This window comes from Enterococcus sp. AZ035 (assembly GCF_050548325.1).
Taxonomy (GTDB): Bacteria; Bacillota; Bacilli; order Lactobacillales; family Enterococcaceae; genus Enterococcus; species Enterococcus faecalis.
Genome location: NZ_CP172958.1, coordinates 1,627,401 through 1,742,743 on the forward strand (window position 1 = coordinate 1,627,401; position 115,343 = coordinate 1,742,743).

The window sequence follows — 115,343 nt, forward strand, 5'->3', positions numbered from 1 at the left end:
AATCATGAGGAGACTGGCTAAAAGTAATCCTAGCGTTTGCATCTTTTTATTTTTATTAAAGAAGTGCCCTGCTAACCAACCTTGTCCGCCATGAATCAATAACGAAAAAACGAACCATTGTGGATAGCCTGACAATAAATCAATTAAGCCACCGCTTAAAGCTCCGACTGTCAAGCCACCAATCGGACCAAAAAGTAAACTAGCAATGTAAATCCCTGCATCCGCCAATGTAACAAAGCCATTTGTTGCTGGGACGGGGATAATAAAGACCATTGACACAGCCACTGTTAAAGCGGTAATTACTGCATATAGACTAATTTTTCTTGTCATTATCCGCCACACCTCCTGCTAGTAATCCTTCATGCCACACACTTCCAAAAGCTGCATTTAGCTGGACCCCAGAAACAATGGCTTCATGAACGTATGTTTTTGCTAAATCAACTGCTTCAATTAACGGATATCCTTTAACTAAATTCGCACCAATTGCAGAGGCAAAGGAACAACCAGCGCCATCAATGGTGTGGGCCATTACTTTTTCTTTGACCAATTGAATATGTTGTTGTCCATCATAAAAAAAGTCACATGCTTCTTGGCCAAGCCAACGATTACCGCCTTTAATCACCACCGTTGCCGCTCCTAAAGAGTTTAACTCTTCCGCCGCTTGTTGGACTTCTTCGACGGTTGTTAATTTTCTGCCAATGAGTAATTCTGCTTCTTTTAAATTAGGCGTTATAATCGTTGCGAATGGAAAAAGTTTTTCAATCAATAACTGCATGTATCTTTTTTCATAAACTGAAGTCGTTTCTTTAAAAGCCAAGACAGGATCCAACACCACCGGCAGACCTGCGTGCTTTTTCAAAAAGGTTGCAATTTGTAACATACTTTCTTCACTGTGAATCAAGCCAATCTTGATGCCGTCTAAACTCCCGGCAGGTATGGAAGCGAGTTGCTCTTTCACCAAAGAAGTCTCCAGGTCATGAATCTGAAAATGATTCTTGGGGGCTGTAGCAAGGCAAGTTAAAGTTGATAAGCCAAAGACTTGATGATTTTCAAACGTTTTTAAATCTGTTTGAATCCCGCCACCTGAAAAAGGATCGGAACCGCCAATTGTTAAAATTATTTTTGTCATTTGTTTCGCTCCTTTATACACTCAGTTATCATACAAAGTTTTCTAAAAAGAAAAAACAGCCAATTGGCAGATTTTTAGCTCAGCCACTTTTTAAGTCTTTCGTTATCTTTTTCCTTCCCAAAGAAAGAGTGACCTCATCCGTCAATGAAGTCACTCTTTCTTTGGATTTAACACTTATTCGTCAATGGCTGTTACATCAATGTTTAATTCAAACAATTGTAATGGAGAAACTAAACTTGGTGCGTTGTTCATTGGGTCAATTGCTTTCCCGTTTTTAGGGAAGGCAATCACTTCACGAATATTTTCTTCCCCAGCCAATAGCATTGCTAAGCGGTCTAGCCCTAAAGCAATCCCTCCATGTGGCGGGAAGCCATAATCTAATGCGTCTAGCAAGAAACCAAATTGGTCTTGTGCTTCTTCTTTTGTAAAACCTAACGTTTCAAACATTTTTTCTTGTAATTCTCGTGTATGGATCCGTAATGAGCCACCGCCTAATTCGTAGCCGTTTAAGACAACATCGTAAGCTTCCGCATACACAGAGGCTGGGTCTGTTGCTAAGCGGTCCACATCCTCTGCTTTTGGTTGTGTAAATGGATGATGAGCAGAAACATAGCGACCAGCTTCTTCATCATATTCAAACAACGGCCAATCCACAATCCACAAGAAATTGAATTTCGATTCATCAATTAAACCTAATTCTTTACCTAAACGTGTACGTACCGCACCTAAAGCAGCGGCTACGATTTCAGGTTTATCGGCACCAAACATTAAAATATCACCGACTTCTGCATTGGTAGCAGCAATTAATTCATCACTAACTTCTGTTAAGAATTTAGCAATCGGTCCTTTTAAGCCATCTTCTTCAACTTTTAACCAAGCTAAGCCTTTTGCGCCAAATTGACTCACATACTTACCTAAGTTATCCATATCTTTACGAGAATACTTATCTGCGGCGCCTTTTGCATTCAAAGCCTTCACATGTCCGCCATTTTCCAACGCTGCTTGGAAAACTTTGAAGTCTACGTCTTTCACTACATCTGCAACATCAATTAATTCCATAGCAAAACGAGTGTCGGGTTTATCGCTACCATAGCGTGCCATTGCTTCGTCATAGCTCATTCGTGGAAACGGAACAGAAATCTCAATTCCTTTTGTCTCTTTCATCACTTCAGCCAACATATTTTCTGTATATGTTTGAATTTCTTCTGGTGTTAAAAAGGTCGTTTCGATATCGATTTGTGTAAATTCTGGCTGACGGTCGCCTCGTAAATCTTCATCACGGAAACAGCGAACGATTTGGTAATAGCGATCGAAGCCTGCCCCCATTAATAATTGTTTAAAGAGTTGTGGTGATTGTGGTAAAGCATAAAAATGACCGGCATGGACACGAGAAGGAACCAAATAATCGCGAGCGCCTTCTGGTGTTGATTTGCCTAAATAAGGAGTTTCAATGTCTAAAAAGTCATGATTATCTAAATAGTGACGGATTGTTTTCGTTACTTGGTGACGTAATTTAATGTTGTTTGTCATTGATGGACGACGTAAATCTAAATAACGATATTTCATGCGCAATTCGTCATTAACGTTATTGTCATCTTCAATGGTAAATGGCGTTGTTTTCGCAGTATTTAAAATCGTAATGTCAGTCGCCATCACTTCAAACTCGCCAGTTTTCATTTTGGGATTAATCGCTTCTTTATCACGATAAACGACTTGACCTTTAACTTCGATGACGTATTCACTACGACATTTATCAGCAATTTCCCATGCTTCTTTTGACTTTTCTGGGTTAAAGACCACTTGAACGATTCCTTCACGGTCACGTAAATCAATAAAGATAACGCCTCCTAAGTCACGACGTTTTTGAACCCATCCTTTTAATACAACTTCTTTTTCAATAAATTCGGCAGATACATTGCCGCAATAGGTTGTGCGTTTTGCCATTTCTCAATCTCTCCTTTTTATTCTTCAATCATTTTTGTCATCATTTCGTCATACACTTCATCAAATGAATCATGAATAGCACTTAACGGGAAGGCTTTTTCTTCGCGTGTTGCCATTGATTTTACGTTGACAATGCCTTCATTCAATTCATTTTCACCGATTGTTAAAACTAATTTTGCTTGTAATTTATCGGCCGTTTTAAATTGCGCTTTTGGTTTGCGATTCATGTAATCACGATCAGCTGAGAAACCAAAGTTACGAATGCTTTGAACAAGTTGCAAAGCTGCGACGTTGGTTTCTGAACCAATCCCAACCACATATGCGTCTAATTCAGATAACGCTGGAATCACAACTTCTTCAGCTTCCATTGTTAACAACACTCGCTCAATGCCCATACCAAAACCAAAACCTGGTGTGTCTGGGCCGCCTAATTCTTCAACTAAACCATTGTATCGGCCCCCTGCACAAATTGTTGATTGCGCACCCATTTTAGGCGCTTCACTCATAATTTCAAAAATTGTGTGTGTGTAATAATCCAGGCCGCGAACCATATTACTATCAATTTCATAAGGAATTTCTAGTAAATCTAACATATCAGTTACTGCTTCAAAATGTGCTTTAGATGGTTCATTTAAATAATCTAAAATGGAGGGCGCTTCTGCGACAATCACCTTGTCTTTTTTATCTTTGCTGTCTAACACCCGCAATGGATTTTCGTGTAAGCGACGTTGTGAATCCTCGCTTAATTCTGCCATATGGGGCTCTAAATAATCGATTAATGCTTGACGGTACGTAGCACGTGTTTCTTTATCCCCCAAGGAATTAATAACTAATTTGATTTGTTGGATGCCTAATTGTTTGAAGAAGTCCAAAGCCATAGCCATGATTTCAACATCCAATGCTGGGTTTTCACTACCAAATGCTTCCACACCAATTTGATGGAATTGACGCAAACGACCAGCTTGTGGGCGTTCATAGCGGAACATCGGCCCCATGTAATAGGTTTTATATGGTTTCGTATATTCCGGACCATATAATTTATTTTCAACGAAGGCCCGAACAATTGGCGCTGTCCCCTCAGGACGTAGCGTCACGTGACGGTCTCCTTTATCATAAAAATCATACATTTCTTTTGAAACAATATCTGTAGTATCGCCAACACTGCGAGATATTACTTCATAATGTTCAAAAATCGGGGTTCTGATTTCTTGGTATTGATAATCTTTAAAAATCAAACGAGCTGTTTCTTCCACAAATTGCCATTTTTCAGAAGTTCCTGGCAAAATATCGTTTGTTCCTTTTGGTTTTTGATAACTCATTGTCTTTCTCTCCTTCTATCATTCCACAAAAATGTGTGCGCCATTTTCTTTTTTCTAAAAATGAAAAAAGCCCTTGTATGTTGAACATACAAGGGCGTAAAAGTCTCTTTTACACGGTACCACCTAGTTTTGAAAGATTTTACTCTTTCCTCAACGATTAACGCTCGTAACGGGACGGCTTTTCTTCCGTCCATCTCCAGAATGTCTTTCACTTTCACTGTTGAAGTTGCTCTCAGCCACGGCAACTCTCTCTTCGCAGACAGATGAAACTTACTCGTTCCTTCGTAGATTTTTAATATTATCTATAAACTACTAAAGTTCTCTTAGAAAGTCAAGAGGTTCCGATAGGAAAATCAATTATTTTTCTCGTGTATCGATCACAATGGTCACTGGACCATCATTGGTCAACGACACTTGCATATCCGCGCCAAATTCTCCTGTGGCTACCGCTATTCCTTCTGCTTCTAATTGTTGATTAAATAATTCATACAAAGGAATCGCCACATCTGGACGAGCCGCTTCAATAAAACTGGGACGATTGCCTTTTTTAGTTTTTGCATAGAGGGTAAATTGAGAGATACTTAGAATTGATCCTTCAATCTCTTGAATGCTGCGATTCATTTTTCCTTCGTCATCTTCAAAAACACGCAATTTACTGATTTTGCCAACAACATAAGCCACATCTTCTGGCGTGTCTTCTTGATGAATGCCCACCAGCACCATGAAGCCTTGTTTGATTTGTCCCACTATCTGCTCTTCTATCGCAACTTGTGCTTGACTGACTCTTTGAATAACTACTTTCATCTTTTTTGCCTCACTTTTAACACTTACCCATTGGTTCGACGAACACTATAAACATCTGGTACACTTTTAATTTTGTCAACGATGGTTTTTAAATGAGAAAGGTTTTGAATTTTCACAGTAACATGAATCTGGGCCATCTTATCTTTGGATGGACGAGCTTCAACGCCGACTAAATTTTTTGTCATCGAACTAATGACTTGTAAAACATCACTTAGTAAGCCACTACGATCATAGCCGTAAATCTCCAAATCGGCAGCGTATTCTTTGCGACTGTGCTCGGTATCTTCCCACTCAACTTCAATTAGACGTTGTGCTAGTTCTTCTTGATGTTGTACGTTAGGACAGTCCGCACGATGAATTGAAACGCCACGTCCTTTGGTAATGTAACCAACGATTTCATCACCAGGCACTGGATTACAACAGCGGCTTAAACGAATCAATAGGTTGTCCACCCCTTGAATCACGATGCCGCCTTCATGACGAACTTTCATTTTTTCTGATTCTTTTTTAGCTGGCTGATTTAACAACTCTTCTGCTTCTTGACGTTGGCGTTCCAACTCTTGTTCGCGGCGTTCTTTTTCTGTTAAACGATTGCACACTACTTGCGCACTTAATTCGCCATAACCTACTGCCGCAAATAAATCATCTTCCGTTTGAAATTTGAATTTATCTAGCACTTCCGCCATTTTATTCTTCGTTAAAAATTCTTTTGGTGTAAAGCCGATTTCTGTCATGTATTTAATGACAGCATCATGCCCTTTAATAATGTTATCTTCACGGTCTTGTTCTTTAAAGAAACGTTTGATTTTATTTTTGGCTTTACTTGTTTTAACCATTTTCAGCCAGTCGCGACTAGGTCCGAAAGAATTCGGTGATGTTAAGACTTCAATAATATCCCCATTTTTTAGGACATAGTCTAACTGTACCATTTTGCCGTTGACCTTCGCACCGGTTGTTTTATTCCCAATTTCAGTATGGATACTGTAAGCAAAATCTAGTGGTCCGGAGCCTTTTGGCAGTTCGGTTACATCTCCACTTGGCGTAAAGACATAGACTTTGTCACTAAAAATGTCTTCTTTAACACCTTGCATAAATTCAGAAGCATCATAGCTTTCATCTTGTAATTCAATAATTTCATGGAACCAATCGACTTGCTTCGTCAGTTCATCTGTTTCAATTTTTTCCGCTTTGCCTTCTTTATAGGCCCAGTGAGCCGCCACCCCAAATTCGGCGATTTGGTGCATCTCATGGGTCCGAATTTGGACCTCTACTGGATTCCCTTTTGGTCCAATAACTGTCGTATGGATAGATTGATACATATTCGCTTTTGGCATAGCAATATAATCTTTAAAGCGACCTGGCATTGGTGTCCAACGTGTATGAATCGCCCCTAACACGGCATAGCAATCTTTAATGGAATCGACAATAACACGAATGGCTAATAAGTCATAGATTTCATTAAATTGTTTCTTTTGGTCCTTCATTTTACGATAGATTGAATAAATATGTTTTGGTCGACCATATATTTCTGCGTAAATTTCTAAATCTTCCGTAGCTAAACGAATATCTTCGACTGCTTCTGCCACATAAGCTTCACGCTCATCGCGTTTGCTTTGCATCAAATTAACAATTCGATAGTATTGGTTGGGGTTAATATAACGTAAGGCCGTATCTTCTAATTCCCATTTAATTCGACTAATCCCTAAGCGATGTGCTAAAGGCGCATAAATTTCTAAAGTTTCTTGCGCAATCCGTCGTTGCTTATCTTCACGTAAATGTTTTAATGTGCGCATATTATGCAAACGATCGGCTAGTTTCACCATAATGACCCGTAAATCTTGCGCCATTGCCAATAACATTTTCCGATGGTTTTCGGCTAATTGTTCTTCATGAGATTTATATTTAATTTTTCCTAGTTTCGTTACGCCATCGACTAACATTGCGATGTCTTCGCCAAATTCTTCTTTTAAATCGTCCAGTGTTACGTCCGTATCTTCGACAACATCATGTAAAAATCCTGTTGCTACAGTATGGGGATCCATATGTAATTCAGCCAGAATGCCTGCCACTTGAATCGGATGGATGATGTAAGGTTCACCTGATTGTCGGACTTGACCTTCGTGTGCTTTTTCAGCATAAGTTAATGCTTTTTGAACCAACTCAACATGTTCTGGTCCCATATAGGTACTTACAATTTTGATGACCGCTGGGCCTGTCAGTATTTCTTCTTTTGGCATGGTATTCACTCCTCTATGAAGGTGACCTTTGGATAAAGAACACTTCGTTCACGTTTTATCTATTTTAATAAAAAAGAAAAGTACCACTTGAAACAGTAGCACTTTCAACAACTCTATTATACTAAATTTCCCTTAAATTTCAATCACTGTCGCTTTTTTACTCTCTGTTTATTTAAAGAGAATGCCTACAAGAATTTTACAGGCGGGCTTTCGTTTAATTTAAAAGTTCCATTTGGTAGCTAACCGCACTTAAAAGATACAACGGTGCTGTTTCTGCTCGTAAAATTCTCGGACCCAACCCGCAAAGTTTCGCCCCAGCCTGCAGAAATTGTTCAATTTCTTGCGGTGCAAAGCCACCTTCAGGTCCAAAGAGCACACACAAACGTGCGCCTGGCTGGCAAGTGGATAATACTTGTGCTAATTGACTTTTTTCTCCTTGTTTTGCTGATTCTTCATACGCAACCAAGACTGTGTCATATGAGTCAAATTGCGCAATGATTTCTTGTGTTTTTTCCACCAAAGAAACACTTGGTGTCTGCTGCCGATGCGATTGCTCCGCCGCTTCTGTGGCAATTTTTTGTAATCTTTTTTCTTTGGCTGCTCTTTTTTTGTGGTCCCATTTGACAACGGAAGTTTTCGCAGGAAAGCCGATAAACTGATTGCCACCTAGCTCCGTGCCTTTTTGAACAATCCATTCTAACTTGTCCCCTTTTGGTAACCCACACGCAATCGTCACTTCAATTGGCAATTCTTTGTCCATTTCTTCTTTACTAATTTCTTTAAAGTAAACAGATGTTGAATCAATTTCCACAATCTCAGCTAAAATGGCAGTTTTATTTTGAAATACTAAATAACAACGATCATTCGGCGTCATTCGCATAACTCGCACAATATGATGATAGTTTTCATCTGCGACTTTATACAAATCTTTTTCTTGATAATCTTCTTTCATGAAATACCGTTGCATTTTACTCTTCCTCTGGTTTCTTCAAGATAATCGCATACCAATCGCCTTGATTAAAGAGTTGGTCCACCACAAACCCGACTTTCGTTAGTGCTTCTAAAACCATTGCTTTTTTATCTTCAATAATTCCAGAAATAATGAAGGTACCGTCTTGTTTTAGCAAACGCCAAGCATCTTCAATCATTAACACAATAATATCTGCCAAAATATTTGCGACGATTACATCAGCAGAATGGTCAATCCCTTTTAGTAAATCATTGGCTGACACATGAACATCGGCCGCAATGGGATTTAAATCCATATTTTCTTTTGCCGCTGCAACTGCTACTTCATCTAAATCATATGCGTAGACGTCTTTAGCCCCTAAATAGCGACTTGCAATACTCAAAACACCAGAGCCCGTTCCTACATCTAGAACTGTTTCGCCACCACGTAAAACAGTTTCTAAAGCTTGCAAGGTTAAACGAGTCGTTGGATGCGTACCTGTACCGAAAGCCATGCCCGGATCCAATGTGATAATTTTTTCTGCTTCATCTTGTGCGTGATAGGCTTCCCAACTTGGCACAATCGTTAAGAATCGTGTGACACGGACAGGATGATAATATTTTTTCCAAGCAGTTGCCCAGTCGCTTTCTGCTACTTCACTAATTGTCATTTCGTTTTTACCAATGGATAAGCCGTACTCAGGCAAGCGTAAAATATTTTCTTTCATAAATGGTAAAATTTCTGGTAAGAAGGTTGTTTCAGGAAAATAAGCCATCACAATCGCTCCTTCTTTAATGTGGGTGAATTGCTCTTTATCTAAAATTTCCCCATACAGATCACTTTCAAAATTTTCAATGTCCAACGCATCTTCAATGGCCACGCCACTTGCGCCAGCTTCCATCATAATGTTTGAAATTGCTTCAACTGCTTCGCTAGCCGTTTCTACTTTTACTTCTGTCCACTTCATGTTCTCACCTCTAAATTAATAACTTGGATACGCAATCCATTGTTCTTTTTCTGTTTCTGCCACTTTTTTAATCATCGCTTCAAAATCTGCTGGCTCCCAATGCAATTCAAAAACTTCCGCTGTTTCATCTGATAAAAAGTCTAACAAATCACTTTGCCCTTCATCTAAAACCACTTTTAAATAGTGAATGAATCCGTCTAAAACTGCTTTGCGTAGTCCTTTCTTTCCTTCATAAGGAATTGTGACTAAATAATCTCCATCATCAACGACTGACTTTTGCGGATTGTAAAATAACAAGCCATCTTCAAATTCAATAAATTCTTCTTCTGAAAGCGTACCATCAACATCATCAATCGCCACTTGCTGATTGTTTTCTGCATATAAACGAACAATGACTTCGATGGTATGGTTTTTACGATCCCAATCAAGGCCTACTTCGTAATCTCCTAAGTGTTTTTCAAGTTGTTCCTCTAAGTATGTGAGCATTGTTGCTTTTTTCATTTTCTTCATCCTTCCAGCCAAAATCTATTTGGTCTACTGCTGTTTTTTTTGTTTAGAAATATATGGATTGCCAGCCACGACGTATCTTAAAGGCAACTCGGTCCAACGACCTTTATTGGGAATTCCAATTCGTGGTAGTGCCTCAATTTTTTTCGGAAATTTTCGTTTTTCTGGCACGAGCCGTAACGAACTAGAAAAAATCGACTGCCCATATAATTGCTTATCAATTCCTAAGGCTGCAACTAATTTACCTGGTCCATTGGTCAATTCCACGCCTTGACGTCCTTGGCGATTTTCAATCATTTTGTCGACACCTTCAACAGGTTCAATCGCGCGGATCATCACCCCTTGTGGTTTGCCTTGCTCTTGTGTCACCATATTTAAAATTAAATGCGTGTGCATAGTATATAAATAAATCGTGCCTGGTTTGTCATACATGGCTTGTAAGCGTGGCGTTTTTCTCAAGCCAAAGCTATGGGCCGCCTCATCATCAGGACCTAAATAAGCTTCTGCATCCACAATGTACCCACCTAAAACACCTGTTGCTGTTTCGTGCTCTAAATACATCCCTAACAAGTATTGCGCCACTTCTTCAGTTGTTTTTGTGTTAAAGATATTTATCGTTTCTTTCATTTCTTTCACCACTCCCTATCATACACGAAACCTTCCGCTATATCCATCTAAAACCCAAAAAACCACCAAAAAGCGAATGTACGTTCTTTATGTTATAATAAGATGATTATGAAAAAGGAGGTCCTTTTATGCAACAACCTTTAGCCTATCGAATGCGACCTCGTCACTTAGACGAAGTAGTTGGTCAACAACATTTAGTCGGCCCTGGTAAAATTATTCGTCGGATGGTCGAAGCCAAAATGCTTTCATCGATGATTCTTTACGGGCCGCCTGGCACTGGAAAAACCAGTATTGCCAGCGCAATCGCTGGTTCAACAAATTATGCCTTTCGCATGTTGAACGCGGCCACAGATACTAAAAAAGATTTACAAATCGTTGCTGAAGAAGCCAAAATGAGTGGCACAGTGATTTTACTGCTTGATGAAATTCACCGATTAGATAAAACAAAACAAGATTTTTTGCTCCCTCATTTAGAAAACGGACGAATTATTATGATTGGAGCCACTACCGAAAATCCATATATCACAATTAATCCTGCGATTCGTAGTCGTACGCAAATCTTTGAAGTAAAGCCCTTAACGGAAACAGACATTCAGCAAGCGATTCAAGAAGCCTTAACCGATAGCACACGTGGCTTAGGCAATTATCCTGTCCACTTAGAAGAAAAAGCATTACAACATTTGACACGCGCAACGAACGGTGACTTACGTAGTGCGCTAAATGGACTAGAATTAGCTGTTAAATCAACACCCAAAAATGAACAAGGCGAAATTAAGATCACCTTACCGATTATTGAAGAGTGCGTGCAACGAAAAGCCTTAACCCATGATAAAGATGGCGATGCCCATTATGATGTAATTTCCGCTTTCCAAAAGTCGATCCGAGGAAGCGATGTAGATGCTGCACTTCATTATTTGGGTCGCTTAGTTGAAGCAGGTGATTTACCGATTATTTGTCGTCGTTTAATGGTCATTGCTTACGAGGATATCGGTCTTGGGAATCCTGCGGCGGCCGCTCGGACGGTCACCGCTGTTCAAGCCGCCGAAAAGCTAGGGTTTCCAGAAGCTAGAATTCCTCTAGCCAGTGTCGTCATTGATTTATGTTTATCGCCAAAATCAAATTCTGCAGTCACAGCGATTGATGCTGCTTTGGCAGATATTCGACAAGGCTCTGTGGGAGATGTTCCTGATCATTTACGTGATGCCCACTATGCTGGAGCCAAAGAATTAAACCGTGGCATTGGTTATCAATACCCACATAATTTTGAAAACGGTTGGGTCAATCAGCAATACTTACCTGACAAATTAAAAGAGGCACGTTATTACGAACCGATTGATATTGGTAAATATGAACAAGCCTTACATCAGCAACTCAAGCGTATCCAAGAATGGAAACAGAAAAAATAACAAAATAATACGCTTTCAAAAAAAGAAACAATCTCGTTGCCGATTTTGAGAGAGTATGCTATTATAAAGATGGTAAATCTGTGATGTACGCGTTGTCCTTTCACTGTGTTGACCGAACATTTTTATTGATATCTAGGGATCCTGCTTGTATCAAAGTTGGTAACATGCCTTTTCTTTTGGTAGTTCAATACTGCGATCGAGGAACCCACCTGCTTATCTTGCGGGTTCAATACTCTAGGACGATTACCGGCATCGACGGATTTTACCATTTTTATGTAGATTTCTAAACAATTTGCTCTGGCAAGTTGTTTTTTTTTGGAGGACAAGATGATTCGTATACTCGTACTATTACTCGCCGTTGTCACAGGCGTAGCCAGTTATTATTTGATGAAGAAAAGTGCAGCTTTTTTACCACTCTTAAAAAAAGAAACTGCAACAGAAAGTCAACAGTTTATCGAACGTTTTGGGCGTTATTACTTGATTATCGCCATTCTAGGTGTTCTAGCGGCTATTTTTAATCGCCCGTTATTGTCAATTGGTTTTATCATTTTTGTTTTATTACTTTCAACGTTGTTTAGTTTAACTTTTGCAAAAAAAATGTCATAAAAGACGATGAATTTAAAACTTCGTTCAAAAAGATTTTTTTGAACGAAGTTTTTTTTACAAAAAAATGCCAATATTCAGAAAAAAAGAAGCGGTTTCAGTTTCTTTTTTTCTTTGTTTGTTTTACAATTATTATAGAAACAATTAATGATTTTTTTACGCTGAAAGGAGCGGTTATTATGTTACAACAATATCAAAAAATTATGATAGCAATCGATGGTTCTGACGAAGCAGACTTAGCCTTTAAAAAAGCGGTCAACGTCGCTAAACGAAACGATGCTGAATTACTATTAGCACATGTTGTTGATACGCGCTCTTTCCAATCAGTGTCCTCTTTTGATGGTGCGCTAGCAGAAGAAGCAATGTCAATGGCAAAAGAAACCTTAGACACCTACCAACAACAAGCGGTGGATATGGGACAAACAAAAGTCTCTAGCGTTCTAGCCTATGGTTCTCCTAAGAATATCATTGCCAAAGAATTACCAAAAGAATACAACATTGATTTAATTATGTTAGGAGCAACTGGATTAAATGCCGTTGAGCGTTTATTTATTGGCTCTGTCTCTGAATCAGTTATCCGTAACGCTAGCTGCGATGTTCTCGTTGTACGGACGGATTTAGACAACAAATTACCAAAAAATGAAGAAAAATAAAAAATAAGAAAAAACTGAGCCAACTATCACTTTTGATAGTTGGCTCAGTTTTTTCTTATTTACCTATTAAGCACACCTTGTGAGAGTGTCTCACAAGGTGTGTTCGTTTAATTATTTTAGACGTTCTACGTCACGGGCAATCATTAACTCTTCATCAGTTGGTACTAATAGAAGCTTGATTTTTGAATCATCAGTTGAGATAACTGCTTCTTCACCGTGTACATTATTTTTGTCATTATCGATTTCACAACCAAACCAAGTCATGCCATCAATAATATCTTTACGAACGCCAACTGCATTTTCACCGATTCCAGCAGTAAAGACAATCGCATCAACGCCATTCATAACAGTGACATAGCTACCAATGTATTTACGAATACGATCGATAAAAATGTTGTATGCTGTTTGAACTTCAGGTTTATCTAAGTTTGATTGAATATCGCGCATGTCGCTTGATAAACCATTTGTTAAACCTAATAAACCAGATTTTTTGTTTAAAATATCAACCATGTCTTGTACATCAGTCAAGCCAAGTTTTGTCATTAAATAAGGCAATAGTGACGCATCAACATCCCCTGAACGAGTCCCCATTGTAACGCCAGCAAGAGGAGTGAAGCCCATTGATGTATCGACTGATTTACCACCATCAACTGCAGTGATTGAAGCACCATTACCTAAGTGACAAGTGATAATTTTTAAGTCTTCAATTGGACGACCTAACATTTCTGCAGCACGTTGAGAGACATAACGATGACTAGTTCCATGTGCCCCATATTTACGTGCAGCAAATTTTTCATAGTATTCACGCGGTACACTATATAAATAGTTGTGTTCTGGCATTGTTGTGTGGAACGACGTATCAAAGACTGCCACGCTAATGATTTCTGGTAAGATATGTTTAAATGCTTTAATCCCCATCGCATTCGCTGGGTTGTGTAAAGGTGCTAATTCAGATAAAGCTTCAATTTTTTCTAATACTTCGTCTGTAATAACAACAGAATCTTTAAATTCTTCTCCACCAGCAACTACACGGTGACCAACACCAGTAATTTCATCATAAGAACCTAAAATGTTTAAGTCGATTAATTGGTCTAATAACATTTTTACTGCCACTTCATGGTTATCAATATCAACAATTACTTCATATTTTTGTCCTTCACCATATTTAATTGTGAAGATAGAATCTTTTAAGCCAATACGTTCAACGATTCCTTTAGCGATCACTTCTTCATTTGGCATTTGGTATAATTGCCATTTTAAACTTGAACTACCTGCATTAATTGCAATTGTTTTAGACATAATTTTCTCCTCTTCGTTACTATTTTATTTTAAATTTGAAGCTTTCCAAGCTTCAAATTGTTTAAAGAACTCCGTTACTTTATTGATATCTTTCAAAGAGGCAAGTTTTGCTAACAAAACTTCCTTCACTTGCTCAGCATCTGCACCCTTGTTTTGAACAAGCAAGATACTTTTACGTGATTGTTCTGACTTAAACAATTCATCAGGTAACTGTATCATTCCTTGTAAATAGACATTTTTTGTCAACCAATTTTTAAAGAATTCACTTTGCTCAGTCTCTAAAATATTGGTCGGGATTAAGAATAAGCCAAACCCTGCTGGCTTCACGTATTTCATGGCTTGTTCCATTAATAAATGATGCGCATAACTATGGCCTTCCTCCGCAGCAGCAGCAAATCCCTTTGCTCGCTCATCATTTGGATAATAGCCAATCGGCAAGTCACTTAATGCTAAATCAACTGGATCCAATAACAAATCTTGCAATCCGTCTTGATGGAACAACTGAATATTGGCTTGTGACCAAGCATTGTTCACAGAAGATACTGCCAAAAGTGTTTCATCGATATCCACACCATAACCAGAAACTTTGTAACCAGCTGTTTCAAGGTTCAGCAGAACCGTTAACAGTAAATTTCCCATTCCTGAAGCAGGATCTAAAATTTTTAATGGCTCTGATTTATTTGTTAATTGTTCTACTAAATAAACAAACAAAAAGCCAATACCGTCTGGCGTCAATTGATGATTTGCTTGAAGCTGCTCTTTTCTCGTTCCTTTTAGCAAAAGTAATTGGGACAAGCGTCGCACATCTTCAGGAGCTAAATCAATTTTTTTAATCGTATGATACAGCGTTTCTAATTGTTTCACTGTCTCTGGATTAGGTACTCCGTCAAGTACTCGTACTTGAAAATCATCTAAAATATTTTCACCATTTTCAATATACGCATCTAAAAAAGAAGTATCCAATGACTGTTGCAATAACTGGATTGCTTGTTCCATTGGCTCGAAAGCCTCTTCAATTTTTTCTGGGAACAAATTAGCACCTCTATTCTATTCAAAATGTAACAACTTCCATACCTGTTTTATTTTAACGAAAAAAGAAAGAATAATCAATGCCTTTACTGTCTTTCTTCTAAAATCTAATAATTTGTAGAAAAACAACGCTATTCCAGTATTGTTTCCGCTTTTTTTTGATGAGAAACTCTCTCTTGATATTGGTATTTTCGACCAGATTTGTTTAATAAAACAGTTATTCTTAATTGTTCATTTTTGTATGTATAATCGAGGGTCACTTGCGCGTATACGAGCCTTTCTTCTGTTTTTAACTTTCGTCTATTTTGTTTAACATCTGCAAGAAATAAATGAAAGATACTTTTCCCTGCATAGTATTCCTGGGTAGCTTGCGTAAATTTTTGTGTTAACTGACGTTCTTCTAGTAACTGAAGGGCGAGAAAACTCATCAAATAAACAATGGCCATGGCCGTGAACAATAAGTTTCCTGAATATTTTTGCCTCATTAAAATTCTCCCTTTATCGGAAAAAAACTATCAAATGTTTTTCCAGAAGTAAAAGTAACTTCCAAAGTAAACGATTGTCCTTCATTTTTAAACTGTCCATTTTTGATACCAATTAACAGCGGTTGATAGCCTTTACCATTGACTCGCTTAATAATTTTATCTTCTTTGATTTGAATTGAAATAGTCTTGTTTGTTTCTGAGTCGAGGAAAGAAATCTCTTGAGCAGAGCCTGTTTGGAAAACGAGCTTTTGACATTCTTTTTCTAATTGAATTAAAAAAATATGCCAGGATTTCGAATCATTGTTTTTCAAATATTGATTTCCGATAAAACTTTGTTGAATCATCAACTGAAACAATTGACACATACAACTTAAAACGACTAGTGCTACTAAACACTCTAACATCGTAAAACCCGCATATTTTTTATTGACCAATCAAAATCGCTCCTCTTGAATCTGTGACTTTTAGTATCCTTCTTCCATCGTTCTCCATCAAAGAAAATCGGTAAGTTTCTCCTTGATATATCCGCTCTTTGAAACGTAAATCACCCGTCTGCTCTAAAAATAAAATTGCTTCGTATCCTAGACGAGTGCGCGTTAATTCTTGCTCCCGTTGATAATTTTGCTGAATTAATTGTGTAATAGTCAGGGAGAATATCCCTGCTATCACACATACAATACTAAAACTAACGAGACTCTCTAATAAAATAAAACCGCTATAAATAGTTAATTTTCTTCGTATATTTGCCACTCCCCATCTGAAATTCCGTAACAATTTAAGGAACAAAAACATCATACAATACGCATTAAATAGCTGTTTTGTCATTTTTGATAATCTAAGATATGTAAATAATACCGCAAATCTGTGGTAAATTTTGTGGTAAAAATACACGTATGAGTATTTGACATTTTATTGAGTTTAGAATACGGCTAACTGAAATAGTTTGCCTACAAGGCGACTACGAAAAAAAGACCTTATTCTTAAAAGAATGGAGGTCTTTTTTGTATTATAATAATAAGCACACCAACTGACTTTTAGGCTTTTGTTTCAATTTTGTAAGTCAATCGTTAGATATATCAATGGATAAGTAGAATATTTCATTCTATTCTCTTTTTGAGGTGAATATAATGAAAAAAATAATTAAACATTTTATGAAACCTGTTGAAATTTTTGAAACATTAGATGATGACATTGGGATGTTTTTAATCATTTCTATTTGCACAGCTCTGATCTTTACTTTCTTTAGTAAATAAAAAATGTGTTAAATAAATTCTCAGATACTTTCCGCAGTATATCAAATTAGGAAGTCAAAAATATCTCAAAAGAATTGACTTTTCATACAACGTATTTTTATGGATCATACAGGACTCGAACTGCAGTGCAAAAAAATCAAGCTTTTTTAAGCGGCTTATTTCCTATGCTGAACTGGAGATAAGCCGTTTAATTTTTGCTTAATTCTACTATATGCTATACCAGTAAATATATTCGTGCAAAACCTGAATAAATTGTTTAATAAATTCAAACTAAAATAAAAAACTGAAACAAATTACTACAAAGAAATAATGTCCTTTACTAATTTTGCAAATTCAATATCCCCATTAAATGGATGAACATATTTGTAGAATTCCCCACCATTTTCTAAAAAATAGTTTCTGTTTTCGTGTTCCAATTCTTCTATTGTTTCTAGACAGTCTACAACAAACCCTGGTGCAACAATTAATATATTTTTAATACCTTTTGATGGTAATTTTTTCAAGGTATCATCAGTTGCTGGTTTTAACCATTCAGATGGCCCAAATTTCGATTGATAGGTTTGGTAATAAGGAATATCTCCTAATTTATCCATTATTAATTTTGTTGTTTTAGTACATTCCTCCGGGTAGTTATCGCCATCTTTTACATAAGACATAGGAATTCCGTGGTATGAAAAAACGATAGCATCTATTGGACTTTCATTCAAAGCTTCATTTATTTTTTTTGAAAAGTAACCTATATACTGTGGATTATTGTAAAATGATCGAATAAATTTAATATCCACTATCCTATCACTTTTTATAAAATAATTCATAACGGAATCAAACACTGATCCTACCGTTGTCCCAGAGTATTGCGGATACATTGGTATGACATTGAGTTCTTCAATCTCTTTTGATAATAATGTATCTAGAGCAGTTTCTATACTCGGTTCACTGTATGACATTCCAATTGTAACTTCCACTTCTGGACATATATTTTTCAAATTTTCCATTTGTTTCTCAGTATATTCCAAAAGAGGAAATCCATTTTCAGTACAAATTTTTTGATAGAGTTTTGCTGATTTTTTTGGACGTATATTCAAGATAATACCGTTCAAAATCGGTTTCCAAATTATAGGATGTATTTTTATTACTCTTCTATCTGATAAAAAAGTTTTTAAATACTTCCTTACTTCCGTCTTGGAAGAATCTTTTGGTGTTCCTAAATTCACTAAGAGAATTCCTGTTCTTTTCAAAATAATTCACTACCTGTCTAATTCTATTATCGACCATGATGAATTCGAACCATCGACCGAATAGTCATGAGCCATTTGCTCTAACCAGCTGAGCTAATGGTCCAAGTAATAACTAGCTTATTGGGGATAAAATAGTTCTTACTAGTTATAGCTTAATATATAACAATTTTACTTTACTGATTTTCAATTTTCAACAAAAAAACGACCACCTTATTGAGAAAAGGCGGTCTGCGTGAAAAAATAAGAGTTTAAATATGTATAGATATTTTACAATATCTATTTTTTGAGTTCAATATTTTTATGTAAAAAAAGCCGCCTCATTGGGGTAAGGCGACAAGAGGTAGTAATAAAATGAAAAATAAAATTGTTTGGTAAAGATATTTTACCTCTTTCTTTTTTTAATTTCAAGTTTTCATTTTACAAAACAATTGTATTTTATTTATAATTCAAATATACAACTGTATTAAAAACACCTACTAAACATACACAACTTGGGGAAGTATTGTGCGTCTTAAGTAGGTGTTTTCTATATACACAAGATAATTTCGTTTTAACTACTATGATAAATTCGAACCATCAACCTAATGGTCATGAGCCGTATGCTCTAACTAGCTAAGCTAACAATTTTTAAATAAAAAATAACAGATCCTTTAACATGTAAAGAATCTGTTTAGAAAAAAGAGTATGCCATAAATCCTTGTCTTAAGTTTAACACAAAGACCCTAATCTAAACTAGGGTCTTTTTATTGGTACATCGATAATAGTTTCTCATAACTAATTACTGTTTTTTCTTTTTTGTTTTTTGGCTTAGAACTGTCTATAATATTAATTACTGCTGAATTAATTAATAAAACAGCTATTATACCACTTCTAATTTCTTTTCTGTAAATAAATGATACTTTCTGTCCTTCTTCAAACTGTTTACTTTTATCTGATGGTATAACTTCTTTCCATGTTCCAAATCCCATATGATGATCTCCTTTCGTTTTCAACATTCAGAGCCTATCAATTTAATCTTATAAAAAAAACGTTCCAATTAAATTGGAACGTTTTACCAAAACCTTTATTATGCTTTAAAAATATTAACAGCTTGCATACCGCGCTGTCCTTCTTCAATATCAAAAGTTACTGCTTGTCCTTCTTCTAATGACTTAAAACCATCCGCTTGAATTGCTGAAAAATGAGCAAATACATCATTGCCATCTTCACCTGTAATAAATCCAAAACCTTTGTCTGAGTTAAACCACTTTACTGTACCGTTGTTCATATATGTTTCCTCCTTGTGCATACCCTGTATGCGATTTGTTGCAAAAAATGTTTGATAAGCAAAAGGAGAATTATAGTCTTATGTATAGCGCTCTCGTTACATGTCAAAATTGATTACTTATTTATAATACCATACTATTTCCTATAAAGCAAATGAGTGTATTAAAACATGATGGACCAATACTATAAAAAGGTTATAATCCATCTACTCTAGACATGAAATATAAATATACGATACAAAAACCCCCTTGCACAATTATGATACAAGGGGCCTGTAGTCTTTTACTACAAGTAATTGCTTTATTATTCTAGCAAATTAGTTTTGTTAATTCAACCAATAAAATCATTCACGACTTATTAACAAAATTGTGTTTGGCTTTAAATTAGAACTGGGATATTAAGGAATATCGCTAAAGTAGCTATACTACACTTTTCCACTTATTTAAAAGGAAACTGTTCTCAAGTAATAGTAGCTTAGAAATAGTCTAATTCTATTTTTATTAGGATAAATTCCGTACACATTATCCTTTTCATAAATTCAAGCTTAACCTTGTTATAAAAAAAGAAAATCGGTTATGATTAACAAGTAAAATCTAAAAAAAACACCTACCGCACAGTCAACTGCTTGGGGAAGTACGTGCATCTGTGGTAGGTGTTTTCTTATGTAATACAATAGCTTTAAACTAAGCTACTTATTAGTAAAATTAAAATGCTCCTACCTAAGAACTTGTCATAAGATAGGAGCACCTCTTTTCTAAATCGAAAAGAGTCATAATATGAAAAGGTAACTCTATTGTAAATGAGCTACCTCTAAATTTCAACTGATTTTGCAAAAAATCAATGGCTCAATGTTTGACCAGGATAAATCAAGTTAGGATTTGCTAATCCGTTTAATGCAGCTAAGGTTTGATAAGTCGTACCAAGCTTAGCTGCAATACTTGATAAATTATCACCGTATTGAACTGTGTAAATGTTGCTTACTACTGATCCATTTACTTTCAAAATTTGGCCAGGGTAAATAAGATTTGGATTTGTCAATCCATTTAATGCAGCCAATGTTTGATAGTTTGTTCCGTATTGGTACGCAATGCTCGATAATGTTTCGCCATATTGAACCACGTGTGTTGCTTCTGGTTGCTTATTGGGAACAGTTGTAGCATCTGGCAACAATTCAATATCGCCTTTGCTAATCCATGACAAGATACCTTCTAGCAATACTCTGCTTCCAGTTACTTCTTGCACTTTGTAGCTGTTTCCTTTTACCCAATCTGGAATAGCTTCACCAGTTGCCCAAGCATCGACATTAAATTTTACTTTGACGGTATCACCAACTTTAACATCAGAATTCGGTGTTTTTTCGATTTCTTCACCTGCATCTGTTGCTGGCGTGTCCGTTTCTGGTTTATTGGTATCTGTATAACCACTATCCGTAATTCCTGTTAAATCTACGTTACCATCTAAACCACCTGCAATATAAGCGGATGTGAATTGCCAAATGCCAATACCATCCATGCTTGGGAAATAAGCATACAATGGATTTGGTGACACACCATCAATAGGATACGCAGCAATCCATAAAGAGTTAGGAAACTCTTTGATGATTTGTTGATAGTTTACATGATTTAGTGTAAATGGCTTATAGCTGTAATACATTGGAGTATAGCCAGCCTGTTTGATTCTGCGCATACCGTACAAAATTGTCTCTGTATTTGCTGCTTTTTCGGCATCTGAACTTACATATCCTCCATATCCATCTGGAACACTAGCCAACGCTCCATGTTCAAAGTCTAATGCAACGATGGAATTTTTAGGCGTTTGAATACGCGGCAAGAAGTAATCCATTGTTGTTTTCGCAATATCCATGTTTCCCCAAGTGTCATACCAAATGTAGGTATGCGCACGTTTGCCTTGGGCAATAGCACTTGCTACTTGCGTTTTATAGGTATACTGCTCGTAAATACCACTAGCATTGTAGCCACCAATCTGGGCAATAGCGAATTTATCATGCGCATAGCCAAAACGACCTTGTTCGCCTTGATAAATCGCCCAGTCAACGCCTTGGTCACCTTTTGCAGCAAATACATTTAAAGGAGTAACTGCTACCAACGCTACAATAATCAACGTTACAATTTTTTTCATAAAGACACCTTCCTATTTTTTATTTTTTAAATTTTTTATGAAATCTTCAAATAGCTCCGTAACTACTCCCATCTTCTGATAGTTCTCAAATATCGATTTAATTTCCATCATCAGATAGCCAACATACAGAACATATAATAGCCCCACACCAGCGCCACCAGGTACTAACGGTGCTAAGGGAATGAAAAAAAGCAGCAAGACAATACTTGCTACTTTCCTTAATATTCCGTTGATCCCTATTTTACTTTTAAACTCAATTTCTGGATTTATCTTGGCTGCGATAGTGCCGCTAATAAAATCAATAGTCATTGCAATACAAATCAACATTAAAACATATACTGCTTTATAATCTGGGTCTGCTACAAAACGCTCCAAAAAATCAAATAACGCCAAACCTACTTACCTACTTTCCGACAATTTCTTTCGCTTCTTTTTCTGTAATGCAAAGTGGGACAAACTCCATTACTTGTTCATCTGTAAAACAGCCCCAGTCATACATCATTTTAATGTCATCAAATGTAAACATTTTATTCCACTCCTTCTGCTAATTTTTCGTTAATTTCTTTTACCTGATTGGTTAATTGATTAATCGCAAGCATTGATTTTGCACTAATTTGCGCAAAATTATCTGCTTTTTTCGTTACTTCTGAAAGCTCTTTTTTTAAATTCACGTCATTAACCATGAGTTTTGAATTCAATTGTTTTAATTCCGCATTTTCGGCTTGTAATACCTCAATGTCGGTTGGTGGTGTTGGCTCTGGTTGTGGTGCATTTTCTGGATCATGAATCAATTGTGCGCCATCATAACGCCAATTCATAAAATCAAACGGTTCTTTTTTCACTTCAAGCTCAACATTATCTGGTTGTTCCATTGTAGAATAACCTTCTAAATAGCCAATTCTATTTTCAATCCAAATTTTCATAGCTAACTTTCTCCTTTCTTAAATTGCATACACCCGTGTCAATACAAAAGTTTTTGAAGCAGTATTATTATTTTTATGGCCTAAAATTTGCGTATTGCTTATATAAATATATTTGTTGTATTTTGCTCCATTCAATGTTTCTAAATGATGAACAACCGCACGACCTCCAAATTCCACTATATGCGTTTTTGGAACAAATACATAGTTCAAATCCCAATTGTCTCCTAGGCTTGTACTTGTGTTATATGGTTGATATAAAAATAACCAGCCAGAAAGACATTGATCCAATGGTAAACTCGGATTAATTGATTGATTTTCCCCCATATACCATGCTCCTGACCAAACTTTTTTACCTACATTTAAAATATTTGTTTCAGATAACTTATTTAGTAACTTTTCAAGACTATCAAAATTTTCTTCAATAGCTTCTGCTCCGTTCTCCATCCCTCGATAAATTCTGGTTAATTCCATATTCTCAACATCCTTTCTATATAATTAAATCAAACACTATGGATCGACTATTTTTTTCATCTATAAGTAAATATTTATATTCATTAATTTTTACTGGTAAAAATTCCGTTGTATAATCCAAAGGAATAGATACAATGCACTCTGAAGAATTAACATGTCTTACAGTGCTTTGAATTGATTGAGAAGCACTACCGCCAAATAACCCTGTTGGTTCTGTACCTAAAGGCAGTACACCTATACCATGTGTCCAAGTACGAACATTAACGACTGGTTGAGCTCCTAAATTGTGAACAATAGTTACATCAAAACCAACTGGAATTACAGAAGCAATAATATTTTCAAAATATTCTAGCCGTTCATCCAACGTTTTAAAATTCCCCAAACGTTCACTACTTCGAGCATCGATAACTTCGCTATCTGTTGTAGCATTTGCGATTACATCTTTAAAACGTTCCTCTAAATTGGTTTGACGTTGTTCTACTTTAGATTGGCGTTTTTCTGTATTTTCAGAAATAGCCTTTATTTTATTAAATAAAACACTGGTATACTCCATCATACGAGCTAAAGATTCTCGAACATGTCGTCGATACATCTTTGTTCGAATCCACAAAGCGAACGTTTGAGAAATAGGATCAATCACACCGTTTTTTATTTCATCTTGCACCTCATCGACATCGGTCGGGTCTTGATAATCAACTGTTGTATTTGGTTCATTTGTTGGTCGAGTATCCTTAAATTCTTGTGCCAACCGTCTCACCTCTCTTATTTTTCTAATTTCTCTACGCGCTTAATTAAATCGTCTAACGCCTTTTTCATCTCAGTTTGAGCAGTACCTACAGATTCGACTGTATTTGTTAAATCACTTGCTAATTGTTTAAAGGCTTCCGTCGATTCTGTCACGGTTGTTGATAATTCACTGGTTAAGTCTTCCAAAGAACTAACTTTACTACTTTGAACAGATAAATCATTGTCAAATTCTTCCTGTCTTTTTATCAACTCTGATATGTTTTGAACTCCTGCCGTCGCAAATTTTTTTACGTTTACTAAATTGGATTGAATAGCTTTTATTTCGTTTTGATAATCGGTCAGTTTTTTCTTTTTCGAACCAATAGTCAAAGTAACCTTTTGCGGTTCTAAAATACTAAATTTTTTCTCAATCACTTGTAATCGTTCTACAGCATAAATAAATTGATTATCTACTTTATAACTGTTTCCTAAAGTGATTAATTCATACCGTTTATCCAATAGCCCTAACTCAATGGCTTCAACTGTCCAAGTTACCAGCATCAAGCTTTGGTCTTTTAGCCATTGCAACCCTCGACGTTTTAAAATTGATGGGTCTTTGACATTTGAAAATTCTACAATACCCGTGTTTAATCCAAATTTTTTGATTAACGCTTCATCATCAAGGTAATTCTTACCGCCATTTACTTTTTCGATGGTGTATTTAGGTCGTGAAAAATCTGTTCCCACTTCAATATCAGTATTTGACGTATCTTCAATATCTTGACCGACGGGCACAATCCTTGTAAACAATTCAGAAATATCAATATCTCGAGTAGCACTTTTTAGATTTTTGGTTAACTGTAAAGGAGTTTCACTGTTCACACCATAATTAGATAGATAATCTAAATAATTTATATTTCCAACGCGTCGAAGTGTTAACGTACCGCCCAGCCTATCCAACAATTTTTCTTTAATGGTATCCGCTGTACTTTGATAGCCTAATCCTCTTAGCAAGTCCCCATTATCTACAACATTCACTTCACCAAGCCGAAACTGCTTATGCGCTTCAACTTGTTTATTGTGTGCATCGAGTATTTTTTGTAAATAAGCAGATACAGTCATCCGTGTTGGTTTCATATAGGTTTGAACAGAATCATATAAAAAAGCTTTCTCATCCTCCGCTAAAAGAGTTTGAGAAAAGCTTCCTGATGCTTCCATTTTATTCGTGATTTTAGCAACTCTACCATAAAAAATTTCTTTATTTCTTGTAACATCCAGAATCTGGATAAAGTGAATAATCGGCTCAATCTTTTGATAGTATTTATTGTTAATATTAAAGGTAAATTCAAAAGTAGAAATTCCTAATCCGTTAAGCGATAAATATACTTCACTATCTTTGATTTTCTCACCATAGCTATATGGCTCATGAACAATCTTTGGATTCTTTCTGTTCGGATTATCAAACAATAATACTCGATACATTAGACCATCACCTCACTAGACATAAAGAAAGAGATATGACCTTCGCCATAAATAGTTAAGTGGTTGGTCCCTCTTTTTAATTTAAAGAAATAATCTTGCGATTCGCCTTTCGGAACTTTTATTGTTGTTCCGTCATCAGTAGTTAATTGCATTGTAGACGTTGCCTTTATTGTTGGACTAGAAGCATTCGCTCCCATATTGATAAGAAAAATTTCTCTTTTTCCGTGAATATAGTAGCCTGTCCAATTGTCGGCGCTATCGTCTGTGAAATAGTCCTCGTCAAAGACATCGGAATAAGAAATATTTTCCCTTAAAGCAAAAGGATACACGTCAAATTCTACGGTTAACGTTAATGAATTACTTGACGAGTCATCTTCTGCTTTCACACTTTTGCATTTTCCATACCAGCGAAGCCCTGAACGTAACCAAGAATCATCAATGTAATCAATTCCATCCATCATCAACTCTTCTTTTACTTTCGCCTCTAATGCCTTTCGTTCTTCGTATGGCGTATTAGGTCGCCAAAAAGTAACAGTGACAATGCGATTACTAAAAATTCGTTCTCCTGTAAGCATGGAAAAATCATACTGACCTTGCATGAAAGGGATCTGTTCAATAATTTCCACTTCTTCCGCTGAAGGAGCATCGTGTTCAATAATGTAGAAACCATGTTCTTTGCTATTAAAACGACCTTTGGCCATATATTCTACAATTTCAATCAACTACGATACCTCCCATCTTGCTTTTGTTGTTCTGCTAAATTAAGATTCATTGGGCTACCTAGCGCTCCCACTACTTGGCCAGTATCCATCACGACAGTTAAATGTCGTATTTCTTCTAAAATTTCTACCATTTTTCCCATTGGCGTATTATCTATAGAGTGTTTTACCTCAATTGCATTTGAACGTTTCATCAAACGGCTATCCGTAATAGATTGATGAATACTTGAAATCATATCTTTTGCACTTTGTACGGCAACCGACGTATCTTCTCGAATACCTGCAGCTACACCTTGTGCAAGGAAAACACCAACATCATATTTCAATAGGCGTGATGGTGATTTAATTTTTGCTTTTTTCTGTGCTTCTGCATTAACGGCGGCTACTAAATTTTGCATAGCAGCCACTGCTTCGCCCTGACTTGCACGAATACCAGAAGCAACACCTCTAGCCATATTTGAACCTACAGGGCTCATATCTACAGAACCTGCACCCTGACTTACCGCATTTCCTAAAGACCTTCCAGCATTATTTGCAGGGGGTAACTGAGTTAAATATCCTTGAATTGTTGCCGCACCTAGCTGACTTCCAGAATTCTTCGCATTTCCTTTTTCAGAATTCATTCCAGCATTTGTCTGTTGAGCATTGCTTTTACCAGCATTTTTATGTTCATTACTTTTACTTCTTGTTCCAGAAGCAGCTGCACTACTATTATCAGCGGCAGCTTTCTTAGAATTAGATTTTTGCGAAGATTGACCACTATTCATCGAAGACATCAATTCTTTACCAACATTATTAAGTTGTGTTTTTCCAGAGTTTAATCCATCAATTAACTGGTTTTTCCCGTCTTGACCATTTCTAAATAAGTCAGGAGGCAACGCTTGTAAAGTATTCACAATGTCAGCTCTTGACATATTCGCCCACTTCGTTGGATCATTACTTTGCAATCCCTGAACCAGTCCGTTAGAGCCATCAATCCCTCGTTGACGTAGCATTCCTGCCAATAAAGCCATTTGTTGGTCAATGCTAGCACCATTATTTACATAAGATTGATAAATGCCTAAAAGCTGTTGGTCTGTAACGCCTTTAAGTTGTGCTAAATTATCAGCTGTCACTGCAATTTTATTTGCACCATTTTGTGAAATAATCGATAGAAGTTGAGCTCCTTGCTCTAATTCACTTTGTCGTATTTGAGCATTTTGCGTTTGTAATTGTGTAATTTGATTTTGGAAAGCTGCTTTTTCAGATTCTGTTTTTGCTTGGTTCTTTTGTGTTTCTAGTTGCTGAATTTGGGCGTTATTTTCTTGCACTTGTTGCGCTTGAATTTCCCCAAGCGTTCGCAAGCTTGTCAAAGTTTGTTCTTTTTCTTGCTCGCTTAATGCTTGTTTATTAGCCAACTTATTCATACCAGCCTCAACAAATTGTTGGTTCTGTTGTAATAATTGATCACGAATAATATTCGTTTGATTTTGCAAAGTAGCTCTTTGCTGTTCTGTCAATTCTTGACCCTCTACTGTTTTATTATTCTTCAATTGGTTAGAATAATCAGTATATACCTTCAATAAATCACTATTATTCGTTTGAACAGCTTTCATATACTGGCTTGAAGCATTGGCAAAAATCTTTTGCTTCTCTGCTTCTGATTTTCCTTCTGCCGCTTCAATTTGCTTGTTATAGGTTTCAACAGCCTTTTTCTGTTGTTCCTTTAAATTCGTAACTAAATCAAGTGTATTCTTGAAATAAGTTTCTACGCCAGCCGTACTACCATTTTGCTGTGAGAAAAGTTCAGTCATTGCCTGTTTAGCTTCATCAAGTTTTGAAGAATAATTTTCAACACTTGAAGAGGATTCTTCCATATTTAACGAAATTGCTTTAGTAGTGTCTTTGGACTTTTTACCTAATTCTTCGGTGCTTTTAGCAGCTTTTTTTAAGGCAGAATCAGAAAACATTGTATCCCAATCTTTTTCAATATCAGATAAGCTTTTCTTCATATCTTTAAATGCTTTATCAGCACCTTTAGAATCGCCTTTTAATCGTTTCCAAAGTCCTTTTACACCGTTTGAAATTGCCATTATTGCATTTACTACCGTTTTTCCTACAGTAACGATAGTACGTAAGCCATCTACAAAACCTGCTATTGCAAAAGTGACACCAACAATTGCGCCAGTACCTAACCATTTAAATGTATTTCCTAATCCTTTTATTGTTTTAGTAACACTCGCAGAGCTAGGAAGTACACTTTTAAACGATTTTACTATTCCGCTAAAAGCAGTTTTCACGTAGCCTTGAATGTTCATAAAATTGGATTTCCAAGCTTGCACTACACCAACTATCGTAGCGGTTATTGCTACTAAAATTGCTGTTATGGGATTGCTCAACATAGCTCCTGTTAAACTAGCTATAGATCGTATACCCGTTACCGCAAATGTTCTAAAACCTCCACCTGCTTTTGAGGTGGCTACGCCAAGCCCTGATAAAACCGTTCCCGATTTGCCAGCTGCAGAGGATAGGTTTCTTAGCGACCCTACAGGATTAATAACAACAGAGGCAAATTTCGCTAATTTGCTGTTAGATAATTGTAAAGAAGCAGAAAAAGAACGGAAAAAGTTAGTAACTTTATTCCCTTCCCCTAGCATATTTAGCTGTCTTTGACTTGCTCGTAGATTTGCTCTAAATGTATCTAGCGTAGGAAAAAGACCTGAAATAGTCTCTCCTAACGTGGTAAATCTTGTTAATACATTTACATTAACTCCTGCGCTTTCAAGCCCTGCTAGATTTGATTTATATTTAGAAACAAACCCTTTTACAGCTTGTAATGCACTACCAGAGCCATTAACAATAGGTTTAGTAATAAATTGCTGCCACTTGCTATCAATATTCCCTGCGGTTTCAAACATTGTCGAAATCGTTTTGCCGAAAAATCTTGTCATTTTCCCAAAAACTTTTAACACAGGGCCAGCAGAAGCGGCTAACGCAGCCATTTTCAAAATGAACTCTTGCGTTTTTGGATCAGCTGATGCAAAAGCTTCTGCCATATTTGCTAAAGCTTCAATCATAGGCTTAGCAGCACTTATCGCACTATTTAATGCGGCTACTAATGGACCGCCAAACGTAATTGCTACATCATTTAATTGACCACGTAAAATCTTTAACTGTGATTCTGTAGTTCCGTATCGTTTACCAGCTTCTTCTGCTAGAGCTGTATTTTCGTTAAACGCTTCGTTACCTCGTTTTACAGCCCCTTCAAAGACATCACTTGCATTGGCTGCACGTAATAAACTATCACGTAATCTAACTTCTGTAATTCCCATATCGTCGAGCACTTTAATAGCTGATATTCCGTGTTTTTCCGAGTCTTTTAAGCCCTGGATAAATTCAATTAGTGCTTGAGATGGATTGCTTTTGAATAATTGTGCAAACTCTTCACTAGTTCGACCTGTTACATTTGCAAAATCTTCCAGACTACCTGATGCTTTGCTAGCTTCTTTATACATTTTCTTTAATTCTGAGGTAGGTATTCCCATTTGCTTAGAAACTGCCGTCAGTTCTTTTCCACCCCAGTTTACAGCATGCACAAAAGATTCCCAAGACACGCCTTGCTCTGCTACTGCTTGTTTCAGAGGCGCAAAAGCTTCAACTCCTGTTTCAGTTGCTAATTGCATTTGTACCATTAATCTAGAGAATGCCGATCCGCCCGCTTCGGCTTCTATACCAACAGATGATAACGCCGCCGCAAAACCTACAATGTCTCCTTCGGTCATGCCAATTTGTTTTCCTGCACCTGCTAAACGTAAGCCCATCTCTGTAATCTCTGATTCGGTAGTCGCTAAATTATTACCTAAGTCAACTATCGCTGAACCAAGATTGCTAAATTTATCTTGTGACATTTGCGTAATGTTAGCAAAACGAGCTAGGGATGTAGCCGCTGTATCTGCAGACATATTTGTTGATTCGCCCATATCGATCATTGTTTTAGTAAATCCGACAACTTTATCAGTTTTTATTCCTAACTGTCCAGCTGCTTCTGCTACTTTTGCAATTTCTTCATGACTAGTGGGTAATTCTTTTGCTAAATCTCTAAGGCCTTTTTCTAAATCATCATAAGAATAAATGACTTTACCGTTAGAATCGACCATCTCATCGTTGGTCTTTTTAACTCCAGTAAAGGCACTTTCCCATTTTACCGCTGCGGTTGTTACTGCGCCAACGGCACCCGCAATTGGGAGTGTAATACCTTTAGTCATCGAACCGCCGACTTTTTCAATGCTTTGGCCGATACTTGCGGTTTTATCACCGAAACTTTTCATCGCACCATTCACTGTATTCAAATTACTAGGAATATCAGAAGCATTTGAATTAAGTTTTTTTAGCGAAGACACAGCGCCATTCATCGCACTGGTAAAATTGTTATCACGTGCTGTAAGTATGGCTGTTACCGTTTTACTTTGTGTCACGTTGTTTCCTCCTTTCCTCAACAATTTTTCTTGCTTGTTCTAATCGACGAGCGTTTTCTTCTAGCTCACTTAGCTTTTCCACTTCTCGTTGCGAGATTTCCCCTCGCACATCGCGTTCAAGCTTTTCAAAGTCATAGACATCTTTCACTTCGTTAAAAATATAGCGTTGCCCTTTTTCATCTGGTGTTGTAAAAATACGTGTAGCTAATGCGTTAACGTATAGTTTCCTTTCTTCGTTAATTGCACGTAAATTTACAGCTTTTATCCGTAAATTAAATTCATAAGGAGTCATACGCTCAATTTCTTTTAAAGTGATATTGGGGAAATGTTGAAAACAAGTGACAACTATTTCGTCATAATCTAGGCTGTCGTTTCTTGTTGATTGGCTTGTATCTGTTCCATGTAAGCTATGATTTTTTTGATTGCTTCTAGTGATTTTTTCGTCCGAAGAGCCGTTAACGGTGCTTGCTCCAAGAAAGAGATAAAATTTTCAAACAACGTTAAAGCCTCTTCCGACGTTTCTAAGTAGTCGTCAATTTCTTTCGTTGTTAAGTCATCATAAGTAATTAACGCTGCGTGCATTAATTTTTGAAAGGCAAAAGCGTCGCCATCTTGTAACCCACCAACCAATTGAACGAAGCCGTCTACTTCTTCAACGTCAGGTTTTAATGCGTTAATTTCGTTTAAAAATTTAAAACCGAAAATCAAAGGATATTTTTTTCCGTTAATTGTTGCGACAGGTTTTACGTTTGTTGACATGTAAAATTCCTCCTAAAAAAGCGACAATGCCTTCACATTGCCGCCTACTTCCTGATTTTTAATTATGGTACTAATGCTAATAAATCTGTTTTCGTTGTTTTTCCTGTAAAATCAATACCGTGAGCGGTTAACCATTCTTTGATTTCAGGAATAGTATTTGCTTCTGTTGGTTTATTTTCCAAAGAGCGCCCCGCCAATACGGTAAAAGCTGGAATAGCTACTTTTTCAGATTCTTTTTCATCTTGCACACGTACAATATGGTACGTTCCTGCTGCTACTTTTGCTCCTGCATCAAGTCCTGTAATAGTTAATGGACTTGCTCCTTCAACTACTTTTTCACTACCTTTGTAAATACGATAAATAATTGCCATGATTATTCTTCCTCCTTCACTTTTACAACGGCGCCATCTGATATCGGCGTTACACTTTCAACTTTAGGTACTTCAATTGTTTTTGGTGTGTATTTTTCTACAGGCTCTTCTGGTTCCGCACCAGCCACTGTGTCGTAGAAGAAAGCACGCGCAAGTTCTTCATTTTCGGCGTCAACCGTTGCCCAACCTTCTACTAGGTCACCATTTAAAACTAGAGTTGGTTTAATACTTGAATTAGAATCGGACTCGGCAGAATCTCCGAATGAATCCAACAAGCCTGTGCCAAATTCCGCTTCGTATTTTCCTGTTTTCGGGTCTTTTTTATCAAAATTAATGCGCCATACATCAATTTCTAGCCCGTTACGATACGCATATTTCAACATGTTGTAAGTTTCTGTGCCTGTCCGTAAAAATTCCATTTCTATGGAAGCTGACGGCATTCCTGAGGTAGGAACATTCCCGTCTTTTGTTGATTGTGTATCTGTTTTTGTTTCTGACTTATATTCGTGTGAAATTTCTAAAGCTAATAACTTCGCTGCTGTTGTCGCACGTTCACGTGTTAGTCGAAACATTAACTTAATTTTTTTACCTTGAATTGCTTTTTCCATTTCGAGTTTCCTTCTTTCTTATTCAAATTCTAACGTGATGTCAAGTACACCGTGTGCAAGGCTCGTACCAAAATTGGTTGTATTTTCATAAATTACTTCTGTGCTACTTTCTGTCACTAACCAATTAAAGTTCTTAGTCTGATGCAATTCATGAACGATTTTTCGCACATCGGCTAATACTTGATTTAATTCTCGACGTTTGTCGTCATGATCATAAACATGAATCATAATATTTGTTGAACCTAACGTTCTTGTTTTTGTTTGTCTATCCTTAGACCATTGTTCACCTAAGAAAACAAACGGGTAAGAAGCGTCGTCATCTGGCAAATGCCCATAGGTTTCATAGCCTGTTTGCTCCAAAGTGACAAATAACGCTTCGTAAAGTTCTGAATACGGGTCTTTAAAGGTCATTTTACTAACGCCTCCATATTATCAAGAAATCTTTTAGCTGCTGCTGTTTGCCCTTTTTTCATATAGAAACGTCCGTACATATAACGCGTTCCATATTCTACATATGCTGAATAGTCAGCCATCGCTTCAACTTCGCCAGTCATTCCGTCATCTTTAATAGAAGGTGTCTCACTTCGTTTTAAGTATCCACTTCTGACTGGTGTTTCTTCTGCAATTTGATTTGCCATATAAGCAGTATCATTTTTGACGACCTCTTTTACATCGTCTAGCTTTTTCGCTTCTTCAATCGCTTCGATTAAATCATCCAATCCTGAAATATCTACTCGGTAAGTCATCGATATTCGCTTCCATAAACCGAAGTTCCTTTGCTAACACGCAAATTTTTAACAACGGTAAATTTTCGATTTTTTTGTTCTTCTTCGTCGTAGTATTCAAGAAATCCTGAACGAATAGCTAGGCGGTCTCTAAAACGAAAAATGACCATCTGCTCCTTTATGTTAGGGAAAATGGTCATTTGTTTTTCCGTTCCGACTTCGGTTACATTACCTATCAGTTTTTCCGAAATTAGCTCGTGTTTTTTGTTGTAGTAATCAATACATGTTCTCATAAAAAGGACACCTTCCTTTTACGAATCAAGCCTTGTTCTTCAAGATAATCGTTAATCTCATCTTGAAATTCCCCGAAGTCATCCAAATTATAAGAGATTGTTTCTTCTGATTGAGAGTGTTGTTCCATGCCTTCAAAACCTAAACGGTTATATCGTTTCACTACAATTGACGGAACAATATAGTCCAATTTTTCTGGTATTTTATCAGCTTTCAATTTTACTCGCAGCTGTTTTTCAGTAATGTCCCAGATTTTGATAATTTTTGCCTTATCTTTTTCGTAGGTATCCTCTGAAATATCCAGTAGTACGCGATAATCTGAAAGAGTCATTTTTTCACCTACTCTGCTTCAACAACTGCCCCATCTGCCGTTGGTGTTACCTTTTTAACGGTCGGGGCGCTTACTTTGAATCGTAAGAAACGTAAATGGCAGGACGAGCTTTTTCAGTTACGATAGCATCATAATAGTTTAATCCTTTGATGGTATCTCTGTAGCCGTCACGGTCTTGTGAAGCTGGAATTAGATCAATAGAGTTGTATTTTTCAACTGGCGAACAAACCATCAAAGGCACAAGAATATAATTAATTTTCTTCGTAGAATCTACCTGTAAACGAGATTTTGCAACTTTTTGAATAATAGTATCGGAACCGTCTAACTGCGCAACTTTACGGTTAATACCTGAAATTTGTTGCTCGTTCGTAGTAAATGTTTTTGAAACACCTTTTGCATTTTTTAATGCTGAATAGTAGTCAGTGGATGCAAACATAATAAACGGACCGACAATTTCTGCATCTGTCATATACGCTTCTGCTGCGTCATAAGAAGCTAAAGAGTTTTCTGTAGTAATGGTTTCTTTTACCGTTTTTCCAACGTATTTTCCTTCGCTATCATCATCCGCAGCCTCAGCAAATGCCGCTTCTAATAAGCGTTGTACAGCAGTTCGATCTTTTTCAGGAATCGCAATTAAACGAGTATGCTCTTCCACAAGCGCTTGAACTTCGTAGGAAGCATTTTCTGATTGATCTAATGTGTCTAAGTCATAACCAAACCAACGCTCTTTCTCTAATTTGAACGTTTCTTTTGCCACATCAATTTTAGAACGTTTATTGTCTTCGTTACGTTTATAATCACTAGCAGTAAAACCTTTCATTTTGTTGATGCGGACTTCTTTTGCGCCTACAAAATCCGCTTCAGTTACTGCAGCAGCTCCACCTTTCAATAAATCCCAAACTTGCGAACCTGCGGCAAATTCTTTGTCAATTGCTTTTAAATCTTTGCTATCTAAAATAACTGGCATAATTTTTCATCTCCTATTTCTTTTCTAAATTTTTAGTCAAATTGCTGCGCCAATCGGTCTCTTTTGTTGCTGTAGCAACGTTTACAGTTTGACCTTTCAGCAATTCTTTTTGGATACCATCTCTAGCTTTTGAAATAATTTGTTTTAATTCGTCTACAGCTTTCTTTGTATCCTCGTCTGTATCTTTCACAAGCAATAAATCGGCTTGCGCAGCACTTACGTAGTCGGAAAGGCCATTCTCGGATAAATCATTACGAACAGATTCGGCACGCGTTAAACGGTCAAGACGAGCTTGGGCTTCCTTTTCTCGTTTTTCCGCTAGTGCTTCTTTGTCAGCGGCTTCTTGTTCTTTCGCCTTAACACGTTCTTCCGCAGTCATTTGCTCGTAAGATTTTTGCTTTTCCCAATCAGATTTTGCTTGCTCCACTGCTTTCTTAGTTTCTGCTGCAATCATTTTTGATACATCTTCACGGGTAAAAGTCTTTCCAGTTTCTTTTCCGTCTGGATTTTCATTTTTGGGATTTTGAGAATCCTTTGTCGATGAATTCCCAGATTCGTTTGAATTGTCAGAGTTTGGCTCATCAGAATTTGGCTCATCTGCAAAAAATTGTAAATCCATCGGTAATAATAAGTGTTTTTCTTCGTTCATGTTAAAACCTCCAGCCATTACGTGGCTAATCGAAATTAATAGGTTACGCCTATCAATCGAAACAGCTTTCTCTTTAACGCCTGTAAGCAGTAAGAAGGCAAATAAAAAAAGCCTAACTTTCGCTAGAACTTTTTGTCTTTATAAGCAGGTGCAGTACTACACCGACACCAGTTGTGAATAGGACTTGCATTGATTCCTGGGCTCATTTCAGAAACCTTATGTGGATTTGCACTTGCTATTCCTACACAAATAGGACAAGCGCTTGGTTCTACAATTAGATTGTATTCTTCATACCCATATTTTTCGTAGCTTTGCTTTTGTACTTCGCTTTGTATTCTTGCAGATTCACTAATCATTAGCCGACGTGCGACATAATCAGCCGTTTCCTTTCCTCGCAAGCTGTCAATCACAACTAATCTCCGTAGCTCTCTAGCCAGTACATCTGGATGCTTACCTGCTGCTAGCCCAACTGTTAATAAGCGATCGATACTCGCTTTCAAAACATCTTGGTTTGCCCACAAACGTTGAGAAAATGTCGCGTTATGAAACGACCCCTCAATAATCGCTTTAGTAAACAATCGATAAGTTTCTTCGGAAAGAACAGACTCGCCTAATATCCCCGCTTGTCGTACAAACTCCGCTACAGATTCCTCTGTTAACATTGCTGTAAAATAGGTCTGTAGCTGATTAGTGTTGTCTGTTAAATACAAACCTATTTTCGATTTTAAAAGCTCTAAACGATTAACCTTCATAGTTAAATTGTATAACCTTAATTGCTCGTTAGCTTCTTTTGAAAAATCTCTTGTTTGTACATAACGTTTCGCTTTTTCCGCGAAAATTTGTACGTCATGTTTACTTGCACATCGTTTCGCTTCATCAATGTTAATCTTCTCTTTCCCTGCATAAGCGACGTAAAACTGTTGAATTTCTGCTTCTATCGTTTTCCATAACTGTAAATACCGTCTATGAATTTCTTGTTCGTAATTCACATGTCGTTTCAGCATTTCTTCGATATGTTTTGCTTCTCGTTCCGCCCAATAATTACTCATGTTCTTCGGTCACTTCTTCCGTAGTTCGAGTAAATTTACCGAAATCAACTTGTGGATTTAAACGTTCTTCCGTTTCTTCGTCCTTTATACGTTCCATTTCTTGAGTTACGTCAGGAACAATCGATAATACGCCTAATTGCGTTTCTCTTGAAACAATCCCTTCAAGTTTTTGTGCAGTTTCCGCTTCGTCTTTAATATTGCGCGGAATATTAAAGTCAAAAGTGTATTCTAAATTAAACCATTCCTTAGCTTTATTGGCAGGTACATTCGTAGGCAATGAAAAAATCATTTTGTACATTTGCGCATATGCTTTTTTAAACTTCCTAGCTTTCGCTTGTGCTAAATTCCTAGGATTTTGCATTTTAAATTCTAGCGAAATCCCAGAAGCGTTATTGCTAAAACTTTCATCGTTTGCATTATAAGTCATAGACATTTGATAAATTAACCGCTCTAATCGGTCTAATAGATTTTCTTGTGTTGTATCTGAACTAGGTTTATCTAAAAAATTAATATCTACCGATTCGCCTTCATTTAAAGGCTCAGCACTATTAATCACTCGGTTATCACGTAAATAGGAAGCGACGTTTTCGTCAGCTAAATCTACCCCTATCATTTTTAAGTAGGCATCCGCAAAATAACTCACGTCGTTCGCTTTTTCTGATAGAGCTTCGTTGTAATTATTAATCAGCGACCACACAGACTCAATACGTCCTTGTCGTTCGTCATTTTCCATAAACTCAATCATAGGCACTTCACCGTACGGATTAGCGATTGCCTCTTTTCCACCTAATAAATAAGACAAGGCTTTCTGAAAAACGGTTGGTCCTCTCTTAGTTTCCAATCGTTTAGAAGTCTTGTCTTGTGTAAAAATAAACGTTTCTGTGCTATTTTGTGGATAAACAGTTGCCGTTAACTCGTCCCTTGTCATTTTGTTGTAAAGAACCGCAAACATAGGCGCTTTTAATAAGTCATCTGCGTAAACAATGAATCCTTGTGTAGGTTTTAAATAAGTTACACACGTTTCCGCTTCTTCGTTTTGATATAAAAGCTTATAAGCATGTCCATAAATAGCAGTTAGCTTAGAAAGCTCCGCGTCGTTGTCTTCTTCGTCGTTTCGTTTACGGAAATCTTGAACAAATTCTTTTACCTCACCATCTGGATGAGTAATCTTTGTTGGTTTACCGTTAAAGAAAGCTGCAGAACTGTCTACAACATAACGGGCAAAGTTGACTGCAATTCGATGGTCAGGTTTTCCAATTCCTTTATTTTTTTGATAATAAATATCATGTTGACCGTTGTAGAGCTTTTCTAATTCTTCGTAAAACCCAATTAATTTCCGATGCTTATTAATGTATTTATCCACCAAGCGTTCGTCAATCTTTGCGTTTTTATCACAATAAAAGACACGATTTCCTAAAAGGTCAACGAATTCACGTATTTTACTTTCAGTATTTGGTCTACTTACTTTTTCTGTCATTAAATAACCCCCTTCACGCTCTGTAGCTTAATTCCTCGTGCTTTTTTACTACGATGTTCTACTGCGTATCGTAAAGCATCTATCACGTGATTATAGCTATCAATAGGTTCATTGGTGTACTCCCCTGTTTTCTTGTCTTTAGCCCATGTGTAGTTTTCTAATTCCTCAATCAGTTTTACGCAACGATCGTCTACGATTATCTCATATTGCAATAAAAAAGAAAGCCCCTGTCGTATTGAATCAGGGCCTTTCTTAGCTGCACGTATTCTAGTAATTCCGTTCTTCTTGATTTCTGCAATAGATTTCTTTTCAGCTGAATCTGCAGTGATAACTTCTTTTGCATAGCCTAAATCTTTAATAACCGTTGAGATTTCATCATTCAGCAAGCCTTTTTTGACGTATTCTTCAAGAACATAAATACGTTTGTTCTTCTCGTCTACCTTTGCATGCACAAAAGCGGAAGGGTCGTTTACATACCCAAAGTCTAAGCCAAAATCTGAATCAATCTGTCTTAACAGTTCGTCGTGCTTGTCTAATCGTTTTCTCTGATAGTTTGGAAATACAAGTTTATCTAGCGTAGCAAATTCTCCTAAAGCATATATGCGATAATACGCTGGGTTTCGTTTGGCTAAATCCTCAATCACCTTTTTATTTTCACTATCAAGAAACCGATTGTCTTTATAGGTGCTGTGATAAATACCCGTTCTTCGTTGATCGACTTCTGCTTCCTCATCAAAGAAAGATTTATATACCCAGTTCAGTTTAGAAACTGGGTTAAACATTAAAAAGATTTGACGTTTCACATGCTTACGTTCACGTAAACGCAAAGTAAGCTGTGTATAATCTTCTAGTGTAAATTCTGTTGCTTCTTCCATCACGACGTCAGACAGCCCTTTGATGGATTTTATTTTCTCTGGGTCATCCATTCCCTTGAAAAGAAACTCTGCGCCGTTTGGTAACGTGATTCTAAAATCAGTGTTATTTACTTTACACTTGTCTAGCAGTCCCCAATCAGAAAGACACGCTTTCACATCCTCGAAAATAGAGTCTTTTAAGCTACGCCCTACTTTTCTTGTAAATAAAATCTTTCTTGGTTTCTTCCATCTTTGACATGCTTTAAAAACAACCTTTTGAACGACACCGTGACTTTTGCCAGATGAAGCGCCGCCCCAATAAACCTCGGTGAATTTAGAATAATCCACCAATCGATCATAAAACGATTTGTTAAAAACTCTTGACGGGAAGTTAAACTCTAAAACGATATTACGTTTCTTCGTCTGCATCCCACTCACCAACCTTAATCACAATATCGCCCGTTTGTAAATCGACTTTATCAGTGAACAGCGCATGACGTTTACCAAGAAGCTCGGCTGCTTTTAAACGGTCTTTTGCGCCCACATCGATGTCTACAACGGCTTGTGCGCCTTCGCCTACACCAATTAGCGTGGCTTCTTTGTACTCGCCACGCATAACAGCTGTTAGGTACTCTAGCACCTCTTGGGCATCGGCTGTTCGTTCGTTTTTCAGTTCTGCGAGGCGTTCGTCTATATAAGCTCTGAGGTCAGGTTTAGTCAAGTTTTCCTGTCCTATCTGCTTTGCAGTCTTTTCGCTATATCCCGCTCTGATAGCAGCCTCTTTGGCATTTCCTGTCTCGATGTAAAAGTCACAAAATCGTTTCTGTTTCTCGGTCATTCGCATGTTATTCACCGCCTTTCTGTCTAATAATTTATCACTTCACATACATTTCTATATTCTCTTGTATATGCTTATCTTTCCAACTACCATAACCACAATAAACTAGCTTGCACGCATCAATTTCCTTCGGCGTGGCTTCTCTCGTCATTTCAACAATAGATGCATTCTTTTTTATCTGCACAGACATTACAACACGCATTGAAACAGTTGAGTGCTTCGGCTGTGGATATTCATGTGTTAACGATACATACCAATAGCTTTTCATGTTCTCTCTCCTAATTGTTTTTATGTATATTTGTTTATTGTAAGACAAACGCTTCAATTCCTGTTATACTCACTGCAAGACAGCAACTCCTTTTTGCTTCATGTAACACTTCCAGTTATTTCAAAACATAATCTGCTGTCTGGCCACTAGATATTTTATCTGGTGGTTTTTCATGCGAAAACAATCCAAATATCCGACAAAACTTGACAGCTGTGTTACACTTGTTTTAGGTAGCACTCTTTCATAATAGCTAAAGTTCATAAACTACAAGTGACACGAGATTTTCACTAACGCTACCTAGCCACTAGATCCCATTTCTAGTGGCTTTTTTTGCACAAAAAAAGACCACTCATTTTTATTGAGTAGTCTAAAGATTTATATTAGACTGCCTAGCCAATCTAACACTTATTTAACAATACTAGGTTACTAGCCACTTTATCCTGTTTCCGCAGGCTGGCTAATTCTGAAAGGAGGTGAACCGATCATTAAAGTAAGAAACATTTATTGACGATTTTTATTTAAGCAGCAAAAGTTGCTTATTGACATGACAGGAGTCGAACCTGCATATACTTAATTAAACTCTCATCAATTGAGCTATACAACGATATTAAAAAACAAAAAATTCTTCATTATAAAAAGTCACCGCATAAGCGATGACTAAAAATTCAACTCATATAAATAAAACAATATCGAAATAAATTATTTACTATTAATCTTCCTAATTATATAATGTAATTATTAAATATAATTAGGAGGAATCTTATGCAATCATTAACATTGAAAAGAGTTCAAAAATTTGATATTAGTCAGCCAATATCACTTTCAGATGACAACAACGTACTAGGTACTATCGCTCCTGACAGCCCAAAAACTTTGACTGTAGAATCAAGAATATTTAAAGTATTCAATGCTACATTTATGGAAACTATAAACGAAAGTATCTTTGTACTTAACGATGACGCTGAATTACAAGCTATTAATGAGTATAAGCGTTCAGAAGTTTTTAAAGTTTTTTATGACACCACAGACAAAGTCTTATATTCCACAGCACCATCAGCGATATCTCGTAACTTCTTCAAAACACTAGAAGAGACAGAGCCCTCTAAAGTTAAACTTAGCAATTTTATTTTTGATTTCAAAACAATCCAAACTAAGTTAAATTCAACAAGAGGGATTGCCTTTACCACGGAAGAAGAAGGTGTTCAGAAAAAACGCTTCACTGGCGATAATGTAGAGGCAAATCAAGAAGCTGGGGAAGCATTGACTGATGACACTGCTACTTTCCTAATAGGTAAAATGGATATTTTACAGAAAGAACGAACTATTGGATTTACTAAGGCTGGGGCACTATTAATGTATAGTTCTCTAAATGATATTGATAATGAGAATCCTTTTTTGAACGCAGCACGAGCTATTATCAAAATAATCAGCTGACTTTCCCTAACATAACATAATCCTTTAAAACTGTATCAACTTTTGTTATATCTTTTGTTGTAAGTACAATTTTTTTGTTAGTAGTCTTGAAATTGACTCCATCTATTTTAAAAGATAGATCGAATTTTATATCTTTAGGTTTATCGTAAGTTTTAATTGTTAGTAGGTAAAAAGGATTTTTTTCCATATTTAAAGATACCGTATAGTAGGATTTTTCCTCATACGGTTTTTTATCGTAATTCGATTCTTCCGAAATCACCTTAAGAGTTTCTTCTATTATATTTCTGTAAAAAGACCATTGTTTACGTACATCTCTATGTGAAGTTTGTGATTTAAATATAATAGTCATTGAAAATCTGTCATCTACATATTCATTCCATCTCAAATCAAACTCTGCTTCTATTCCTCTGTCATTCTTAAATTTAATAACTCTAGACTCTTCTTTTTTGTTATCCTTCAAAATTTGAATACTTTTACTTTTTAATATTCGGTATAACTCTTCTTTTAACTTATTAGTATTCTCAATTGAAAGCCCAGGAGTTCTGTAACTCATTTCCCAACGAACGGTTTTAAAGGAAAAATACGTCCTAAATTTATTAACCCAAAAAAACATGGTATTTGAATTATTATAAATATAAAGGATAAAGCCGCTTAGCAAGCTAATCAAAGTAGTAGTTAATTTAAAGATGTTTTCCTTCTGCTCCCTATCAAAAAAGCTTGGAACTAGTGTACACAGAGAAACGACGAAAGCTATCATGACAATTATATTCAATATCAATTTGCCTAAAGAAGTTTTTTTCATGTAAAACACAGCCTTCTAAATGATTTTATGCAATTATATCATACCTTAAGTAAATCTTGAAAGATTTCATTCTATTTCCGTTTATGAAATAATAAACGCCACAGCCGATGAAGATTTGACTATGGCTTGATTTTCTTTACACCCCGTCCACAAGCTGTAAACTAGGTATTTACCGGCGAATGATTATTAAGCTACCTATAGCAATGATCGCTGTGATTTACATGACAGGAGTAGAACCTACACAAGCAATCAAGTACCATTAAAGATCTGTAGAAAAAGAGAGAGGAATTACACCCCATTTCTTTTAGTTTGAGAACGTCTGATTTGTGAGTGATCATTTGCAAACTACATACCGCTATCTTGACAAGTGCTTTCAGCGTACGTCTACGTGTAAGCTTAATGCCAAGTTTATTGCAATATTTGGCTACCTACGACTAAACGAGACCAAAAGAACTGGACTTTCCACATCCTTATTCTTTATTTTTTTGTAGGTAGCCTCAAAAGATAAGCGAAACGGAGCTAAGATAGGTAATGCATGCCTTACCTCGTTTCCTTATCTTTCGACACTACCATAGTAACATCTAAATATTGATAAAAACCGCCAACTTTCCGCAAAAAAACCGCCAAAAATTTTATCTATAGGCGATTATTTTTCCATTTCGATACGCTTCAGCAAATTCAATTAAAGCTTCTGATTTCATACGTTGAATACTTCTTTCAGAATATCCAACTTCTCTAGCAATCTTGTAATTAGAGTAATGATCCTGCACACAAAAACTGTAGTGCAGAATTTGTCTACTAGTCAAACTCAAAGCCATAAGTGCAGATAAAATTGCATCTCTTTCTGCTTCTGCATCAGCTAATTGTACCAGTGCATCTTCTGTTTTGTTTCCGTGTCTTTGGCTTTTAGGCATCTCTGTAATAATTGGTGATTTTAAATCTATCAAAGAACGACCAGCTATTCGCTCTAAACGTCTAAAACTCTTCAACACATTTCTAGCATTCGCTTTTGTTTGTCGAAAATCTACTTCTTTTAACAATAGAATCAAGTGAAATCGCTCCTTTTATGGTATAATAATTTATAATAAACATATCATCATTTAAGAGTTGCTTAGCGGAAACTAAGTAGCTTTTTTTATTTATCCAAACATATATAAGAAATGCTTATTCTTTGCTCATCAGCGACTCTATATGATATAAATTATACTAAGAATACTATTCCAATAGCTATTCACTTCTCAGCCAGTCGGCGGAAACCGACTGGCTATTTATTTATCAAAATATTCATCACTCATACATGTTTGTAGTCAACAAATTATTGGTTGACTATAAAGAAAACAATAATAATTCTACAATATTTTACAATCTTCCATTCGTCATCTTTCACATCATCTTTATTCATTTGATATTTTCCATCTAATAAATATTTTTGGCATAGAAGGTATTTTCAAATCTATTTTTCAATGGTATAATCACTTTAACTTTCTTGGGGATTTTATTTATGAAATAAATTTCCTCCTTTTCTACATTAACTTCTGGTAAACAGTTAATAGTAGTACACGTCTCTGCAAGAGATTTATTGTCGATTTTTAATCGGCTTTTTAATAGCACTTTATTTGGGGAAAGTGCTAACTCACACCTAAAGAACAACTGGCGGAAAACAGTTGTTTCTACCACATAAGTCAGCTAGTGGTCAGCTGGCTTTTTTTGTTGCCTTAAATTTCATAGTAATGTATTATTAATTGTCTCTATCTGAGATGAAAATGTATCTATAACTAGCTAGCGGAAACTAGTTAGTTTTTTTATACTATTTTTTATTGGTTTTAAAACTACTTAGCCTTTTTATATAAATGTGAACGTCGAATAATTGAATATTAAATTCTTTAAATTTAAGCATCTTCTTTACTCGCTTTCTAACCGAATAATTCTCTTTGATCTGTTTACCCGTTTTACCCACTACACTTGTTCCTCCAAACTTGTAATTTCTAGTTCTGTTCGTGGTCGCATACTGTACAACTTTTGACAAACCATTACAGCAATTTGACCATCGTTTTTATATAAAATACCTTCGGCAGCATCAGTGACTGCTTTGAAATAATTATCCAAGTCAGGTTTCTTATCGCAATATTTCCGCTCTAATTTCACTTCTAAGCGTTTCTTTTTAGAACTTAATAGTATTTTAGGGGTAGCGATGTAAAACGTAATATGCGCAAAAATAGCCCCTTTTTCAATCAATTCTGGTTTTGCCTTTTGTTTATAGGCACCCATAGCGCTATCTTCATAGGTTTGGACATAATTCCCACGTCTTGCAAACCTCGGGCGACTTTGCAGTTTTCGTTCAATTGGCAGGATAATTCGCATCATTTCCCCTCCAAGTATTCTTTTATTTGCCTATCAAGTTCAGCTTGCTTTTCTGGTGATAGTTTCTCCTCTTCTTTTTTTGGTTCATTTACCCAATCTGGCAACTTCTCTTGTCTAACTGGATTATTTGAATATCTTACTTGCGTTACCGTTTCAGACAAGTCGTATTCATCGTTAAAACGTTCATCACGTATCCAGCGGAACAATTCTTGTGGATGATACCAGTCGTTTAATTTGATATACTTAAGATAAGCTTTGTATCCTGTTTTAAACCGTTCGAAGTCTTCATCTGACTTAATTTTCTTTAAGAATTGCTCTTTGGCTTTTTTCTTATTGGTTTTCTTCGGATATGTTTTCCAAACCTTTTCAAATAATTCAGACATGGTTGAACTTTGTTCAACACTATATATATTCTTTGTATTATTCTTTGTATTATTAATTAATGTATTATTCTCTGTGAAGTTTTCTTCACTAGGGGTAGTGAAATTTTCTTCATCCCCCTCCTGATGATTTTTTCCATAGGTGATGAAATTTTCTTCACTAGGGGTGTAAAATTCTGTATCAGTTGGATACGGTAAGATATAGATATGTCTCCGATCTACCATTTTGCTGTTTGGCTTATAAAAAATTTGCATTTTTATATAGTTTCTTTCTTCTAACTGTTTCAGCCATGAAATAATTGTTCGCTTGCTAACGTTATACAGATTTGCAAAATATTGATTCGTTGCCCAACAATAGCCTTTTTCATTTGCTAATGCCGTTAGCTCTCCATACAATAATTTTGCATTCCCATTTAAGTGGTTATCATAGCGAACAATCGCTGGGATAATGGCGTAATATCCTCTATGTTCATTCACTAGTTATCCTCCTCATCAACAACGACCGTATAAACATATTTATGCTTAATTTCTCCGTTAACGACTTTTTTTATTGTTTGTGCTTCAATAGCTATTCCTTTACCATTTCTTGAACCGATATAGACAAATGCTAATAGTTCAAAAAATAGTTTTTGACTCGATGTTAATTGCCTGTATTTTTCAAGTAATTCCTCTACCAAACTGTTAACCTCCGATATTCAACTTCTTACGTTCTTCAACGTTTAGTTTTACTGGTTTAATTTGATACTTGTTTAAAAAGTTCTTAGTACCTATCTGATGTTCTTCTTGATGATGTTGACGACAACCAGCGTAAAAAGTAAATGTTTCGTGATTAATCTTTTGACGATTTCGCCCCATACCGACTACCTCGATATGACAAACATCGGCATGTTTCCCACAAATACAACACTTACGGTATTTAAGGCAGTAATAAAACCATTTGTTATTTTCTAGCAAGTATTGGTATCTCTTTTCTAGTGGTACATCATTTTTCAAAATGAATTCGATTAAAAAACTAATCCATTCTGTTGCTTCATATCGTGTAGCCTTACTATGTTCAAAATACACGCCACTTTTAGCTTCGTAGTAATACTTTAAAACTTCCTCTATCCATTTGGGTTCGTCATAACTCCAACGAGCTATATCAGCTATTAAAACGTGAGAAAGTGCATTCTGTTTTTGAGACATTTGTCGATTATCTAATAGTTCAACTTTTACTAAATTGTCATCGTTGTTAGCTAGGAGTTTGAGGAAATTCGAGTTGATCTCATCCTCAAACTCAATCGCCAATTTATTTCCTTTGTGTTTTATGATTTTTCCAATCATTCAATCACTTCTTATCTTCTTGAACCTTCTGCCTAGATTCATAAAAATTTATCCACTTCGCAAGCAATTTAGAAATAACACCATAATCATAAGCACTATATTCTTCAAATACTTTTTTAGGATTCAAATCAGAATCATTTATAGCTAACGATTTCACAGCTTCAAATTCTTGCCCTGCCAGCTCGGCTACTCTACTAATTGATGCGTTCAACATATCAATTTGCCGTTCAGTAATTGCAGTATTTTTTAACTGTTCTTTTTGGTATTTATCAGGATCGTCATCATCTGTTGCGATATTAAAAAATTTCAATAAAAAATATTTTTCCGCATACGTTAGTGCTTTTCCTACACCCTTTTCTCCTTCAATATCTACTCCTTGGCTATACCATGAACAAGCAACAATCTCAGAAGGATTATGAATATTAATCCATGTCATCATTAACTCTAGCTCTGTAAAATACGTTGTACGTTTTTTGGCTACAGGCTCTTTCTTTACTTTATCCGCTTTCCATACCTCATCTTGTGATTCCCGAACTTGATGAGCAACAATTTCTGGCTTCAAAATTAATCCAACTTGATTTATGACTGTATTTAATGCGGATAGTACATCGCTTGACCCCACATAGCTGTACTGCTGGCCACGTTTACTTTTTTGAATATATGGTGCTTTTTGTCTCACATACGCTAATTTTTGATAAACATTCAACTTAGAAAAATCTGTTTTGGTTGCTTCAGCCATTCAATAAGCCCTCCTTATATCTTTTTCCTGAACTCACATATTCAATTAAATACACGTTTTCTTCGCCTAATTCTTCTATCAAATCAACGATTGTATCTTGTGTAGCAATTTTTTTACAGGTGAGTACTGGTTGTCCTGTATAAAGACATTTCATTGCAAAAGTTAGCTCAAACACACCGTCTTCATCAGCAATTTCATTTCCAAAACAATCAGTAGTGTCCACTGGATCATCTTCATAGGTTTCCTTATATAGTTTTTCAGTCGGCTCTGTTAAATATCTATCTAGTACATTAGCTTCTCTACGATTCATTCACAAAACCTCTTTTCTGTGTTAAAATTTTTCTAGTATAATTTTGTATGCGACTATTTGTTTGGCGGCTTAAGTCGCTTTTTTGTCGTCATGCGACACCTCTGCGCTCTTTTTATTGCTGGTACCATAAATCAGCAATTTTTGGGGCTTGCTTTAGTTTTTCTTTTCTTGTCATTTAATTCTACCTACTTTCTTTGCCATACTTTAACTTGAAAGGTGATGAATAATTTGAAAAAATATTTTGATGTTTTTGTAAAATGTGTAACTACTATCGGAGCTTTATTTGCTATTTGGAATGTGATGCAAAACAACAATCAAATAAAAAAAGTTAATTATGAAAATGAGCAAAATATAAAGTTAGAACAATCAAAAAATATTTCTGTTTGGAACAATGAACAATCAAATAAAAATAGCCCCATATCGCTCGAAAAAATTCCAAATGTGATAGCTAATAATTCGAATCAAGCACCAGTATATAAAGTATTTGTTATTTCTATTCCTAATAAAATAGACAATGATTCATTATCTAAAAAAGTATCTTTCGCTTCAGAATTTAACAGCTATAAATATTTAGAAACTCTGCCGCCAGGAAAAGTCGAATTAAGTCTTCCTGTTTTACCAAATGCTATGGGGGGCATTCATGGTGTACCTATAATATTTTTTACGGATTTTAGAAATGTTGAATGGTATAGGGATCAACAAGGGCGCCTCATGGAGTATCCCAAATACGAAACTTTTTTAAATAAAAATGGAATTAATCCACCATATCGTTAAAAATTGTCAATATCGCTAAAACAATTAATACAATAGATGCAACCGAAATTAATAAGCCGACAGAGTCATATAAGAAATTTGTAGGACTTTTCTTTATAATATTTATCCATGACACTAGCGAATCCCCTATAAAAAATGCCATGATTAACAACATTGATATTAAAAACGTTCCGATAAATTTTTTCATACAGAAGTACCTACCTTTAATAAATTTGAAATACTCCTCTCTTATAAACAGCTTGGAGTATTTACTTTTTTTGCTTGGTTTAACTTTTCTTTTCTAGTCATTTCAACTCACCTCGAAAAATCTTCGATAATATATCCATCAAATCGTTTGGATCATCTGTGACAAAAGTATGTGTATTTTTAGTCGTAGTTTCTGTTGCAATACCGTACATCTCCTTTAATAAACGATGTTTTGGACAATCACAATCTGATTGTTCCAGTTTTTCTTTTGTTAGTGTATATTGGCTATGTGCAGCAATGGCTACTATCGTGCCTTTTCCAACTTGAGATATTGCCATCTCTCCTTCTAAATCGATAGCTGCCAAAGATAAAGCTACATCTTCTTTCTGGCATTCTTTTGCTAGTTTTTTAATCAATTTTTGAATTTTATCGTTCATTTTGGTATACTCTCCTTAGTTCATTTTGTATGTGTCCTAATCGTTGGCAGACGATTGGGGCTTTTTATTTTGTTTTTTTTGAAAATGCTGATACTCCGCTTCATCCCAGTTGAAAAACCAACGGATAAAAAGAGGTACACTTATTGTTGCCAACACTGGAACTGAAAAGTGGCTTTTCAATAACACACCTAGCGCAATCATCAATAAAAATGCGCCTATCAATCGTGTTTCACGTATTACTTTCATATTTACCCTCCTATAATTTTTTTGATATAATTCAGTTGAAAGCGGGGTGTCAAAATGTTTTTTGTAATAAAGAAAGCTTCTAATAAAAAATACTATTTTGTAATTAAAACCGAAGAAAATGAAGTAATCGCATCAAGCAAGACTTATTACTATAAATCTTCTGTTTTAGAAATTATTGAATCCATCAAAAGTGATATGGATCAAAAAGCTATTATTGTTGACACTACTTTTAACTGGGGATAAGTTAAGGCTTATCCTTTTATCATTACTATCCTATTTCTTTAAACATATCTCCATTACCATTAGCCATATCAATTCTTGCTTGTAATTCTAAGTTAGGCTTCCATCTAGGAATTAGAGCTACAGCCTCTTCATATCGAACTTTTGGAATGTCTACATAAGATGCTACATCGAATAATGCTTTCAATTGTTTATAACAATTACTAAAGGCTGATTGCTTAATACTTGAATCCTGATAAGCCAATGCTTTTTTGCCACCTAATACTTTGATAACAGTTGATGAAACTAGCCCTTGTATCTTTCGTTGTTGGCTTCTATTAATTGTAGTTTCTGTTTCTAGCTTATCTAAACGTTGATTTACAAGAGTCAATCCACGTTCATGTTTTAACGCAGCTTCTAATAACAATTCTGTGTTATTAATCGGTAAGTTTGATTGAGTTTTAAGCAGTTCCTCCATTTGGTTAAAAGCTTCAATGTATTTCAGTTTAAACTTAAGAGCTTTTTGACCAGTGAATCCCATTGCTAGTAGCGTGAATCCGTCACGGTTCATAATGATTTGTCTATATTTTTGTTTGTTTTGTGGATGAATATAGCTATCTTCGTAAAATAGCCCTGCGTAATTTTCCGCAACCCCCTCTTTTAAATCATCAATCGCTGCTAAAACATCACGATGATTTTTATTAAACGTTTCTGCGACTTGCAAACTAGTTGTTACTGCTTGTTGGTTTTTCATAATTACTAAGTTGTCCATTGTTTCTGTATCGTCCTTTCCTTTAATCCCAATGATTCATGATGTCATTACAAATTTTTATAGCTTCTTTAGCAGGCCAGTATCTTTTTCCCTTGCTAGTACCAGGCTTTCTTTTCTCGATCATTTGCATACGTTTATCTTTTACAAAATTTTGTTCAACTTCGGGAACAGACATTGAATACCTTGACGATAATTGTTTGATGTCTAAATACTCGGCACGTTCATTTAAACCTTGGCTAGCTTCATCTATTACTTGCTCAAACATTTTTCTTAGAATCTTTTCTATAATGTTGTATAGAAAGTTTTTTGAAGATGAATCTAGAAAATTTTCCATTCTAATCACTCCTATCTGATATTTAATATTTTTTGAACTTGCTCTTCTGAACGTCTACGAACACAAAGAATATCTGACAAGTAAGGACTTGAAATTCCCAGTAGTTTCGATAACCAAGATTGGGTTTTCCCTGCGCGAATTAGAGCTGCTCTTACACCAATTTCTAGGTCTTGTGACATTTAATCACTTCGCTTTCTTTTTTGATATAATTTCCTTATCAGCACTAGCATGCTGAAATAATTGATAAGGGGGTGAGGTAATGTATAATGTTGTAGAAAAATCTATTCCCTTTTTAGAAAAATATTCTTTTTGGGTGTCGATAGCGTTATTTTTATTTTGGGTTATCCAAAAGAAAAGTAAGCTGTATATTTCTTATTTAACTAATAAAGCCAAGAACAATTATGAACGGAAGTATTTTGAAATTTTTGCATACAATGAAAAAAATAAAAATCATCAAATACAATTAACTAGTAGCTGGCTTGACCTTTACAAAAGTTACTGGAAAAGAACGAACAATACTCTACTTTTGTCATTTATTTTTGCGTATATTTCTTTCAATACAACATCTTATTTTAGAAACGATTCAGATAATTTTTTTAAACTATTAACCATTTCCACAAGTCTGTTCCTAGCTGGATTAACATACATCCAACAACTATACCGAGAATAAAGATGAATATTTGAACAAATAAAGATTCTTTATATCTATTTTTCGCCTTAGTATCTTCTGCCAAAGTACTAAGGCTGTTTGCAATGCTTTCCAAAGCCGTTACTATACGCAGCTTAGATTCCATTTAGAACTCCCCCTATCTGATTTTGTAATAAGCAATAATATCGGTCATTTGCTTAAGATGTTTTTCTGGATTGTTAAGGATTTTACGTAGATATTGTTCTGTAATCCCTAAAGCACTTGCTACATCAGGAATCTCCCATTGATTTTTCTCAAAGTGATTCAAGATTTTTTGACGTGCTTCTTGAATATTTGCCATGCTTTTTCTCCTTTCTCTGAATTAGTAAACAAATTAATCAACTAATTTCTAAATTTCATTGACTTGTTTTAACATTAATGTTAAAATCGGTTCATAGCTAAATAAGACATTAAAAACGTTGATTTTATAGCTTTCTTGGCGGTTAGCATTTATTTATCAATAGTGTTTTTTGTTGTCTTTTTAGTTGATTAACTTGTTTACAAGAATCATATTAACATAAATGTTAAATAAGCGCAAGTATTTTTAACATAAAAGTTTATTTTTCTTGTAACTTTTAAGGAGAATGTTATTATGACAGTGTTTGATAGGATCAAATTATTAGCAAAAGAGAGAGGAAAATCCTTAAATCGAATCGAAGAAGAATTAGGTTTACCAAAAAATGTTCTGTATCGTATGAAAACTTCCGATAATCCTACTAAAGATAGACTAGAAACTTTAGCTAATTACTTTGATGTATCTGTAGATTATCTATTGGGAAGAACTGATAATACTAAAGCAACTGATGAAAAAAAATCTGATGATTTAGATGATGTACTGGATAACGTCATGAGCTTTGACGGTAAACCGCTTGATGATCATGACAGAGAAGTTATCCGTGCATATTTAAAGGGTAGATTCGGGAAATAAGTCAAAGGTTGTGCTTATATGAAAAGTATCAAAGAGTTGGTAGAAGAATATAATGTGGAGTTAGTTTTTACTACTTTGAACAAACGCGCATGTTTCGACCCTACTTACGGTATCATATTTGTAAATCAAAATTTAACACCAACAGAACAAGAAGAAGCAATATATCACGAATTAAAGCATGTAGAAGACCATGTGGATATAATGGCATTGTATAAAATTCCTGTTTTTCGTTCTAAGATGGAATCCGAAGCAGAACAATATATGTTTAGAAGCTTAATCGAAAAATATGAAGGACAATACAATTACTCAAATGTTATAGCTCATTACAACTTAAAAATGGGACAAGAAATTTATTTGAAATAAAAAAGTCCGTGCTGGGAACACGGATTTAAACCTCATTTAGAGAGTGAGAGAACTTCATTGAAAATAAATCAAAAATTCTATAATTACTCTATTGTTGTTTTAGCATTAATCTCAATCGCTTTAGTTATTCTTGATTTTTCAAATGTTATTAATATTAGTAATCCACCATTTAACATTATTGATAATATTATCTTAATCACATTTACAATTGATTACATTGTTAGATTTTTTATTTCAAAAAATAAAATCAAATTTTTTAAAGAAAATATTTTTGATCTGATCGCAATAATTCCTTTTGATGCTATTTTTTCTTTCTTTAGAATCGCTAGGTTGTTTCGAATAGCTAAAATAGCTAGACTTGCAAAGCTAACAAGAGCGATAGGTGTGGTTGGCAAATTAACAAGAAACACTAAATCATTTTTAAATACGAATGGATTTTTAAACGTGATTTATTTAAGCTCAGTTCTTATTGTTATTTCAGCAATGATTTACTCATATGCAGAAAATGTCCCGTATATTGATGCATTTTGGTGGGCTTTAGTGACAACAACTACTGTTGGTTATGGCGATATTTCACCAGCTACGCCATTAGGTAGAGTTGCAGCAATCATTTTAATGATTTTAGGAATTGGATTTATTGGTATGCTTACTTCAACTATTACAGAATATTTTAATAAAAGTAATAATGAAGATGAAGAATCAAATGATAAAATTGAAATACTAATTAATAAAATTGATCAATTAGAAACTACGATTGAACAACTAAAAGAGGAAATAAAAAAATAACGCACCCTCTCCGACCAAGAAGTTAGTGCGTTAAAAATAGAAACAAAATAGGCTTATTTTGTTACGCCTATTTTACCACAAAGAAAAGGACGTGAAAATATGGCGAAACTAAATTGGTCCAAAAAATACAAATATGTTTTTTCTTACTCAAATAAAAAAGGAACTTTTTGGGGATATCGCTATCCTTATTACAACTCTCTAAAACACCGAAAAGAAGCTAGCAAACGTGGATTTGAAAGCGAAAGAGCAGCGAATAAAGCATTGCTAAAAATCCAATATGCTTTAGAAACACAAAACACTTCCTTCATCGAAAATAAACAACTCACCATAGATGAATGGATCGATGTATGGATACCTTACGCCCAAGACAATTGGAGTGTTTCAACTAAACAAAACATTGAATCTGCTATCAAATTTCACATATCACCATTAATTGGAAATCAAAAACTATCTTCTTTAAATAAGATTACCTATAAACGAGAATTTATTGATAAATTAAGACAAAAAAACAAATATACAGAATCTACCATCCAAACTTGGCATAAAATTGTAATGAGGATGATTAACGCTGCAGTACACAATCAAATCATCCCTAGCAACACTCTAACAGGCTTTAAATTTGATTTAAGTAATAATGTTCGTTCGTTCTCTAAAAAGGAATTACAGCGATTTGTGGCGGTTTTAGAAAACGAAGATATTCAAATACAAGTTATATTTTTGACTCTGCTAAAATCTGGAATGAGAAAAGGTGAATTGATGGGGCTTCGTTGGAATGATATTGATTTAAACGAAAAATATTTCGATATCAATTCTACACGTGGTGATTACGGTGAAAACAAACCTAAAACAAAAACCAGTATTCGTAAAGTTTATTTTGACAACTCATTACTCACTTTAATAAAAAAATACAAAAATCACGAGAAAGAACGGCTTCTTAGAGAAGGTATAATTTTAAGAGAAAAGGACTATTTTATTTTAAGTTCTCGAAATTTACCTATCAAACAATCGAGAATTACGTATATATTTCGCCTGTTATGTGAAAAGGCAGAAGTTCAAAACATAACCGTGCACGGGCTAAGACATACACATGCAACGTTTCTAATTGAAGCAGGAGCAAACATTAAGTACGTTTCAACTCGGTTAGGACACAAGAATATTAATATAACTTTGGATGTTTATAGCGATGTGCTAAAAGAAGAAGAAAAAGAAACAGCTGATATGATGGATAAACTTATTGAGAACTTGTGATTTGTGGTAAACCTGTGGTAAAAACATTAAAAACCATTGATATATAAGCACTTTACCACTCCCCATCTGAAATTGTAAAATAAGTTGTTGTTTCTTTTCAGTCCAAGTAAAAATATATTTCACTAAACGGCCATTGTTCCCTGACGAATGAAGAAAACTGAGCTTGCTTGGACCACTCACTGTCATTTTTTCAGGTACAGCTAGTAAAGTCCTCCGAGCTGATTGGTTCAATTTATCAGGAAATGAAAAGCTTTGTTGTTCTTCAAAAAACCAAACTTCTTGTGTTTCCTCTAAAACAATTGCTTGCTGTTGCGCAAAACGAAGTTGTTTTTCTACCGTAGCAAGAAACTGTTCAATTTTTAACGTTTCTTGCCAGCGGTGAATAGCGAGTGTCGGGAGCATAGTCATAAAGCAAACAATCGTTAAACTAACAAGTGTTTCCATTAATGTGAATCCTGCTGACTTGTTCATTGCTTTTCTGCTGTATATTTATCTAACTGCTCTTTAGTAATGTAGCCTTCGTTGACTAATTCATTTAAGGAAGGCGTCTTATTTTTTTCTAGTGTGTAGAGCTCGATTTGTGATTCTACAATTTTTACGATTGCTTCATTGCCTTTTTTATCAACTGTTTCTTTATGTTTCGCTAAGTTAGGGACAAAAAGTAAAATCAATACGGAAATAATCAATAAGACAATCAACATTTCTAATAATGTAAACCCTGCGTATTTTTGTTTCTTTTTCATTATAAAACTCCTTCCATATTGCCATAAATAGGCAGCAACATTGCCCCATAAACACCGATAATTAAACAAGCAATTATGATAAAAATAAGTGGTTGAACGAGAGTAATGACTCGTTCAATTTTTTTGAAAAAACCTTGGAAACAGACATTACTATAAACCATCAACTCCTTGCCTAATTTTCCTTTTACTTCCCCTTGTTGAATCATTAAACCCAATGCTTTCGTAAAAAAAGGATAAGCAGCTAATTGTCTATGTAAGGTTTCACCAACTAGCAGTCCTTCACTAATTGCTCCAGCTAATTCTTTCATTAAGGGGTAATTGGTTGTATGGCGCATCAAATCGATGACCTCTTTCATTTCTAATCCTTGTGCAAGCAACTTCCCCCATTCTAGTGCAAAAAAAGCACTGACGTATTCCCGATAAAGGCCACGGATAATTGGCAGTTTCAGATATACGAAGGCCCGCTGAATAGCAGACTGATGCTTCAAATAACGGTTTAAAATGAAGAAACTAAATGAGAGGACAAAAACTAAGGTAACCAGAATGTATGGACTGTAAACAATCAGAAGAATCCCAATATTTTTAGAATAACTATTGGCATCATTTTCCATTAATTGGGGCAATAAAAATTGCCGAATACCAACAATGACGAGAATCAAAAAAACAATCAGGAGCAGCGGATAACTAATTATTTTATAGAACTGTTGCCGATATTTTTCCGTTTGAAAAAAATGTTCGGAAATCGCTTGTAGTGTCCCCACCAAATCCCCGTGTGCAGTAGCAAACGACAATTGTGCCGAGACCATTGTTGAAAATCCTAATTCTTCGACTAAAGCTTGTAAGGCAATGCCTGAGGAAAAGCCTTCAACTAAAAAAGTTATACTGTGCTGAGGTAAGGCGTTTGATTTTTTCATGAAGGAAAAACTTTCTTGTATATTAAAACCATTTGCAAGCAAATCCGCTAATAGTTTCAGAAAAAGCTGCTGTTGTTTTTTCGTTAATTTATTCGATGGCTTGAAAATACGTTTTTTCTGTAATAAACCCATACGCCCACGCCTTTCTTAGATTCTTTTGCCAACTACTCTTTATAACGGCTTCCTTAAAGAAGAAATAATCATAAAGAATTCCCGCTACTTGTTCCTTATTAATCGTGGTTGTCAAAATCTGTTGATAAATGATACCTTGCAAGCATTCAGCCAATTCATGCTCTGGGCCACCTAATTCTATCAAACGCCGTTGCACCCCCAATAAGTTACGGGCGTGAATTGTCGCAAAAATAGTATGACCCGTTAAGGCGGCTCGAATAACTGCTTGAGCCGTCTCGCCATCACGAATTTCACCAATAATCAAAATATCAGGATGATGGCGTAAGCAAACTTTTATCAAGGCTTCGTACGTTAACTGAATTTTTTCATTTGTTTGCAACTGTAAAAACTGCTTTTCCTCAATTTCAACAGGATCCTCAATCGCTATCACTTGTTGTTCGCCACTTCTTTGTTTAGCCACACGATACATGGTTGTTGTTTTCCCAGAACCAACTGGCCCACTGAATAAATAAAGTCCTCGTTTCTGACAAGATGCTTCAATTTCATTCAGCTGGTGGGGAAAGAAAAAATGTTCAGCTTGTTCACCAAATCGGTGCAAAAAACGAATTACCAAGCTCTCTCGATTCTGAAAATCTCCCACAGATGATAAACGCAAGCGTTGCTTCGTCTCGCCAATTAGATAAGTTGTCGCGCCTAATTGTGCTTTTCGTCTTTCTCCGACATCCATGCCGCCTATAAATTTAAAGTGGAAAATTAACTTTTCGCCTATTTCTGCGGAAACTTGTGTGTAAAGTGTCCGTTGCATCCCTGTCCGAAAAGAGATGGCTATTTCGGTATCATTGGGTAAAAAATAAACGTCTTGCGCCCCATGAAGGACGCCCCATTCAATTAATTGATGAGCCAATTTTTTTACATTTTCAGTCATTCATTTCCTCCTCTCACTAATAAACTACGCATTTATTTTATGATTTCAGCAAAAAAAAGAACCTCCACCAATAAGATGAAGGTTCTTTTTTTGAAGTTTGCGCTGTCCATCTATCTTCCCCAAAATAGTGGAACTCCTAGACACTTAGTATTATACTAAAAAAATCTTGCGTTTAGTTTTCAAAAATTTCTCTGAATCACAAAATTTTTGAGAAAAACTATGATAATCCGATTGGATCGTTTACGTTTTTGGCTTCGTTTTTTGTTTATTAACTAAATAAACTGGAATTCCTAGAAGCGTAATCCCTATACCAATCAATGCTAGAATAGGCTGTGTAATACTCGTTGTAACCAAGATGAAGATACCACCTAGACTTGCGATAATTGGAATAATTGGATAGCCAGGAACTTTATACGGTCGTTTTAATTCAGGTTCTCGTTTTCTTAAAATAAAAACAGCTAAGAAAATTAATAGATTAAACAGCCACATAACAAAAACTAACATATCCGTCAATAAATCGAAGGTTCCGAAAAACATCATGATAATGGCTACAGCTAACTGGAAAATTCCAGCAACGTAAGGAACAACAAAGCGTTTAGACAACTTTTGAAACTGACGACTAAAAGGCATCAGATTATCTAAGGCTAAGGCATAAGGAATCCGAATCCCTGTCATTGTGTAGCCGTTTAACGCACCATATACAGAGATTAAAATCCCAATAGTTACGATTTTGCCGCCAATTGGTCCAAAAATAGCCACAGAAGCATCCGAAGCTGCATTCAAATTCCCAGCGATTTGCTCAATTGGTAATGTTTTTAGAAACACAAAATTAATTAAGGCATAAATTAAAGTAATCAATAACAAACCAAAAATAATGGCTTTAGGCAAGTCTCTTTCTGGTCGCTTCATTTCACCAGCCACGTTACCCACACCTAGCCAGCCATCATAAGCAAACATGGTGGCGACTAAGGCGCCACTAAAAGCAACTAAAAAGCCAGTATTCGCTGTTGTTTCAACAGGAAAAAGTGAAACAGCTACCTGTCCGGGAGTAAATAATCCTACTAAAGAAATCAAGGCAATTGGAATCAGTTTTACTACCAATGTCGTTGATTGGACCAAAGAAGCAATTTTTGTTCCTAATAAATTAATTATCGTGATACTGGTTCCCGCAAGAATGGCAATTGGAATCAATAAATTTGCCGATAGATGAAACAAATTGATTAGTTGTGTACTAAAAATAATGGATAACGCCGAAATGTTGGCAGGATAATAAATGATACTTTGTGCCCACCCTAAAAGAAAACCAGCTAATTTACCATATGTATATTCAATATACTTCACTGCGCCACCTGTTTCAGGGATTGCTGTAGCAAGTTCGGCGCTGGTTAATCCTGCACAAATGGTTAAGGCACCACCTAACACCCAAGCAAAGATAGCTAAACTAGCTGACTGTGCGTGTCCAACGACACTCGCAGCTTTAAAGAAAACACCAGCGCCAATCACCGTACCCATTACCGTGGATAACGCACCAAACGTTGTTATCTCTCTTTTTAATTGCTTTTTCTCCATAGACTCCCTCATTTCATTTAAACTAAAAAAGCGTAACAAAATTTCCACTTTTTTGAAAAGATAACGAAAATAATAGCTGTTTTCATGAAAAATTCTGTGACGATCTCTTTTCAGTATAGCTATTTCTTTTAGAATTTCAAGTTTGAAAACCACAAAAAGAAAATTTGTCATAAAAGTTTTAGAGCATTCATCTTTTGTTTATAAACAAGAATTGAAAAACCGACGATTTTTTATTAAATAAACGAAAAATCGAATCAAAAAGAAACCTTTCTGATCCGATTTTAACTACGTTATTGGTTTTTGACTTTTTCTTTTTTCATTTGTTTGCTGCGTAATTGTCCGCAAGCCGCATCAATATCTGTTCCGTGTTCTTTACGAATAACACAATTGATGCCATTCTTTTTGAGTACATCATAAAATTTTAAAACCGCTTCTTTAGAGCTTCGGCTATATTGATCGTGTTCACTCACTGGGTTATACGGAATCAGATTAACATAAGAAAGTTTTTTCTTATTCCGTAGTAAATCTGCTAATTGTTGAGCATGTTCTGGTCGGTCGTTCACTTGACTCAACATAATATATTCAAATGTAACACGTCGGTTGGTTTTTTCAATGTATTCATCAATTGCTGCCATTAATTTTTCAATTGGAAAACTACGATTAATCCGCATAATTGATGTACGAACTTCGTTGTTAGGAGCATGTAATGAGATTGCTAAGTTTACTTGTAGTCCACTGTCTGCAAATTCACGAATTTTTGGCACTAAACCACTTGTTGAAACTGTAATATGACGGGCACCAATAGCCAAGCCTTTATCATCATTAATCGTTCGTAAAAAGTTCATGACATTGGCATAATTATCAAATGGTTCACCAATTCCCATCACAACGACATGGCTAACACGTTCATCCAACCCACGTTCATCGAAATAATGTTGCACCCACATAATTTGGGCAACAATCTCGCCAGCAGTTAAATCTCTTTGTTTTTTTAATAGCCCACTAGCACAAAATGTACACCCAATATTGCAGCCAACTTGAGTGGTCACACAAACAGATAATCCATATTCTTGACGCATCAAGACTGTTTCAATCATATTTTTATCTGGTAATTCAAATAAATATTTTACGGTACCATCTTGTGCTTCTTGCACAATGACTTGTTTTAATGGATTTAATGAAAAATTTTCTTCTAATAAAGTCATCAATGATTTAGAAATGTTCGACATTTCACTAAATGAAGCAACACGTTTTGTATACAACCATTCCCACACTTGTGTTGCGCGAAATTTCTTCTCGCCATGGGCTAAAAACCAGTCCACAAGCTGTTCTCTCGTCAGTCCATAAATGGATTCTTTCTGCATTTCTTTTCCTCATTTCTGCTATTACATTCGCTTCATAACTATAACGTATTCTCACTTTGAATGCAATATCACGAAGAGCCTCAAAAAAAATCGTTAAGCGTGCATGCTTAACGATTTTTTATAATTAATCTTTCACTAAGTGATAAACTTTTTTGAAGTAGAACGTTCTGGCAATTAAATAGTAAACGACCTGAATCAATAAGAAAACGCCTAAAACTTCCCAGCCAGCTAATTGCATTGGCTGATCTAAGACAGCATACATTGCTTTCAAAGCAACAGCTCCATGAATAAATGAAACAACAATTGGGGTAAAGAATAAAATACCTACTTGTTGGTAAATCATTTTCTTCAATTCTTTTTTCGTCAAGCCAAGTTTGTAAATCATCTTGAATTTTTCAACGTCCGTATTCATATCACTGTATAAACGGAAGTATAAGAAACTACCCGCCGAAACAAAGAACACAATACCGATAAATAGTCCGACAAAAAGAACTGGCGTATAATATTGCGTAATGGCTGCCGACATTGCAGCTGTTCCTACTAACATGGGATACTTGTCACCAATAATATTTTCTGCTTTTATCAATTCTTCACGATTGGTTCCTGCTTTGGGCTGCCAAATTGTTTCTGTTTCCGCTTTGATTCCATCTGTTGAGGTACTATCTGGGATAACAACCACACCGCCAAAAGTCGGTAATACATTGGTTTCTTCTGTTTTATCAATGTTTAAAACTTGATCATTTGCCAATTGAACAGATTTGACATCTACTGATGCAGCAGAAGGAGCATCTTTTTGTGATAAATTAACTACTTTCTCACCTGTTAAAGTTGGTTCATCTATAAATTTTGCGAGTTTATTATATTCAGATGTTTTGATTAATTGGATACCGGCACTTGTTTTGTACATTGTGTAATCAATCTGATCAAACTGAATATTTTTTTCTTGGAATGTTTTTGTCGCAAATTGTTTCATTTCTTGATTTTCTGGGTTGGTCGAATCAGACAATGTCAGTTCGTACGGTACAGAACTTATTCCTTTAAAAATCATCTCGTTCACGCCGTATAACGTTCCAATGGCAGCAAAAGCAACCGTTGATATCACCGAAACCAAGAAGAACGAACGTGCATTATCTTTCATGCGGAATGCTAAATCTGATAAAACGACCATATTGGTTTTTTTCCAAAAGATTTTTGGTTTCCGTTTTAAACGTTCAATGACAGAAACACTCAATTGGTCAAATAAGAATTTTGTCCCTAAAATAACTAAGAAAATTACTGGGAACATCACCATTAAAACTAACTGTCCCTTAGCAACTAAAGCAATTCCGTAACCGACAATTAAAAGTAACACGGCTAAGAAAGATTTAACTTTAGAGCTTTTGATTTCACCTTTACCCATTTCTCCTGCTTTTAATAGCTCTTGAAGTGTCGCTTTTGGCAAGCGGAATTGAATAAAGAAAGAAATTACTAAGAACAAGACCGCAAATGAAATGACAGTAATGATAAACGGCATCACTGGCAAATAAAAACCTAAACCTAGATGCATCAATAAATTGCTAATCCATAAAATAAACTGTGAAAATCCAACACCTAAAATGCTACCAAAAATTGTAGCAAAGAAACCAATCACTAAGTTTTCAATAAAAATCATTTTCTTTAACTGTTTTGGACTCATCCCTTGAATCATCAAGGTTCCAAACTCTTTTTTTCGAGATTGGATAAAGACATCCATCGAGTATAAAACGAATAAGAAAGAGAAACCATAGATTATAATTGCCGCAGCCGTCATTCCCATTTGTGCTTTAGGATTTAAACCATTAGCTAAGGCTGGGTGAAAGACAAAACCAGTGAACGTAAAAAAGATCATCACAGAAAACATTGTACTTAGGAAATAAGCCAAGTATAAATGCTTATTTCGAATCGTGTTTCTTATAACAAACTGATTAAAATTCATTATCGACACCTTCAATCTCAGCCAGTTTCACCATGATTAAATCGTAGAACTCTTTTTGATTGCCATTTTGGACAATTTCATCAATTAATTCACCATCTTTAATAAAGACGATGCGCTTGCAATAACTTGCGGCTAGCGGATCATGGGTCACCATTAAAATAGTCGCCGCTTCTTCTTCGTTTAATTGTTGTAACAAGCCCATCACATCCTTAGATGATTTCGTATCTAAGTTTCCTGTTGGTTCATCAGCCAATAATAATTGTGGATGATGAATCATTGCCCGAGCAACGGCGACCCGTTGTGCTTGTCCACCAGAAATTTCTGCAATTCGTTTTTTCAACAGATGATTGATACCTAAACGCTCACTTAATTCTGCTAATTGTCGTTTCATTACAGAGACTTTTTCTCCATCAAGCGTCAATGGCAAAATAATATTTTCTTCAACAGTTAATGTTGGCATTAAATTAAAGCTTTGAAAAACAAATCCTAATTCTGTACGACGGAATTTAGCAATTTGTTCTTGATTCAAATTGTTTGGATTTTTTCCATTTAAAAGTATTTCACCGTCTGTTGGACTATCGATTGTTGCCAATAAATTTAAAAGTGTACTTTTCCCACTTCCAGAAGGTCCCATAATACCAATAAATTCACCATCTTGGACAGTTAAATTAATCCCTTTTAAGGCTTCATATTTAATTTCGTTTCCGTAAACTTTTTTTAAATTTTGTACTTCTAACATATTTTCCACTCCTATTCTTCTCACTCATTTAGTGTATCGAAAACGAAAAAAAACGACAATAGAAAAGAATAACAATGAACTTACATTACTGTAAGTGCACTGTTATTCTTTTAAAAGTTATGCTTCATATTCAATCACATAAGGATGAATCTTCGTATTATAAATAGCTTCTGAATATTCTACGCAACGACCTGTTGGGCTTAACGAACGCCGAATTCTTTTTAAGCCCGTTGTTTCAGTTGTTTGCAACATCTTTTGCTCTGCTTCTGTCAAAGTTGCAACTTCAAAACGGTCTTCAAATTTATAAATTTCAATGGCATGTCGATCCATCAAACGATACAAGGATTCTTCTTTGTATTCAGTCAATGATACGTCTTTCATGGCAGCTGGCAAATAGTAATTAAAATAAATATAGGGTTGTTCATCGATTAGATATAACCGTGAAAGGTGAACCACTTCTTCTCCTAAAAATTGATAAGCAGGCATCTCTTTTGACAACGTCAAGTTTTCAACTTGTAAAACTTTTTTAGTTACTTTCTGACCTGATTCATTCAAAAATTCAGTGAATGTCCCTGCTTTTGATAGTTTATTATAGGGACGATTGCTTAACACAGTTGTGCCTCGGCCACTTTTTTTCTCAACAAATTCTTCTGTTGCTAACATTTCGATTGCCCGCCGAATCGTAATTTTACTAACGTTAAACATCTCTTCCAATTCTGTTTCTGTTGGTAAAAACGTTCCTACTGGATACTTGCCACTCAAAATATCTTCTTTAATCTGATCTGCTACTTCTAAATAAAGCACGCTCTTTCTTCTCATGATACGCTCCCTCCCAACCGCACTATTCCTTTCTATTTTACCAGAAAATGATGATTATAACATGATGCTTTGCTGAAATTATAAAAAAAGAACAAAAATAGATAAATTTATCTATTTTTGTTCTTTTGTTTATTGTTCTGGCGTCTCGGTTGCTGCCTCTTCTGATTCCGCTTGTAGAAAGACTTTTCTTGGTTTGCTACCTTCTGATGGTCCAATAACTCCGTGTGCTTCCAATTCATCTACTAAGCGAGCCGCACGATTATAGCCAATTCTAAAACGTCTTTGTAGCAATGAAATACTAGCTGTTTGCATTTCAACCACCAAGTTTTTCGCTTCTTCAAACAACTCATCTTGAGGAGCTTCGCCACCGCCTGAAGTGGTCGGTTCATCTGTTGGCATCATGCTTTCTTGATATTCAGCTTCTTGCTGATCCGTTACAAACGCAACCACTCGTTCGACTTCTTGATCAGAGATAAAGGCCCCTTGGATACGAATTGGTTTATTTTCTCCCATTGGTAAGAAGAGCATATCGCCTCGACCTAATAGTTTCTCCGCCCCGTTGGTATCAATAATGGTACGCGAGTCTGTCCCACTTGAGACCGCAAAAGCCATTCGAGAAGGGACATTTGCTTTGATGATTCCTGTAATGACATCCACACTTGGCCGTTGTGTCGCTAAAATCATATGAATACCTGCTGCCCGTGCCATTTGGGCTAAACGGATAATCGCATCTTCTACTTCGTTACTTGCCACCATCATTAAATCAGCTAACTCATCAACAATGACAACAATAAATGGTAGAATTGGACGATTTTCGCCATCTTCCGCAGTTTTCTGTTGAATTAGTTGATTGTAACCAGTGATATTTCGGACGCCTGTTGCTGCAAATTTTTCATAACGAAATTCCATTTCTTGAACTACTTTTTGCAGGGCTTGGGCCGCTTTTCTCGGATTAGTAACCACTGGCGTTAATAAATGAGGAATCCCGTTATACACATTCAATTCCACCATTTTCGGGTCAATCATCATTAATTTTACTTCATGGGGTTTCGCTTGCATCAAAATACCTGTGATGATGCCATTGATAGCAACCGATTTCCCACTCCCTGTCGATCCCGCAATTAATAAATGCGGCATTTTTGATAGATCCGCAGTTTGAACCATCCCTGAAATATCTCGACCTAAAGGTACTTCTAATAGTTTATCTGGATGACTTGGTTGTGCCTCAACAATATCTCTAAAGGATACTGTACTAATTGCACTATTAGGAACTTCAATCCCGATTAGTGATTTCCCAGGAATCGGAGCCTCCATACGAACGTCTTTGGCCGCAAGCGCTAAAGCAATGTCATCCGTCAAGTTAACAATTTTGCTAACTTTTACCCCAACAGCGGGTTGAACTTCAAATTTTGTGACAGATGGTCCTAAACTAGCTTTGACTACTTTAGCATCAACACCAAAACTCTTGAAGGTTTGTTCTAAGACGCCAATATTTTTTTCGATTTTTTCATATTCACCACTTTGATCCGTTGCTTGAATTGTATCTAACAAATCAGTTGGTGGTAGTTGATAATCACGATCTTCCGCTTCTTCAGAAATTTCAAATTCGAGAACACCAGCTTCATCTGCCGCCTCTTCTTCCTGCTCTCGTTGCGGTTTTGTTGCTGCAATTGGTGGTACAGGCATCGCCTGATTTTGCTGTTGAAACGAATCAATTTGAACAGGCGTTGGTGCGGCCGGTTCTTCCACCATTGGTTGGTGGGTTTCAACAGGTGTTTTTGTTAAGCGCTCGGCTGCCGCTTGTTCCATGCGTTCCCGCTCTTGTAATTTTTGTTGGGCAGCGGCTTCAATTTTTGCTTGGCGTTCTGCAGCCTTAGCTTCTTTCTTCGCTGCTCGCTTCGCCTCTTTTTCTTCTTGTCGCGCCTGTGATTTTGCCGAAACATGACTTAGGCGATCTTGAATACTTTGGAAATGATCAACAATTTGCTGAAAATCCCACATACTCATCAAGAAAATACCCGCTAACAGTAGCAAGGTGGCAATTAAATAGCTCCCAAATTGTGCCACCAAAAAGTACGTTCCTTGATAAAGCAGCGCGCCAATCATACCGCCCCCTACGTTTTGCGTCACTTGGTTAGCTTTTAAATCGCTTTGCAAAAATTCCCAAGTGTTACCTAAAATATCTGGTTGACTGCCACTAACATTTCGAAACATAAAGGCATGGAAAAATAACAAAACACTAATATAAATCAGAACAGCCCCAAAAATAGGGCGCCCTCTTTTTAACGGAAAATCTTTTCCATAAATCATGACTAATAAGCCATACAGGATTAGTAAAATCGCTGCAAATGGAAAGGTATTACCTACAACTAAGCGTAAACAATTCGCTAATAACGTGCCTAAAAACCCTAAGCGAAAGAGTCCAAAGACACCGAATAAAATAAAAATCAGGCCAAGAAACATATAATTTAAACGTTCTTGTTGTTGCTGTTGTTTTTTGGTCTTTTTCTTTGTCGTACTTTTTTTCTTATTTGTTGATCTTTTTTGTGCCATTTAACTTCCCTCTTTCCATCACTTCTCATTATACATAAAAATGGAATCGAACAAAAGTGCCCACCTCATTTTACTTGAAAAATCATGGAAATTTTTTTAAAACTTTCATTTAAGAAAAATGAGCGTGGGACAAAAATCACTTTGGATTTTTGCTCCACGCTCAAAAACTGATAAACGGCGGGAACAGAACCAACTCCTTCGGAAATAAGCCGAAATTCTCCAAAAATTAAAGAGCAATTTTCGGAAATTTCTTCTTATTTCTCGGAGCTAAACGGTTCTGTCCCGACCTCATTATTTCTTATTTTGCTGATTCTTAATGGTATAAGTCGAAACGACCTTTAGCCATCATTTCTTTGGTACCACCTGTTTCAAAGAGCGCTTTGTTCATGATAATTTTTTTCATGAATGAAGCTGGGTATCCTTTAATGTCTGTTTTACCAACAATTCCTAAAGCACGTGTATTTCCGACAGAACAAACAGAACCTTGTGATTTAAAGCTGAAAGGTTTAGTTGCTTCCCCTTTCAATTGTGCTTGAATATTTTTAGCAGCATGCGCCCCCATTTTCAAGGCGATTTGTGCTGTCGTTGGGTAAGGTCGATTAGTTTCTGTATCCATAACTGCTGAGCAGTCACCAATAATATAGACGTTGCTATGGTTCGCATCTGTTAAATCTGGTTGAACCATGACACGACCACGACGAGCTTCAAATCCAGAATCGCCTACAACGTGGCTTCCACTAACACCCGTTGTCCAAATAATTGTTTTAGCAGAAAGTTCTGCCAAGTCGCCTGCTTCGTTATCTTGATAAACAACTGCGCCTGGTTTGATTTCTTTAATCGGTTTACCTAATAATAAATGAATAGCTGAATCTTTTAATAATTGCACACCATAGTTCGCAAGTTTTTCGTTAAACATCGGCAATAGGCGAGTAACTGCTTCGACACAATAAATTTGGATTTGATCTGCTGAGACACCTGCGATTTCAGCAAATTTTGGTTTGTTTTCAACAAGAGAACCTAATAATTCAATCCCTGTAAAGCCTGCTCCGCAGACAACAATTTTTAAGAATTCTTCGTTTTGAGTTGCTTTGTATTGACGCATTTGTTCTTGGATATGTTCATACACGTTTAAAGCCGTTTTCACATCTACCATTTGTAGAGCATGTTCTTGCACACCAGGGATACCAAATGATTCTGATTCAAACCCAAGAGAAACAACTAAGTAATCATAATTGATTGTTTGGCCATCTTCTAAAGCAACTGTTTGTGTTGCAGCATCAATTGTTTTAACTGTTCCTTGGATAAAGGTGGTCATTTTTTCATCGACAACATCCATAATATTGTATGTGATTTTTTCAGCTGGTTGTGTTCCAGCAGCAACTTCATGCAAATCCGTTGCTTCGTAGTGATAGTTGTTACGATCCACTAAAGTAATTTCGACGTCTTTGGCGCCTTTTTGTAATTCGCGTAATGTTTTTAAGCCTGCGTAACCAGCACCTAAAATAACAACATGTTTCTTATTCATTTTGATTCCCTTCCACTCTATAAAAAATTTACAGCCACCACAAACCTATGGCAAAAAATAGCACTTGTGCAGTTGCTCCCACAGCTAAGATCTTCACAGCACAAACAAATGTTTTACTCTTCACTTGTTCCTTCAGTAAGGCTTGGGTTTGTTTCCGTACAAAAGGTAAAGTTAAAAGCATGAGTAACATTGTTGGCGGGGTTAATCCTAAACCGACAGCTAACAAAATGGCTAACATTGCTATTGTATTTAATCCGACGAATAATTTCAAAGAACTTGCTTTGCCAAGGTAATGAACTAATGTATATCTCTTGTTATTTTCATCTTCCTCTAAGTCACAGATATTATTTGCTAACATTAAGTTAGCAATGTAACAAGTGTTAGGTAAAGCGACTAAGAAAATCCCCCATAAATTAGCTGCTGACCAATTGAAAACTTCAAACGTATTAATGTAGACACAAATAAGGGTAATCATGAACCCCATTGTAAATCCTGAGAAAACTTCCCCTAATGGTAGACTGGACAAAGGTTTCGGTCCTGATGAATAAAAAATACCAATTAAGTAACAATAAAGACCCATAATTAATAACGGCCAGCCAACAATAAATGACAACCCAATCCCCATTAAAGCAGAAACGAGAATCATCCAAAAAATCATTTTGCGTATTAATGGCAAAGATAAATTTTCTCGACCGATAATATTCGTTTTTTCCTTATAATCATGAACTTCTGTGGCATGATGGTAATCATTATAATTATCTAAAATATCGACCGCCATATTAAAAATAAACATCGCAATGAAAAAAATTAAAACATAACCAACATGGAGCCGCCCATATTGGTACCAACTAAAACAAATTCCTAACAAAAATGGCAAAACACTAGCTGTTTTTGCTTTTAATTCTACTAATTCAAAAAATATTTCTCGATTCAAACTATCCCTCCGCTACTTTTTTACAAACTTTGTTACTTTTAAAACTTAATTACTGTATTTCTGTCGCCAATTCGTATACAATCAAATAGTATTGAACCACTGAAAGGATCGTAGTATATTTATGAACACATTTTGGAAGTCGTTTCCTGACGTTGAACGTTCTTTAACGGAAACATGTGAATTAATTGAACAAACGTTGCATACACGCAACGAAGACATTGAAGAAGCCTTAGTAACTTTGGCTCGTTCTGGCGGCAAATTATTACGCCCCGCTTTTTTCTTTCTTTTTGCTCAACTGGGTGATGAAGAAAAACAAGAGAAACAACAACTATTAAAAATAGCTGCATCTTTGGAAATCCTACATATGGCTACGTTGATTCACGATGACATTATTGACGATTCTCCATTGCGCCGAGGCGCTGTGACTATTCAATCACAATATGGTAAAGACGTGGCTGTTTACACAGGTGATTTACTATTCACTGAATTCTTTACTTTGATTGCAGATGCCATGAATGGCTCTGAATTTATGAAAATCAATGCACAAGGAATGAAACGGTTATTACTTGGTGAACTCGATCAAATGAGTCATCGATTTGACCGCCGCATGTCGATTCCTGCTTATTTAAGAAGTGTCAACGGCAAAACAGCCGAACTTTTTTCACTAAGCTGTCTTGAAGGGGCCTATTTCGGTCATAGTTCAAAAGAAGTCCAACGTTTAGCTAAACGAATTGGCCGTCATATTGGCATTGCTTTTCAAGTCTATGACGATATTTTAGATTATACTGCCGACACGGAAACCTTGAAAAAGCCCGCTTTAGAAGACTTGTCACAAGGTGTTTATACGTTACCTCTTCTCTTCGCTTATCAAGCAGCACCTGACGTATTCAGCCCTTATTTGGATAAAGGACGCGCCATTACCTTAGAAGAGGCAGCTGAAGTTGCGGCGCTAGTCAATGACTATCATGGCGTTACAGAAGCACAAGCTTTTGCTAAAAAAGTAACCAACAAAGCAATCACTGATATTCAACAATTGCCTGATGGCACAGCAAAAGAAACCTTACTTTCCTTAACTGAGCTCTTATTACATCGTTCATTTTAAACGTTTTATAGAAGAATTGCCATTAATTGAAATAGAAAAACGACTGATTGTTTGCTTTAATCAACAACCAGTCGTTTTTTTATTCCTCGAAAGAACTAATGCCACGATCAATTCGGTAAAGTTTCTGATAATGCGCATTGGTTGCAAGTAATTCTTCTGGCGTACCACTCATCTCTAATTGGCCATCTTCAATAAAGATCACTTGATCCATCAAAGTTACGCCTTGCAAATGGTGGGTAATCCAGATGACGGTTTTATCTTTTAATGCCTCAAAAAAGGTTTCCAGCAATTGCTGTTCTGTAATTGGATCTAAACCAGTAGTTGGTTCGTCTAATAACACAATCGGTGTATCTTGCAAAAGAATCCGCGCTAGCGCCAAGCGATGTCGTTCGCCACCAGAAAAACGCAAACCTGCTTCATCCACCATTGTTTGTAAACCTTCTGGTAATTGGGCAACCATTTCTTTTAAGCCAACTTTTTCTAAAACCGCCCAAACTTCTGCTTCGCTTGCTTCTTCTCTACCAATCCGAATATTATTTAAAATGGTTGTTCGAAATAGGTACGGTGCTTGATGCATAACCCCAATATATTCAGTCATCGTCTCACCAAATGCCTCAGTTGGGATATTTCCTAAAAGGATTTCTCCCGAAGTAGGCCGTAAATCACCACGAATGAGCGAAGCCAACGTACTCTTTCCGGAACCACTGCGCCCTAAAATCGCTAATTTTTGTTTTTCAGGAATTGTTAACGATAAGTCATTTAATACCTTTTTCGCTTGATTTTCATATGCAAAAGACAAATGTTCTATCGATAAACTGGTGCCATTTGGCTGAACAGGCGCTTCTGTTGAGTCATCTTCCCCTTCAGGAAGCTCATTAAAACGACGAATGGAATCCTTATAAATCGTTGTTTCCTGTGCTGCAGCAGGTAGCGGAGCAAAGGCATCAATTAACGGAAAAACGGTTAAAACAAAGGCACCAATCCAATTGGCTGCGCCCCCATGATTACCTGGAAACCGCACACTTGTCCAAGCTAAGACAGCAATCGCAATCACACCAAACAGAAGTTGTAAAACAAAGTCTCGGCCACGGTTAAATTGCTTCATTTTTTCATCTAATGCACGAACGTTTGCTTCATCTGTTTCATAACGAGCAACGAATTCAGAGCCTCGTTGACTAAATACCCAATCAGACACACCTAGAATATTGTCGGTTAGTGTTTGATATAACTCATTTTTGGCATATTTATGTTTTTCTTGACGCGCACCATTCACTAGAACTGAAACAAGTGGTAATAGAAAAACAACCACTCCTAACATCAGTAACATGCATAAAGCAAACCACCAAGAAAAGAAACCTAATGCAATCACTAAAAAGATATACAAAATCCAAGCAATAACGGTTGGGAAAATCGTTCGTAAATACAAGTTTTGGATATGATTAATATCCTCCGAAAGCAAACCTAAGATATCCCCAGTGCGATATTTTGTCTTAAAGAAAATCGCATCTTTTTCTAGTACATTATAAAGTTTCAAGCGCAGATCAGAGGTCATTTTTAACACCCAGTTATGACTCGTTAGACGCTCCACATAACGAAAAACAGGACGTCCAATCCCGAATGCTCTTGTTAAAACAATGGGAATATAAATTAATAAAATATTCTCTGGTAAGGAAGCCGCACGACTGATTAAGTAACCAGACGTAAACATTAATGCCCCTGCGCTAAAGAACGTCAAGAAGCCTAAAAGTAAGGCAAAATACAAGGTTTTTTTATAGCGTTTTAAGAAAGGACGAACCCATTGATCGTTTTTCCAAACGTCTTTCGTTGTCGGCTGTTTTTCCATCATTGGCGTCCTCCTCTCATTTGCTTCATTAATTGAACATAGTAGCCATCTTTTTCAATCAACTCTGCTAGCGTTCCTTGTTCCACTAATTGACCTTTTTCCATCACTAAAATGTAATCCATTTCTTCCATCCAATGCAGACGATGTGTCGCAAAAAAGACAAGATGATTGTTCATTAATGGCAACATGCGCTCTTTCATTTCAACTTCTGTTTCAATATCCAAATGCGCTGTCGGCTCATCAAACAGCAAGACGTGGCGTTTTTGATCGACAAAGGCGCGGGCCAACGCTACTCGTTGCGCTTGTCCCCCACTTAACATTCGACCACTTTCCCCAATCAAGGTATGAATTCCTTCGGGAAGGTCTTTAACCAGCTCGTCTAAGCCAACTAACTGAATCGCTTGCTGAATCGCCTCATCTGTTGCTTCAGGTGTATAAAAGCGAATATTGTTTGCCAAAGTATCTTGGAAAATATATGGTGCTTGCGGAATATAAAGGATTTGTTTTTGCCAGTCTTTTTGTAAAAAATGTGGAATCGTTTGGCCATTTATCGCCAATTGACTCGTTTCTTCTGTTGGTAATAAAAAGCCGCTTAATAAATTAATTAACGTTGACTTACCAGAACCACTCGCCCCGATAATTCCAATCTTTTTGCGACCATCAACAGAGAATTGCAACGATTGAATCGCTTCTTGCGTTGCATCTTCATAGGAAAAATTTAACGCTGTGACTGACAACTGACTTTCTTGATGCCAATCATCTAACGTGAGCACATCGGTCTGTTCTGCTTCTGGCAATGCTAATACCGCTTGGATCGCTTGAAAAGAGTTTTTTCCATCTAAGGTTGCGTGATAATCACTTGAAAAATCACGAATCGGTAAAAAGAACTCAGGTGCTAAAATTAAAGTAACCAAGGCAGGAAATAATAAAATCGTGCCGTTTAATAAACTTAATCCAAGGAAAACTGCCACAACAGCTACCGATAATGTCGTAAAAAAGTCTAACGCAAAGGTTGATAAAATAGCAATTTTCAATGTACTCATGGTCGCTTTTCTGAATCGTTCACTTGTATGGTAAATACTCCCAGCATATTTTTTGCTCAACCCAAACAGTTTCAGCGTGTCAATTCCTCGCAAGGAATCAATAAAATGATTGGAAAGCATTTGAAACGCCGCATATTGCTTGTCCGCTTTACTTTGTGCTGCATAGCCTAACACAATCATAAAAATAATAATAATCGGAAAAACAATCAGCAATGTTATGCCTGAACGAATATCTTGTGTAAAAACAAAGGCCAAAATAATCCAAGGAATAATCATCATATTCATCATTTTTGTCAAAATCAATTGTAAATAATTTTCGGTTTGACTGATGCCTTCTAAAGCCATGGTAACCATATTTCCAGTTCCATTTTTTTGAACAACATTTGGCCCCAAACGGAAAATTTTGGTTAATAATTGTTCGCGTAATTCTTTCGAGCGTTCATAACTAAATGTATCGAGCATTCTCTCACGAAAATACGTAATAACATGTCGACCAAGATAAAAAATAAAAAAGAGTAAAATACTCTGTAGTTGTTGGTTAAGATGCCCGCCACTCCAAAGGCCGACAATGGCTTTTGAAAGAAAAAAAGCTTGCCCAATTATAAAGACTGCTTGCAGGAAAGAAAAACCTGCAAGCAAGACAAGAATTTTTTTGATTTTAGGCATCTGTAAGATGTCTTTATCAATCATAGATTTAATACCCCTCTGGTACGGCTGTCTGTGAAATACGTTTTCTGAAAATATAATAGGACCAAGCAGTATAAGCTAACACGAATGGTAAAATGCTTAAAGAAATCCACGTCATAATTTTTAGTGTATATGGTGTGCTTGTTGCATCTTTAATCAACAAATCAAAACCTTCACTACCAATCATAACACGTGGGAACAAGCCACTGAACAAGAGAGCAACTAGTACAACTAATGTTAAACCACTCGCTAGAAAAGCTAACATCTCTTTGCGTTTAAACACCCCAACATTAGCAATGACCGTTAAGACCACAATTGCTAACGTTAAAATTAAAGTGACCGCAAAGTTCTTTTCATAAAAGTCCGTTTTGAAGTACATCAACACTGCAAAAACAACTAAACCGATATATAAAACGCCGTATAAGATTTCTGCATAATTTCGAGCACGTTCACGAATTGGGCCTTCTGTTTTTAAAGCAATATAGTTCATGCCGTGTAAGTAGCAAAGTAATGTTAAGGCTACTCCACCAACAATTGAAAACAGATTAAAATAATCCGTAAATTGCGCATGCATATTGCCGTTTGCATCTAAAGGCATCCCTTGGACTAAGCTGATAAACAAAATACCAAAGAAGAACGGTACAAGGAAACTACCAATTGATAGTGTCCAGTTCCACATCCGACGACGTTTACCTTCCGGCATGTTATGGCGGAATTCAAAGGAAACTCCGCGAATAATTAAGCCAAATAAAATCGTAAATAGAATTAAATAGTAGCCACTAAATAATGAAGCATACCAATATGGGAAAGAGGCAAACATTGCGCCGCCCGCTGTTAATAGCCAAACTTCGTTTCCGTCCCAAACAGGTCCAATTGTTGCAACGACTTGATCTTTTTCGTCGTCATTGTGTGCCAACGTTTGAACGGCCATTCCAACACCAAAGTCAAATCCTTCTAAGAAGAAGAAACCTGAGAACAAGACGCCGATAAGGACAAACCATAATAATTGTAGTGTACTCATTCGCCAAATACCCCCTTATCAAATGGATCCAACGCTGGTTCATTTTCTTTCGCTAATTTTTTCGCTTCATAGTCTGGTCCTTTACGTAATTCTAAAATAACCAAGTAAACCATGACACTACCTAAACCAGCAAATAATAAGAAATAAATGACATTTGACGTAATTAATGAAGCAACCGATACATTTGGTGAAACACTTTGTTCAATCGTAAATAATCCATAGACAGTCCACGGATAACGACCTAATTCAGTGACTAACCAACCTGTTGTATTGGCAAGGAATGGTGCGAACGTACATAAAGCAACAATCCAAAGCATCCATTTCTTCTCGTACAGCGATGGTTTTTTCTTCCTTGTAAAGAATAGTCCTAAGGCAGCAACCAATAACATTAAGGCACCAAAACCAGCCATGATACGGAAGCTCCAGAATAAAGTGTTAACTGGTGGATAATAATTTTTATCATCCCCATATTTTTCTACCAAACGCTTGTTGACTGTATCCATTCCATCAACCGAACCTGATAATTTGTTATACGATAAAATACTTAGCATATACGGAATATCGATACCAAAAACTTGTTTATGTTCCCGTTCATCTGCCCAAGCAATCAATGTCCAAGCAGCAGGATCATCAGAGTCTTCATAGGCCCCTTCCATCGCCGCAAATTTCATTGGTTGTCCTTCAATTAGAGCTTTCATTTGCAAGTCGCCAGCTAATAAAACGCCGATTGAACCGAACAAAGTAACCCATAAGCCAATGCGCATAGATGCTTTGTGGAATGAAATATCCCGTTTTTTCAACAATTGGAAAGCAGCCATACCAGCTACTGCCATGCCGCCCAATGTAAAGGCGCCCATGATAACATGTGAAAATTCATACCAAACTTTTGGATTGCTGATGACAGCTACAAAGTCCACCATTTCAGCACGGCCATTATTGATGACATAACCTACTGGATGTTGCATAAAACTATTCGCAACTAAAATCCAGAAAGCAGACATCATTGAACCGAATACGACTAACCAGATAAAGGTTACGTGAACTTTTGGATTCATTTTATCCCAAGTAAAGATCCACAAACCTAAGAATGTTGACTCTAAGAAGAAAGCTAAGAGCGCTTCTACCGCCAACGGTGCCCCAAAAATATCTCCGACGAATCGAGAATAGTCAGACCAGTTCATCCCAAACTGAAATTCTTGAATAATCCCGGTTACAACCCCAACAGCGAAGCTTAATAGGAATATATTTCCCCAAAACTTGGCCATTTTACGATAACGTTCCTCTTTTTTCACAACGTACATTGTTTCCATAATTGCTACAACAAGTGCTAATCCTATTGAAAACGGTACGAAGAAAAAGTGGAAAACTGTTGTCATCGCAAATTGGATTCTCGCCAATGTTACAATATCAAACATATTATTTCCTCCCTGATTTGCCTCCACACAAAGAAACAAGCTTACCTGAATTGTTCATTTCCATTAGCGATGACTCCTTTTATCTACGAAACTAAAAGAAAATTCAAGTGAACTTTTCCAAAAAGTGTGAAAATGCATGTAATATAGAATAATTCCAATCTAAGTATACAACTTTCTGAGGCAGAAACCAAACAATACAGAAGCATTTCTCACAATTTTTTTAGGTGCTACCAAGATTTCTTCCCGTTCTTCTATCAATAAAAAAAGCCCTTCCTAAAAAAAGGAAGAACTAATCTCAATCTATCAACATTTTGACTTATCACTTGATTAGTTTTCGAAAATTGAAGCAGCTCGTCTTTGATGATAAAAATTCTAATCTTGTGATGAAAATTACGGATTGCTTGAGGTGATAGTTTGTTTTTTAACAACATGGCTATAAAACAGGGGAGAAAAAGCCAAATCAAAAAAGTTTGTTTTGGTACCATTCCAAACAACATGACTCTAAAACCTCGGAGAATTATTTTTTCTCCATGATTCCGTATTCGCATCACTTATCCATAGCTAGATTTCAGTTTAGAAGGTCTAATTTTTTTCTTCACGTTTATTATACCAAACTTTTTCCTTCTTGGCGGAAAAACCCACCATTTTTCAATGGTGGGTTTTCTTTATTTAGTAGCTGTAACAGCAAGCCAGATTTCACTATACTTAGCTTCTGCTGGTCCTTGATATTGCGTAAACGAAATTTCTGGTGCTGCAACGACTTGGTAACCAGATGAAGGCAACCATTCAGAGAATATCTTTGCCCAGGTTTCTTGTAAAGTTTGTGGGAAAGGACCTTCATTTGGAAAAACCGCCCATGTATGAGCAGGTACGCTTAGTTGCTCCAAATCTTCATAGGTATTTTCTTGCGAAGTGGCAAAGCCAATCATGTGTGTCATTTCTCCACCTTCTGTTGTTCGTCCCTCTTGAAAGTCAAAAGAAGCATTTACTACTTGATGAGGATATATGTCATCAAATGTATGCATTTCCGCTCGTTGTTGTGGTGTAATGCGCTGTGCTAATTCCATGATTGCTTGATTTTCCCCTTGATACTGCAAGGGAACCTTCTGACTAACTCCGACTATTTGAAACGCTGGTTTTTCAATCAATTTAACATCCATTGATTGTCCTCCTTTAATATCAATATAGAAAGAGAATTTAGGAAACGTTTTTTGGATTTGTGTTTTCATTACTTCAGAAGGGGCTTGTCCTGACCAATCGCGAAAAGCTCTTGAGAATCCTTCAATACTTTGATAACCATATTTAAAAGCTACATCTGTCACTTTTTCACCAGCAAGTAATGCTAAATTTGCTTCCGCCAAAGGTCTCTTTTTAATATACTCAGCCAGACTCATCCCCGTAATAAACGAAAAAGTTCGTTTAAAATGGTAAACAGAAATCCCTGTCTTTTTCGCCAATTCATCGAAGGATACTTCTTCCGTTAAATGTTCTTCAATATAATCCATTGCTTGATTTAAATTTGCGAGCATCCGTGTCCCTCTCTTTCTATTTGAAAGTTTACTAAAGACCAACAAGGATGACTTGATTATTTAGAGCCAACATTCGTCAAGTCGCTACTCTTGATTCATAGCGGCTTTTAAGGCCTGCGCTAAAGCACTTTCTTCTGGTTCGTCTGGTTGTGAATATTTTTTCATCAAACGACGTTCTTCATGTTTAGTCATTTTTTGTTTTCGTTCTTTTTTATCGGGAATTTTTTCAGTAATCGAACAGAATTTACATTTGAAAGAACGACCATTTTTTCCTTCTATGATAACCATTTTTTTATGGCATTGCGGGCAACGGTGATTGGATACTTTAGGATCTTTTCGCCGACGATAAGAACATTCTTGGTTTGTACAAACGTAAATCTTCCCATCTTTCGTATTTTTTTCCCGTAAGTTTGAGCCACAATCTGGACATTTTTTTTGCGTAATGGAAAAATCTTGATATTTTTTCTCGCTTTGTTTAATTTCACGGACTAATTTTTTCGTATCCTCTTCAATATCCTTTAAGAAAAGTTGACTCTTTTGTTGACCCGAAGCGATTGCTTCGAGCGACTTTTCCCATTTTTCCGTTAGTTCAGGTGTCACAAGTGATGGATTCACCAAGTCTAATAGTTGCTTTCCTTTGGCAGAGACAATTAAACCGCTATTGGTTCGTTCCATCAATTCTGATTTAATCAGTTTTTCAATGATTTCAGCTCGCGTTGCCGGTGTGCCTAAACTGTGTTTCTCCATTTTTCCTAACAACGTTCCTTCGGTTAATGGTTTTGGCGGCGACGTTAATTCTTTGTTAATGGTAAAGTTTGGCGCAACGGTCATGCCTTTTTGCCATTGGACAGTGGATAGCGGCTGTTCGGCTGTTGTTTTCCAGCCAGCAACAACTACTTTATTTTGATGAAAGACAAATGTTTCTTTTCCAAAAGCGACTGTAACTTTTGTTTGTTTGGTTTGATTTGGCTCAGCAAACAAACCTAAGAATCGTTGAACAATCATTTGATAGATTTTTTGTTCATCATTGCTTAGTTTTTCATAACGAGGACGTTGTTCAGTTGGAATCAACCCATGGTGATCCGTGACTTTTGCATTTTGGAAAACTTTTTGTTGTTTAACAACGGCCCCATTTTTAAGGTAGCCTTTCACTTCTGGTGAAAAATCAGCAATAGCTTGAAGGCGCTCTTTCATCGTTCCTTTCATATCCGTCGTTAGATATTTGCTGTCAGTTCGAGGATAGGAAACAATTTTATGGGTTTCGTATAAACTTTGTACAAGAGACAACGTTTTCTTTGCAGAAAATTGGAATCGCTGGTTGGCTTCACGCTGGATTTCGGTTAGATCATACGGTAACGGCGCGTTTTCTGTTTTAACTTTTTCTTGGATATCGGTAACTAAGCCCTTTTGTTTTGAGAGTTCTTTGACTAATTGTTCTGCTTCCTGCCGTTCTTTTAAAGCGTATGGATTTTTTTGGGTCATCTTTGCTTTTTCTGATTCAACAGATAACGAGATAGTAAAATAAGTTTGAGGCTTAAATTGTTCAATCGTTTTTTCTTGTTGGCGTACCATTGCTAAAGTTGGTGTTTGAACACGACCTGCGGATAAGTTATCTTGATATTTCACTGTCAAGGCCCGTGTGACGTTTAGCCCCACTAACCAGTCAGCTTTTGCGCGCGCCAAGGCAGAGTAATACAAATTATCGTAGTCTTTCGCTGGGCGAATTTTCTTAAACCCGTCTTTAATGGCTTTGTCTGTTTGAGATGAAATCCATAAGCGTTTGACTGGTTTGTTAAAACGGACATATTCTAAAATCCAGCGGGCCACCAATTCACCTTCACGACCAGCATCAGTGGCAATCACGGCTTCAGAAACATCTTTACGATTGGCTAATTGTTTAATCGCTTTTAATTGATGTCCCGTTTTCGGTAACGGCTTAATCCCTAAATTCTTAGGAATCATCGGTAAAGTTTCCATTTGCCACGTTTGCCATTCTTTGTTTAAATCTTCTGGCATTTTTAGTCCTAAGAGATGGCCTAAAGCCCATGTGACAATCACGTTGGGTCCTTCATAATAATTCTTATTTTTTTGATTTGCTCCTAAAACGCGGCTTAAATCTTTTGCTACGCTAGGTTTTTCAGCAATAATTAATTGTTTTGCAACCACTAGTTTCGCTCCTTTTTGAGTGCTATCTTTTCGTATTATACCAAATATTGGTTCGATTTTCTCTAAATTCCGAGAATAGAAAAAGAGTTTAAAGAAAATTCCCTGAGGTTTTTCTTTAAACTCATGCGTTTCAAATAACTTTCCGTTTGCAGAATTTTGTTTTGCCAAAATGATTGGATATTGTGGTAAACTCAGCTTTATTTTCAAAAGTAACCGCATGATGATTTTCTAGTAATGCTAAACCGAAGTATTGTTGTAAATCTTCATCGCATTCTTCACACCAGCGTTCTTCCCCATCATTCCAGAAAGCCGTTAAATAATTAGGCTTTGTGTTGACGTATGTATAATTCTGAGAAAGTTTTTGCCAAACTTCCACATAATATGTCTCTGCATCGGTCAAGTTATCGAAGGTTTTTTCTTGAACAATGTCCTCTTGCCAATCATCAAAAAACCACCAAGGTTCATTGTCGCCATACATTGTAATTACTTGATACATTGAACCGCTCCTTTTTTTGCTACTGTAGGTATCATAGTCACTTTCTGAAAAAGTTGCAAGGATTTGGTTTCGGACTGAGAAATTTTTGAAATTTATTTTATCCTGCCACTTCTAAAGAAACAATAAAATCTTCAATCATGCGACGATAACTTTCTTCCGGCGTGGCTTCTTCGCGTTGAAAATAACCTAAAAAACGTAAGGTAATATAACCATGGATTAAGCTACGTAATTCTCGACTTTTATGCAGTCGTTCTTCATTATTAAATGGATAAAAAGCTAAAAGTTGTAAGATAATTTGATTGGTTTCATGGATGCCTTCAATTAATTGTTGGTTTTGCGTTTTCGGCACACTGATAAGTAATTCATAGACTGCAGAATTTTCAAAAGCAAATTGTTGGTACGTTTCAGCATATATCCGAATTGCTTCTGCGCCACTCTTACCCACTAAGGCTCTTCGCAATGCATCATTTAATTCTTGAATTAACAAGTCCACTAGAGCATTTTTTACTTCAGCAATATTTTTAAAGTGATTATAGAGTGAAGGATACTTGATGCCTAAATCAACGGCTAAATTTTGAAAGGTTAATTGTTGAACGCCCAATTCTTCCGCTAGATTGCGGGCACTTTCAAGGATTTTGGCTTTCGTTAAATTCCGTTTTTTTGCCATCTTTCTGACGCCTCCAATTCTTAAATTTTGGACAAGTATTAGTTTATCATATCTATTGACTCTTTTTAAACTATAAATTATAGTTTATAATAATAATTTGTAAACATCATTTTTGAAAGAAGGCTGTTTGGCATGCATATTACCAACCGTTCTCATTTGGCCGATCGTTATGGCAAACGAACCAGTGCAGAATTTTTATTACACGAACGTCCTATTTTATCTTTTCCTATTTCTTTAGCGGCCATTCCTAAAGAAGCCCGTTATTTATCCTGGGAATTAATTGATTATGACACGATTCCTCTAATCGGTTTCCCTTTTATTCATTGGTTAGCTGCCAATGTTCCTGTAACCAATGAGATTCCTGAAGACTTTAGTCGAACAGCACTCAAGCCTACCATTCAAGGAAAAAATAGTCTTGCTTCTCCTTTGGGGAAACAGATGATTCCTGCGCTTGCCACTGAAACGTTACCTGAGTTAACCGAACGTTATCTGGGGTTAAGCCCTCGCTCTGGTGTGCACACCTATACGTTATATGTGTACACTACAAAAAATCCACTAAATTTAAAAGAAGGCTTTTTTGCGAATGAATTGCATCAAGCATTGAATGATCAACTACTCGCCAAAGCCAAATTTGAATTTCTTTACTAGAAAGTGAGGAAATAGAATGTATGAATTAATTAAAAGTAAACTTTTCCGTCCAAGACAACCTTGGGAAAAAAATCTGCTCGTTTTATGGTTTGGCACATTTATGGCTGGTATTGGCTTTAGCTTAGTGATGCCATTTATGCCTCTTTATATCAACACATTAGGTACTTTTACCCACCAACAATTGAATTTTTGGAGCGGAATCACGTTCTCTTCCACTTTTTTAGTCACAACCATTGTTTCACCTTGGTGGGGCCGTTTAGCCGACCGAAAAGGACGCAAGTTAATGTTATTACGTGCTTCATTAGGGATGGCTATCGTCATTAGTTTAATGGGCGCAGTCACAAGTGTTTATCAATTGATTGGCTTGCGCTTATTACAAGGTGTTTTTTCTGGTTATATCAGTAATGCGACTGCGTTAGTTGCTACAGGCACACCTAAGGAAAAAAGCGGTCAAGTGCTTGGTACTTTAGCCACTGGTTCTGTTACCGGCACATTGCTAGGTCCTCTTTTGGGCGGTGTCACTGCTTCTATTTTCGGTTATCGGCCAACCTTTTTCATTACTGGCACGATTTTATTACTCGTTTTTGTTTTGAGTCTCGTCTTTGTCCATGAAGAGTTTGTGCCAATTGAAAAAAATCAAGCTGCATCTGGGAAACAAATTTTAAAAAAACTAGAACATCCCCACGTGATTCTTGGAATGTTTATTACGACATTAATCATTCAAGCTTCCAATAATTCAATTAGTCCCATCATCAGTTTATATATTCAACAATTGTTGGGTGGTCACGGAAATGTCACCTTAATTAGCGGAGTCATTGCTTCTATTCCAGGGATTGCAACGTTAATAGCCGCCCCTCGTTTCGGCCGGTTAGGCGATCGTATTGGCAGTGAACGCATCTTGACAATTGGCTTAATTTTAGCCATTTTCGTTTACCTACCAATGGCCTTTGTTCAAAATGTCTGGCAGCTTGCTATGCTTCGTTTCTTAGTTGGGATTTCCGATGCCTGTTTACTACCAGCTGTTCAAACATTGATCACTCGTTATTCCCCAAGTGACGCTGCAGGTCGTATTTTCAGTTACAATCAATCTTTCCAAGCGACAGGAAATGTGATTGGTCCTATGATTGGTTCAAGCGTATCTGCCGCTTTCGGTTATCGTGGGGTCTTTATTTCCACTTCTTGTCTGGTTCTCCTTAACCTTCTATGGGTTCGTCGAAGCACCGCCGAATTAAAAAAAGAGAAAAATGATGACTAAGTTATACACAGAAAAGTTATCCACAATTTGAATTTTTAATTTTTCTCTTTTTCTTATTTTTAAAAAAATAGGCATATAAAACAAAAAAGAAAAGCGGATATTTACTGGTTTTATGACCAGCATATCCGCTTTTCTTTTGGTTAACTCTGCGCTTTTTGTTTCACAACTCGTGAAACTTTTTAGACGTATTGTAGTTCTTTTTCATCTTGGTAGGCGCGATCAATTAAGCCGCCCCCTAAGCATTCCATCCCATCATAAAAAACAACAGCTTGACCTGGAGTGACTGCGCGCGCTGGTTCCTTAAACGTAACGGTTGCTTTTGTGCCATCTTCAGATAAGGAAACATGCACTGGAATATCTGCTTGACGATAACGGAATTTAGCCGTACAGTCAAACTCTTTTGGCATTGGTGTATCAACAGTAAAATGAACCTCACTAGCTTCTAAATGTGTTGCATATAGTTTTTCATGGTGAAATCCTTGTCCCACATATAATGTATTGGTAGTTAAATCTTTCCCAATCACAAACCATGGTTCTTGTGTTTTACCGCCGCCACCAATTCCTAAGCCTTGGCGTTGACCGATAGTATAATACATCAGACCATCATGTTGTCCTTTGATTTCGCCATCTTCTGTCACCATGTTGCCTTTTTTAGCTGGTAAATAATTACTCAAAAATTCTTTGAAATTCTTTTCACCAATAAAACAAACGCCCGTTGAGTCTTTTTTCTTGGCTGTGGCTAATCCAGCACGTTCAGCAATTGCACGAACTTCTGATTTTTCCATGCCACCCAATGGAAACATTGTTTTTGCCAATTGGGCTTGTGATAATTGGCTTAAAAAATAGGTTTGGTCTTTATTATTGTCAATTCCACGTAACATATGCACTACGCCATTTTCATCTGTTTCTACTTGCGCATAGTGGCCAGTTGCAACATAGTCAGCGCCTAGTTGCATAGCATAATCTAGGAATGCTTTAAATTTAATTTCTTTATTACACATGACATCTGGATTTGGTGTCCGTCCTAACCGATATTCTGCTAAAAAATATTCAAACACACGGTCCCAATATTCTTTTTCAAAATTGACCGAATAATACGGAATCCCAATTTGATCCGCTACTTTTGCGACATCTTTATAATCCTCAGTTGCGGTACAGACACCATTTTCGTCTGTATCGTCCCAATTTTTCATAAAGATCCCAATTACATCATAGCCTTGCTCTTTTAAAAGCAACGCTGTGACAGATGAATCGACACCGCCACTCATGCCTACCACGACACGCGTTTTGCTGTTATCTGCCATTTTATCACCATCATTTCAATTAGATTCTGAAATCATCCACGATTTGAAGGTCGTAACTTTTCAGTGCTTTTCATTATACTATTTTTTTGAAATAAGTAAAGCAAGCCGGGCGTATAATGAGAAAACACTTGGAACAAAGACACAGCCAACAAGCTATTGCTTTCAAATAAACAGAAAACCTGAAGGAACAAGCTACTTTCGCTTGTTTCTTCAGGTTTCTCTAAATTATTCTACTTTCTCTAATACACCACGGCTAATTAAGCCATCCATTAAGAAAAAGTATTTTTCTTTACTCATTTCATGTTGTTCATTCTTGAAAATATTCATTGGTTTTAAACCATTTGCCGTTGTAATGGACATTTTCAACTCTTTTAGATCAGCAGTGATCGTAATTTTCAATTTGAAGCCTTCATTTCTCTGAGGCGTTGGATCTAAGGAACGAATCAATTGAAAGTTCCCTGATTTTGTTTCAGTAAAGCCGTTATCTTTTAATGTATAGCGTTTTGCACTAGGATGTACTTTGTAAAAAACTGTTGAGCCTTCAACAGCAGCCGTTGTTGTAAATGCCATGGGTTCCACCTCATTATTTTCATTGTTATCTTCATTATAGCGAAAACCTGTAGCTGCCGCAATCAGATTATTTTTTCAATTGTTGAATCACTGCAACTAGTACTTCAGAAAAAGTCGCAATTTCTTCTGGTGTGTTCCCGTAGCCAAAACTAATCCGGATTGATTCTTTAATAGCTGAGGAATTTTCTCCATACATCGCTGTCAACACGTGCGAAGGATCCACAGTTCCCGCTGTACAAGCCGAGCCTGTTGAAATCGCAATACCTCTTAAGTCCAAATGCATTAAGAGCAAATCACTGGGAATTCCTTTTAAATGAAGATTTAAGACATGCGCTAAACGATTGGTTGGTTCACCATTAATTGAAAAATCAATATTGGCTTCTTCTAACGCTTTTAAAATAATCGTTTGAAAACTTTGATAGGCTGTTTTTCTTGCTTGCTTTTCTGCAGAAGTTAGTAATGAAACGGCAGTACCCATGCCAATAATTCCAGCTAAGTTTTCCGTGCCCGCACGTCGTTTTTCTTCTTGTTCCCCACCATGTAAAAGAGGTGGTAATTGGATTGCATCGCTTTTAAATAAAAAACCTACGCCTTTTGGACCATTGATTTTATGAGCGGAAATACTTAATAAGTCGATCCCTAATTCATGAGGTAAAATGACTTCACTTCCATAAGCTTGGACGGCATCTGTATGAAAAATCGCCGAATGATTTTTAAGAATTGCACCAACTTCAGCAATCGGTAATCGATTTCCAATTTCATTATTGCCATACATCATTGAAACCAAGATCGTTTCTTCGCGTAAAGACTTTTTGAATTGATCCATTGAAATCTGACCATTTTCATTCACAGGCAAGTAAGTCACTTCAAAGCCTAACGTTTCTAAGTATTCCATCGTTCGTAACACAGCGGGATGTTCAATTGCCGTAGTAATAATATGTTTTCCTTCCTTTTGACGAGAAAAAGCAACTGCCAAGATGGCTGTGTTATCCCCTTCTGTGCCACCACTATTAAAAATAATTTCGTGGGGTTTGGCTTGTAAGCTCTCGGCAATCGTTTGACGCACTTCTTCCAGAAGACCGTGTGCCTTTCGTCCAAACTGATGAATACTTGATGGATTGCCAAAAGTCGTTTGCATATTTTCAGTCATCGCTTGAATGACCGTTGGATGAAGCGGTGTTGTTGCCGCATGATCTAAATAAATGGGTTCCAAATGACTCGTCCCTTTCCTTATGTTCTGGCGTTATTCTAGCATAAAAAGCTTAAAACACAAAATCAGAATACTTTCTCTTCTATTTATAAAAGAGATAAGAAAAATAGGCCCAACACTATTAAAGTTGTTAGACCTATTTCTAGTTTAAGGAATCACTTATTCTCCTTTTGGTTCTAAACGGAATAATGGACTCATTGGTTTATTTTCATGGATACGAAGTAACGCTTCCCCCATTAACTCAGCGCAAGAAATAATATTCAAGGTTGCTGGTTGGCGGTCTGCTGTCGTATAAACAGAGTCAGTAATACTAATTTCCTTAATTGGCGCATTTTCTAAGGTTGCTTTTGCGCCTTCTGATAACAAACCATGCGAGGCGCAAGCATACACTTCTTGCGCACCATTTTTCATTAAAACTTCCGCCGCTGTGGCTAACGTTTGACCAGTATTCAAAATGTCATCAACAAGAATACATTTTTTCCCAGCGACATTCCCAATAACGTAACCTTCTTGGCGCACCCCATCGATCTCTTCATGGTCGACAATTGCTAAGGTCGCATCTAAGTACTCCGATAAACTACGTGCGCGTTGAACGCCACTGTTTTTAGGCGAAACAATCACAATTTCTTCCCCTACTAATGCTTGTTGACGATAATAATGAGCAAACAAAGGCATTGTAAATAAATTATCTACTGGGATATCAAAAAATCCTTGGACTTGAACAGTATGCAAGTCTAATGTCAACAAACGTGTTGCGCCTGCCTCTACCAACATATTAGCAACTAATTTCGCAGTAATGGGTTCTCTTGGTTTCGCTGTGCGGTCTTGGCGAGCATAACCATAGTAAGGCAAAATAACATTAACTGTTTTTGCGCTAGCACGTTTTAATGCATCAATTAAAATAAGCAATTCCATCAAATGATCATTTACAGGAGCATTCGTTGCTTGGATGATGTAGACATGATCGCCACGAATACTTTCTTCAATATTAATTTGAATTTCGCCATCACTAAATTGGCGCACGGTGCTTTTTCCTAATTCTGTTCCTACTGATGCTGCGATTTTTTCAGCAAGTGGTCGATTTGCATTTAAACTGAAGATGCGTAAGGTGTCATCTTGATAGTTTTCGGTCATGATATCCTCCGTCAATATAAAATAATAGTCGTTTTCATTCATATTCTACCATTTTTTGTCATAAAAATCATGGGATCCTCCTTAATTTATTGAAAGAAACGGTTTTCTTTGTGAAAAAAGCGCTTGTATTTAGGTGCGCCTAAAAATTATTTGCATTTTCTTAAACTATCCCTTATACTGATTTTAAGGCAAACCTAAAAAGGAGGAATTTCATGAGAAAAAGCTTTAACTTAGCTGTTCAAGCGTTAACCGTTCAATATCAAGGACGGACCGCTTTAAATAATATCCACGTTACTATTCCCTCCGGTAAAATTACTGGAATTATCGGACCAAATGGTGCTGGAAAGTCAACATTTATTAAAGGGTTATTAGGCTTGATTAAAACAAAGGAACGTGATGTTTTGTTAAATAATCAAGCGATTGACCAACAAAAAACAACCATTGCCTATGTAGAACAACGTAGCGCCTTGGATCTTAGTTTCCCAATTAGCGTTTTTGAAACGGTCTTGCTAGGAACCTATCCAAACTTGGGACTATTAAAACGCCCAGGAAAGAAAGAAAAGCAAGCAGCCATGGCTGCATTAAAAATGGTGCAATTAGAAGACTATGCGCAACGCCAGATTGGCGAACTTTCTGGTGGCCAATTACAACGTGTGTTTATCGCCCGTGTTTTGGCCCAAGGTGCTGAGGTGATTTTTTTAGATGAACCTTTCGTCGGCATTGATATGTCTAGTGAAAAAGTGATTATGGATATTCTTAAATCATTAAAAAATCAAGGTAAAATGATTATCATTGTTCACCATGATTTGCACAAAGTGTCCCACTATTTTGATGAATTAATCGTTTTGAAAAACCGGCTAATTGCTGCGGGTCCTGTTGAACAAACATTTACTGCAGAAACGCTCCAAGAAGCATACGGTGATTTGTTAGGTGATTTATTAATACAGGGGGTTGCAAAATGATTGCTGCATTTATTGATGGTTTATTCCGTTATCAATTTTTACAAAATGCCCTTTTGACGTCTATAATTGTCGGACTCATTTCAGGGGTAATTGGTTCATTCATTATTTTACGTGGGATGTCTTTGATGGGTGATGCGATTTCACATGCTGTTTTACCAGGGGTCGCTGTTTCTTATATGTTTGGTTTCAATTATATTTTTGGCGCTTCTATTTTTGGCTTATTAGCTGCATTATCGATCGGCTTTATTACCCAAAAAAGTCCACTAAAAAATGATACTGCCATTGGTGTTGTCTTTAGTTCTTTTTTTGCTTTAGGGATTATTTTTATCTCTTTTGCAAAAAGTTCCACCGATTTATATCATATTCTGTTTGGAAATGTATTAGCGGTCGCAGATACCGATATTTTAATTACTTGTGTCGTCGGTGTGATTGTTTTGATTTTTGTGGCATTGTTTTATAAAGAGTTGCAACTCACTTCTTTTGATCCCACAATGGCTCAGGCCTACGGTTTAAATATTCAATTTTTCCACTATGCATTGATGTTTTTACTAACACTAGTCGCTGTTTCTTCTTTACAAACCGTCGGAACTATTTTAGTCATTGCCATGCTGATTACGCCAGCAGCAACAGCTTATCTATTAACAAATCACTTACCGACAATGATTGGCTTAGCCTCTACTTTTGGGATTTTAAGTTCAGTGATTGGCCTATTCTTCAGTTATTCTTATAACTTAGCTTCTGGTGCGACGATTGTTTTAACCGCCGCCTTATTCTTTTTATTGGCTTTCTTTTTCTCACCAAAGAAAGGCCTAGTATTTGTAAACCGTGAGAAAGAAATGGAGGAATCAACGAATGAAAAAATTTAGTTTATTTTTTTTAACACTTTTAGCAGGGTTAACGTTAGCTGCTTGCGGGAATCAAGCCGCTGAAAAGAAAGAAAAATTAGCAATTGTGACAACGAACTCGATCCTATCTGATTTAGTGAAAAATGTTGGGCAAGACAAAATTGAGCTGCATAGTATTGTGCCAATTGGGACAGACCCTCACGAATATGAACCGTTACCAGAAGACATTGCGAAAGCTTCTGAAGCGGACATTTTATTCTTTAACGGCTTGAACTTAGAAACAGGCGGAAATGGCTGGTTTAACAAATTAATGAAAACGGCCAAAAAAGTTGAGAATAAAGATTACTTTTCTACAAGCAAAAATGTTACGCCACAATATTTAACAAGTGCCGGTCAAGAACAAACAGAAGATCCACATGCTTGGTTAGACATTGAAAATGGCATTAAATATGTAGAAAACATTCGTGACGTGTTAGTAGAAAAAGATCCAAAAAATAAAGATTTCTATACAGAAAACGCGAAAAATTATACCGAAAAACTTAGCAAACTACATGAGGAAGCCAAAGCTAAATTTGCTGATATTCCTGATGATAAAAAATTATTAGTTACAAGTGAAGGTGCCTTTAAATATTTCTCCAAAGCTTATGATTTAAATGCCGCTTATATTTGGGAAATTAACACAGAAAGTCAAGGAACACCTGAACAAATGACCACGATTATTGATACCATTAAGAAATCAAAAGCACCTGTGTTATTTGTTGAAACCAGTGTCGATAAACGTAGTATGGAACGGGTCTCAAAAGAAGTGAAACGACCAATTTACGATACACTTTTCACAGACTCTCTTGCCAAAGAAGGAACAGAAGGCGATACGTACTACAGCATGATGAACTGGAATTTAACAAAAATCCATGATGGCTTAATGAGTAAATAAATAATAAAGAAGAAAGAACCAAGTTGACTCCCCCTCAACTTGGTTCTTTCTTCTTTATTTAACTAATTCCTCAATATCAATTACTCGATCCACAATTTCCTCATAAAAATCTGCTTCATGGGAAACCAGAAAAACCGTTCCTGGGTAAACGTGAATTGCTTCTTGTAAACTTTTTTTGGCCGCTTCATCAATATGATTGGTTGGCTCATCTAAAAATAACAAATTACTTGTTTGCATCATTAGTTCCGCTAGTTTTACTTTTGTTTGCTCACCACCACTTAACAGGGCTAGCGACTGCATTGCTAACTTATCTGGTAAACCTGCTCTAGCCAAATGACTTCTTCGCTCTTTAATCGTTGTATCTGGAAAACGATCTGATAAATAGTCTAGTGGCGTTAACTGCTCATTAGGCCACGCTAAGTCTTGGGTAAAATAAGCAATTTTTGTATTCAGCGGATAATGAAATTCTCCATCTAATGAAGGAATCACTTTCGTCAACGTTTTAATTAATGTTGATTTGCCAATCCCATTAAAGCCTTTCAATGCGACTTTTTCACCGACATGAACCATTAAATCTAACGGTTCTAACAAAGGTTCCCGATAGCCGACAACTAACTTCTGGGTCGTTAGTGCTTGCGTTGCAACTAACCCTTGATAAGGAAATTCAATCGCTGGCTTAGTCAAGGAACCAGGCGGAGTCAATCGTTCCAACCGGTCCAATTGTTTTTGTCGACTTTTAGCCATCGTTGCTCGATTTCCAGCTTTGTATTTACGAATATAGGCTTCCATTTTTTCAATTTTTTCTTGTTGGGCCTGATACTGTTTCAAATAGGTTTGTTTATTCTGCTCTTTTTGTGCAAAAGATTTTTCTACATTTCCAGTATATTTGGTTAACTTGCCAAACTCAATGTCTGCGATGCAATTCGTCACTTCATTTAAAAATTGATAATCATGGGAGACTAATAGAAAGCTTCCTTCAAAATTATTCAGATAGCGAACAAGCCATTGAATATGTGTATCATCTAAATAGTTGGTGGGTTCATCTAAAAGTAACACATCAGGGGCCTCTAACAATAATTTTGCTAAAATCACTTTTGAACGTTGACCACCGCTTAGCTCCCCTAACTTTTTATCCAAACCAATTGCTTGTAGTCCTAACCCATTGGCTAAATCCTGAATAATCGTGTCGATTTGGTAAAAATTACTTTCATCTAAATCTGTTTGTAACTTGCCTGCTTGTTCTAAAAGTTTTTCCGAAGCCGTTTGACTGTATTCTTCATAAAGTTTTGTCAGTTTCGCTTCTTTATCAAAAAGTTCTTGAAAGGCTTGTTTCAAAAAATCAACCATCGTTAGTGATTGTTCTACAGAAACATGCTGATCCAAGTACCCAATCTTGCAATTTTTTTGCCACTGAATCGTTCCTTCGTCTGGCAATACTTCCCCCGTTAAAATTTTAATTAAGGTGGATTTGCCGACACCATTTTGGCCAGTTAAGCCTAAATGATCCCCTTTATTCACTTGCAATGAAGCCTCTTCATACAAGACCTTTTCGCCAAATCGATGCGTTAAATGTTCAATAGTTAAAATACTCATTTTCGTCACTTCTTTCTTGTTAACTGATTATTTTGGGACAACAAAAAAAGAACCACGTCTGCACGTCGTCCATCCTGACAGAAATCCCGACAACCGCTTGTACGTACACTCAAATAAGACTAGCTTTTCTAGTCAAAAAATGTGCTATCAAGCGATGAAGAAATTAATTGCTCGGCTCCACAACAGTGCTTCATCTGTTCTTAAACTATCGGGAGCTACTTTTCTTGTTAATTTATCAGTTAAAACAAAAAACATGTGAATCACCTTTCTTATGCTTGTATTCTACCATAGAATGACAAGAAAGCAAGCCACGTTGGTTTATAACGAAAGGAGCCCACAAACAATCATTTTGTCGGCTCCCTATCCCTATTATTCTGACAAATAGTTTAATGCATAGCGTACGTGGTACTCTGCTGCTAAAAGTAAGGCACGTTCATCAATATCAAATTGTTCATGATGGTGTCCAAAATGAGTAGCAGGATTTTCAGGGTTTCGTGAACCGACCCGTCCATAGATACCAGGAATTACCGCTAAGTAATCAGCAAAATCATCCGCCCCTAAACTTTTAGGATGATCGGTCACAACATTTTCAAAACCAACAATTTCACTGGCTACCTGCTGTGCACGGTTGGTTGCTTGTTCTTCATTAATTAATGGATTCGCTGCTGCATAAACAGAAAAATCAGCAATTTCTGTGCGATGAGACTGGGCAATTTCATGGGCAATTTCTTCGACTCGTTGTAAAACAAATTGGCGCGTTTCCTGACTAAATGTTCGAACAGTACCTTCAATGGTTGCCTGGTTTGCTACAATATTATAGCGTGTTCCTGCTTGTAAAACGCCAATTCCTACTACGACAGAATCTAAAGGATCAATCTCGCGCGCTACAATTTTTTGTAATTCCACAACGATACTGGCCGCTGCTAAAACAGCATCTCGGCCATTCTGTGGTTGGGCGACGTGACTACTTTGACCACTGACTTCAATTTTAAAAATATCACAAGAGGCGTTGGTGGCGCCTTTGGTAGCGACTAATTTTCCGACCGGCACACTAGAATCTAAATGAATCCCAAACACTTGGTCGATTGCTTCTAAATAATTTCCTTCCACAAATTGTCGAGCGCCTGCACCAATTTCTTCAGCTGGCTGGAAGGCCAGTTTAATCGTTCCTGAAAAGGTATCCTGATGTTTTTTGAGCACTTTAGCTGCACCTAGCAATGCTGCCGCATGACCATCGTGTCCACAAGCATGATTGAGTCCTGGATTTTTAGAAGCATAGGCAGCGCCTGTTGCATCTGGTAATTCCAACGCATCAATATCTGCACGTAACAAAATCGTTTTGCCAGCGCCAAGACCTCCTTCAATGGTTGCTAAAACACCCGTTTCCCCTACTTCTACAAAAGGAATAGCTAAGGCTAGTAGTTCTTCTTTAATTCGCTTAATCGTTTCATATTCTTTTAAACTTGCTTCAGGATATTGATGAAAATGACGTCTTAAATGGATTATCCATTCCTTTTCTGTAGCAATAGCTTCTTGGATTGTTTGAATCGTTGTTGTACTCATTATAAATGCCTCCTTTATTTTTTACCAAATGTTTCCCAGGCTGGAACATTGGCGCCTTTTGATGTTTCTGCAATGACCTTTTTCGTTTCTTCTTGTTGATATTCTTCTACAACTTTTTGATAAAGTTTATTCTCTTGATCTTCTTCTCGGGCCACGACAATGTTCACATAAGGTTTCGCTTTTTCGTTTACAGGTTCTAAGAAAATAGCATCTTTATCTGGTGTATACCCAGCATCGACAGCCATGCCGCTATTAATCACTGAAGCATCGACATCTTGTAAAGCGCGCGCTGTTTGCGTAGCATCTAATTCAGTTATTTTCAATTGGCGTTTATTTTCAGTAATATCACTGACAGTCGGTAGTTGCTGTTTCGCAGGATCAACTTTTATCAGTCCTGCAGTTTGTAATAAAATTAATGCCCGCCCGCCATTCGTTGGGTCATTAGGAATAGCAATTTCTCCGCCGTCTTTAATTTTCGTGATATCTTTCAATTTATTAGCGTAAATCCCCAATGGTGCATTGACTGTATTGCCAATTGATACTAATTTCGTCCCATGTTCTTTATTGTAATTGTCTAAAAAGATTTGATGCTGAAAGGCATTTAAATCAATTTCTTTTTCTGCTAATGCTGCATTTGGTTGCGTATAGTCTGTAAATTCTACCAATTGTAGATCAATATTTTTCTTTTTCAAACGGTCTTTGACCGATTCCCATTCATCATTTTTTGTTCCTACAACCCCTAGTTTAACGGTTTCTGTCTTAGTATCCTTCGCAGACCCCGATGCACAACCTGCAATCGTAAAAGCTAATACCCCAATAAGTCCAATTAATTTACTAAATTTTTTCATTTGTCATTTCTCCTTTTTTCTAATGTGATGTTTTTTTGATTAATTGATTACTAATGGCTTGACTGATAAATACCATAATTAAAATAATTAACGTGGCCATAAATGTCACATCGGTTTGAAACCGATTGTATCCTCGAGTAATCGCTAAGTTGCCCAGACCACCGGCTCCAATCGCTCCTGCCATGGCTGTTAATCCAATCAAATTAATAATTGTCACCGCTGAAACACGAATAATACTTGGTAACCCTTCAATTAGATAAACCCGAAAAATAATCCCTAAGGGACTCGTCCCCATGGCTTCTGCCGCTTCAATAACGCCAGGATCCACTTCTAATAACGCATTTTCAATTTGGCGCGCGAAGAACGGAATTACGCCAATAACTAATGGGACTAACGCTGCGGTTGTACCAATTGTCGTTCCTGCCAAAATTCGTGTTAATGGTTGAATCAGTGCAAGCATAATAATGAAAGGAATAGAGCGGCAAACATTAATAATTTTTTCTAAGACACTATACAGGGGTGGATTTTTCAAAACACCACTGGGGCCAGTACTGACAAGCACGACACCCAACAAGACTCCTAACACACCAGCAATCAATGCTGTCCAAAAAACCATGTATAATGTTTCCCATGTACTTTGAAGAAACTCTTGTTTTAATTGGACAACATTCGGAAAATATTTCTCAAATAATTGATACATTCTCAGTTCACTCCTTTTTTAAATCACCTGTAAATTCTGCTTTTGCTTCGTTTGCTGATAGGTTTTCAAAACATTGGTTCGCACGCCTTGTTTCGCTAAATAAGTAAGGGCTTGTTGACGCTGGGCCTCATCACCAGAAAGCACCACAATTAAATGGCCAATAGGAACATTTTGAACAATTTCGACATTGCCGTAAAGGATATTCGTATACACCTGATATTGGCTATACAATTGTGCAATTAATGGCTCATTCGTTTGATCCCCCACATAAGAAAATTCAATTAATTCTTGATTTTTATCTAAATCAGCTAATTTAGGATGTTCAAGAATTGTTGTTAATGCTTGGTCAAGATGAGTTGCTGTCCGAATAAAATCTTTTGTTAAAGGTTGTTGGGGTTGACTAAAAATCGAAACAATATCGTTTGATTCGACAACGCAGCCATTTTCCATCACCGCGACTTTATTACAAATTTCTTTAACCACTTGCATTTCATGGGTGATTAAGACAATCGTCAAGTTCAGTTCTTGATTTAACTTTTTTAACAAAGCTAAAATCTGTCCCGTTGTTTTTGGATCTAACGCACTCGTCGCTTCATCACAAAGTAAAATTTCAGGATCATTTGCTAAAGCGCGGGCAATCGCAACCCGCTGTTTTTGCCCTCCTGATAGTTGACTGGGGTAAGCGTCCCGTTTTTCACTTAGTCCAACTAGCTCTAATAAATGGCTGATTTTTTGACGCCGTTCACTTTTACTTAGCCCAGAATATTTTAATGAAAAATCGATATTACTAAATATAGTCCGCTCTTTCATCAAATTAAAATGTTGAAAAATCATTCCAATCTTTTTTCGTTGTTGTCGTAATTCCTTTTTAGAAAAAGTTAAAATATTTTCTTTGTTAATAATAACGGTGCCCGCTGTTGGTCGTTGCAATAAATTAATTACCCGTACTAGCGTACTTTTTCCAGCACCGGAATAACCAACGATTCCGTAGATATCCCCTTTATCAATTGTCAAAGAAACATCTTGGACAGCCTGAATTTCTTGTTTTTTTTGTTGAAATGTCACACTGATATTTTTTAGTTCAATCATTCTTTATCCCCCTTCATTCTTACCAACCTGCATTTTTTCATAAAAAAGAAAAAAGCATCCTCAACGACACAACTCGAGTTGTATCGTTGAGGACGCTTTTTTGCGTGTTACCACCTCATGTTCAGAATTTGCTCACACAAATTCCCTTTTCAAGTACGGAACAATATGTTCGATACCCTAGCTCGATAACGGGAGCCCCCGTCGCCGCCTTGTGTTTAACACTCGGAGCGCTTGCTCAATAGCCATTTTCCAAAACGTCTTTGTCACCTATTCTCAGCTACCTAGGCTCTCTGTTAGACAAATCAAGTCTTGTACTTACTATATCACTGCTTTTTTATTTCTATTCATTTTAAACTGATTTTCGTTTATTTTCAAAATCAAACAGACTAGAGTTACTACCCCTTCAAGCATCGAGTAATCGCAGATAATAGCTACTCTCTCTCTTTGCATCAGTCGTAGTGCTCAACAGGATTTGACTGTGACGAGAATCGTAGGAACACTTTCGTGCAAATGACACAACTTGCCCTTCGGTCACCTTGTACTGTTCATCACTCACAAAGGCCATCCTGCGTCGAGTAATCGCAGACATCATCTGCTCTGTCGCTTCGCGCCAGTCGTAGTGATTCGTGCAAATGACACAACTTGCCCTTCGGTCATCTTGTACTGTTCATCATCTACTCTGTCGCTTCGCGCCAGTCGTAGTGATTCACAGCAAAAAGCCCTTCACTAGCGTTTTGCTAGTAAAGGGCGAATGATTCGCGGTACCACCTTTTTTTGAAATATAACTGATTCTTTATATCTCATCTCTTATCCAAGTCTTTATTAACTTGGTGCACATGGTAACGGGTGCTTAGCCGAAATTGCTTACTTATCAGCAATTTATTCTCAGAGGCCATCTTCAACTTTTCTGAACCTTGTCCCTTTTCACCAATCAGGACTCTCTTTTGAAGGTCATCAAAATTTACTCTTCTCTTCAACGAATGAATAGTTATCTGTGATGTTGATTTACACTTTACTAGAGAAAAAAGAGATTGTCAACAGTTTTTCTTAGAAAAAAATCATTTTTCTTTTTTTACGAAAGAGCAATTGACAAACTTTCGTCTATACGTTATTCTATTTCTTGTGTACGAGATTTGTACGATTTTTCAAAAGGAACTTTGACGATTACTCGTCGCAGTGTAGCCTTTGAAAATGAACTCTATGGGTTTCACTTCGTTGCAATCCTCGAGTTAGTTTAGCCTTTGAAAGTGCCGCCTTAGCTCAGTTGGTAGAGCACCACCATGGTAAGGTGGGGGTCGCCGGTTCAAGCCCGGCAGGTGGCTTTTTGGTAAAATCCCAACTCTTTAATAAAGAGTTGGGATTTTTTTGTTTTGCCTACCCTTAGTGTTCTGTCAAGATGAGAAAATAACAAAAGCAATTTCTTCATTCCACTCGTTATGGTATATTTTAATTGTTAAATAATTATTGGAGTGGAGTACAATGATGAAACAATTACCTACAGAATCAAAAAAATTTGATTTAAAGAATTGGTGTATTGAAAATAAAGCCTATCTTCTATTGATCATTTTAATTTATCAAGTGGCAGTTTTATCCATCGGCATTATCAATTTCCCTTACTTAGATGATAATGCTCGCCAAGTCGCTGGAATGACAGATTTTGGTACGACTTACGCACGTTGGGGCAGTGAATTTCTCTCATGGTTTGTTCAAGGAAGTCGTCATTTGACAGATCTGGGCTTGACCACACCGATTCTAACAGGTCTTATCTTATCTCTCACAAGCATACTGGCAATTTATATCATCAATGACCAAAAAATTAGCTGGGGTTCCTCTTTAGTAGCTACTTTAATTGGCCTCAATCCTTGGTTCCTCCAATGTCTTAGTTTCAGGTTTGATAGTCCCTATATGGCATTGAGTATTTTTTGTTCGTTTCTTCCTTTTTATTGGTGGCAGCGTAATTCTTTTACGTTTTTCTTGGTTTCTGTTTTTTCACTGTTTGTTATGTTTAATACTTACCAAGCCTCGTCAGGAATTTATATAGTTATCGTCTTATTCCTTACTTTCAAGCAGTTACTTGCTGGAGAAAATTTCATTGCTCTTTGCAAAAAAGTCGCACTTGCTGCTATCGCTTATCTACTTTCTATAGTCAGCTACCTTATCGAGTTAAAATTTGTACCTTCCGCAACAAACAACATTGGGGGCAGTCAGGCCTTACCAAGTTTGCACGATATTCCCAGTGTGGCTTATCAAAATAGTTACCATTATTTTTCAGAGCTATTGAACCAGAGTAATCGTTTATGGCTTTTATTACTGCTCCTACTGCTTGTTTTATTTTTTATTAGTCATCTATCAAATAGCAAAATCAACTTAGGCTTAAGTTTCCTTTATTGTATCTTGTATTTAGGACTTGCTTCTCTCTTAAGTTTTGGCATTTTTATTGTCTATTCAAGAAATATCGCAGGTGATGCGCCTCGCTATATTTACGGATTTGCTGTTTTCGTTACAATCAGCATGTTAAGTTTATTTAACAATCGACAAGTGAAAGCAATTTATCTAACTTCGTTACTTGTGGCCAGCTTGTTATCTTATTATATTTTATCGTTTGTTTTGGTGTATTCTTCCACATTAAACTATCAAAAAGAAGCATTCAATCGCCAAGCAGCTGTTTTAACAGATGATTTAAAAAATGTTGTAACAAACGAACGAAAAAAAGTTTATTTAAATACGTTTTTCAAAAATTCAACTGTTTATGCTAATACAAGTCGAAACTACCCAATTCTTTCAAAAATTGTGCCACCAAATGACGGTCTATACTTCCCTAATTACGTTTGGTTCAATACTTCATCGAATTTAGGATTAGAGATGGCACCACTGACCGATACGGATATGTCTAAAAATCAAAAAGTAGTAAGTAATCACTTTTATGACATTTATACAAACAACAAAGAAATATTTGTGTTTATGAAATAATTTGTTCCATCCAAAAACACTTCTTTTGCAATAAACGTGACTGTATGGTTTGATTAAGATGGATTAAGTATTCTTTTCGGTAAAGCTAGTACTTCCTGAAACTTGCTTATTTCCCATTTTTCTTATGAAGTAACAAAATTTTTGAGAAAAAACAGCTCGTTTTCTATGTTATGATAGAGAAGTGAAAATCACCAGAAAGGTTGTTGCGGACTATGAGAACTCGTCAGAAAAAATTATTTTTATTTTCAATGATTTTATGGTTAGTTGAATTTTTAATTACACGGATTTCTGATTCTTTTCCAGGAGCAACGCCATTGTTCGTTGTGATTTGCTTGATTCAAGGAATTCTTTTTACTTATTTCTGTCTTGCTTTTTTCTATTATCCGCAATAATCAGTCAAGAAAAGCAATTAGAGCAGATTCAGCAAATTTCTGAAACCGAAAAAATGGCACGTCCTCGCTTTTAGGACGTGCCATTTTTTAAAGCATTATTTGTGTAAATGCCGTTCGTATCGCCTGTTGAACTTTTTGAACAGCATCGATTTGATGGCCTTTTGCTTCAGTCAATTCTTTTTCAATATATTCAGGATAATAGGTTGCCAAATAACCCAAGACCCAGATAGTTGGATCTGAAATAACCGTCTCTGCTAATGGATACAAATAGGCAAGATGCAATCGAATTTCTTCTTCCAAATGCTGCAGCATAATTGGATCATCATTTTCTAAACGATTCCTAAGTTCAGTACAAATTTCGGAATAGATCGGCGTATTTAACGGTCCAGTTTTTCCTTCTAGTAAGACTGTCTGAGGCTGATTGTCATACCAAAGAAAAGTCAGTGGTTCTGAAAATTGCAAAAGTGCTAATTCTTCAATGAACCATTCCCGAGCAAAATAACTAAGTGCTTGGTTCATAACTAAATCTTTTGCGACTTCCACAAATACTGGTTTAGGCAAATATAAACTGGTTTTAATGTTCGCTAATTGTTGATAAACGGGCAATTGATCGCTTACTAACAAGTTCCTTTTAATTGCTTGAATTTGCTGCGTTTCTAATTGTTGATACGCCTCTTCCACTTGCATTAATTGCTGTTCTAACGTTTTTTGTTGTGCTAGCGTTATTTTTTTAGTTTGAAGTAATTGCTTCAATAAAATATACCCTTCAATAAAGCGACGACTTTGACTATAAATTTGCATATAAATTGCCGCTGTTTCAAGGTTCTCAAAATAAGACTCTTGGAACGCTTCTGCCAATGCTAGTGCTTCATCAGCTTCACCCATTTCCAACAATAATTGGACAATTTTTTGGTTTACTGGCGGCGTTTGTTGTAGCTGATAGGCTTGTTGAAAATTTTCTAAAGCGGCGATCTGATTATGTTCTACAAGTGCTTCTTCTCCTTGTGCAATAAAACGTTCATAGTTTTTTGGAAATTCATGAATGGTACTCATATCTAACCTCCTTTATTTCTTATTTAAAGCAGATGAGCCTGGGACAAAAATCACTTTGGATTTTTGCTCCAGGCTCAAAACCTGATAACCGGCGGGAACAGAACCAACACTACGCGTTGCTCGGAGCTAAACGGTTCTGTCCCGACCTCGATTTTAACTATTCAAACGGACTTTTTTAGTAAAGATTACGAATAATAATTGCCGTTTCTAGGTCGCCCTCAGCGTTCATCTTCTCCGCCTTTTCTTCTAAACTATACCCAGCAAAACTTTCGTTTGTTAAAACATCTGCTACTGTAAATTTAGCAACTTTTTCAATACTGACCGCATCTGGGGCTACTTCTTGCACGCTATCCCATCCTGTATCAATAAAGACTTTTGTATCTTCTGTAATCGCTTCGTTTGCTTCTAACGCCTGCATAATTTCTTTTAAATGTGCATACGTCATAACCTCGACTTGATTTTCCATTTAAACGCCTCACTTTGCCATTCCTTTTTAAGGATTGGGTTTTAATTTTAGACTTTTTCTTTAATTGTTTTTAATGCGTGATATAAGGCATATTTCATTGGTTTGGCTTTCCATTGGAAATTGCCCATTAATTCTTCGACATGACCGCCAAAGGATTGTTTGAATTTAAGAACCCCATCACTTCCATCAAAGATACCGTCAACGCCATAAAAATTATATTTGGGAATGTTATTTTCTACTGTGTAAGTTAACATTTTATGTTGAATTAAATACGGTGCATAGTATTGTTTATATTTTTCATACGTACCACTAAACAAGTAAACAACTTCTTGTGGATGAACAATGAATAAGGCACCTGCTAAAATTTCAGGTTCATCTGATGTTTTCATTTCTTTAGCCTCGTCAATCCGTTTGCGCACGGTACGAACTTCATCTTCAAATTCACGTTTCTGGTTATTTTTTTTACGGCTTTTAGGATTGGCAATTAACGCTTCATTGACTTCGTTGAGCGTCTCTTGTAATTTGCGTAATTTCTCATGAAGATTTTCTAAATAAGTAGCAAAGTTTAGTTCCGCCACCATAAATTTCGCTCGTTCGCCAAACTCTTCATAAACAGCTTGGTAATAAGCTAAATCCTTATCTTCAAAATTACGCCGTGCACTTGTTTCTTCCGTTAATTTCTTAAAGAGAGGTAGCTCTTCGTAACGAAGTTCTCGGATTGTTACTCCATATTCCCATGTTTTCTTGATGTCATATTTAGCATCTTTTCCATAAGATTTCCAAAGATCTTCTTCTGTTAATCCAGCCATATCTTTGACAAACAGCCAACGTGGCGCGCCATCAAAATTGTGCACATCAAACCCTTGGTGTTCAAAACCAATTGATGTGAAATAGTCAAATGTTTCTTGATTGACCTTTTCAACTTCACCGCCATTAAAATCACGTAAACAAATTTGTTTATTTGGAGTAAAGGTTAAATAAAGGCCATCATTTTTTTTCACATATTTTTTTAAGCCTGTGAAAAAGGCTTCTACACATTTTTTATCTGTATAATCCATCAAAATTCCGCCGTCAATGTCGAAAGCATAACCAATTTTGACTTTTTTCTTGCTTAGGATACACGCAGCAATTAGTTGGCCTTCTCGTTTGACGCCAACGTATTCACAATGCCAGCCACGTCGTTCCAATAAATGTTTCATTTCGGGTGTTTCTAAAAAGTTACCTGCAGGATGTGTCATTGCAAAGGTAGTAAATTCTTGTTCAGTTAATGTACTAAACTGATCCATATCAAACAACTCACAATCTTTTTTTGTTAAATAAATTAGCACTTTTCAGCTTAACCTACTTTTTGCTTTCTTTCAAACAAAGTTACCTCACTGGCTAATTCTTATTTTTCGGTTCTTATTAATTATATCTAATTTTGCTAAAATGCAAACAGTTTTCAACGGAAAAAAAGAATTTCTTTGGAATCTTTCATTTTTGACTGAATATCTTTCTTTTATAAAAAATATCTGAGACAAAAATCTAAAGTGATTTTTGTCTCAGATATTAAAACTCATGAAAACCCGTTGAACATCTTTCTCTCAGGTTCTTGATTTATTCAACAGTTACACTTTTGGCTAAGTTCCTTGGTTTATCAACATCGTAGCCTCTTTGTAAGGTTGCATAGTACGCTAATAATTGACCTGGAACAATGCTAACTAAGGCAGAAAGTAACGGATGAACATCTGGAATAATCAGTTGGTCCTGTGGTTTTGCCAAGGATTCCAAAGCAATCACAATATTTCTTGCTCCACGACTTTCGACTTCCTTTAAATTGCCTCTTGTATGGGCAGCGACTTTGGCATCTGTCACAATCCCAATCACAGGTGTTCCTTCTTCAATTAAGGCAATCGTTCCATGCTTCAATTCACCTGCCGCAAAGCCTTCTGCTTGAATGTAGGAAATTTCTTTCAACTTCAAGGCCGCTTCCATCGACACATAATAGTCGACTCCTCGCCCGATATAGAAGGCATTTCGAGTATACGTCAGATAATCTTCCACCAAGGCTTTCATTTGTTGTTTTTCATCAATCAAGGTTTCCATGACAGCTGCTACCACGCTCAATTCGTGAGCCACATCAAATGAGACGGCTGCTAATGTTTGGCGTTCTTCGCCAATTGCTTTTGCTAAAATAGCTAAGACAGCGATTTGAGCAGTATAAGCTTTGGTGGAAGCGACAGCAATTTCTGGTCCAGCGTGTAATAACAAGGTATCGTCCGCTTCACGTGATAATGTTGAGCCAGCAACATTTGTTAATGTAAGTGATGGATGCCCTAATTCATTAACCTGTACCAGTACTTGGCGACTATCTGCCGTTTCACCACTTTGACTTAAGAAAATGAAGAACGGTTTTTCAGATAAAATAGGCATGTTGTAGCCAAATTCGCTTGATAAATGAACTTCCACAGGAATACTGGCAATCGTTTCAATTAAAGATTTTCCGACCCAACCTGCATTATAACTTGTCCCACAAGCAATAATGTAAATTCGGTTACATTGATTAATTTTTTCCAGTAACGCCTCATCTAAAGTCACTTTTTCACCTTGAGTATACGCTTGAACAATTTTGCGCATCACTGCAGGTTGTTCATCAATTTCTTTGAGCATATAAAACGGATATGTTCCTTTTTCAATGTCATTTAAATCTAATTGCGCTTCAAAAGGTTCTCGGTTGATTACTTGTCCTTCTGGCGTTTCGATTACTACTTTGTCCGCTGTAACAGTTACAATCTCACCATCAACAATCTCAACAAATTGATTGGTTTCTTTAATCATCGCCATCGCATCACTACAAATAACATTAAAGCCTTCACCTAGACCGATAAGTAACGGGCTTTTATTTTTCGCTACATAGATAATATTGGGGTCCATTTTATCCATTAATGCAAAAGCGTATGAACCTTTAATTTCGGCTAAAGCCGCTTTAAAAGCATCTTTTGTTGAAAAACCATTTTCAGCAAAATGAGCAATTAATTGAACGACGATTTCAGTATCTGTATCACCAATTAAGTGAGCACCACTTAAAAATTGTTCTTTTAATTCTTCAAAGTTTTCAATGACACCATTATGCACTAATGCAAAGCGTTGATCGCTTGAAACATGGGGATGTGCATTGGCGACAGTTGGTTCGCCATGAGTGGCCCAACGAGTATGACCAATACCAACTGTTCCATCGATTTCTGGCGTTAATTTTGCTGCTAAATCGGCAATGCCCCCAACTGCCTTAACTACATGGGGCTGTTGGCTTTGATCATTCACACAAATCCCAGCAGAATCATAACCTCTATATTCCAATTTTGTTAATCCTTGAATCAAACTTTCCGTGACATTTTCTTTTCCAATCATTCCGACAATTCCACACATAATGCTAATTCCTACTTTCCAATTGAAATTCTGTATTTACTAGGTCCTGTTTAACTAGCAAATCCCATTATATGTTTCTACCTGCGTGATAACCGCTTTGTTCTAACTTCACAATTAGTTTTTCTTTGTTATCTGTAGAGTGCAGTCCCTAGAGCCACCCGCCGAATCTTCGATAAGCTCTCTCCTCGTCACCTGAACGTTCAGGTCTGGCGCTATCCGATATTGGTCTATATACCTCCTTTGTAAATATATTCCGTAGAAACATAAACAATCATACAATTAAAAGTAGGTACTTGTCAACAAAAATCTAAAAACCGAAAATTGGTCTAGTTCTTTAAAGTTGCAAAAAAAGAATCTAGTACACTCATAGTAAGAGAAAGTACTAGATTCTTAATAATAAAAAAATATCCGTTCTATTTATAGAACCTTATCAATTTGTTATTTATTGGAATGGATTATAAAACCGACCACCATTCACATGGAACAACCAGAAACTGATTCCTAATAAGCATAAGGCAAGTATCATTACCGAAAAATCACGCAGATGAAAAGGTTGTTGCGCATACCACGTTCGATTTTTCTTTTGACCAAAACGCCTTAATTCCATAGCGGTACTCACAGTTTCAATTCGATCTAAACTAGATAGGATTAAGGGTAAAACGATTTGTGCTACGCCTTTGATTCGTTGGCCTAACCGTCCCTTTTTTGACATCTCATACCCTCGCGCTTGTTGTGCTAAAGAAATATTAAAAAAATCTTCTTGGATATCGGGAATATAACGAATAGCCAGCGCTACTGCATAACTAATCCGATAACTCACACCAATTCGATTCAGGCTGGAGGCAAATTCACTAGGATTTGTTGTTAATAAAAAGATTAATGCCAACGGAATCGTACAGAAATATTTTAAAACTAAATTAAATTCATAAAATAATTCTTCTTGTGTCAAAGTAAACCGTCCGATTCCTTCCCAAATCACGGTACGTGATTGATATAAATCAACCCCATATTCAGGTGCAAAAAGGTAAACCGTTAAGATATTTAACAAAGAAAAAATAGCAATAAATTTAATAACAAAAGATATTTGATGCCATTTAATATTTGATAATTTTAACAAAACAAGCGAAACCACAGACATTCCTAACAGATAACGAGTATCATACGTGGTCATACAAGCCACAGAGACAACGATTAAAAAGACTAATTTGCTTGTGCCGTTTAAGCGATGAATCCAGGTTGAATCAGGATGATAGCCTAACATTTGTCGTTCACTCATCCAAAACGCACCTCACGATCGTAAGCAACAAATTTTTCCGTAAATAGCAAGGGATTTTCCAAGCCTAACGCTTTAGCAAAGGTAAACAAGCTTGTTTCTTTTAAAGAAGCTGCTTGAATTAATTTTTCATCTGTTAAAACAGCAACTGGAGTCGCATCTGCTAGTAAACGTCCATCACAAACTACTAACGCACGTGTTGTATATTCCAACATTAAGTGCATATCGTGAGTGATCATTAAAATAGTCACACCTAAGCGGTTCAATTCTTCTAAAAATGTCATCATTTCTGTATAATGTTTAAAATCTTGCCCAGCTGTTGGTTCATCTAAAATTAATAATTCAGGTTCTAAAACTAAGATTGATGCAATAGTTACCCGTTTTTTCTGCCCAAAACTCAACGCAGAAATCGGCCAGTTCCGGAAGGGATACAGCCCACAAATATGTAAAATATTCGTCACACGTTCCTCAATTTCTGCTTGTGGCACATCTCGTAAAACTAATCCTAAAGCTACTTCTTCAAAAATCATTTTTTTAGAAATCATTTGATTGGGATTTTGCATCACATAACCAATTTTATCTGCACGTTCTTTGATTGAATAATTGGAAAAATCCTGTCCTTCCCATAAAATCTTGCCAGATTGAGGCGTGATGAACCCGCAAATTATTTTAGAAAGTGTAGACTTCCCGGCACCATTTTTTCCTACAATGCTGATCATTTCTCCATGATGAATAGTTACTGAGAAGTCATCTAACACTTTTTCACCGTGACGATCATATTGATAGGACACTTGTTCCAAACGTAATAGTTCAGCTCCTTTGACTGCACTAACTGAACTAGGTTGGACAGACCACTGTGTCATTTTAGGCAAAACCGTTTCGCCTGATACTTCGGCTAATTTGTCTAAATGACTAACTTGTGTTAAATCAATCCCAGCATATTTCATGGCTGTAACGTACAAAGGTTCACGAATCCCTTGTTGGGTCAACGTATCTTGACGTAACAATTCATCTGGCGTTGTATCAGAAATAATTGTGCCCTCATTCATGACAATAATTCGATCAACTGATTCGCAAAGAACGTCCTCTAAGCGATGTTCTATTATTAAAACAGTCGCTTTTGTTTCTTGTTGAATGGTGTCAATCAAAGTCATTGTTTCTTGTCCCGCTCGTGGGTCAAGATTAGCCAAAGGTTCATCAAAAAGTAAAATTTTTGATTGGTTAATTAGAACGCCCGCCATAGATACACGTTGTTTTTGACCACCTGACAAATCTTGTGGACGGTGTTGCAATAACTGATTCAGCTCAACAATCTCGGACCATTTCTGAACCGCTTTTTTCATTTCTGCTTGTTCAACTGCATCGTTTTCTAAAGCAAAAGCAATATCCTCAGCAACCGTTAAACCGATAAACTGCCCATCGGTATCTTGTAAAACAGTTCCTACATCAAAAGACAAATCAAATAGACTTGTTTCTTGGATATTTTTACCAGCAACCGTAGCTGTTCCTTGAATCTCACCTTCATAAATATTGGGAATTAACCCGTTGATACATTGCGCCAATGTTGATTTACCACTACCACTAGGCCCAACGATTAAAACCTTTTCTCCTTCATAGATGGTTAATTGAATCCCCTTTAATGTTGGTTCAGATTGGCTATGATATTGAAAGGAAAAATTATTAAAAGTAATGATTGGTTTTTTCATTCGGCCTCACCTCAGTTTCTCCATAAAAGAAAGGGTCTGAGCATTAGCAAAGTAATTACTAGGGCAGACCCTTAACCATTTAAATTATTTCGACAGTTTCTTAATCTTTTGATAAACTGCCTTTCTTTGTTCTTGTTGATGCATAAGCTTTCATCAACAATGTTCCAATAATCCCCACAGCGACAATATTTGAAACAGTCGCGAATACGCCTTGTGTAAACACTTTACTTGCGGGTTCACTATAAATCAAAATATCCAAGCTAGGCGCGATTAAGCCCCAAACGACGATATTGCCAAAGGCTTGGAAAATATTGAAACGCACCATGTCATTTGTTGTGAATTCACCATGTTGAAGATCCATTTTACGACCAGCGAAGCCAAAAATAATACCAATAATTCCTGAACAAATAATCCAGCTCCACCAAGCGCTACCATACGTGGTAAAATCTTTTAACGTGTGACCGATCAAACCAATTAGCCCTCCAGCTACTGGTCCAAAAACAACTGACATTAAAGCAAGAAATGGATACGACGTTTCTAAGTTCGTATTAGGAATTCCAGTTGGAATTACAACGAATCGACCTAAAATAACAAAAACTGCAGAGCCAATTCCAATTGCTACAATTGTCTTGACGGACATTTTTTCTTTCATTTCGCTCCTCCATTCTATAACTCCATTGATTTACAGCCGCTCCCTTCTTGATTTTATCAAATAAAAAAAGAAGATACGCGGTGCATCTTACTTCTAAAATAGTACCCTTTTAACCGCTCTATGTCAATGATAGACGGAGCTTATTAGCTATTTTCTTTTTTTGATTTCCAACAAAGAAACCAGACACTTAACGCAAGCTAGCATTAAGTGTCTGGTTTCTAATTGGTTCTTATTCAACGCCGATTTCTGCACGTACTACTTCAGCAATTTTATCAACGTAATAATCAACTTTTTCTTGTGTTGGCGCTTCGGCCATCACACGTAACAATGGTTCTGTTCCAGAAGGACGAACTAAAATACGACCTTCGCCATTCATTTCTGCTTCTGCTTGTTCGACAACTGCTTTGATTGCCGGAACTTCCATTGCACCATTTTTATCTGTGACACGAATATTGACTAATTTTTGTGGATAAATCGTCACTTCATCCGCTAATTCAGATAATTTTTTGCCCGTTTGCTTCATAACATTCAACAATTGAATCCCTGAAAGCATGCCATCACCTGTTGTGTTGTAATCTAAAAAGATCATGTGACCAGATTGTTCGCCACCAAAATTGTAATCATTTTTACGCATTTCTTCTACAACATAACGATCACCCACTTGCGTTACCACATCTTTTAAGCCAATTTCTTCTACAGCTTTATGGAAACCTAGATTACTCATCACCGTTGTAACGATTGTATCTTTTTTCAAACGTTTTTTCTCAGCTAAATACTTGGCACAAATATACATGATTTTATCACCATCGATAATTCGTCCTAATTCATCGACCGCAATAATTCTATCGCCGTCGCCATCGAAAGCCAAACCAGCATCTGCGCCTTTTTCAACAACCATTTCTGCCAAAGCTTCAGGATGAGTGGAACCCACACCATCATTGATATTCAATCCATTAGGACTTGTTCCCATTGTATAGAAATCTGTCTCTAAATCCGCGAAGACACGATTGACTGCTGTTGCAGTTGCTCCGTTGGCCGCATCTAAACAAACAGTCATATCTGCTAAATCGCCAGGAATACTTTGAACTAAAAATTGTGAATATTTTAGTAAGCCTTCTGGAAATTCATCTAATGAGCCTAAGCCTTCAGCAGAAGGTCTTGGTAAGGTGTCTTCTTCTGCGTCTAACAATGCTTCAATTTCTGCTTCTTGATCGTCTACTAATTTGAAGCCGTCTGCCCCAAAAAACTTAATCCCATTGTCTTCCGCAGGATTATGTGAAGCTGAAATCATTACGCCAGCGGATGCTTTTTGTAAACGAGTAAGATATGCTACACCAGGTGTTGAAATCACCCCTAATTGGAAAACTTCAATCCCGACTGATAATAACCCAGCAATCAATGCTTGTTCCAACATCTCACCTGAAATACGTGTATCGCGGCCTACGAGAACACGAGGTTTTCTTGAACTATCTTCATGTTGACTCAACACATAACCACCGTAACGCCCTAATTTAAAAGCTAATTCAGGTGTTAACTCCTTATTTGCAATTCCTCTTACACCATCTGTTCCAAAATATTTACCCATTTTGATTCTCCTTAGTCACTTGATTCTCTGTATTTTCAGTTGAACCAGCAGTTGTACTTTCTACTGTTGATCCCTCACTTGTTGTTTCAGAAGTATTTGATTCTACTTGACTGGATGTACTTGGTTGTACTGCTTGGCTACCTGAGCCAACCGTTGTTGAACTTGCAGGTTCCCCTGAAGTTTCATTTGTATTTGATGACTGTTGTTGATTGTACACGGGGGTCAAAGAAACGTCAACCTCATCTGGTGTAACTACGTATTCTCCATTAACAGGAATAGTCACTGATTGTTTTGTTTCTTTGCGAATATCAGAAATATCTACCGGTACTTCAATTGATTCTAGCGTATCTAAAATTGATTGCGGGCCACTGACCCTAACTTGGTACGTTGATAAACTATAATTGTAATGAGCGATCCCAGCAGGTGGCGTACCTGTCATACTAACATTCAGTGGTACATCTTTTGTTGGCGCAGTTAAGCCTACTGTTACTTTGACTTGTGGTGCTGGATTTTCGATACTTAGGACTTGACCTTTGGCATCTAGCGCTTGGACATTTACCGTTTGTTTAATCGTATCAATTGTTTGTTTGGCACTTGAGACTGGCGCAATCACTTTGTCAATTGCTTTTGCTGTTTCTTCTCCAGTTGTTACTTCTACAGTTTTTGGATCTACAGAAATATTTTTTACTTTATAACCTTCTTTTTCAATGTTATCAGAAAGTTGTGCTTCTACATCGAATTTTTTTGTTACTCTCTTTTCAATCGTTACAGTCACTGTTTTCGGTTCAATTTCAGCTGTAACAGCAGAACTTAGTCCCCGAACTGTCAAAGGCACTTCCGAAGTTCCTAATGGCAATTTGGTTAAGTCTGCGACCACTTGGAAATTTCGTGTGTCAGCATTTGATTCCATGTTTAATTGAATGCGGTTCGCACTACGTAAATGAACATTTACACTCTCTTCAAATCCAGAGACATAATATTTGTCTTTATCGTATTGGACTTGGACAGGAATATTATTCAATGTCTCACTATACGTTTGGCTTGAACCTGAATTGGAGGGATTATTGCCTGTTGCATTGGCATTAAAAAATAACAACAATGCAAACAGCAATGAAAGCAAACCATTAAACCAGCTTTTTTGGGAGGCTTTTCTCATTTGCGTTTAACCCCCTTTGTTACATCATCGATAAAATGCTGCAAAGCACTTTTTTTATCTTCCGATGATTCCGAAATTAACTCCTTACGCAAAATTGTTAAATACTCTTCTTGCGTTAGACCAGGAATTAATTCATTGTTCAATGTCAAACTAACGTCACCAGTTTCTTCAGAAACAACAATCGTAATGGCGTCACTGACTTCACTGATACCGACTGCGGCTCTATGGCGCGTTCCAAATTCTTTTGGAATTAAATTGCTTTCTGATAGCGGTAAATACGCACTAGCAACAGCAATTTTTTCATTTTTGATAATCACTGCACCATCATGTAGTGGTGTATTTGGAATGAAAATATTAATCAGTAATTCACCAGTAATATCGGCATCCAAATCAATACCTGTCTCAATGTATTCATCTAAACCGGTATTGCGTTCAATGGTTATCAAAGCACCAATTTTCCGTTTTGACATGTACTGAATGGCTTTGTCAAAGGCCTGAATAATACGCTCATCTTCTTGTTGCGCACCTTTATTCGGGCGGAAAAACGAACTTCTCCCTAGATGTTCCAGCCCTCTTCGCACTTCTGGTTGAAAAATAACAACCGCGGCGATTACACCATACATGATGACTTGATTCATTAACCAAGATAATGTATGTAGACCAATTATCTCACTTAGAATGCGGATAATGATAAAAACAGCGACACCTTTTAATAGTTGGACTGCTTTTGTTCCACGAACAAGCATGATTAATTTGTAAACGAGGTACCATACGACTAGGATATCTATGATATTGATAACAAAATCCTTAGATAAGAAATCCGTTGAGATGACTTGCTGCCAATAATTCAAATCTAATAATTGATTCAATTGAAACGACATCATACCCCTCACTTCTCTCTCAAGATTTCCTAACAAGTATACCACATTATTTTCTTTCATCACAGAACGCAAGCGGAAACATCAAAAAAATTTAGGAACTTTTTCAAATAACTTGAAATTTTTCATCAAAAAATCGCATTTCTAACTAAAAAACGTGTCTAAGCAAAAAGCTCAGACACGTTTTTTTGACTTCTATTTAATCTTGCTCACGTTGTTTTCTCTTGGCTGCTCGTTCTGCGCGGCGGGCAGCCCTTCTTGCTTCCGCTTCCGGATCAACTACGCGTTCTTTTTTCACTCGTGGCTTCTCGTTCTCTGGCGTATTTATTTCTGGTTCACTTTGTTTTTCAAGTTTTGCTCGAATTTTTTCTTCTTGACCAGCTAAACGAGCATAATTATAGAACCGTCTCTTAGCATCATTAATTGTTTTATTAAATAACAATTCCGCTGTATCTGGTTGACTGGATTCTAAGGACGCAAAGCGAACTTGTTGGCGCATAAACTCTTTCATTAATGAAAAATCTGGTTTTTTGAAATCCAATATCATTGGTTCTTTGCCTTTTTCTCGCAATAATGGATTATAGCGATATAAAGACCAGTAACCTGAATGAACCGCGTCTTTCGCTTCTTTCAACGTTTGACTCATCCCACCTGCTAAACCATGTGTAATACATGGTGTATAAGCAATAATAATCGATGGTCCAGGGAATTTTTCTGCTTCTTCAAAAGCTTTAATCGTCTGCATTTGGTTTGCACCTGAGGCAATTTGAGCGACATAGACATTTTCATAAGTCATTGCCATCATCCCTAAATCTTTTTTAGAGGCATACTTCCCACTGGCAGCAAATTTCGCAATCGCTGATGCCGGAGTTGCTTTGGAAGTTTGGCCACCTGTATTGGAATAGACTTCATTATCTAGAACTAACATATTTACATCCGCGCCACTAGCTAACACGTGGTCAATACCGCCGTAGCCAATATCGTAAGCCCAGCCGTCTCCACCAATCATCCACTGACTTGGTTTAACAAAAAGATCTTGATCGTCATAAATTGCTTCCAATAAAGGTTGATTCGTTTTTTCTTCAAGCAAAGCTGCACGTAATTTAGCTGCACGTTGTTGCGTACCTTCACTTTCGGACAGATGTGCTATCCAATCTTCCATCAATAAACGTAAAGAATCACTGGCTACAGAAAAAGCTTTGGTCATTTTACTAGCTAAACGTTCGCGACGCGCTTGCGTTGCTAACAACATGCCGTAACCAAACTCGGCATTATCCTCTAAAAGAGAATTTGACCAAGCTGGACCTTGTCCTTGTTCATTAGTAGTGTAAGGTGTCACACCCGCTGCAGCACCCCAAATCGATGAGCAACCTGTTGCATTAGCAATCAGCATTCGGTCACCAAACATTTGCGTCAATAATTTAACATAAGGCGTTTCGCCGCAACCAGAACAAGCACCAGAAAACTCTAATAAAGGTTTATTAAATTGCGAACCTAAAACAGTATTCGGTTTTGCTGGGTTTTCCTTTTGACGTAACGTCATAGCAAACGCCCAGTTCATAGCCTGCTCTTTTTCTTCTTCATAAGGTTTCATTACTAAAGCTTTCCCTTTAGCTGGACAGGCTTCAACACAAAGACCACAGCCAGTACAATCTTTGACTGAGACTTGGATACGATACTTCAAGCCGTCGGCACCACGTAAATCACGCACAATGAATCCTTCTGGCGCTTCAGTCATTTCTTCTTCATCGGCTAAGAATGGTCGTATCGCCGCATGAGGACATACAAAGGCACACTCATTACACATAGTACATCGATCGCTAATCCACTCAGGTACTTCTAATGCAACTCCACGTTTTTCAACTGCCGCAGTTCCCAAAGGCATCCGCCCATCTGTCATCCCATTTTTCGCTAGTGTCGCAACAGATAACGCATTCCCTTCTTGACGATTAATCGGTTCAACAATTTCATGAACAAAATCACTAACATTTTCTGAACGTTTTCGCGGTTGAACTTCAAGCGTTCTCCACTCTGCTGGAACAGGTACCTGATGCAACAATTCAACGGTCTTATCGATTGCTTGAATATTTTTTTCGACAACTTTCATGGACTTATGACCATAACTTTTCAGTGCTTCTTCTTTTAAAATTGGCAACACTTGCTCAAAAGGCATAATTTCCGCTAATTTGAAGAAAGCTGTTTCCATCGCGGTATTAATTCGCCCACCTAGTCCGACTTCACTAGCTAATTTCACTGCATTGATTGTATAAAACTGAATCTCATTTTCAGCTAGATACCGTTTTAATTGATTTGGTAAAAATCGTGCTAGTTGTTCATCATTCCAAATGGTATTTAAGAGGAAAGTACCGCCCTTTTTTAACCCTTTTACTAAATCATAGGTATGCAAATAAGCGGCTGTATGACAGGCCACAAAATCAGAATGTTCAATGAGGTACGTTGAACGAATGGGTGTCTCGCCAAAACGTAAATGAGAAACGGTCAACCCGCCTGATTTTTTTGAATCATAATAGAAAAAGCCTTGAGCATACTTGTCTGTATGATCACCGATAATCTTAATCGCTGACTTGTTCGCCCCTACTGTCCCATCAGAACCAAAGCCCCAAAATTTAGCTTGATAGGTTTTCGGATTCGTCAAATCAAGTGGTTTGCCAACTTCTAATGAAGTATAAGTTAAATCATCATCAATCCCAATTGTAAAGCGCTTCTTCATGGCAGAACGTTCTTTCATTAATTCATCAAAAACCGCAACAATTTGATTTGGCAGTACATCTTTAGAACCTAACCCATAGCGCCCACCAATAATTGTTGGGCGAATGTCCGCTTCATACATCGCACTTTGGACATCCAATAATAACGGTTCACCACCAGCACCGGGCTCTTTCGTCCGATCCAAGACAGCAATTGCTTTAACTGATTGAGGTACTTTTTCGAGAAATGTTTCAATTGGAAATGGTCGATAGAGATGGACATTAAGAAAGCCAACTTTTCTTCCTTGTTGTTGTAAATAATCAACAGTCTGTTCAATTGTTTGCGCAACTGAACCCATTGTAACGATCACTTCTTCTGCATCTTCTGCGCCATAATACGTCACTAAATCATAATTGGTTCCCCGTAACCGGTTAATTTCTGTCATATATTTTTGAACAATACCAGGTAATTTTTCATAATAAGGATTTATTGTTTCTCGTTGTTGAAAGTGAATATCTGGATTTTGGTTCATTCCACTAACGGAAGGGTGATTCGGATTCATGCTCCGACGATGGAATTCGGCTAATTTCTCTTGATTTACTAAGGGTGCTAATTCTTCATAGTCAAGAACTGCCACTTTTTGAATTTCATGACTTGTTCTAAAGCCATCAAAAAAGTTCATAAATGGAACACTCGCTTCAATCGAAGCCAAGTGAGCCACTGGTGCCAAATCCATCACTTCTTGCACACTGCTTTCTGACAACATAGCAAAGCCTGTTTGGCGTGCGGCCATTACGTCTCCTTGATCACCAAAAATATTTAAAGCATTCGTAGTTAAAGCTCGGCTCGCCACATGAAAAACAGATGGTAATAGTTCTCCAGCTATTTTGTACATATTAGGAATCATTAAAAGTAACCCTTGTGAAGCCGTATAGGTCGTGGTAAGCGCGCCTGTTTTTAAAGAGCCATGGACCACGCCGGCAGCACCAGCTTCCGATTGCATTTCGACTACTTTCACAGGTTGACCAAAGATATTTTTCTTACCTTCGGCCGACCACTGATCAACAAGTTCAGCCATCGTTGAACTTGGTGTTATTGGATAAATGGCTGCTAATTCTGTAAAAGCATAGGAAATATAAGCTGCTGCTGCATTCCCATCCATTGTTTTCATTTTCCGCATGTTTTTCTCATCCTTTATATCTAAAAAATAGAATAGTTGCACGCATATTCTTGTTTATTATAGCGGAATTTCACAAATTTTGAAAGATTTTGTCAATTTTTTTGCTTAAAAATAAAAGAGAAATTGAGAAAAACCCCCTTTTTCCCCTATAAACAAACTATTTCACTGAATTAAAATTACTTTATTTTGTGAAATAGAAATTATCTATTCATTCACAAACTAAAGAACGAAAGAGGAAGATAAGCGTTTCGACTTATCTTCCTCTTTCTAAACATTAAGATTATTAAAAGTAACGGCTTTTAGTACAACTCCAAATATTGTTCTCTTTCCCATTCAGAAACGGTTTGACGGAAGGCTGCCCATTCCATTCGTTTCGCTTCTACAAAATTGGCAAAAATATGACGACCTAATGCATCAATCATTACTTGATCTTTACGTAATTCTTTGATGGCATTGTGTAAGGTTGATGGCAAATCTTCAATTTGTGCATGTTGACGTTCTTCCTCATTCATCACATAAATGTTACGATCAACTGCTGGCGGTGGTGTAAGTTCATTACGAATACCATCCAAACCTGCTTGTAATAAGACAGCCATTGTTAAATACGGATTCGCTGAAGGATCGACAGAACGTAATTCTAAACGAGTCGATAAACCACGAGATTCAGGAACTCGAATGAGTGGTGAACGATTTCTGCCGCTCCAAGCTACATAAACAGGTGCTTCATAACCTGGTACCAAGCGTTTATAAGAGTTCACTGTTGGGTTACATACCGCAGTATAGGCACGGGCATGTTTTAATAAACCACCTAAGAAATGATACGCAGTTTGGCTTAAGCCCATCTCTCCTGACTCGTCATAAAAAACATTACCTTCTTCATTAAATAATGACATATTGCAGTGCATACCAGAACCATTAATTCCAAACAAAGGTTTTGGCATAAATGTTGCATGCAAGCCATGTTTACGCGCAATAGT

General features: G+C 36.6%; 115 protein-coding genes, 2 tRNA genes, 1 other RNA gene, 2 pseudogenes and 2 other annotated features (2 of these 122 cut by a window edge). Of the genes and pseudogenes, 20 read left to right on the forward strand and 100 right to left on the reverse strand.

The window, feature by feature from the left end; genetic code table 11:
* From IGL32_RS07845 to IGL32_RS07895, 11 genes and pseudogenes are all read right to left on the reverse strand, one after another.
* A protein-coding gene (locus tag IGL32_RS07845) for an ECF transporter S component (protein ID WP_016633807.1) crosses the window boundary here: on the reverse strand, positions 1-330 show its 5' portion. It extends 177 nt beyond the left edge of the window; 330 of the gene's 507 nt are visible here — the first part of the coding sequence; its start codon is at positions 328-330; the stop codon falls past the left edge of the window.
* On the reverse strand, positions 314-1,150 hold the full coding sequence (locus IGL32_RS07850) for a bifunctional hydroxymethylpyrimidine kinase/phosphomethylpyrimidine kinase (protein ID WP_016633806.1): 837 nt from the start codon (positions 1,148-1,150) through the stop codon (positions 314-316). Before IGL32_RS07850 ends, IGL32_RS07845 begins: the two co-directional genes overlap by 17 nt.
* Positions 1,151-1,303: 153 nt before the next feature.
* Positions 1,304-3,073 (reverse strand): aspartate--tRNA ligase, encoded by a 1,770-nt coding sequence (gene aspS / locus IGL32_RS07855; RefSeq protein ID WP_002377079.1) that lies wholly within the window; start codon positions 3,071-3,073, stop codon positions 1,304-1,306.
* A gap of 17 nt (positions 3,074-3,090) precedes the next feature.
* Positions 3,091-4,392: a histidine--tRNA ligase gene (gene hisS / locus IGL32_RS07860; RefSeq protein ID WP_002362049.1), complete on the reverse strand. Its 1,302-nt coding sequence runs from the start codon at positions 4,390-4,392 to the stop codon at positions 3,091-3,093.
* On the reverse strand, positions 4,389-4,610 hold the full coding sequence (locus tag IGL32_RS07865; protein WP_002383130.1) for a hypothetical protein: 222 nt from the start codon (positions 4,608-4,610) through the stop codon (positions 4,389-4,391). Before IGL32_RS07865 ends, hisS begins: the two co-directional genes overlap by 4 nt.
* A gap of 139 nt (positions 4,611-4,749) precedes the next feature.
* Entirely contained in the window at positions 4,750-5,196 is a 447-nt protein-coding gene (gene dtd / locus IGL32_RS07870) for a D-aminoacyl-tRNA deacylase (RefSeq protein WP_002357080.1), read from the reverse strand.
* Positions 5,197-5,219: 23 nt separating this feature from the next.
* Complete coding sequence (locus IGL32_RS07875) at positions 5,220-7,433, reverse strand: RelA/SpoT family protein (protein ID WP_002380422.1); 2,214 nt, start codon at positions 7,431-7,433, stop codon at positions 5,220-5,222.
* Positions 7,434-7,647: 214 nt separating this feature from the next.
* Positions 7,648-8,400, reverse strand: coding sequence for a 16S rRNA (uracil(1498)-N(3))-methyltransferase (locus IGL32_RS07880; RefSeq protein ID WP_002357078.1), 753 nt, complete (start codon positions 8,398-8,400; stop codon positions 7,648-7,650).
* A 1-nt stretch (position 8,401) separates the two neighbouring features.
* Positions 8,402-9,349 (reverse strand): 50S ribosomal protein L11 methyltransferase, encoded by a 948-nt coding sequence (prmA, locus tag IGL32_RS07885; protein WP_002357075.1) that lies wholly within the window; start codon positions 9,347-9,349, stop codon positions 8,402-8,404.
* Between the two features lie 15 nt (positions 9,350-9,364).
* On the reverse strand, positions 9,365-9,850 hold the full coding sequence (locus IGL32_RS07890; RefSeq protein ID WP_002381745.1) for a DUF3013 family protein: 486 nt from the start codon (positions 9,848-9,850) through the stop codon (positions 9,365-9,367).
* Positions 9,807-10,483: pseudogene (locus IGL32_RS07895) on the reverse strand (DNA-3-methyladenine glycosylase). Before IGL32_RS07895 ends, IGL32_RS07890 begins: the two are co-directional and overlap by 44 nt.
* Positions 10,484-10,611: 128 nt before the next feature.
* On the opposite strand from IGL32_RS07895, the gene IGL32_RS07900 reads away from it, so the two are divergent.
* The 4 genes from IGL32_RS07900 (at position 10,612) to IGL32_RS07915 (ending at position 13,145) form a co-directional block, all read left to right on the forward strand.
* A complete protein-coding gene (locus IGL32_RS07900; RefSeq protein WP_002381744.1) occupies positions 10,612-11,889 on the forward strand; it encodes a replication-associated recombination protein A in 1,278 nt (425 codons plus the stop codon).
* Between the two features lie 72 nt (positions 11,890-11,961).
* A non-coding RNA gene (gene ssrS, locus IGL32_RS07905) (6S RNA) lies at positions 11,962-12,155 on the forward strand.
* A 61-nt stretch (positions 12,156-12,216) separates the two neighbouring features.
* Positions 12,217-12,495, forward strand: a complete 279-nt coding sequence (locus tag IGL32_RS07910) for a hypothetical protein (protein ID WP_156210008.1) — start codon at positions 12,217-12,219, stop codon at positions 12,493-12,495.
* A 176-nt stretch (positions 12,496-12,671) separates the two neighbouring features.
* Positions 12,672-13,145, forward strand: a complete 474-nt coding sequence (locus IGL32_RS07915) for a universal stress protein (RefSeq protein WP_002357065.1) — start codon at positions 12,672-12,674, stop codon at positions 13,143-13,145.
* Between the two features lie 111 nt (positions 13,146-13,256).
* Here IGL32_RS07915 and IGL32_RS07920 read toward each other — a convergent pair whose 3' ends face one another.
* The 33 genes from IGL32_RS07920 to IGL32_RS08080 all read right to left on the reverse strand — a co-directional run bounded on the left by IGL32_RS07920 (position 13,257) and on the right by IGL32_RS08080 (position 39,816).
* Positions 13,257-14,444 carry an acetate/propionate family kinase gene (locus tag IGL32_RS07920; RefSeq protein WP_002362052.1) on the reverse strand — a complete coding sequence of 396 codons (1,188 nt, stop codon included), beginning with the start codon at positions 14,442-14,444 and terminating at the stop codon, positions 13,257-13,259.
* 24 nt (positions 14,445-14,468) lie between these two features.
* The gene (locus tag IGL32_RS07925; RefSeq protein WP_002357063.1) at positions 14,469-15,476 is read right to left on the reverse strand and encodes a class I SAM-dependent methyltransferase; all 1,008 of its coding nucleotides are present in this window, start codon (positions 15,474-15,476) and stop codon (positions 14,469-14,471) included.
* A 128-nt stretch (positions 15,477-15,604) separates the two neighbouring features.
* The gene (gene comGG, locus IGL32_RS07930; protein WP_002357061.1) at positions 15,605-15,958 is read right to left on the reverse strand and encodes a competence type IV pilus minor pilin ComGG; all 354 of its coding nucleotides are present in this window, start codon (positions 15,956-15,958) and stop codon (positions 15,605-15,607) included.
* Complete coding sequence (comGF, locus tag IGL32_RS07935; RefSeq protein ID WP_002357060.1) at positions 15,958-16,392, reverse strand: competence type IV pilus minor pilin ComGF; 435 nt, start codon at positions 16,390-16,392, stop codon at positions 15,958-15,960. The genes comGG and comGF overlap by 1 nt, the downstream gene beginning before the upstream one ends.
* Complete coding sequence (locus IGL32_RS07940; RefSeq protein WP_170310356.1) at positions 16,382-16,753, reverse strand: type II secretion system protein; 372 nt, start codon at positions 16,751-16,753, stop codon at positions 16,382-16,384. The genes comGF and IGL32_RS07940 overlap by 11 nt, the downstream gene beginning before the upstream one ends.
* A gap of 754 nt (positions 16,754-17,507) precedes the next feature.
* Positions 17,508-18,449, reverse strand: a complete 942-nt coding sequence (gene hemH / locus IGL32_RS07945; RefSeq protein ID WP_002357056.1) for a ferrochelatase — start codon at positions 18,447-18,449, stop codon at positions 17,508-17,510.
* A 29-nt stretch (positions 18,450-18,478) separates the two neighbouring features.
* A tRNA-Ile gene (locus IGL32_RS07950) sits at positions 18,479-18,552 on the reverse strand.
* A gap of 640 nt (positions 18,553-19,192) precedes the next feature.
* Positions 19,193-19,444, reverse strand: coding sequence for a hypothetical protein (locus IGL32_RS07955; RefSeq protein ID WP_002364188.1), 252 nt, complete (start codon positions 19,442-19,444; stop codon positions 19,193-19,195).
* Positions 19,445-19,515: 71 nt separating this feature from the next.
* Positions 19,516-19,716 (reverse strand): cold-shock protein, encoded by a 201-nt coding sequence (locus tag IGL32_RS07960; protein ID WP_002357053.1) that lies wholly within the window; start codon positions 19,714-19,716, stop codon positions 19,516-19,518.
* 836 nt (positions 19,717-20,552) lie between these two features.
* Positions 20,553-21,854 carry a LysM peptidoglycan-binding domain-containing protein gene (locus tag IGL32_RS07965; protein WP_002388176.1) on the reverse strand — a complete coding sequence of 434 codons (1,302 nt, stop codon included), beginning with the start codon at positions 21,852-21,854 and terminating at the stop codon, positions 20,553-20,555.
* A gap of 12 nt (positions 21,855-21,866) precedes the next feature.
* Positions 21,867-22,247, reverse strand: a complete 381-nt coding sequence (locus IGL32_RS07970) for a phage holin family protein (protein WP_002378446.1) — start codon at positions 22,245-22,247, stop codon at positions 21,867-21,869.
* 10 nt (positions 22,248-22,257) lie between these two features.
* Positions 22,258-22,380 carry an XkdX family protein gene (locus tag IGL32_RS07975; protein WP_002368228.1) on the reverse strand — a complete coding sequence of 41 codons (123 nt, stop codon included), beginning with the start codon at positions 22,378-22,380 and terminating at the stop codon, positions 22,258-22,260.
* Position 22,381: 1 nt separating this feature from the next.
* Entirely contained in the window at positions 22,382-22,777 is a 396-nt protein-coding gene (locus IGL32_RS07980; protein ID WP_002363385.1) for a hypothetical protein, read from the reverse strand.
* Between the two features lie 18 nt (positions 22,778-22,795).
* Positions 22,796-23,248, reverse strand: coding sequence for a hypothetical protein (locus IGL32_RS07985; RefSeq protein ID WP_002363384.1), 453 nt, complete (start codon positions 23,246-23,248; stop codon positions 22,796-22,798).
* Positions 23,249-23,264: 16 nt separating this feature from the next.
* Complete coding sequence (locus IGL32_RS07990; RefSeq protein WP_002363383.1) at positions 23,265-24,005, reverse strand: hypothetical protein; 741 nt, start codon at positions 24,003-24,005, stop codon at positions 23,265-23,267.
* Between the two features lie 5 nt (positions 24,006-24,010).
* Positions 24,011-25,456 carry a phage tail spike protein gene (locus tag IGL32_RS07995; RefSeq protein ID WP_002378447.1) on the reverse strand — a complete coding sequence of 482 codons (1,446 nt, stop codon included), beginning with the start codon at positions 25,454-25,456 and terminating at the stop codon, positions 24,011-24,013.
* A complete protein-coding gene (locus IGL32_RS08000) occupies positions 25,456-26,178 on the reverse strand; it encodes a hypothetical protein (RefSeq protein ID WP_002363380.1) in 723 nt (240 codons plus the stop codon). Before IGL32_RS08000 ends, IGL32_RS07995 begins: the two co-directional genes overlap by 1 nt.
* A complete protein-coding gene (locus tag IGL32_RS08005; protein WP_002398616.1) occupies positions 26,175-30,629 on the reverse strand; it encodes a phage tail tape measure protein in 4,455 nt (1,484 codons plus the stop codon). The genes IGL32_RS08000 and IGL32_RS08005 overlap by 4 nt, the downstream gene beginning before the upstream one ends.
* Complete coding sequence (locus IGL32_RS08010; protein ID WP_002364305.1) at positions 30,616-30,921, reverse strand: hypothetical protein; 306 nt, start codon at positions 30,919-30,921, stop codon at positions 30,616-30,618. The genes IGL32_RS08005 and IGL32_RS08010 overlap by 14 nt, the downstream gene beginning before the upstream one ends.
* Before the next feature lie 68 nt (positions 30,922-30,989).
* Complete coding sequence (locus IGL32_RS08015; protein WP_002388187.1) at positions 30,990-31,388, reverse strand: tail assembly chaperone; 399 nt, start codon at positions 31,386-31,388, stop codon at positions 30,990-30,992.
* A gap of 62 nt (positions 31,389-31,450) precedes the next feature.
* Complete coding sequence (locus IGL32_RS08020; protein WP_002388188.1) at positions 31,451-31,759, reverse strand: hypothetical protein; 309 nt, start codon at positions 31,757-31,759, stop codon at positions 31,451-31,453.
* A gap of 2 nt (positions 31,760-31,761) precedes the next feature.
* Positions 31,762-32,367, reverse strand: coding sequence for a phage major tail protein, TP901-1 family (locus tag IGL32_RS08025; RefSeq protein ID WP_002388189.1), 606 nt, complete (start codon positions 32,365-32,367; stop codon positions 31,762-31,764).
* Between the two features lie 18 nt (positions 32,368-32,385).
* Positions 32,386-32,778, reverse strand: coding sequence for a tail completion protein gp17 (gene gp17 / locus IGL32_RS08030; protein ID WP_002363373.1), 393 nt, complete (start codon positions 32,776-32,778; stop codon positions 32,386-32,388).
* Complete coding sequence (locus tag IGL32_RS08035) at positions 32,775-33,113, reverse strand: HK97-gp10 family putative phage morphogenesis protein (RefSeq protein WP_002388190.1); 339 nt, start codon at positions 33,111-33,113, stop codon at positions 32,775-32,777. The genes gp17 and IGL32_RS08035 overlap by 4 nt, the downstream gene beginning before the upstream one ends.
* Positions 33,110-33,385 (reverse strand): hypothetical protein, encoded by a 276-nt coding sequence (locus tag IGL32_RS08040; protein ID WP_002378454.1) that lies wholly within the window; start codon positions 33,383-33,385, stop codon positions 33,110-33,112. Before IGL32_RS08040 ends, IGL32_RS08035 begins: the two co-directional genes overlap by 4 nt.
* Entirely contained in the window at positions 33,382-33,714 is a 333-nt protein-coding gene (locus IGL32_RS08045) for a phage head-tail connector protein (protein WP_002363369.1), read from the reverse strand. The genes IGL32_RS08040 and IGL32_RS08045 overlap by 4 nt, the downstream gene beginning before the upstream one ends.
* A 70-nt stretch (positions 33,715-33,784) precedes the next feature.
* The gene (locus IGL32_RS08050) at positions 33,785-34,681 is read right to left on the reverse strand and encodes a hypothetical protein (RefSeq protein ID WP_002363368.1); all 897 of its coding nucleotides are present in this window, start codon (positions 34,679-34,681) and stop codon (positions 33,785-33,787) included.
* A 13-nt stretch (positions 34,682-34,694) separates the two neighbouring features.
* Positions 34,695-35,330: a DUF4355 domain-containing protein gene (locus IGL32_RS08055; RefSeq protein ID WP_010710204.1), complete on the reverse strand. Its 636-nt coding sequence runs from the start codon at positions 35,328-35,330 to the stop codon at positions 34,695-34,697.
* 122 nt (positions 35,331-35,452) lie between these two features.
* Positions 35,453-36,379: a minor capsid protein gene (locus tag IGL32_RS08060; protein ID WP_002388191.1), complete on the reverse strand. Its 927-nt coding sequence runs from the start codon at positions 36,377-36,379 to the stop codon at positions 35,453-35,455.
* Positions 36,372-37,856: a phage portal protein gene (locus IGL32_RS08065; protein ID WP_002388192.1), complete on the reverse strand. Its 1,485-nt coding sequence runs from the start codon at positions 37,854-37,856 to the stop codon at positions 36,372-36,374. The genes IGL32_RS08060 and IGL32_RS08065 overlap by 8 nt, the downstream gene beginning before the upstream one ends.
* Complete coding sequence (locus IGL32_RS08070; protein ID WP_002398613.1) at positions 37,856-39,139, reverse strand: PBSX family phage terminase large subunit; 1,284 nt, start codon at positions 39,137-39,139, stop codon at positions 37,856-37,858. The genes IGL32_RS08065 and IGL32_RS08070 overlap by 1 nt, the downstream gene beginning before the upstream one ends.
* Positions 39,120-39,554 (reverse strand): terminase small subunit, encoded by a 435-nt coding sequence (locus IGL32_RS08075; RefSeq protein WP_002364295.1) that lies wholly within the window; start codon positions 39,552-39,554, stop codon positions 39,120-39,122. The genes IGL32_RS08070 and IGL32_RS08075 overlap by 20 nt, the downstream gene beginning before the upstream one ends.
* Positions 39,555-39,585: 31 nt before the next feature.
* Positions 39,586-39,816 (reverse strand): hypothetical protein, encoded by a 231-nt coding sequence (locus IGL32_RS08080; RefSeq protein WP_002364294.1) that lies wholly within the window; start codon positions 39,814-39,816, stop codon positions 39,586-39,588.
* Between the two features lie 762 nt (positions 39,817-40,578).
* Here IGL32_RS08080 and IGL32_RS08085 point away from each other — a divergent pair.
* Positions 40,579-41,250, forward strand: a complete 672-nt coding sequence (locus tag IGL32_RS08085) for a hypothetical protein (RefSeq protein ID WP_002398611.1) — start codon at positions 40,579-40,581, stop codon at positions 41,248-41,250.
* On the opposite strand, the gene IGL32_RS08090 is transcribed toward IGL32_RS08085, so the two are convergent.
* The 8 genes from IGL32_RS08090 to IGL32_RS08125 all read right to left on the reverse strand — a co-directional run bounded on the left by IGL32_RS08090 (position 41,243) and on the right by IGL32_RS08125 (position 47,165).
* Entirely contained in the window at positions 41,243-42,052 is an 810-nt protein-coding gene (locus tag IGL32_RS08090) for a hypothetical protein (RefSeq protein WP_002388196.1), read from the reverse strand. The genes IGL32_RS08085 and IGL32_RS08090 overlap by 8 nt on opposite strands.
* Before the next feature lie 632 nt (positions 42,053-42,684).
* Positions 42,685-43,101, reverse strand: coding sequence for an ArpU family phage packaging/lysis transcriptional regulator (locus tag IGL32_RS08095; RefSeq protein WP_002388198.1), 417 nt, complete (start codon positions 43,099-43,101; stop codon positions 42,685-42,687).
* 907 nt (positions 43,102-44,008) lie between these two features.
* Positions 44,009-44,416 (reverse strand): RusA family crossover junction endodeoxyribonuclease, encoded by a 408-nt coding sequence (locus tag IGL32_RS08100; protein ID WP_016616996.1) that lies wholly within the window; start codon positions 44,414-44,416, stop codon positions 44,009-44,011.
* The gene (locus IGL32_RS08105; protein WP_430600032.1) at positions 44,413-45,270 is read right to left on the reverse strand and encodes a helix-turn-helix domain-containing protein; all 858 of its coding nucleotides are present in this window, start codon (positions 45,268-45,270) and stop codon (positions 44,413-44,415) included. Before IGL32_RS08105 ends, IGL32_RS08100 begins: the two co-directional genes overlap by 4 nt.
* Positions 45,270-45,470: a hypothetical protein gene (locus IGL32_RS08110; RefSeq protein WP_002357010.1), complete on the reverse strand. Its 201-nt coding sequence runs from the start codon at positions 45,468-45,470 to the stop codon at positions 45,270-45,272. The genes IGL32_RS08105 and IGL32_RS08110 overlap by 1 nt, the downstream gene beginning before the upstream one ends.
* Positions 45,471-45,474: 4 nt before the next feature.
* The gene (locus IGL32_RS08115; protein ID WP_033626201.1) at positions 45,475-46,116 is read right to left on the reverse strand and encodes a putative HNHc nuclease; all 642 of its coding nucleotides are present in this window, start codon (positions 46,114-46,116) and stop codon (positions 45,475-45,477) included.
* 4 nt (positions 46,117-46,120) lie between these two features.
* Positions 46,121-46,855: an ERF family protein gene (locus IGL32_RS08120; protein ID WP_002385820.1), complete on the reverse strand. Its 735-nt coding sequence runs from the start codon at positions 46,853-46,855 to the stop codon at positions 46,121-46,123.
* Positions 46,848-47,165 (reverse strand): hypothetical protein, encoded by a 318-nt coding sequence (locus IGL32_RS08125; RefSeq protein ID WP_002357007.1) that lies wholly within the window; start codon positions 47,163-47,165, stop codon positions 46,848-46,850. Before IGL32_RS08125 ends, IGL32_RS08120 begins: the two co-directional genes overlap by 8 nt.
* Positions 47,166-47,384: 219 nt before the next feature.
* On the opposite strand from IGL32_RS08125, the gene IGL32_RS08130 reads away from it, so the two are divergent.
* The gene (locus IGL32_RS08130; protein WP_002357006.1) at positions 47,385-47,939 is read left to right on the forward strand and encodes a hypothetical protein; all 555 of its coding nucleotides are present in this window, start codon (positions 47,385-47,387) and stop codon (positions 47,937-47,939) included.
* Between the two features lie 284 nt (positions 47,940-48,223).
* On the opposite strand, the gene IGL32_RS08135 is transcribed toward IGL32_RS08130, so the two are convergent.
* On the reverse strand, positions 48,224-48,562 hold the full coding sequence (locus tag IGL32_RS08135; RefSeq protein ID WP_002357003.1) for a hypothetical protein: 339 nt from the start codon (positions 48,560-48,562) through the stop codon (positions 48,224-48,226).
* Between the two features lie 36 nt (positions 48,563-48,598).
* The gene (locus IGL32_RS08140) at positions 48,599-48,808 is read right to left on the reverse strand and encodes a hypothetical protein (protein ID WP_202494157.1); all 210 of its coding nucleotides are present in this window, start codon (positions 48,806-48,808) and stop codon (positions 48,599-48,601) included.
* Positions 48,809-48,862: 54 nt separating this feature from the next.
* On the opposite strand from IGL32_RS08140, the gene IGL32_RS08145 reads away from it, so the two are divergent.
* Positions 48,863-49,051: a YegP family protein gene (locus IGL32_RS08145; protein ID WP_002357001.1), complete on the forward strand. Its 189-nt coding sequence runs from the start codon at positions 48,863-48,865 to the stop codon at positions 49,049-49,051.
* A 25-nt stretch (positions 49,052-49,076) separates the two neighbouring features.
* Here IGL32_RS08145 and IGL32_RS08150 read toward each other — a convergent pair whose 3' ends face one another.
* The 5 genes from IGL32_RS08150 to IGL32_RS08170 all read right to left on the reverse strand — a co-directional run bounded on the left by IGL32_RS08150 (position 49,077) and on the right by IGL32_RS08170 (position 51,122).
* Positions 49,077-49,799: a Rha family transcriptional regulator gene (locus tag IGL32_RS08150; RefSeq protein ID WP_002357000.1), complete on the reverse strand. Its 723-nt coding sequence runs from the start codon at positions 49,797-49,799 to the stop codon at positions 49,077-49,079.
* A gap of 22 nt (positions 49,800-49,821) precedes the next feature.
* Complete coding sequence (locus tag IGL32_RS08155; protein ID WP_002381719.1) at positions 49,822-50,133, reverse strand: hypothetical protein; 312 nt, start codon at positions 50,131-50,133, stop codon at positions 49,822-49,824.
* A gap of 11 nt (positions 50,134-50,144) precedes the next feature.
* Positions 50,145-50,312, reverse strand: coding sequence for a hypothetical protein (locus IGL32_RS08160; protein ID WP_002388204.1), 168 nt, complete (start codon positions 50,310-50,312; stop codon positions 50,145-50,147).
* Between the two features lie 417 nt (positions 50,313-50,729).
* Positions 50,730-50,927 (reverse strand): hypothetical protein, encoded by a 198-nt coding sequence (locus tag IGL32_RS08165; RefSeq protein WP_010712611.1) that lies wholly within the window; start codon positions 50,925-50,927, stop codon positions 50,730-50,732.
* 12 nt (positions 50,928-50,939) lie between these two features.
* Positions 50,940-51,122, reverse strand: coding sequence for a hypothetical protein (locus IGL32_RS08170; protein ID WP_002388205.1), 183 nt, complete (start codon positions 51,120-51,122; stop codon positions 50,940-50,942).
* A gap of 291 nt (positions 51,123-51,413) precedes the next feature.
* Here IGL32_RS08170 and IGL32_RS08175 point away from each other — a divergent pair, with 291 nt between their 5' ends.
* From IGL32_RS08175 to IGL32_RS08190, 4 genes are all read left to right on the forward strand, one after another.
* Positions 51,414-51,749, forward strand: coding sequence for a helix-turn-helix domain-containing protein (locus IGL32_RS08175; protein WP_002388206.1), 336 nt, complete (start codon positions 51,414-51,416; stop codon positions 51,747-51,749).
* Positions 51,750-51,767: 18 nt separating this feature from the next.
* Positions 51,768-52,112, forward strand: a complete 345-nt coding sequence (locus IGL32_RS08180; protein WP_002388207.1) for an ImmA/IrrE family metallo-endopeptidase — start codon at positions 51,768-51,770, stop codon at positions 52,110-52,112.
* A 57-nt stretch (positions 52,113-52,169) separates the two neighbouring features.
* Positions 52,170-52,898, forward strand: coding sequence for an ion transporter (locus IGL32_RS08185; RefSeq protein ID WP_002388208.1), 729 nt, complete (start codon positions 52,170-52,172; stop codon positions 52,896-52,898).
* Between the two features lie 99 nt (positions 52,899-52,997).
* A complete protein-coding gene (locus IGL32_RS08190; RefSeq protein ID WP_002388210.1) occupies positions 52,998-54,146 on the forward strand; it encodes a tyrosine-type recombinase/integrase in 1,149 nt (382 codons plus the stop codon).
* Between the two features lie 36 nt (positions 54,147-54,182).
* Here the strand turns inward: IGL32_RS08190 and comGD are convergent.
* From comGD to IGL32_RS08250, 12 genes and pseudogenes are all read right to left on the reverse strand, one after another.
* Positions 54,183-54,617 (reverse strand): annotated as a pseudogene (comGD, locus tag IGL32_RS08195) (competence type IV pilus minor pilin ComGD); the annotation flags it as partial.
* Positions 54,614-54,889: a competence type IV pilus major pilin ComGC gene (comGC, locus tag IGL32_RS08200; protein WP_002356991.1), complete on the reverse strand. Its 276-nt coding sequence runs from the start codon at positions 54,887-54,889 to the stop codon at positions 54,614-54,616. The pseudogene comGD and the gene comGC, both read right to left, overlap by 4 nt.
* On the reverse strand, positions 54,889-55,935 hold the full coding sequence (gene comGB, locus IGL32_RS08205; RefSeq protein ID WP_002356990.1) for a competence type IV pilus assembly protein ComGB: 1,047 nt from the start codon (positions 55,933-55,935) through the stop codon (positions 54,889-54,891). Before comGB ends, comGC begins: the two co-directional genes overlap by 1 nt.
* A complete protein-coding gene (gene comGA / locus IGL32_RS08210) occupies positions 55,892-56,860 on the reverse strand; it encodes a competence type IV pilus ATPase ComGA (RefSeq protein WP_002364362.1) in 969 nt (322 codons plus the stop codon). The genes comGB and comGA overlap by 44 nt, the downstream gene beginning before the upstream one ends.
* A 240-nt stretch (positions 56,861-57,100) precedes the next feature.
* On the reverse strand, positions 57,101-58,429 hold the full coding sequence (locus tag IGL32_RS08215) for an APC family permease (RefSeq protein WP_002362058.1): 1,329 nt from the start codon (positions 58,427-58,429) through the stop codon (positions 57,101-57,103).
* A gap of 290 nt (positions 58,430-58,719) precedes the next feature.
* Positions 58,720-59,793, reverse strand: coding sequence for a 23S rRNA (adenine(2503)-C(2))-methyltransferase RlmN (gene rlmN / locus IGL32_RS08220; protein ID WP_002356987.1), 1,074 nt, complete (start codon positions 59,791-59,793; stop codon positions 58,720-58,722).
* Positions 59,794-59,917: 124 nt separating this feature from the next.
* Entirely contained in the window at positions 59,918-61,747 is a 1,830-nt protein-coding gene (locus tag IGL32_RS08225; RefSeq protein ID WP_002383725.1) for an ABC transporter permease, read from the reverse strand.
* Positions 61,737-62,486, reverse strand: a complete 750-nt coding sequence (locus tag IGL32_RS08230; protein ID WP_002381711.1) for an ABC transporter ATP-binding protein — start codon at positions 62,484-62,486, stop codon at positions 61,737-61,739. Before IGL32_RS08230 ends, IGL32_RS08225 begins: the two co-directional genes overlap by 11 nt.
* A 117-nt stretch (positions 62,487-62,603) precedes the next feature.
* Positions 62,604-63,305 carry a GntR family transcriptional regulator gene (locus tag IGL32_RS08235; RefSeq protein WP_002356983.1) on the reverse strand — a complete coding sequence of 234 codons (702 nt, stop codon included), beginning with the start codon at positions 63,303-63,305 and terminating at the stop codon, positions 62,604-62,606.
* Between the two features lie 129 nt (positions 63,306-63,434).
* Positions 63,435-65,858 (reverse strand): DNA translocase FtsK, encoded by a 2,424-nt coding sequence (locus IGL32_RS08240; RefSeq protein WP_002379579.1) that lies wholly within the window; start codon positions 65,856-65,858, stop codon positions 63,435-63,437.
* Between the two features lie 313 nt (positions 65,859-66,171).
* Positions 66,172-67,383, reverse strand: coding sequence for an NAD(P)/FAD-dependent oxidoreductase (locus tag IGL32_RS08245; protein ID WP_002360017.1), 1,212 nt, complete (start codon positions 67,381-67,383; stop codon positions 66,172-66,174).
* 28 nt (positions 67,384-67,411) lie between these two features.
* The gene (locus tag IGL32_RS08250) at positions 67,412-68,317 is read right to left on the reverse strand and encodes a prenyltransferase (protein WP_002360016.1); all 906 of its coding nucleotides are present in this window, start codon (positions 68,315-68,317) and stop codon (positions 67,412-67,414) included.
* Between the two features lie 121 nt (positions 68,318-68,438).
* Between IGL32_RS08250 and IGL32_RS08255 the strand changes: the two genes are divergently transcribed.
* Positions 68,439-69,419 carry a polyprenyl synthetase family protein gene (locus tag IGL32_RS08255; RefSeq protein WP_002360015.1) on the forward strand — a complete coding sequence of 327 codons (981 nt, stop codon included), beginning with the start codon at positions 68,439-68,441 and terminating at the stop codon, positions 69,417-69,419.
* A 79-nt stretch (positions 69,420-69,498) separates the two neighbouring features.
* Here IGL32_RS08255 and cydC read toward each other — a convergent pair whose 3' ends face one another.
* From cydC to IGL32_RS08295, 8 genes are all read right to left on the reverse strand, one after another.
* Positions 69,499-71,265 (reverse strand): thiol reductant ABC exporter subunit CydC, encoded by a 1,767-nt coding sequence (gene cydC, locus IGL32_RS08260; RefSeq protein ID WP_002379581.1) that lies wholly within the window; start codon positions 71,263-71,265, stop codon positions 69,499-69,501.
* Positions 71,262-72,995, reverse strand: a complete 1,734-nt coding sequence (gene cydD / locus IGL32_RS08265; protein ID WP_002378477.1) for a thiol reductant ABC exporter subunit CydD — start codon at positions 72,993-72,995, stop codon at positions 71,262-71,264. The genes cydC and cydD overlap by 4 nt, the downstream gene beginning before the upstream one ends.
* Positions 72,996-72,999: 4 nt before the next feature.
* Entirely contained in the window at positions 73,000-74,013 is a 1,014-nt protein-coding gene (cydB, locus tag IGL32_RS08270; RefSeq protein WP_002379582.1) for a cytochrome d ubiquinol oxidase subunit II, read from the reverse strand.
* Positions 74,010-75,428: a cytochrome ubiquinol oxidase subunit I gene (locus IGL32_RS08275; RefSeq protein ID WP_002356974.1), complete on the reverse strand. Its 1,419-nt coding sequence runs from the start codon at positions 75,426-75,428 to the stop codon at positions 74,010-74,012. Before IGL32_RS08275 ends, cydB begins: the two co-directional genes overlap by 4 nt.
* Positions 75,429-76,093: 665 nt before the next feature.
* Positions 76,094-76,957 carry an AraC family transcriptional regulator gene (locus IGL32_RS08280; protein ID WP_002379583.1) on the reverse strand — a complete coding sequence of 288 codons (864 nt, stop codon included), beginning with the start codon at positions 76,955-76,957 and terminating at the stop codon, positions 76,094-76,096.
* Between the two features lie 84 nt (positions 76,958-77,041).
* On the reverse strand, positions 77,042-79,123 hold the full coding sequence (locus IGL32_RS08285; RefSeq protein WP_167591407.1) for a DNA topoisomerase III: 2,082 nt from the start codon (positions 79,121-79,123) through the stop codon (positions 77,042-77,044).
* 130 nt (positions 79,124-79,253) lie between these two features.
* Positions 79,254-79,619 carry a DUF1033 family protein gene (locus tag IGL32_RS08290; RefSeq protein ID WP_002356966.1) on the reverse strand — a complete coding sequence of 122 codons (366 nt, stop codon included), beginning with the start codon at positions 79,617-79,619 and terminating at the stop codon, positions 79,254-79,256.
* A 97-nt stretch (positions 79,620-79,716) separates the two neighbouring features.
* On the reverse strand, positions 79,717-80,286 hold the full coding sequence (locus IGL32_RS08295; RefSeq protein WP_002379584.1) for a TetR/AcrR family transcriptional regulator: 570 nt from the start codon (positions 80,284-80,286) through the stop codon (positions 79,717-79,719).
* A gap of 132 nt (positions 80,287-80,418) precedes the next feature.
* Here IGL32_RS08295 and IGL32_RS08300 point away from each other — a divergent pair, with 132 nt between their 5' ends.
* Together IGL32_RS08300 and IGL32_RS08305 are read left to right on the forward strand one after the other, a co-directional pair.
* Positions 80,419-80,934 carry a YbhB/YbcL family Raf kinase inhibitor-like protein gene (locus tag IGL32_RS08300; protein WP_002379586.1) on the forward strand — a complete coding sequence of 172 codons (516 nt, stop codon included), beginning with the start codon at positions 80,419-80,421 and terminating at the stop codon, positions 80,932-80,934.
* Positions 80,935-80,950: 16 nt separating this feature from the next.
* On the forward strand, positions 80,951-82,189 hold the full coding sequence (locus IGL32_RS08305) for a multidrug efflux MFS transporter (RefSeq protein WP_156210004.1): 1,239 nt from the start codon (positions 80,951-80,953) through the stop codon (positions 82,187-82,189).
* A gap of 179 nt (positions 82,190-82,368) precedes the next feature.
* On the opposite strand, the gene mnmA is transcribed toward IGL32_RS08305, so the two are convergent.
* The 4 genes from mnmA to IGL32_RS08325 form a co-directional block, all read right to left on the reverse strand.
* On the reverse strand, positions 82,369-83,493 hold the full coding sequence (gene mnmA / locus IGL32_RS08310; RefSeq protein ID WP_002362075.1) for a tRNA 2-thiouridine(34) synthase MnmA: 1,125 nt from the start codon (positions 83,491-83,493) through the stop codon (positions 82,369-82,371).
* A gap of 225 nt (positions 83,494-83,718) precedes the next feature.
* Entirely contained in the window at positions 83,719-84,063 is a 345-nt protein-coding gene (locus IGL32_RS08315) for a DUF1831 domain-containing protein (RefSeq protein ID WP_002356959.1), read from the reverse strand.
* Between the two features lie 67 nt (positions 84,064-84,130).
* Positions 84,131-85,276: a cysteine desulfurase family protein gene (locus IGL32_RS08320; RefSeq protein ID WP_002360007.1), complete on the reverse strand. Its 1,146-nt coding sequence runs from the start codon at positions 85,274-85,276 to the stop codon at positions 84,131-84,133.
* Between the two features lie 156 nt (positions 85,277-85,432).
* Entirely contained in the window at positions 85,433-86,407 is a 975-nt protein-coding gene (locus IGL32_RS08325; RefSeq protein ID WP_002379587.1) for a ribose-phosphate diphosphokinase, read from the reverse strand.
* A gap of 212 nt (positions 86,408-86,619) precedes the next feature.
* Between IGL32_RS08325 and IGL32_RS08330 the strand changes: the two genes are divergently transcribed.
* The 3 genes from IGL32_RS08330 to IGL32_RS08340 are packed head-to-tail and all read left to right on the forward strand — an operon-like array spanning position 86,620 to position 89,148.
* The gene (locus IGL32_RS08330) at positions 86,620-87,369 is read left to right on the forward strand and encodes a metal ABC transporter ATP-binding protein (RefSeq protein WP_002360005.1); all 750 of its coding nucleotides are present in this window, start codon (positions 86,620-86,622) and stop codon (positions 87,367-87,369) included.
* Positions 87,366-88,235 (forward strand): metal ABC transporter permease, encoded by an 870-nt coding sequence (locus IGL32_RS08335; protein WP_002364373.1) that lies wholly within the window; start codon positions 87,366-87,368, stop codon positions 88,233-88,235. The genes IGL32_RS08330 and IGL32_RS08335 overlap by 4 nt, the downstream gene beginning before the upstream one ends.
* Positions 88,222-89,148, forward strand: a complete 927-nt coding sequence (locus IGL32_RS08340; RefSeq protein ID WP_002356954.1) for a metal ABC transporter substrate-binding protein — start codon at positions 88,222-88,224, stop codon at positions 89,146-89,148. The genes IGL32_RS08335 and IGL32_RS08340 overlap by 14 nt, the downstream gene beginning before the upstream one ends.
* A 54-nt stretch (positions 89,149-89,202) precedes the next feature.
* On the opposite strand, the gene IGL32_RS08345 is transcribed toward IGL32_RS08340, so the two are convergent.
* The 5 genes from IGL32_RS08345 to IGL32_RS08365 form a co-directional block, all read right to left on the reverse strand.
* Complete coding sequence (locus IGL32_RS08345; protein WP_002362078.1) at positions 89,203-90,741, reverse strand: ABC-F family ATP-binding cassette domain-containing protein; 1,539 nt, start codon at positions 90,739-90,741, stop codon at positions 89,203-89,205.
* A 369-nt stretch (positions 90,742-91,110) separates the two neighbouring features.
* Positions 91,111-92,304, reverse strand: coding sequence for an amidohydrolase (locus IGL32_RS08350; protein ID WP_002379588.1), 1,194 nt, complete (start codon positions 92,302-92,304; stop codon positions 91,111-91,113).
* Between the two features lie 14 nt (positions 92,305-92,318).
* Positions 92,319-93,152, reverse strand: coding sequence for a MetQ/NlpA family ABC transporter substrate-binding protein (locus IGL32_RS08355; protein ID WP_002366917.1), 834 nt, complete (start codon positions 93,150-93,152; stop codon positions 92,319-92,321).
* A 19-nt stretch (positions 93,153-93,171) separates the two neighbouring features.
* Complete coding sequence (locus IGL32_RS08360) at positions 93,172-93,852, reverse strand: methionine ABC transporter permease (protein ID WP_002359998.1); 681 nt, start codon at positions 93,850-93,852, stop codon at positions 93,172-93,174.
* An 18-nt stretch (positions 93,853-93,870) separates the two neighbouring features.
* On the reverse strand, positions 93,871-94,941 hold the full coding sequence (locus IGL32_RS08365) for a methionine ABC transporter ATP-binding protein (protein WP_002379589.1): 1,071 nt from the start codon (positions 94,939-94,941) through the stop codon (positions 93,871-93,873).
* An 85-nt stretch (positions 94,942-95,026) separates the two neighbouring features.
* Positions 95,027-95,277, reverse strand: a binding site (T-box leader).
* 404 nt (positions 95,278-95,681) lie between these two features.
* Positions 95,682-95,927 (reverse strand) — a binding site (T-box leader).
* Positions 95,928-96,190: 263 nt separating this feature from the next.
* Between IGL32_RS08365 and IGL32_RS08370 the strand changes: the two genes are divergently transcribed.
* From IGL32_RS08370 to IGL32_RS08380, 3 genes are all read left to right on the forward strand, one after another.
* Positions 96,191-96,263 (forward strand) — tRNA-Thr (locus IGL32_RS08370).
* 157 nt (positions 96,264-96,420) lie between these two features.
* Positions 96,421-97,911, forward strand: coding sequence for a glucosyltransferase domain-containing protein (locus tag IGL32_RS08375; protein ID WP_002383738.1), 1,491 nt, complete (start codon positions 96,421-96,423; stop codon positions 97,909-97,911).
* A 212-nt stretch (positions 97,912-98,123) separates the two neighbouring features.
* Positions 98,124-98,303 carry a hypothetical protein gene (locus IGL32_RS08380; RefSeq protein ID WP_002383739.1) on the forward strand — a complete coding sequence of 60 codons (180 nt, stop codon included), beginning with the start codon at positions 98,124-98,126 and terminating at the stop codon, positions 98,301-98,303.
* A gap of 87 nt (positions 98,304-98,390) precedes the next feature.
* Here IGL32_RS08380 and IGL32_RS08385 read toward each other — a convergent pair whose 3' ends face one another.
* The 12 genes from IGL32_RS08385 to glnA form a co-directional block, all read right to left on the reverse strand.
* Positions 98,391-99,356, reverse strand: coding sequence for a hypothetical protein (locus tag IGL32_RS08385; RefSeq protein ID WP_002379592.1), 966 nt, complete (start codon positions 99,354-99,356; stop codon positions 98,391-98,393).
* Between the two features lie 175 nt (positions 99,357-99,531).
* The gene (locus IGL32_RS08390) at positions 99,532-99,822 is read right to left on the reverse strand and encodes a hypothetical protein (protein ID WP_002379593.1); all 291 of its coding nucleotides are present in this window, start codon (positions 99,820-99,822) and stop codon (positions 99,532-99,534) included.
* Between the two features lie 47 nt (positions 99,823-99,869).
* The gene (locus IGL32_RS08395; RefSeq protein ID WP_002379594.1) at positions 99,870-101,108 is read right to left on the reverse strand and encodes an aminoacyltransferase; all 1,239 of its coding nucleotides are present in this window, start codon (positions 101,106-101,108) and stop codon (positions 99,870-99,872) included.
* A 310-nt stretch (positions 101,109-101,418) separates the two neighbouring features.
* Positions 101,419-103,227, reverse strand: coding sequence for a glutamine--fructose-6-phosphate transaminase (isomerizing) (glmS, locus tag IGL32_RS08400; RefSeq protein ID WP_002379595.1), 1,809 nt, complete (start codon positions 103,225-103,227; stop codon positions 101,419-101,421).
* Between the two features lie 442 nt (positions 103,228-103,669).
* Positions 103,670-104,503 (reverse strand): energy-coupling factor transporter transmembrane component T family protein, encoded by an 834-nt coding sequence (locus IGL32_RS08405; protein ID WP_002356939.1) that lies wholly within the window; start codon positions 104,501-104,503, stop codon positions 103,670-103,672.
* Positions 104,500-106,206: an ABC transporter ATP-binding protein gene (locus IGL32_RS08410; RefSeq protein WP_002380507.1), complete on the reverse strand. Its 1,707-nt coding sequence runs from the start codon at positions 106,204-106,206 to the stop codon at positions 104,500-104,502. The genes IGL32_RS08405 and IGL32_RS08410 overlap by 4 nt, the downstream gene beginning before the upstream one ends.
* Positions 106,207-106,306: 100 nt before the next feature.
* Complete coding sequence (locus tag IGL32_RS08415; RefSeq protein ID WP_002356937.1) at positions 106,307-106,858, reverse strand: ECF-type riboflavin transporter substrate-binding protein; 552 nt, start codon at positions 106,856-106,858, stop codon at positions 106,307-106,309.
* Positions 106,859-107,087: 229 nt separating this feature from the next.
* Positions 107,088-108,443 carry a phosphoglucosamine mutase gene (gene glmM / locus IGL32_RS08420; protein ID WP_002356936.1) on the reverse strand — a complete coding sequence of 452 codons (1,356 nt, stop codon included), beginning with the start codon at positions 108,441-108,443 and terminating at the stop codon, positions 107,088-107,090.
* Complete coding sequence (locus IGL32_RS08425) at positions 108,436-109,599, reverse strand: CdaR family protein (protein ID WP_002379597.1); 1,164 nt, start codon at positions 109,597-109,599, stop codon at positions 108,436-108,438. The genes glmM and IGL32_RS08425 overlap by 8 nt, the downstream gene beginning before the upstream one ends.
* A complete protein-coding gene (gene cdaA / locus IGL32_RS08430; protein ID WP_002389035.1) occupies positions 109,596-110,480 on the reverse strand; it encodes a diadenylate cyclase CdaA in 885 nt (294 codons plus the stop codon). Before cdaA ends, IGL32_RS08425 begins: the two co-directional genes overlap by 4 nt.
* Positions 110,481-110,676: 196 nt before the next feature.
* Positions 110,677-114,408 carry a pyruvate:ferredoxin (flavodoxin) oxidoreductase gene (nifJ, locus tag IGL32_RS08435; protein ID WP_002383743.1) on the reverse strand — a complete coding sequence of 1,244 codons (3,732 nt, stop codon included), beginning with the start codon at positions 114,406-114,408 and terminating at the stop codon, positions 110,677-110,679.
* A 257-nt stretch (positions 114,409-114,665) separates the two neighbouring features.
* Positions 114,666-115,343: the 3' portion of a type I glutamate--ammonia ligase gene (gene glnA / locus IGL32_RS08440; protein WP_002356929.1), read on the reverse strand. Its footprint extends 663 nt past the window's final position; only the last 678 of its 1,341 coding nucleotides appear in the window; its start codon lies off the right edge, out of view; it ends in the stop codon at positions 114,666-114,668.

Coding starts and splice junctions, on each gene's coding strand:
- IGL32_RS07975 (WP_002368228.1), bottom strand. CDS start 22,380: ATGTTTACATTTGATGACATTAAAATGATGTATGACTGGGGCTGTTTT.
- IGL32_RS08405 (WP_002356939.1), bottom strand. CDS start 104,503: ATGAGTGAACGACAAATGTTAGGCTATCATCCTGATTCAACCTGGATT.
- mnmA (WP_002362075.1), bottom strand. CDS start 83,493: ATGGCAGATAACAGCAAAACGCGTGTCGTGGTAGGCATGAGTGGCGGT.
- IGL32_RS08175 (WP_002388206.1), top strand. CDS start 51,414: ATGACAGTGTTTGATAGGATCAAATTATTAGCAAAAGAGAGAGGAAAA.
- IGL32_RS08355 (WP_002366917.1), bottom strand. CDS start 93,152: ATGAAAAAATTTAGTAAATTAATTGGACTTATTGGGGTATTAGCTTTT.
- IGL32_RS08035 (WP_002388190.1), bottom strand. CDS start 33,113: ATGACTTACCGAGTAGATATTTCAGGATTGGATGATTTAATCGAAGCG.
- IGL32_RS08080 (WP_002364294.1), bottom strand. CDS start 39,816: ATGAAAAGCTATTGGTATGTATCGTTAACACATGAATATCCACAGCCG.
- IGL32_RS08150 (WP_002357000.1), bottom strand. CDS start 49,799: ATGGACAACTTAGTAATTATGAAAAACCAACAAGCAGTAACAACTAGT.
- IGL32_RS08055 (WP_010710204.1), bottom strand. CDS start 35,330: ATGAACGAAGAAAAACACTTATTATTACCGATGGATTTACAATTTTTT.
- hisS (WP_002362049.1), bottom strand. CDS start 4,392: ATGAGTTATCAAAAACCAAAAGGAACAAACGATATTTTGCCAGGAACT.
- dtd (WP_002357080.1), bottom strand. CDS start 5,196: ATGAAAGTAGTTATTCAAAGAGTCAGTCAAGCACAAGTTGCGATAGAA.
- IGL32_RS08240 (WP_002379579.1), bottom strand. CDS start 65,858: ATGGCACAAAAAAGATCAACAAATAAGAAAAAAAGTACGACAAAGAAA.
- IGL32_RS08335 (WP_002364373.1), top strand. CDS start 87,366: ATGATTGCTGCATTTATTGATGGTTTATTCCGTTATCAATTTTTACAA.
- glmM (WP_002356936.1), bottom strand. CDS start 108,443: ATGGGTAAATATTTTGGAACAGATGGTGTAAGAGGAATTGCAAATAAG.
- IGL32_RS08090 (WP_002388196.1), bottom strand. CDS start 42,052: ATGAAAAAAACTTCTTTAGGCAAATTGATATTGAATATAATTGTCATG.
- IGL32_RS08135 (WP_002357003.1), bottom strand. CDS start 48,562: ATGAACGATAAAATTCAAAAATTGATTAAAAAACTAGCAAAAGAATGC.
- IGL32_RS07910 (WP_156210008.1), top strand. CDS start 12,217: ATGATTCGTATACTCGTACTATTACTCGCCGTTGTCACAGGCGTAGCC.
- IGL32_RS08230 (WP_002381711.1), bottom strand. CDS start 62,486: ATGTTAGAAGTACAAAATTTAAAAAAAGTTTACGGAAACGAAATTAAA.
- IGL32_RS08380 (WP_002383739.1), top strand. CDS start 98,124: ATGAGAACTCGTCAGAAAAAATTATTTTTATTTTCAATGATTTTATGG.
- IGL32_RS08325 (WP_002379587.1), bottom strand. CDS start 86,407: ATGACCGAAAACTATCAAGATGACACCTTACGCATCTTCAGTTTAAAT.
- IGL32_RS07980 (WP_002363385.1), bottom strand. CDS start 22,777: ATGAAAATTTGGATTGAAAATAGAATTGGCTATTTAGAAGGTTATTCT.
- glmS (WP_002379595.1), bottom strand. CDS start 103,227: ATGTGTGGAATTGTCGGAATGATTGGAAAAGAAAATGTCACGGAAAGT.
- rlmN (WP_002356987.1), bottom strand. CDS start 59,793: ATGCAGAAAGAATCCATTTATGGACTGACGAGAGAACAGCTTGTGGAC.
- IGL32_RS08395 (WP_002379594.1), bottom strand. CDS start 101,108: ATGGATCAGTTTAGTACATTAACTGAACAAGAATTTACTACCTTTGCA.
- IGL32_RS08275 (WP_002356974.1), bottom strand. CDS start 75,428: ATGTTTGATATTGTAACATTGGCGAGAATCCAATTTGCGATGACAACA.
- IGL32_RS08410 (WP_002380507.1), bottom strand. CDS start 106,206: ATGAAAAAACCAATCATTACTTTTAATAATTTTTCCTTTCAATATCAT.
- IGL32_RS08345 (WP_002362078.1), bottom strand. CDS start 90,741: ATGAGTATTTTAACTATTGAACATTTAACGCATCGATTTGGCGAAAAG.
- IGL32_RS08190 (WP_002388210.1), top strand. CDS start 52,998: ATGGCGAAACTAAATTGGTCCAAAAAATACAAATATGTTTTTTCTTAC.
- IGL32_RS07920 (WP_002362052.1), bottom strand. CDS start 14,444: ATGTCTAAAACAATTGCAATTAATGCAGGTAGTTCAAGTTTAAAATGG.
- IGL32_RS08040 (WP_002378454.1), bottom strand. CDS start 33,385: ATGAGAACATGTATTGATTACTACAACAAAAAACACGAGCTAATTTCG.
- IGL32_RS08330 (WP_002360005.1), top strand. CDS start 86,620: ATGAGAAAAAGCTTTAACTTAGCTGTTCAAGCGTTAACCGTTCAATAT.
- IGL32_RS08390 (WP_002379593.1), bottom strand. CDS start 99,822: ATGGAAAATCAAGTCGAGGTTATGACGTATGCACATTTAAAAGAAATT.
- IGL32_RS08085 (WP_002398611.1), top strand. CDS start 40,579: ATGCAATCATTAACATTGAAAAGAGTTCAAAAATTTGATATTAGTCAG.
- IGL32_RS08295 (WP_002379584.1), bottom strand. CDS start 80,286: ATGGCAAAAAAACGGAATTTAACGAAAGCCAAAATCCTTGAAAGTGCC.
- IGL32_RS08025 (WP_002388189.1), bottom strand. CDS start 32,367: ATGGAAAAAGCAATTCAAGGTAAAAAAATTAAGTTAATGTTTCGACTA.
- comGG (WP_002357061.1), bottom strand. CDS start 15,958: ATGAGGCAAAAATATTCAGGAAACTTATTGTTCACGGCCATGGCCATT.
- IGL32_RS08180 (WP_002388207.1), top strand. CDS start 51,768: ATGAAAAGTATCAAAGAGTTGGTAGAAGAATATAATGTGGAGTTAGTT.
- IGL32_RS08375 (WP_002383738.1), top strand. CDS start 96,421: ATGATGAAACAATTACCTACAGAATCAAAAAAATTTGATTTAAAGAAT.
- IGL32_RS07880 (WP_002357078.1), bottom strand. CDS start 8,400: ATGCAACGGTATTTCATGAAAGAAGATTATCAAGAAAAAGATTTGTAT.
- IGL32_RS07955 (WP_002364188.1), bottom strand. CDS start 19,444: ATGTTGAAAACGAAAGGAGATCATCATATGGGATTTGGAACATGGAAA.
- cydB (WP_002379582.1), bottom strand. CDS start 74,013: ATGAGTACACTACAATTATTATGGTTTGTCCTTATCGGCGTCTTGTTC.
- IGL32_RS08125 (WP_002357007.1), bottom strand. CDS start 47,165: ATGAATCGTAGAGAAGCTAATGTACTAGATAGATATTTAACAGAGCCG.
- IGL32_RS07965 (WP_002388176.1), bottom strand. CDS start 21,854: ATGAAAAAAATTGTAACGTTGATTATTGTAGCGTTGGTAGCAGTTACT.
- IGL32_RS07875 (WP_002380422.1), bottom strand. CDS start 7,433: ATGCCAAAAGAAGAAATACTGACAGGCCCAGCGGTCATCAAAATTGTA.
- IGL32_RS08140 (WP_202494157.1), bottom strand. CDS start 48,808: ATGAAAGTAATACGTGAAACACGATTGATAGGCGCATTTTTATTGATG.
- IGL32_RS08100 (WP_016616996.1), bottom strand. CDS start 44,416: ATGATGCGAATTATCCTGCCAATTGAACGAAAACTGCAAAGTCGCCCG.
- IGL32_RS08145 (WP_002357001.1), top strand. CDS start 48,863: ATGTTTTTTGTAATAAAGAAAGCTTCTAATAAAAAATACTATTTTGTA.
- IGL32_RS08245 (WP_002360017.1), bottom strand. CDS start 67,383: ATGAATAAGAAACATGTTGTTATTTTAGGTGCTGGTTACGCAGGCTTA.
- IGL32_RS08305 (WP_156210004.1), top strand. CDS start 80,951: ATGTATGAATTAATTAAAAGTAAACTTTTCCGTCCAAGACAACCTTGG.
- comGB (WP_002356990.1), bottom strand. CDS start 55,935: ATGGGTTTATTACAGAAAAAACGTATTTTCAAGCCATCGAATAAATTA.
- IGL32_RS07890 (WP_002381745.1), bottom strand. CDS start 9,850: ATGAAAAAAGCAACAATGCTCACATACTTAGAGGAACAACTTGAAAAA.
- IGL32_RS08070 (WP_002398613.1), bottom strand. CDS start 39,139: ATGCAGACGAAGAAACGTAATATCGTTTTAGAGTTTAACTTCCCGTCA.
- IGL32_RS08045 (WP_002363369.1), bottom strand. CDS start 33,714: ATGACTCTTTCAGATTATCGCGTACTACTGGATATTTCAGAGGATACC.
- prmA (WP_002357075.1), bottom strand. CDS start 9,349: ATGAAGTGGACAGAAGTAAAAGTAGAAACGGCTAGCGAAGCAGTTGAA.
- IGL32_RS08060 (WP_002388191.1), bottom strand. CDS start 36,379: ATGAGTAATTATTGGGCGGAACGAGAAGCAAAACATATCGAAGAAATG.
- IGL32_RS08130 (WP_002357006.1), top strand. CDS start 47,385: ATGAATAATTTGAAAAAATATTTTGATGTTTTTGTAAAATGTGTAACT.
- IGL32_RS08075 (WP_002364295.1), bottom strand. CDS start 39,554: ATGCGAATGACCGAGAAACAGAAACGATTTTGTGACTTTTACATCGAG.
- IGL32_RS08315 (WP_002356959.1), bottom strand. CDS start 84,063: ATGGCATTTACAACAACGGCTGCTGTTGAAGGCTCAACAGTTTTTTAC.
- IGL32_RS08225 (WP_002383725.1), bottom strand. CDS start 61,747: ATGAATTTTAATCAGTTTGTTATAAGAAACACGATTCGAAATAAGCAT.
- IGL32_RS08020 (WP_002388188.1), bottom strand. CDS start 31,759: ATGGCAATTATTTATCGTATTTACAAAGGTAGTGAAAAAGTAGTTGAA.
- IGL32_RS08155 (WP_002381719.1), bottom strand. CDS start 50,133: ATGGAAAATTTTCTAGATTCATCTTCAAAAAACTTTCTATACAACATT.
- IGL32_RS08010 (WP_002364305.1), bottom strand. CDS start 30,921: ATGACTCCTTATGAATTTAATTTACGGATAAAAGCTGTAAATTTACGT.
- IGL32_RS08300 (WP_002379586.1), top strand. CDS start 80,419: ATGCATATTACCAACCGTTCTCATTTGGCCGATCGTTATGGCAAACGA.
- IGL32_RS07940 (WP_170310356.1), bottom strand. CDS start 16,753: ATGATGTTTTTGTTCCTTAAATTGTTACGGAATTTCAGATGGGGAGTG.
- IGL32_RS07915 (WP_002357065.1), top strand. CDS start 12,672: ATGTTACAACAATATCAAAAAATTATGATAGCAATCGATGGTTCTGAC.
- IGL32_RS08425 (WP_002379597.1), bottom strand. CDS start 109,599: ATGAGAAAAGCCTCCCAAAAAAGCTGGTTTAATGGTTTGCTTTCATTG.
- IGL32_RS08290 (WP_002356966.1), bottom strand. CDS start 79,619: ATGTATCAAGTAATTACAATGTATGGCGACAATGAACCTTGGTGGTTT.
- IGL32_RS08385 (WP_002379592.1), bottom strand. CDS start 99,356: ATGAGTACCATTCATGAATTTCCAAAAAACTATGAACGTTTTATTGCA.
- IGL32_RS08215 (WP_002362058.1), bottom strand. CDS start 58,429: ATGGAGAAAAAGCAATTAAAAAGAGAGATAACAACGTTTGGTGCGTTA.
- IGL32_RS08350 (WP_002379588.1), bottom strand. CDS start 92,304: ATGAGTACAACAACGATTCAAACAATCCAAGAAGCTATTGCTACAGAA.
- cydC (WP_002379581.1), bottom strand. CDS start 71,265: ATGATGGAAAAACAGCCGACAACGAAAGACGTTTGGAAAAACGATCAA.
- gp17 (WP_002363373.1), bottom strand. CDS start 32,778: ATGACCTTTAAAGACCCGTATTCAGAACTTTACGAAGCGTTATTTGTC.
- IGL32_RS08065 (WP_002388192.1), bottom strand. CDS start 37,856: ATGACAGAAAAAGTAAGTAGACCAAATACTGAAAGTAAAATACGTGAA.
- IGL32_RS08280 (WP_002379583.1), bottom strand. CDS start 76,957: ATGCTCGCAAATTTAAATCAAGCAATGGATTATATTGAAGAACATTTA.
- IGL32_RS08235 (WP_002356983.1), bottom strand. CDS start 63,305: ATGAGAAGAAAGAGCGTGCTTTATTTAGAAGTAGCAGATCAGATTAAA.
- IGL32_RS07985 (WP_002363384.1), bottom strand. CDS start 23,248: ATGGAATTAACCAGAATTTATCGAGGGATGGAGAACGGAGCAGAAGCT.
- IGL32_RS08120 (WP_002385820.1), bottom strand. CDS start 46,855: ATGGCTGAAGCAACCAAAACAGATTTTTCTAAGTTGAATGTTTATCAA.
- IGL32_RS08050 (WP_002363368.1), bottom strand. CDS start 34,681: ATGCCAGTTATTTTAGATAGCAAAGATTTAAAAGCAATTGACAAAGAA.
- IGL32_RS08160 (WP_002388204.1), bottom strand. CDS start 50,312: ATGTCACAAGACCTAGAAATTGGTGTAAGAGCAGCTCTAATTCGCGCA.
- IGL32_RS08015 (WP_002388187.1), bottom strand. CDS start 31,388: ATGTCAACAAACGTAAAACCTGTCGCAACAATTAACGGAAAAAAATAT.
- IGL32_RS08340 (WP_002356954.1), top strand. CDS start 88,222: ATGAAAAAATTTAGTTTATTTTTTTTAACACTTTTAGCAGGGTTAACG.
- IGL32_RS07995 (WP_002378447.1), bottom strand. CDS start 25,456: ATGTATCGAGTATTATTGTTTGATAATCCGAACAGAAAGAATCCAAAG.
- comGC (WP_002356991.1), bottom strand. CDS start 54,889: ATGAAAAAGAAACAAAAATACGCAGGGTTTACATTATTAGAAATGTTG.
- cdaA (WP_002389035.1), bottom strand. CDS start 110,480: ATGTCGTTTCAATTGAATCAATTATTAGATTTGAATTATTGGCAGCAA.
- IGL32_RS08170 (WP_002388205.1), bottom strand. CDS start 51,122: ATGGCAAATATTCAAGAAGCACGTCAAAAAATCTTGAATCACTTTGAG.
- comGA (WP_002364362.1), bottom strand. CDS start 56,860: ATGACTGAAAATGTAAAAAAATTGGCTCATCAATTAATTGAATGGGGC.
- IGL32_RS08415 (WP_002356937.1), bottom strand. CDS start 106,858: ATGAAAGAAAAAATGTCCGTCAAGACAATTGTAGCAATTGGAATTGGC.
- IGL32_RS07900 (WP_002381744.1), top strand. CDS start 10,612: ATGCAACAACCTTTAGCCTATCGAATGCGACCTCGTCACTTAGACGAA.
- aspS (WP_002377079.1), bottom strand. CDS start 3,073: ATGGCAAAACGCACAACCTATTGCGGCAATGTATCTGCCGAATTTATT.
- cydD (WP_002378477.1), bottom strand. CDS start 72,995: ATGATTGATAAAGACATCTTACAGATGCCTAAAATCAAAAAAATTCTT.
- IGL32_RS08360 (WP_002359998.1), bottom strand. CDS start 93,852: ATGTATCAATTATTTGAGAAATATTTTCCGAATGTTGTCCAATTAAAA.
- IGL32_RS08115 (WP_033626201.1), bottom strand. CDS start 46,116: ATGATTGGAAAAATCATAAAACACAAAGGAAATAAATTGGCGATTGAG.
- IGL32_RS08165 (WP_010712611.1), bottom strand. CDS start 50,927: ATGGAATCTAAGCTGCGTATAGTAACGGCTTTGGAAAGCATTGCAAAC.
- IGL32_RS08365 (WP_002379589.1), bottom strand. CDS start 94,941: ATGATTGAACTAAAAAATATCAGTGTGACATTTCAACAAAAAAAACAA.
- IGL32_RS07960 (WP_002357053.1), bottom strand. CDS start 19,716: ATGAACAACGGTACAGTAAAGTGGTTTAACTCAGACAAAGGTTTTGGA.
- IGL32_RS08255 (WP_002360015.1), top strand. CDS start 68,439: ATGAACACATTTTGGAAGTCGTTTCCTGACGTTGAACGTTCTTTAACG.